This window comes from Staphylococcus sp. LKG4-2, from assembly GCF_050955665.1.
Taxonomy (GTDB): Bacteria; Bacillota; Bacilli; order Staphylococcales; family Staphylococcaceae; genus Staphylococcus; species Staphylococcus saprophyticus.
In genome coordinates this window covers 2,076,172-2,191,514 of sequence record NZ_CP194532.1, presented here as the reverse complement: position 1 = coordinate 2,191,514, position 115,343 = coordinate 2,076,172, and the positions used below count along the sequence as shown (strand labels likewise).

General features: G+C 32.0%; 131 protein-coding genes, 1 other RNA gene, 4 pseudogenes and 1 riboswitch (2 of these 137 only partly in view). Of the genes and pseudogenes, 92 read left to right on the top strand and 44 right to left on the bottom strand.

Translation table 11 applies throughout. The annotated features are described in order from the left end of the window. From eno to ssrA, 7 genes are all read left to right on the top strand, one after another. Positions 1-1,264, top strand: the 3' portion of a protein-coding gene (eno, locus tag ACM6UH_RS10810) for a surface-displayed alpha-enolase (protein ID WP_011303585.1). Its footprint begins 41 nt before the window's first position; 1,264 of the gene's 1,305 nt are visible here — the last part of the coding sequence; the start codon falls outside the window, past its left edge; its stop codon occupies positions 1,262-1,264. 491 nt (positions 1,265-1,755) lie between these two features. Continuing rightward, on the top strand, positions 1,756-2,217 hold the full coding sequence (locus ACM6UH_RS10805; RefSeq protein WP_011303583.1) for a hypothetical protein: 462 nt from the start codon (positions 1,756-1,758) through the stop codon (positions 2,215-2,217). A 68-nt stretch (positions 2,218-2,285) separates the two neighbouring features. Continuing rightward, positions 2,286-2,519, top strand: a complete 234-nt coding sequence (gene secG / locus ACM6UH_RS10800; protein WP_011303582.1) for a preprotein translocase subunit SecG — start codon at positions 2,286-2,288, stop codon at positions 2,517-2,519. A gap of 133 nt (positions 2,520-2,652) precedes the next feature. Continuing rightward, positions 2,653-3,393, top strand: a complete 741-nt coding sequence (locus tag ACM6UH_RS10795; protein WP_011303581.1) for an alpha/beta hydrolase — start codon at positions 2,653-2,655, stop codon at positions 3,391-3,393. A 38-nt stretch (positions 3,394-3,431) separates the two neighbouring features. Next, positions 3,432-5,822, top strand: coding sequence for a ribonuclease R (gene rnr / locus ACM6UH_RS10790; RefSeq protein ID WP_433911963.1), 2,391 nt, complete (start codon positions 3,432-3,434; stop codon positions 5,820-5,822). Between the two features lie 22 nt (positions 5,823-5,844). Next, complete coding sequence (gene smpB, locus ACM6UH_RS10785) at positions 5,845-6,309, top strand: SsrA-binding protein SmpB (protein ID WP_011303579.1); 465 nt, start codon at positions 5,845-5,847, stop codon at positions 6,307-6,309. A 106-nt stretch (positions 6,310-6,415) separates the two neighbouring features. Beyond that, positions 6,416-6,776: a transfer-messenger RNA gene (gene ssrA / locus ACM6UH_RS10780) on the top strand. Positions 6,777-6,869: 93 nt separating this feature from the next. Here ssrA and ACM6UH_RS10775 read toward each other — a convergent pair. The 3 genes from ACM6UH_RS10775 to ACM6UH_RS10765 are packed head-to-tail and all read right to left on the bottom strand — an operon-like array spanning position 6,870 to position 9,467. Then, positions 6,870-7,529 (bottom strand): hypothetical protein, encoded by a 660-nt coding sequence (locus ACM6UH_RS10775; protein ID WP_002476194.1) that lies wholly within the window; start codon positions 7,527-7,529, stop codon positions 6,870-6,872. Positions 7,530-7,537: 8 nt separating this feature from the next. Then, positions 7,538-8,644 carry a tyrosine-type recombinase/integrase gene (locus ACM6UH_RS10770; protein WP_069822185.1) on the bottom strand — a complete coding sequence of 369 codons (1,107 nt, stop codon included), beginning with the start codon at positions 8,642-8,644 and terminating at the stop codon, positions 7,538-7,540. Positions 8,645-8,654: 10 nt separating this feature from the next. After that, the gene (locus tag ACM6UH_RS10765) at positions 8,655-9,467 is read right to left on the bottom strand and encodes a helix-turn-helix domain-containing protein (RefSeq protein WP_069822186.1); all 813 of its coding nucleotides are present in this window, start codon (positions 9,465-9,467) and stop codon (positions 8,655-8,657) included. 151 nt (positions 9,468-9,618) lie between these two features. Here ACM6UH_RS10765 and ACM6UH_RS10760 point away from each other — a divergent pair, with 151 nt between their 5' ends. From ACM6UH_RS10760 to ACM6UH_RS10680, 17 genes are all read left to right on the top strand, one after another. After that, positions 9,619-9,837: a helix-turn-helix transcriptional regulator gene (locus tag ACM6UH_RS10760; RefSeq protein ID WP_069822187.1), complete on the top strand. Its 219-nt coding sequence runs from the start codon at positions 9,619-9,621 to the stop codon at positions 9,835-9,837. A gap of 14 nt (positions 9,838-9,851) precedes the next feature. Then, positions 9,852-10,028 (top strand): hypothetical protein, encoded by a 177-nt coding sequence (locus ACM6UH_RS10755; RefSeq protein ID WP_176720518.1) that lies wholly within the window; start codon positions 9,852-9,854, stop codon positions 10,026-10,028. Between the two features lie 4 nt (positions 10,029-10,032). Further along, positions 10,033-10,380, top strand: a complete 348-nt coding sequence (locus ACM6UH_RS10750; protein WP_069822188.1) for a hypothetical protein — start codon at positions 10,033-10,035, stop codon at positions 10,378-10,380. A gap of 1 nt (position 10,381) precedes the next feature. Further along, a complete protein-coding gene (tscT, locus tag ACM6UH_RS10745; protein ID WP_069822189.1) occupies positions 10,382-10,687 on the top strand; it encodes a type II toxin-antitoxin system toxin TscT in 306 nt (101 codons plus the stop codon). A 97-nt stretch (positions 10,688-10,784) separates the two neighbouring features. After that, positions 10,785-11,672, top strand: coding sequence for a primase alpha helix C-terminal domain-containing protein (locus ACM6UH_RS10740; protein ID WP_069822190.1), 888 nt, complete (start codon positions 10,785-10,787; stop codon positions 11,670-11,672). 13 nt (positions 11,673-11,685) lie between these two features. Continuing rightward, on the top strand, positions 11,686-13,419 hold the full coding sequence (locus ACM6UH_RS10735; protein ID WP_081325084.1) for a DUF927 domain-containing protein: 1,734 nt from the start codon (positions 11,686-11,688) through the stop codon (positions 13,417-13,419). 344 nt (positions 13,420-13,763) lie between these two features. After that, on the top strand, positions 13,764-14,177 hold the full coding sequence (locus tag ACM6UH_RS10730; protein WP_433911962.1) for a hypothetical protein: 414 nt from the start codon (positions 13,764-13,766) through the stop codon (positions 14,175-14,177). A gap of 87 nt (positions 14,178-14,264) precedes the next feature. After that, positions 14,265-14,465, top strand: a complete 201-nt coding sequence (locus ACM6UH_RS10725; RefSeq protein WP_225791503.1) for a hypothetical protein — start codon at positions 14,265-14,267, stop codon at positions 14,463-14,465. A 13-nt stretch (positions 14,466-14,478) separates the two neighbouring features. Then, entirely contained in the window at positions 14,479-15,096 is a 618-nt protein-coding gene (locus ACM6UH_RS10720; protein ID WP_433911961.1) for a hypothetical protein, read from the top strand. A gap of 15 nt (positions 15,097-15,111) precedes the next feature. Then, positions 15,112-15,585: a hypothetical protein gene (locus ACM6UH_RS10715; RefSeq protein ID WP_433911960.1), complete on the top strand. Its 474-nt coding sequence runs from the start codon at positions 15,112-15,114 to the stop codon at positions 15,583-15,585. 1,167 nt (positions 15,586-16,752) lie between these two features. After that, positions 16,753-17,226: a phage terminase small subunit P27 family gene (locus tag ACM6UH_RS10710; protein ID WP_069793640.1), complete on the top strand. Its 474-nt coding sequence runs from the start codon at positions 16,753-16,755 to the stop codon at positions 17,224-17,226. A gap of 41 nt (positions 17,227-17,267) precedes the next feature. Continuing rightward, positions 17,268-17,804, top strand: a complete 537-nt coding sequence (locus tag ACM6UH_RS10705; RefSeq protein WP_433911959.1) for a pathogenicity island protein — start codon at positions 17,268-17,270, stop codon at positions 17,802-17,804. Between the two features lie 44 nt (positions 17,805-17,848). Continuing rightward, a complete protein-coding gene (locus ACM6UH_RS10700; protein ID WP_427147564.1) occupies positions 17,849-18,127 on the top strand; it encodes a hypothetical protein in 279 nt (92 codons plus the stop codon). After that, entirely contained in the window at positions 18,124-18,456 is a 333-nt protein-coding gene (locus ACM6UH_RS10695; protein ID WP_041079932.1) for a sigma-70 family RNA polymerase sigma factor, read from the top strand. Before ACM6UH_RS10700 ends, ACM6UH_RS10695 begins: the two co-directional genes overlap by 4 nt. Positions 18,457-18,623: 167 nt before the next feature. Next, a complete protein-coding gene (locus tag ACM6UH_RS10690) occupies positions 18,624-19,535 on the top strand; it encodes a hypothetical protein (RefSeq protein WP_194379325.1) in 912 nt (303 codons plus the stop codon). Between the two features lie 18 nt (positions 19,536-19,553). Further along, positions 19,554-20,006, top strand: coding sequence for a hypothetical protein (locus tag ACM6UH_RS10685; protein ID WP_107554179.1), 453 nt, complete (start codon positions 19,554-19,556; stop codon positions 20,004-20,006). 341 nt (positions 20,007-20,347) lie between these two features. After that, entirely contained in the window at positions 20,348-20,539 is a 192-nt protein-coding gene (locus tag ACM6UH_RS10680; protein ID WP_041079936.1) for a hypothetical protein, read from the top strand. 49 nt (positions 20,540-20,588) lie between these two features. On the opposite strand, the gene ACM6UH_RS10675 is transcribed toward ACM6UH_RS10680, so the two are convergent. Next, positions 20,589-21,182, bottom strand: coding sequence for a hypothetical protein (locus tag ACM6UH_RS10675; protein ID WP_433911958.1), 594 nt, complete (start codon positions 21,180-21,182; stop codon positions 20,589-20,591). A 235-nt stretch (positions 21,183-21,417) separates the two neighbouring features. Between ACM6UH_RS10675 and fosB (ACM6UH_RS10670) the strand changes: the two genes are divergently transcribed. The 3 genes from fosB (ACM6UH_RS10670) (at position 21,418) to ACM6UH_RS10660 (ending at position 23,287) form a co-directional block, all read left to right on the top strand. Next, positions 21,418-21,837, top strand: coding sequence for a FosB/FosD family fosfomycin resistance bacillithiol transferase (gene fosB, locus ACM6UH_RS10670; RefSeq protein WP_433911957.1), 420 nt, complete (start codon positions 21,418-21,420; stop codon positions 21,835-21,837). A 10-nt stretch (positions 21,838-21,847) separates the two neighbouring features. Continuing rightward, positions 21,848-22,396, top strand: a complete 549-nt coding sequence (locus ACM6UH_RS10665; RefSeq protein WP_340095039.1) for a GNAT family N-acetyltransferase — start codon at positions 21,848-21,850, stop codon at positions 22,394-22,396. Positions 22,397-22,603: 207 nt separating this feature from the next. Further along, positions 22,604-23,287, top strand: a complete 684-nt coding sequence (locus ACM6UH_RS10660) for a hypothetical protein (protein ID WP_432720394.1) — start codon at positions 22,604-22,606, stop codon at positions 23,285-23,287. A gap of 304 nt (positions 23,288-23,591) precedes the next feature. Here the strand turns inward: ACM6UH_RS10660 and ACM6UH_RS10655 are convergent. Continuing rightward, positions 23,592-24,590: pseudogene (locus tag ACM6UH_RS10655) on the bottom strand (tyrosine-type recombinase/integrase); the annotation flags it as partial. Between the two features lie 762 nt (positions 24,591-25,352). Beyond that, positions 25,353-25,754, bottom strand: a complete 402-nt coding sequence (locus ACM6UH_RS10650; protein ID WP_047502612.1) for a hypothetical protein — start codon at positions 25,752-25,754, stop codon at positions 25,353-25,355. Between the two features lie 492 nt (positions 25,755-26,246). Between ACM6UH_RS10650 and ACM6UH_RS10645 the strand changes: the two genes are divergently transcribed. Next, positions 26,247-26,771 (top strand): hypothetical protein, encoded by a 525-nt coding sequence (locus ACM6UH_RS10645; RefSeq protein WP_048787446.1) that lies wholly within the window; start codon positions 26,247-26,249, stop codon positions 26,769-26,771. Between the two features lie 115 nt (positions 26,772-26,886). Here ACM6UH_RS10645 and ACM6UH_RS10640 read toward each other — a convergent pair whose 3' ends face one another. Continuing rightward, on the bottom strand, positions 26,887-27,066 hold the full coding sequence (locus ACM6UH_RS10640; protein ID WP_047502606.1) for a hypothetical protein: 180 nt from the start codon (positions 27,064-27,066) through the stop codon (positions 26,887-26,889). Between the two features lie 119 nt (positions 27,067-27,185). On the opposite strand from ACM6UH_RS10640, the gene ACM6UH_RS10635 reads away from it, so the two are divergent. The 7 genes and pseudogenes from ACM6UH_RS10635 to ACM6UH_RS10605 all read left to right on the top strand — a co-directional run bounded on the left by ACM6UH_RS10635 (position 27,186) and on the right by ACM6UH_RS10605 (position 31,258). Further along, positions 27,186-27,377 (top strand): hypothetical protein, encoded by a 192-nt coding sequence (locus ACM6UH_RS10635; RefSeq protein WP_002455580.1) that lies wholly within the window; start codon positions 27,186-27,188, stop codon positions 27,375-27,377. 9 nt (positions 27,378-27,386) lie between these two features. Then, a complete protein-coding gene (locus ACM6UH_RS10630; protein WP_225791496.1) occupies positions 27,387-27,707 on the top strand; it encodes a YolD-like family protein in 321 nt (106 codons plus the stop codon). Positions 27,708-27,918: 211 nt separating this feature from the next. Next, the gene (locus tag ACM6UH_RS10625) at positions 27,919-28,386 is read left to right on the top strand and encodes a GNAT family N-acetyltransferase (protein ID WP_080983410.1); all 468 of its coding nucleotides are present in this window, start codon (positions 27,919-27,921) and stop codon (positions 28,384-28,386) included. Positions 28,387-28,421: 35 nt separating this feature from the next. Then, a complete protein-coding gene (fosB, locus tag ACM6UH_RS10620; protein ID WP_048787524.1) occupies positions 28,422-28,841 on the top strand; it encodes a FosB/FosD family fosfomycin resistance bacillithiol transferase in 420 nt (139 codons plus the stop codon). Between the two features lie 57 nt (positions 28,842-28,898). Further along, positions 28,899-29,319, top strand: a pseudogene (locus tag ACM6UH_RS10615) (GNAT family N-acetyltransferase). Between the two features lie 261 nt (positions 29,320-29,580). Then, positions 29,581-30,279, top strand: a complete 699-nt coding sequence (locus ACM6UH_RS10610; RefSeq protein ID WP_107636899.1) for a DUF4396 domain-containing protein — start codon at positions 29,581-29,583, stop codon at positions 30,277-30,279. 277 nt (positions 30,280-30,556) lie between these two features. Then, positions 30,557-31,258, top strand: coding sequence for an alpha/beta fold hydrolase (locus tag ACM6UH_RS10605; RefSeq protein ID WP_231558558.1), 702 nt, complete (start codon positions 30,557-30,559; stop codon positions 31,256-31,258). Between the two features lie 343 nt (positions 31,259-31,601). Here ACM6UH_RS10605 and ACM6UH_RS10600 read toward each other — a convergent pair whose 3' ends face one another. The 4 genes from ACM6UH_RS10600 to ACM6UH_RS10585 all read right to left on the bottom strand — a co-directional run bounded on the left by ACM6UH_RS10600 (position 31,602) and on the right by ACM6UH_RS10585 (position 33,246). After that, positions 31,602-31,772, bottom strand: a complete 171-nt coding sequence (locus ACM6UH_RS10600; RefSeq protein WP_002483874.1) for a hypothetical protein — start codon at positions 31,770-31,772, stop codon at positions 31,602-31,604. Positions 31,773-32,003: 231 nt separating this feature from the next. Beyond that, positions 32,004-32,231 carry a CsbD family protein gene (locus tag ACM6UH_RS10595; protein WP_047502594.1) on the bottom strand — a complete coding sequence of 76 codons (228 nt, stop codon included), beginning with the start codon at positions 32,229-32,231 and terminating at the stop codon, positions 32,004-32,006. A gap of 141 nt (positions 32,232-32,372) precedes the next feature. Continuing rightward, entirely contained in the window at positions 32,373-32,645 is a 273-nt protein-coding gene (locus ACM6UH_RS10590; RefSeq protein ID WP_011303569.1) for a hypothetical protein, read from the bottom strand. Between the two features lie 103 nt (positions 32,646-32,748). After that, the gene (locus tag ACM6UH_RS10585) at positions 32,749-33,246 is read right to left on the bottom strand and encodes a MepB family protein (protein ID WP_047502591.1); all 498 of its coding nucleotides are present in this window, start codon (positions 33,244-33,246) and stop codon (positions 32,749-32,751) included. A 153-nt stretch (positions 33,247-33,399) separates the two neighbouring features. Between ACM6UH_RS10585 and ACM6UH_RS10580 the strand changes: the two genes are divergently transcribed. Together ACM6UH_RS10580 and ACM6UH_RS10575 are read left to right on the top strand one after the other, a co-directional pair. Next, positions 33,400-34,215 carry an alpha/beta hydrolase gene (locus ACM6UH_RS10580; RefSeq protein ID WP_048787523.1) on the top strand — a complete coding sequence of 272 codons (816 nt, stop codon included), beginning with the start codon at positions 33,400-33,402 and terminating at the stop codon, positions 34,213-34,215. Positions 34,216-34,322: 107 nt separating this feature from the next. Continuing rightward, a complete protein-coding gene (locus ACM6UH_RS10575) occupies positions 34,323-34,505 on the top strand; it encodes a hypothetical protein (protein ID WP_047502585.1) in 183 nt (60 codons plus the stop codon). A gap of 70 nt (positions 34,506-34,575) precedes the next feature. Here the strand turns inward: ACM6UH_RS10575 and ACM6UH_RS10570 are convergent, their stop codons facing one another. After that, positions 34,576-34,776 carry a helix-turn-helix domain-containing protein gene (locus ACM6UH_RS10570; protein WP_047502582.1) on the bottom strand — a complete coding sequence of 67 codons (201 nt, stop codon included), beginning with the start codon at positions 34,774-34,776 and terminating at the stop codon, positions 34,576-34,578. 212 nt (positions 34,777-34,988) lie between these two features. On the opposite strand from ACM6UH_RS10570, the pseudogene ACM6UH_RS10565 reads away from it, so the two are divergent. Continuing rightward, positions 34,989-35,374: pseudogene (locus ACM6UH_RS10565) on the top strand (VOC family protein). Positions 35,375-35,454: 80 nt separating this feature from the next. After that, the gene (locus ACM6UH_RS10560; protein ID WP_047502579.1) at positions 35,455-35,895 is read left to right on the top strand and encodes a GNAT family N-acetyltransferase; all 441 of its coding nucleotides are present in this window, start codon (positions 35,455-35,457) and stop codon (positions 35,893-35,895) included. 227 nt (positions 35,896-36,122) lie between these two features. Here ACM6UH_RS10560 and vraX read toward each other — a convergent pair whose 3' ends face one another. Next, positions 36,123-36,287 (bottom strand): C1q-binding complement inhibitor VraX, encoded by a 165-nt coding sequence (vraX, locus tag ACM6UH_RS10555; RefSeq protein WP_002483865.1) that lies wholly within the window; start codon positions 36,285-36,287, stop codon positions 36,123-36,125. Positions 36,288-36,695: 408 nt separating this feature from the next. Here vraX and ACM6UH_RS10550 point away from each other — a divergent pair, with 408 nt between their 5' ends. Continuing rightward, positions 36,696-36,926: a hypothetical protein gene (locus ACM6UH_RS10550; RefSeq protein ID WP_011303563.1), complete on the top strand. Its 231-nt coding sequence runs from the start codon at positions 36,696-36,698 to the stop codon at positions 36,924-36,926. Positions 36,927-37,002: 76 nt separating this feature from the next. On the opposite strand, the gene ACM6UH_RS10545 is transcribed toward ACM6UH_RS10550, so the two are convergent. The 6 genes from ACM6UH_RS10545 to tsaT all read right to left on the bottom strand — a co-directional run bounded on the left by ACM6UH_RS10545 (position 37,003) and on the right by tsaT (position 40,097). Beyond that, positions 37,003-37,179: a hypothetical protein gene (locus ACM6UH_RS10545; protein ID WP_002483863.1), complete on the bottom strand. Its 177-nt coding sequence runs from the start codon at positions 37,177-37,179 to the stop codon at positions 37,003-37,005. Between the two features lie 233 nt (positions 37,180-37,412). Beyond that, on the bottom strand, positions 37,413-37,547 hold the full coding sequence (locus ACM6UH_RS10540; RefSeq protein WP_256104193.1) for a hypothetical protein: 135 nt from the start codon (positions 37,545-37,547) through the stop codon (positions 37,413-37,415). A gap of 204 nt (positions 37,548-37,751) precedes the next feature. Continuing rightward, positions 37,752-38,717 carry an arsenic resistance protein gene (locus ACM6UH_RS10535; RefSeq protein ID WP_048787522.1) on the bottom strand — a complete coding sequence of 322 codons (966 nt, stop codon included), beginning with the start codon at positions 38,715-38,717 and terminating at the stop codon, positions 37,752-37,754. A 116-nt stretch (positions 38,718-38,833) separates the two neighbouring features. Continuing rightward, on the bottom strand, positions 38,834-38,968 hold the full coding sequence (locus ACM6UH_RS10530; RefSeq protein ID WP_011303560.1) for a hypothetical protein: 135 nt from the start codon (positions 38,966-38,968) through the stop codon (positions 38,834-38,836). A gap of 121 nt (positions 38,969-39,089) precedes the next feature. After that, on the bottom strand, positions 39,090-39,338 hold the full coding sequence (locus tag ACM6UH_RS10525) for a hypothetical protein (RefSeq protein ID WP_011303559.1): 249 nt from the start codon (positions 39,336-39,338) through the stop codon (positions 39,090-39,092). Between the two features lie 576 nt (positions 39,339-39,914). Next, on the bottom strand, positions 39,915-40,097 hold the full coding sequence (tsaT, locus tag ACM6UH_RS10520) for a type II toxin-antitoxin system toxin TsaT (RefSeq protein ID WP_011303557.1): 183 nt from the start codon (positions 40,095-40,097) through the stop codon (positions 39,915-39,917). Positions 40,098-40,352: 255 nt separating this feature from the next. On the opposite strand from tsaT, the gene ACM6UH_RS10515 reads away from it, so the two are divergent. From ACM6UH_RS10515 to ACM6UH_RS10505, 3 genes are all read left to right on the top strand, one after another. Then, the gene (locus ACM6UH_RS10515) at positions 40,353-40,850 is read left to right on the top strand and encodes a hypothetical protein (RefSeq protein WP_011303556.1); all 498 of its coding nucleotides are present in this window, start codon (positions 40,353-40,355) and stop codon (positions 40,848-40,850) included. A gap of 68 nt (positions 40,851-40,918) precedes the next feature. After that, positions 40,919-41,125 (top strand): TM2 domain-containing protein, encoded by a 207-nt coding sequence (locus ACM6UH_RS10510; RefSeq protein ID WP_002483856.1) that lies wholly within the window; start codon positions 40,919-40,921, stop codon positions 41,123-41,125. Positions 41,126-41,492: 367 nt separating this feature from the next. Continuing rightward, entirely contained in the window at positions 41,493-41,708 is a 216-nt protein-coding gene (locus ACM6UH_RS10505; protein WP_047502576.1) for a YozE family protein, read from the top strand. A gap of 12 nt (positions 41,709-41,720) precedes the next feature. Here the strand turns inward: ACM6UH_RS10505 and ACM6UH_RS10500 are convergent, their stop codons facing one another. From ACM6UH_RS10500 to ACM6UH_RS10480, 5 genes are all read right to left on the bottom strand, one after another. After that, positions 41,721-41,957 (bottom strand): hypothetical protein, encoded by a 237-nt coding sequence (locus ACM6UH_RS10500; RefSeq protein WP_011303554.1) that lies wholly within the window; start codon positions 41,955-41,957, stop codon positions 41,721-41,723. A 540-nt stretch (positions 41,958-42,497) separates the two neighbouring features. Next, positions 42,498-43,793: a CitMHS family transporter gene (locus tag ACM6UH_RS10495; protein WP_047502573.1), complete on the bottom strand. Its 1,296-nt coding sequence runs from the start codon at positions 43,791-43,793 to the stop codon at positions 42,498-42,500. Between the two features lie 183 nt (positions 43,794-43,976). Next, a complete protein-coding gene (locus ACM6UH_RS10490; protein ID WP_011303552.1) occupies positions 43,977-44,243 on the bottom strand; it encodes a hypothetical protein in 267 nt (88 codons plus the stop codon). A gap of 231 nt (positions 44,244-44,474) precedes the next feature. Further along, positions 44,475-45,011 carry a GNAT family N-acetyltransferase gene (locus ACM6UH_RS10485; protein ID WP_002483853.1) on the bottom strand — a complete coding sequence of 179 codons (537 nt, stop codon included), beginning with the start codon at positions 45,009-45,011 and terminating at the stop codon, positions 44,475-44,477. Between the two features lie 476 nt (positions 45,012-45,487). After that, on the bottom strand, positions 45,488-45,913 hold the full coding sequence (locus ACM6UH_RS10480) for an organic hydroperoxide resistance protein (protein ID WP_011303551.1): 426 nt from the start codon (positions 45,911-45,913) through the stop codon (positions 45,488-45,490). Between the two features lie 158 nt (positions 45,914-46,071). Here ACM6UH_RS10480 and aroD point away from each other — a divergent pair, with 158 nt between their 5' ends. Continuing rightward, complete coding sequence (gene aroD, locus ACM6UH_RS10475) at positions 46,072-46,791, top strand: type I 3-dehydroquinate dehydratase (RefSeq protein WP_011303550.1); 720 nt, start codon at positions 46,072-46,074, stop codon at positions 46,789-46,791. Between the two features lie 66 nt (positions 46,792-46,857). Further along, positions 46,858-47,397: a nitroreductase family protein gene (locus ACM6UH_RS10470; RefSeq protein WP_002483850.1), complete on the top strand. Its 540-nt coding sequence runs from the start codon at positions 46,858-46,860 to the stop codon at positions 47,395-47,397. Positions 47,398-47,496: 99 nt separating this feature from the next. Here ACM6UH_RS10470 and ACM6UH_RS10465 read toward each other — a convergent pair whose 3' ends face one another. Then, on the bottom strand, positions 47,497-47,817 hold the full coding sequence (locus tag ACM6UH_RS10465; protein ID WP_011303549.1) for a thioredoxin family protein: 321 nt from the start codon (positions 47,815-47,817) through the stop codon (positions 47,497-47,499). A gap of 142 nt (positions 47,818-47,959) precedes the next feature. Here ACM6UH_RS10465 and ACM6UH_RS10460 point away from each other — a divergent pair, with 142 nt between their 5' ends. From ACM6UH_RS10460 to ACM6UH_RS10430, 7 genes are all read left to right on the top strand, one after another. Continuing rightward, positions 47,960-48,316 carry an arsenate reductase family protein gene (locus ACM6UH_RS10460; RefSeq protein ID WP_011303548.1) on the top strand — a complete coding sequence of 119 codons (357 nt, stop codon included), beginning with the start codon at positions 47,960-47,962 and terminating at the stop codon, positions 48,314-48,316. Positions 48,317-48,488: 172 nt separating this feature from the next. Further along, positions 48,489-48,869 carry a glycine cleavage system protein GcvH gene (gene gcvH / locus ACM6UH_RS10455; protein WP_011303547.1) on the top strand — a complete coding sequence of 127 codons (381 nt, stop codon included), beginning with the start codon at positions 48,489-48,491 and terminating at the stop codon, positions 48,867-48,869. A 265-nt stretch (positions 48,870-49,134) separates the two neighbouring features. After that, a complete protein-coding gene (locus ACM6UH_RS10450) occupies positions 49,135-49,527 on the top strand; it encodes a toprim domain-containing protein (RefSeq protein ID WP_011303546.1) in 393 nt (130 codons plus the stop codon). Next, a complete protein-coding gene (locus ACM6UH_RS10445) occupies positions 49,524-49,823 on the top strand; it encodes a thioredoxin family protein (RefSeq protein ID WP_011303545.1) in 300 nt (99 codons plus the stop codon). The genes ACM6UH_RS10450 and ACM6UH_RS10445 overlap by 4 nt, the downstream gene beginning before the upstream one ends. A gap of 54 nt (positions 49,824-49,877) precedes the next feature. Beyond that, positions 49,878-49,985: riboswitch (SAM riboswitch) on the top strand. Positions 49,986-50,074: 89 nt separating this feature from the next. Beyond that, positions 50,075-51,100 carry a methionine ABC transporter ATP-binding protein gene (locus ACM6UH_RS10440; RefSeq protein WP_048787521.1) on the top strand — a complete coding sequence of 342 codons (1,026 nt, stop codon included), beginning with the start codon at positions 50,075-50,077 and terminating at the stop codon, positions 51,098-51,100. After that, the gene (locus tag ACM6UH_RS10435) at positions 51,093-51,788 is read left to right on the top strand and encodes a methionine ABC transporter permease (protein WP_037538908.1); all 696 of its coding nucleotides are present in this window, start codon (positions 51,093-51,095) and stop codon (positions 51,786-51,788) included. Before ACM6UH_RS10440 ends, ACM6UH_RS10435 begins: the two co-directional genes overlap by 8 nt. A 23-nt stretch (positions 51,789-51,811) precedes the next feature. Beyond that, on the top strand, positions 51,812-52,627 hold the full coding sequence (locus ACM6UH_RS10430) for a MetQ/NlpA family ABC transporter substrate-binding protein (RefSeq protein ID WP_011303542.1): 816 nt from the start codon (positions 51,812-51,814) through the stop codon (positions 52,625-52,627). 368 nt (positions 52,628-52,995) lie between these two features. Here the strand turns inward: ACM6UH_RS10430 and ACM6UH_RS10425 are convergent, their stop codons facing one another. The 3 genes from ACM6UH_RS10425 to ACM6UH_RS10415 form a co-directional block, all read right to left on the bottom strand. Next, positions 52,996-53,310: a hypothetical protein gene (locus ACM6UH_RS10425; protein ID WP_141567913.1), complete on the bottom strand. Its 315-nt coding sequence runs from the start codon at positions 53,308-53,310 to the stop codon at positions 52,996-52,998. Positions 53,311-53,551: 241 nt separating this feature from the next. Then, positions 53,552-54,574, bottom strand: coding sequence for a hemolysin family protein (locus ACM6UH_RS10420; RefSeq protein ID WP_048787519.1), 1,023 nt, complete (start codon positions 54,572-54,574; stop codon positions 53,552-53,554). Positions 54,575-54,719: 145 nt separating this feature from the next. Next, positions 54,720-55,565, bottom strand: coding sequence for a DUF368 domain-containing protein (locus ACM6UH_RS10415; protein WP_047502566.1), 846 nt, complete (start codon positions 55,563-55,565; stop codon positions 54,720-54,722). Positions 55,566-55,918: 353 nt separating this feature from the next. Here ACM6UH_RS10415 and sufC point away from each other — a divergent pair, with 353 nt between their 5' ends. The 5 genes from sufC to sufB all read left to right on the top strand — a co-directional run bounded on the left by sufC (position 55,919) and on the right by sufB (position 61,512). After that, positions 55,919-56,680, top strand: a complete 762-nt coding sequence (gene sufC / locus ACM6UH_RS10410) for a Fe-S cluster assembly ATPase SufC (protein WP_002483838.1) — start codon at positions 55,919-55,921, stop codon at positions 56,678-56,680. Positions 56,681-56,781: 101 nt separating this feature from the next. Then, the gene (gene sufD, locus ACM6UH_RS10405) at positions 56,782-58,089 is read left to right on the top strand and encodes a Fe-S cluster assembly protein SufD (RefSeq protein WP_002483837.1); all 1,308 of its coding nucleotides are present in this window, start codon (positions 56,782-56,784) and stop codon (positions 58,087-58,089) included. A gap of 158 nt (positions 58,090-58,247) precedes the next feature. After that, positions 58,248-59,486 (top strand): cysteine desulfurase, encoded by a 1,239-nt coding sequence (locus tag ACM6UH_RS10400; RefSeq protein ID WP_037538939.1) that lies wholly within the window; start codon positions 58,248-58,250, stop codon positions 59,484-59,486. After that, complete coding sequence (gene sufU / locus ACM6UH_RS10395; protein WP_011303539.1) at positions 59,476-59,925, top strand: Fe-S cluster assembly sulfur transfer protein SufU; 450 nt, start codon at positions 59,476-59,478, stop codon at positions 59,923-59,925. Before ACM6UH_RS10400 ends, sufU begins: the two co-directional genes overlap by 11 nt. Before the next feature lie 189 nt (positions 59,926-60,114). Further along, entirely contained in the window at positions 60,115-61,512 is a 1,398-nt protein-coding gene (sufB, locus tag ACM6UH_RS10390; RefSeq protein WP_002483834.1) for a Fe-S cluster assembly protein SufB, read from the top strand. A 286-nt stretch (positions 61,513-61,798) separates the two neighbouring features. On the opposite strand, the pseudogene ACM6UH_RS10385 reads toward sufB, so the two are convergent. Further along, positions 61,799-61,951, bottom strand: a pseudogene (locus tag ACM6UH_RS10385) (zinc ribbon domain-containing protein); the annotation flags it as partial. 265 nt (positions 61,952-62,216) lie between these two features. Here ACM6UH_RS10385 and ACM6UH_RS10380 point away from each other — a divergent pair. The 7 genes from ACM6UH_RS10380 (at position 62,217) to ACM6UH_RS10350 (ending at position 69,209) form a co-directional block, all read left to right on the top strand. Continuing rightward, complete coding sequence (locus ACM6UH_RS10380; RefSeq protein WP_041079620.1) at positions 62,217-63,236, top strand: hemolysin family protein; 1,020 nt, start codon at positions 62,217-62,219, stop codon at positions 63,234-63,236. Between the two features lie 116 nt (positions 63,237-63,352). Beyond that, positions 63,353-64,420, top strand: a complete 1,068-nt coding sequence (locus ACM6UH_RS10375) for an NAD(P)H-dependent flavin oxidoreductase (protein WP_069795401.1) — start codon at positions 63,353-63,355, stop codon at positions 64,418-64,420. Between the two features lie 198 nt (positions 64,421-64,618). Next, the gene (locus ACM6UH_RS10370; protein ID WP_069803773.1) at positions 64,619-65,467 is read left to right on the top strand and encodes a DUF72 domain-containing protein; all 849 of its coding nucleotides are present in this window, start codon (positions 64,619-64,621) and stop codon (positions 65,465-65,467) included. Between the two features lie 10 nt (positions 65,468-65,477). After that, positions 65,478-66,302 (top strand): sulfite exporter TauE/SafE family protein, encoded by an 825-nt coding sequence (locus ACM6UH_RS10365; RefSeq protein ID WP_011303534.1) that lies wholly within the window; start codon positions 65,478-65,480, stop codon positions 66,300-66,302. Between the two features lie 22 nt (positions 66,303-66,324). Further along, entirely contained in the window at positions 66,325-67,644 is a 1,320-nt protein-coding gene (locus ACM6UH_RS10360; RefSeq protein WP_069803776.1) for a bifunctional metallophosphatase/5'-nucleotidase, read from the top strand. Positions 67,645-67,725: 81 nt separating this feature from the next. Then, positions 67,726-68,667, top strand: a complete 942-nt coding sequence (lipA, locus tag ACM6UH_RS10355; protein ID WP_002483827.1) for a lipoyl synthase — start codon at positions 67,726-67,728, stop codon at positions 68,665-68,667. 152 nt (positions 68,668-68,819) lie between these two features. Further along, on the top strand, positions 68,820-69,209 hold the full coding sequence (locus ACM6UH_RS10350) for a YutD family protein (RefSeq protein WP_011303532.1): 390 nt from the start codon (positions 68,820-68,822) through the stop codon (positions 69,207-69,209). A gap of 126 nt (positions 69,210-69,335) precedes the next feature. On the opposite strand, the gene ACM6UH_RS10345 is transcribed toward ACM6UH_RS10350, so the two are convergent. Next, on the bottom strand, positions 69,336-69,602 hold the full coding sequence (locus tag ACM6UH_RS10345; protein ID WP_011303531.1) for a DUF3055 domain-containing protein: 267 nt from the start codon (positions 69,600-69,602) through the stop codon (positions 69,336-69,338). 148 nt (positions 69,603-69,750) lie between these two features. Between ACM6UH_RS10345 and ACM6UH_RS10340 the strand changes: the two genes are divergently transcribed. From ACM6UH_RS10340 to dltD, 8 genes are all read left to right on the top strand, one after another. Next, positions 69,751-70,182 carry a DUF86 domain-containing protein gene (locus ACM6UH_RS10340; protein ID WP_002483824.1) on the top strand — a complete coding sequence of 144 codons (432 nt, stop codon included), beginning with the start codon at positions 69,751-69,753 and terminating at the stop codon, positions 70,180-70,182. 6 nt (positions 70,183-70,188) lie between these two features. Then, positions 70,189-70,968 carry a TIGR01457 family HAD-type hydrolase gene (locus tag ACM6UH_RS10335; protein WP_069793630.1) on the top strand — a complete coding sequence of 260 codons (780 nt, stop codon included), beginning with the start codon at positions 70,189-70,191 and terminating at the stop codon, positions 70,966-70,968. 10 nt (positions 70,969-70,978) lie between these two features. Beyond that, the gene (locus ACM6UH_RS10330; RefSeq protein ID WP_011303530.1) at positions 70,979-71,938 is read left to right on the top strand and encodes a 2-hydroxyacid dehydrogenase; all 960 of its coding nucleotides are present in this window, start codon (positions 70,979-70,981) and stop codon (positions 71,936-71,938) included. Between the two features lie 374 nt (positions 71,939-72,312). Continuing rightward, positions 72,313-72,459: a teichoic acid D-Ala incorporation-associated protein DltX gene (locus ACM6UH_RS10325; RefSeq protein ID WP_011303529.1), complete on the top strand. Its 147-nt coding sequence runs from the start codon at positions 72,313-72,315 to the stop codon at positions 72,457-72,459. Positions 72,460-72,473: 14 nt separating this feature from the next. Further along, positions 72,474-73,937 carry a D-alanine--poly(phosphoribitol) ligase subunit DltA gene (gene dltA / locus ACM6UH_RS10320; protein WP_011303528.1) on the top strand — a complete coding sequence of 488 codons (1,464 nt, stop codon included), beginning with the start codon at positions 72,474-72,476 and terminating at the stop codon, positions 73,935-73,937. Further along, positions 73,934-75,148 carry a D-alanyl-lipoteichoic acid biosynthesis protein DltB gene (dltB, locus tag ACM6UH_RS10315; protein ID WP_011303527.1) on the top strand — a complete coding sequence of 405 codons (1,215 nt, stop codon included), beginning with the start codon at positions 73,934-73,936 and terminating at the stop codon, positions 75,146-75,148. The genes dltA and dltB overlap by 4 nt, the downstream gene beginning before the upstream one ends. Before the next feature lie 19 nt (positions 75,149-75,167). After that, on the top strand, positions 75,168-75,404 hold the full coding sequence (dltC, locus tag ACM6UH_RS10310; protein ID WP_002483818.1) for a D-alanine--poly(phosphoribitol) ligase subunit 2: 237 nt from the start codon (positions 75,168-75,170) through the stop codon (positions 75,402-75,404). After that, positions 75,401-76,549: a D-alanyl-lipoteichoic acid biosynthesis protein DltD gene (dltD, locus tag ACM6UH_RS10305; protein ID WP_011303526.1), complete on the top strand. Its 1,149-nt coding sequence runs from the start codon at positions 75,401-75,403 to the stop codon at positions 76,547-76,549. Before dltC ends, dltD begins: the two co-directional genes overlap by 4 nt. A gap of 249 nt (positions 76,550-76,798) precedes the next feature. Here dltD and ACM6UH_RS10300 read toward each other — a convergent pair whose 3' ends face one another. Next, entirely contained in the window at positions 76,799-77,041 is a 243-nt protein-coding gene (locus tag ACM6UH_RS10300; RefSeq protein WP_002483816.1) for a NifU family protein, read from the bottom strand. 107 nt (positions 77,042-77,148) lie between these two features. On the opposite strand from ACM6UH_RS10300, the gene ACM6UH_RS10295 reads away from it, so the two are divergent. Next, positions 77,149-77,460, top strand: coding sequence for a YuzD family protein (locus ACM6UH_RS10295; RefSeq protein WP_002483815.1), 312 nt, complete (start codon positions 77,149-77,151; stop codon positions 77,458-77,460). Positions 77,461-77,603: 143 nt separating this feature from the next. Here ACM6UH_RS10295 and ACM6UH_RS10290 read toward each other — a convergent pair whose 3' ends face one another. After that, a complete protein-coding gene (locus ACM6UH_RS10290; RefSeq protein ID WP_011303525.1) occupies positions 77,604-78,668 on the bottom strand; it encodes an NAD(P)/FAD-dependent oxidoreductase in 1,065 nt (354 codons plus the stop codon). 420 nt (positions 78,669-79,088) lie between these two features. On the opposite strand from ACM6UH_RS10290, the gene ACM6UH_RS10285 reads away from it, so the two are divergent. From ACM6UH_RS10285 to ACM6UH_RS10260, 6 genes are all read left to right on the top strand, one after another. Continuing rightward, positions 79,089-79,325, top strand: coding sequence for a YuzB family protein (locus tag ACM6UH_RS10285; protein ID WP_002483813.1), 237 nt, complete (start codon positions 79,089-79,091; stop codon positions 79,323-79,325). A 12-nt stretch (positions 79,326-79,337) separates the two neighbouring features. After that, the gene (locus ACM6UH_RS10280) at positions 79,338-79,697 is read left to right on the top strand and encodes a HesB/IscA family protein (protein WP_011303524.1); all 360 of its coding nucleotides are present in this window, start codon (positions 79,338-79,340) and stop codon (positions 79,695-79,697) included. Between the two features lie 234 nt (positions 79,698-79,931). Then, positions 79,932-81,140 (top strand): NAD(P)/FAD-dependent oxidoreductase, encoded by a 1,209-nt coding sequence (locus ACM6UH_RS10275; RefSeq protein WP_011303523.1) that lies wholly within the window; start codon positions 79,932-79,934, stop codon positions 81,138-81,140. Positions 81,141-81,381: 241 nt separating this feature from the next. Further along, the gene (locus ACM6UH_RS10270) at positions 81,382-82,863 is read left to right on the top strand and encodes a M17 family metallopeptidase (RefSeq protein WP_011303522.1); all 1,482 of its coding nucleotides are present in this window, start codon (positions 81,382-81,384) and stop codon (positions 82,861-82,863) included. Between the two features lie 250 nt (positions 82,864-83,113). Continuing rightward, the gene (locus tag ACM6UH_RS10265) at positions 83,114-84,430 is read left to right on the top strand and encodes a Na+/H+ antiporter family protein (RefSeq protein WP_011303521.1); all 1,317 of its coding nucleotides are present in this window, start codon (positions 83,114-83,116) and stop codon (positions 84,428-84,430) included. A 30-nt stretch (positions 84,431-84,460) separates the two neighbouring features. Then, positions 84,461-84,838, top strand: a complete 378-nt coding sequence (locus ACM6UH_RS10260; protein ID WP_069793629.1) for a PaaI family thioesterase — start codon at positions 84,461-84,463, stop codon at positions 84,836-84,838. A gap of 168 nt (positions 84,839-85,006) precedes the next feature. Here the strand turns inward: ACM6UH_RS10260 and ACM6UH_RS10255 are convergent, their stop codons facing one another. The 9 genes from ACM6UH_RS10255 to kapB all read right to left on the bottom strand — a co-directional run bounded on the left by ACM6UH_RS10255 (position 85,007) and on the right by kapB (position 92,997). Next, positions 85,007-86,164: an NAD(P)-binding domain-containing protein gene (locus ACM6UH_RS10255; protein WP_011303520.1), complete on the bottom strand. Its 1,158-nt coding sequence runs from the start codon at positions 86,162-86,164 to the stop codon at positions 85,007-85,009. Between the two features lie 556 nt (positions 86,165-86,720). Continuing rightward, a complete protein-coding gene (locus ACM6UH_RS10250) occupies positions 86,721-87,077 on the bottom strand; it encodes a Na+/H+ antiporter subunit G1 (protein ID WP_011303519.1) in 357 nt (118 codons plus the stop codon). Continuing rightward, positions 87,055-87,348: a Na(+)/H(+) antiporter subunit F1 gene (locus ACM6UH_RS10245; RefSeq protein ID WP_002483805.1), complete on the bottom strand. Its 294-nt coding sequence runs from the start codon at positions 87,346-87,348 to the stop codon at positions 87,055-87,057. The genes ACM6UH_RS10250 and ACM6UH_RS10245 overlap by 23 nt, the downstream gene beginning before the upstream one ends. Continuing rightward, a complete protein-coding gene (locus tag ACM6UH_RS10240; protein WP_011303517.1) occupies positions 87,345-87,827 on the bottom strand; it encodes a Na+/H+ antiporter subunit E in 483 nt (160 codons plus the stop codon). The genes ACM6UH_RS10245 and ACM6UH_RS10240 overlap by 4 nt, the downstream gene beginning before the upstream one ends. Before the next feature lies 1 nt (position 87,828). Continuing rightward, complete coding sequence (gene mnhD1, locus ACM6UH_RS10235; RefSeq protein WP_047502542.1) at positions 87,829-89,325, bottom strand: Na+/H+ antiporter Mnh1 subunit D; 1,497 nt, start codon at positions 89,323-89,325, stop codon at positions 87,829-87,831. After that, positions 89,312-89,659 (bottom strand): Na+/H+ antiporter Mnh1 subunit C, encoded by a 348-nt coding sequence (mnhC1, locus tag ACM6UH_RS10230; protein ID WP_002483802.1) that lies wholly within the window; start codon positions 89,657-89,659, stop codon positions 89,312-89,314. Before mnhC1 ends, mnhD1 begins: the two co-directional genes overlap by 14 nt. Beyond that, complete coding sequence (gene mnhB1, locus ACM6UH_RS10225) at positions 89,659-90,087, bottom strand: Na+/H+ antiporter Mnh1 subunit B (RefSeq protein ID WP_011303515.1); 429 nt, start codon at positions 90,085-90,087, stop codon at positions 89,659-89,661. Before mnhB1 ends, mnhC1 begins: the two co-directional genes overlap by 1 nt. Continuing rightward, the gene (locus ACM6UH_RS10220; RefSeq protein WP_283995367.1) at positions 90,068-92,485 is read right to left on the bottom strand and encodes a Na+/H+ antiporter subunit A; all 2,418 of its coding nucleotides are present in this window, start codon (positions 92,483-92,485) and stop codon (positions 90,068-90,070) included. The genes mnhB1 and ACM6UH_RS10220 overlap by 20 nt, the downstream gene beginning before the upstream one ends. Before the next feature lie 128 nt (positions 92,486-92,613). After that, positions 92,614-92,997: a sporulation phosphorelay system protein KapB gene (kapB, locus tag ACM6UH_RS10215; protein ID WP_100217402.1), complete on the bottom strand. Its 384-nt coding sequence runs from the start codon at positions 92,995-92,997 to the stop codon at positions 92,614-92,616. Between the two features lie 64 nt (positions 92,998-93,061). Between kapB and ACM6UH_RS10210 the strand changes: the two genes are divergently transcribed. The 5 genes from ACM6UH_RS10210 to ACM6UH_RS10190 all read left to right on the top strand — a co-directional run bounded on the left by ACM6UH_RS10210 (position 93,062) and on the right by ACM6UH_RS10190 (position 98,625). Continuing rightward, positions 93,062-93,655: a peptidylprolyl isomerase gene (locus ACM6UH_RS10210; RefSeq protein ID WP_002483798.1), complete on the top strand. Its 594-nt coding sequence runs from the start codon at positions 93,062-93,064 to the stop codon at positions 93,653-93,655. A 304-nt stretch (positions 93,656-93,959) separates the two neighbouring features. Beyond that, entirely contained in the window at positions 93,960-94,340 is a 381-nt protein-coding gene (gene ygs, locus ACM6UH_RS10205) for a S1 domain-containing post-transcriptional regulator Ygs (RefSeq protein WP_002483797.1), read from the top strand. Positions 94,341-94,573: 233 nt separating this feature from the next. Further along, positions 94,574-95,707 (top strand): NADH-dependent flavin oxidoreductase, encoded by a 1,134-nt coding sequence (locus ACM6UH_RS10200; protein ID WP_047502537.1) that lies wholly within the window; start codon positions 94,574-94,576, stop codon positions 95,705-95,707. Between the two features lie 372 nt (positions 95,708-96,079). Further along, complete coding sequence (locus ACM6UH_RS10195; RefSeq protein ID WP_002483795.1) at positions 96,080-97,270, top strand: ornithine--oxo-acid transaminase; 1,191 nt, start codon at positions 96,080-96,082, stop codon at positions 97,268-97,270. 110 nt (positions 97,271-97,380) lie between these two features. Continuing rightward, on the top strand, positions 97,381-98,625 hold the full coding sequence (locus ACM6UH_RS10190; RefSeq protein ID WP_011303512.1) for a Glu/Leu/Phe/Val family dehydrogenase: 1,245 nt from the start codon (positions 97,381-97,383) through the stop codon (positions 98,623-98,625). 103 nt (positions 98,626-98,728) lie between these two features. Here the strand turns inward: ACM6UH_RS10190 and ACM6UH_RS10185 are convergent, their stop codons facing one another. The 3 genes from ACM6UH_RS10185 to ACM6UH_RS10175 form a co-directional block, all read right to left on the bottom strand. Next, a complete protein-coding gene (locus ACM6UH_RS10185) occupies positions 98,729-99,718 on the bottom strand; it encodes a glycerophosphodiester phosphodiesterase (RefSeq protein ID WP_011303511.1) in 990 nt (329 codons plus the stop codon). Positions 99,719-100,038: 320 nt separating this feature from the next. Then, on the bottom strand, positions 100,039-101,418 hold the full coding sequence (gene argH / locus ACM6UH_RS10180) for an argininosuccinate lyase (RefSeq protein ID WP_011303510.1): 1,380 nt from the start codon (positions 101,416-101,418) through the stop codon (positions 100,039-100,041). Continuing rightward, the gene (locus tag ACM6UH_RS10175; protein ID WP_011303509.1) at positions 101,408-102,613 is read right to left on the bottom strand and encodes an argininosuccinate synthase; all 1,206 of its coding nucleotides are present in this window, start codon (positions 102,611-102,613) and stop codon (positions 101,408-101,410) included. Before ACM6UH_RS10175 ends, argH begins: the two co-directional genes overlap by 11 nt. 341 nt (positions 102,614-102,954) lie before the next feature. Here ACM6UH_RS10175 and ACM6UH_RS10170 point away from each other — a divergent pair, with 341 nt between their 5' ends. From ACM6UH_RS10170 to ACM6UH_RS10135, 8 genes are all read left to right on the top strand, one after another. After that, on the top strand, positions 102,955-104,286 hold the full coding sequence (locus ACM6UH_RS10170) for a glucose-6-phosphate isomerase (protein WP_011303508.1): 1,332 nt from the start codon (positions 102,955-102,957) through the stop codon (positions 104,284-104,286). 239 nt (positions 104,287-104,525) lie between these two features. Continuing rightward, positions 104,526-105,101, top strand: a complete 576-nt coding sequence (locus ACM6UH_RS10165; RefSeq protein ID WP_011303507.1) for a TVP38/TMEM64 family protein — start codon at positions 104,526-104,528, stop codon at positions 105,099-105,101. Positions 105,102-105,105: 4 nt separating this feature from the next. Beyond that, on the top strand, positions 105,106-105,624 hold the full coding sequence (gene lepB / locus ACM6UH_RS10160; protein WP_011303506.1) for a signal peptidase I: 519 nt from the start codon (positions 105,106-105,108) through the stop codon (positions 105,622-105,624). Between the two features lie 18 nt (positions 105,625-105,642). Further along, positions 105,643-106,218, top strand: coding sequence for a signal peptidase I (lepB, locus tag ACM6UH_RS10155; RefSeq protein ID WP_011303505.1), 576 nt, complete (start codon positions 105,643-105,645; stop codon positions 106,216-106,218). 310 nt (positions 106,219-106,528) lie between these two features. Continuing rightward, the gene (gene addB, locus ACM6UH_RS10150) at positions 106,529-109,990 is read left to right on the top strand and encodes a helicase-exonuclease AddAB subunit AddB (protein ID WP_048787510.1); all 3,462 of its coding nucleotides are present in this window, start codon (positions 106,529-106,531) and stop codon (positions 109,988-109,990) included. Further along, on the top strand, positions 109,990-113,649 hold the full coding sequence (gene addA / locus ACM6UH_RS10145) for a helicase-exonuclease AddAB subunit AddA (RefSeq protein ID WP_011303503.1): 3,660 nt from the start codon (positions 109,990-109,992) through the stop codon (positions 113,647-113,649). Before addB ends, addA begins: the two co-directional genes overlap by 1 nt. Before the next feature lie 126 nt (positions 113,650-113,775). Further along, positions 113,776-114,801 carry a DUF418 domain-containing protein gene (locus tag ACM6UH_RS10140; RefSeq protein ID WP_258792883.1) on the top strand — a complete coding sequence of 342 codons (1,026 nt, stop codon included), beginning with the start codon at positions 113,776-113,778 and terminating at the stop codon, positions 114,799-114,801. A gap of 117 nt (positions 114,802-114,918) precedes the next feature. After that, positions 114,919-115,343: the beginning of a fumarylacetoacetate hydrolase family protein gene (locus tag ACM6UH_RS10135; protein WP_011303501.1), read on the top strand. 481 nt of this gene lie beyond the right edge of the window; the window shows 425 of its 906 coding nt (coding positions 1-425); the start codon lies at positions 114,919-114,921; its stop codon lies off the right edge, out of view.

Below are 115,343 nucleotides of genomic sequence, written 5' to 3'. Positions count from 1 at the left end.
CTCTCGTGGTAACCCAACAGTTGAAGTAGAAGTATTAACAGAAAGTGGTGCATTCGGACGTGCATTAGTACCATCAGGTGCTTCTACTGGTGAACATGAAGCAGTAGAATTACGTGACGGAGATAAATCACGTTACTTAGGTAAAGGTGTAACGAAAGCAGTTGACAACGTTAACGAAATTATTGCACCAGAGCTTATTGAAGGTGAATTTTCAGTATTAGAACAAGTTTCAATCGATAAAATGATGATCCAATTAGACGGTACTGAAAACAAAGGTAAATTAGGTGCTAACGCTATTCTTGGTGTTTCTATTGCAGTAGCTCGTGCAGCAGCTGATTTATTAGGACAACCACTTTACAAATACCTAGGTGGATTTAATGGTAAACAATTACCAGTACCAATGATGAACATCGTTAACGGCGGTTCTCACTCTGATGCTCCTATCGCATTCCAAGAATTTATGGTGTTGCCAGTAGGCGCTGAATCATTCAAAGAATCATTACGTTGGGGAGCAGAAATCTTCCACAACTTAAAATCAATCCTTAAAAATCGTGGTTTAGAAACAGCAGTAGGTGACGAAGGTGGTTTCGCTCCTAAATTCGAAGGTACTGAAGATGCTGTTGAAACAATCTTAGAAGCTATTAAAGCCGTTGGTTTAGAGCCAGGTAAAGATGTATTCTTAGGCTTCGACTGTGCTTCTTCTGAATTCTTTGAAGATGGTGTATACAACTACGCTAAATTCGAAGGTGAAAATGGTGCGAAACGTTCAGCTGAAGAACAAGTTGATTACCTTGAAGAATTAGTTAACAAATACCCAATTATCACTATCGAAGACGGTATGGACGAAAATGACTGGGATGGTTGGAAAGTATTAACTGATCGTATCGGTGATAAAGTACAATTAGTTGGTGACGATTTATTCGTTACAAACACAGTTAAATTATCTGAAGGTATTGAAAAAGGTATCGGTAACTCAATCTTAATCAAAGTTAACCAAATCGGTACATTAACTGAAACATTTGACGCTATCGAAATGGCTCAAAAAGCTGGCTACACAGCAGTTGTATCTCACCGTTCTGGTGAAACAGAAGATACTACAATTTCTGACATTGCAGTTGCTACAAATGCAGGTCAAATTAAAACAGGTTCATTATCAAGAACTGACCGTATTGCGAAATACAACCAATTATTACGCATTGAAGATGAATTATACGAAACAGGTAAGTTCGACGGACTTAAATCTTTCTATAACTTATCTAAATAATACAGCATAAAAATTTAAGAGTTCACGCGCTAAACGCAGATTATTGAGGATCTGTGTTAAACTGCCAACAAAGTCTCCGATTTTGTTGGCAGTTTTTTTGTGCTCGTTTTTTGTACTCGCTTTTCGTGGATACAGATACGGCCCGAAGTCTTCGTATAGTGTTTTCATGCTCGAGTCGATCCAAATTACTGCCTAATAAGTTAATAAATAAATTAAAAAGTAATGATTTTTATCGCTTATTCTGTGGTACTTAGACTTTTATATTTGAAGTATCATATTGCTGTTCTAATAGGCAATCCATAGAGCCACTGACTACAGTCCGACTTGCTCATTTTAAAAAGTATAAATTTATTGAGACAAATACATAAATCATATGAAGCGAATGAACTTGGCGTGTTACTTTATAATGATGATTAACTTAAATTGTTCATCTTTTACAATTAAACTGATATAATTAAAGATGTAAAATAAAGAAGGAGTCTTAACGAATTATGGAAGTAAAACCTAAGTCTAAAGAAATTAAAACGGCTCATCTGATTGCATATAGTTCAGTCATCATTGCGATTCTTTATGTTATACATTTATTCGTAGTTTTAGATGATAGTGTTATTAAACAACTATTATCAAATAGCGGACAGACAACATCTGAAAATGCTGTGGGTACAATTAAAAACAGTTTCCAATTTACAGGAATAATGTATATTTTTGCGAATTTAGCAGGTATCTTCGCAATTTGGAACAGACATATCTATTTATGGTGGTTTATGTTTGCGGTATTCGTATCACAAATATTGTATAATTTAATTAACATTAGTGCAGTTTATGGCGCGATATTAGATATCAAATCTAGCGTGAATATCATTCCTTTAACACTGGTACTCGTTTTATCATTTGTGTTAGCTGTTTATATGTTAATTGTTTCGATTAAACGTAAAAGCACGTTCAATAGATAGAAGTTTGCTAAAGACGACAAACGTATGATATAATGCGTTTCGTATATAATGAATGGAGGACAATTTTCATGCATACATTAATAATGGTACTTTTGATTTTAGATTGTATTGCATTAGTAACTGTTGTATTACTCCAAGAAGGTAAAAGTAATGGACTTTCAGGCGCAATTAGTGGTGGCGCCGAGCAGTTATTTGGTAAACAAAAGCAACGCGGTATTGATTTATTCTTGCATAGATTAACAATTGTATTGTCTGTCATTTTCTTCTTGTTAATGTTAGGCATAAGTTATTTTGGTTTATAAGGTCCGACAATGTTAAAGTCGGGCTTTTTTATTTATAATAGTTAATATAGCTTTTAAAAATAATTGAGATAAATAAAAGGTGAATTTAAATAAACGACACGTACTAAAGCATAAGCGAAAGGATTGAAACACAATGCAGATTAAACTTCCAGAACCATTCTTCTTTGAAGAAGGTAATAGAGCTGTGTTACTGTTACATGGCTTTACAGGGAATTCCTCAGATGTGAGACAATTAGGGCGTTACTTGCAGAAGAAAGGCTACACATCGTATGCACCACAATATGAAGGACATGCAGCACCACCTGAAGAAATATTAAGTTCAAGTCCATTTGTATGGTTTAAAGATGCACTAGATGGCTATGATTTCTTAGTAGACAAAGGTTATGATGAAATCGTTGTTGCAGGATTGTCACTTGGTGGATGTTATGCGTTGAAATTAAGCTTAAACAGAGATGTAAAGGGTATTATAACAATGTGTTCACCTATGTACATTAAGACGGAAGGGTCTATGTTTAACGGTGTTCTAGAATATGCGCGTAATTTTAAAAAGTATGAAGGTAAAGATGAAGCTACCATTGAAAAAGAAATGGCAAACTTTAAACCTACAGACACTTTAAAAGAGTTACAAGGACAAATACAGGATGTCAGAAATCACATAGATGAAGTAATGGATCCATTATTAGTTGTCCAAGCAGAACAAGATCAAATGATTAATACAGATTCTGCAAATGTTATATACAATGAGAGCGAATCTGATGAAAAAGATATCAAATGGTATGCGAATTCAGGACATGTCATTACAATTGATAAAGAAAAAGAATTAGTATTCGAAGACGTATACAATTTCTTAGAATCATTAGATTGGTCGAATTAAAAATTTAGAAGTATTTAAAAATAGAAAGGAGGGGCATAATGAATTTAAAGCAATCCATTGAAGAAATAATTAAACAACCAGATTATGAACCCATGTCTGTGTCTGATTTTCAAGATGCATTAGGTTTAAATAGTGCCGACTCATTTAGAGATTTAATCAAGGTGCTTGTTGAATTAGAACAAACAGGTTTGATTCAACGTACAAAAACAGATAGATATCAACGTAAAGCATCTAATAATGCCAAACAATCCAAATTAATCAAAGGTAAGTTAAGTCAAAATAAAAAAGGTTTTGCTTTCTTACGTCCTGAAGAAGAGGATATGGATGACATTTTCATCCCACCAACGAAAATCAATAGAGCCATGGATGGTGATACTGTCCTTGTGGAAGTACATCAATCTAAAGGTGAACACAAAGGGAAATTAGAAGGCGAAGTTAAGACGATTGAAACACACTCAGTCACACAAGTCGTTGGTACTTATAGTGAAGCACGTCACTTCGGCTTTGTATTACCAGATGATAAACGTATTATGCAAGACATCTTTATTCCTAAAGGACAAAATTTAGGTGCAGTAGATGGACATAAAGTTCTCGTACAAATTACGAAATACGCAGATGGTACAGATAATCCTGAAGGTATCGTATCGGCAATTTTAGGCCATAAGAATGACCCAGGTGTAGATATTCTATCTATCATCTATCAACATGGCATCGAAATTGAATTCCCTGACAATGTGCTCGCAGAAGCTGAAGCAGTACCAGATCATATCGAGCCATCACAAATTGAAGGTCGTCGTGATTTGCGCGATGAACTTACGATTACCATTGATGGCGCAGATGCTAAAGACTTAGATGACGCGATTAGTGTTAAAAAGTTAAGCAATGGTCATACACAACTAACAGTCAGCATAGCTGATGTAAGTTACTATGTAACTGAAGATTCAGCGCTTGATAAAGAAGCATACAGTCGTGCAACAAGTGTTTACTTAGTAGACCGAGTGATACCGATGATTCCACACCGTCTAAGTAATGGTATATGTTCATTAAATCCACAAGTGGACCGACTTACATTAAGTTGCCAAATGGAAATAGATGAACGTGGCGATGTTGTAGACCATGAAATCTTTGATAGTGTGATACATTCTAATTATCGTATGACTTATGATGAAGTAAATGAAATTATTACAGATCAAGATACGGAAACACGTAATCAATATAGTGAAGTCACACCGATGTTAGATTTAGCTCAAGATTTATCTCAGCGCTTAATCCATATGAGAAGACGTCGTGGTGAAATCGATTTTGATATTAATGAGGCTAAAGTACTTGTTAATGAAGAGGGTATCCCAACGGATGTAGAAATGAGACAACGTGGTGAAGGCGAACGCTTAATTGAATCATTTATGTTAGCGGCTAATGAAACTATCGCAGAACATTTTGATCGTTTAGAAGTACCATTTATCTATCGTGTCCATGAACAACCTAAATCAGAGCGCTTACGTCAATTCTTTGATTTCGTGACTAATTTTGGATTAATGATCAAAGGTACAGGTGAAGATATTCACCCGTCTACTTTACAAAAAATTCAACAAGAAGTTGAAGGTCAACCAGAACAAATGGTGATTTCAACAATGATGTTACGTTCAATGCAACAAGCACGTTATGATGATGTGAACTTAGGACACTTTGGCTTATCAGCTGAATACTATACACATTTCACGTCACCTATACGTAGATATCCCGATTTAATTGTTCATAGATTAATTCGCAAATATATTATTGAACAATCCATGGATAGAAAAGAAAAAAATAAATGGGAAGCATTGTTACCTGAAATTGCTGAACATACGTCTCAAAGAGAACGTAGAGCAATCGAAGCAGAACGTGATACAGATGAATTGAAAAAAGCAGAATACATGGTGCAACATATTGGCGAAGAATTCGAAGGGATTATTAGTTCAGTTGCGAATTTTGGTATGTTTATTGAATTACCAAACACTATTGAAGGTATGGTGCATGTATCAAACATGACGGATGATTATTACCATTTTGATGAACGTCAAATGGCAATGATAGGTGAACGCCAAGCGAAAATATTCCGCATCGGTGACCCTGTCCAAATTAAAGTCATTAAGGTAGATGTTGATGAACGTATGATTGATTTCCAAATCGTCGGTATGCCAATACCAAATAGAGATCGCGGTCAAAAACCATCACGTGGTAAGACCATCCAAGCCAAACCACGTGGCAATTCATCAGATAAATCTAAAGATGATAAAAATGGTAAAGGCAGACGTGGACGTACTAAACAGAAACAACGTAAAGGTAAAAACAAACGTCAAAGCGACCAAAGTAAAGGCAACACAAAGCATAAACCATTTTATAAAGATAAAAATGTAAAAAATAAAGCACGTAAGAAGAAAAAATAACTCAACGAAGAGGTGAAACTCAATGCCAAAGAAAAAATCACCAGGAACACTAGCAGAAAATCGTAAAGCCAGACATGATTATAATATAGAAGATACGATTGAAGCGGGCATTGTGTTACAAGGAACAGAAATCAAGTCAATTCGTCGTGGTAGTGCAAACCTTAAAGATAGTTATGCGCAAGTGAATCGTGGCGAGATGTTTCTAAACAATATGCACATTGCGCCATATGAAGAAGGTAACAGATTCAACCATGATCCACGACGTTCACGTAAGCTCTTACTACACAAACGTGAAATAGCGAAGTTAGGTGAGCGTACACGTGAAGTTGGCTACTCTATCGTACCTTTGAAACTCTATCTCAAACATGGGCACTGTAAGGTCTTACTTGGCGTTGCACGTGGTAAGAAAAAATACGACAAACGTCAAGCATTAAAAGAAAAAGCAGTACAACGTGATGTAGCTAGAGAGATGAAAGCCCGTTATTAAGCGGATATATTGCCAAAGATATGAATCTTTGGTAATATAATATGTGCTTTCTGAAAAAGCGCTGTAACAGATACAGCCTACCAGAAAGTACATTTAATATTATTCAGGGGGCGTTTTTGGATTCGACAGGGGTTCCATGAGCTAGTTAAGCGTGTCGGAGGGCTGTCTCCGTCACTAACACACACAGTTATAATAACTGGCAAAGAAAACAATAATTTCGCAGTAGCTGCGTAATAGCACTCTGCATCGCCTAACAGCATCTCCTATGTGCTGTTAACGCGATTCAACCTTTAGTAGGATACGCTAGGCACTGCCGCTTGAAGTCTGCCTAGAAGAGATGAATCAAACTAGCATAATGACGGATGTCTATCACCTCCCATTATGCGAAACTCATTGATAGACTACGCACGTAGAAGTGCTAGTATCAGAACCTCTGGACGCGGGTTCGAATCCCGCCGTCTCCACTATATAGTCTGCAACCCATGTGGTTGTGGGCTTTTTATTTTTGTTGCCCCAATATTGCCCCAAATATGCCCCAGCACATAAAAAGACACCCTTATTTAGGGTGTCATTGTCTTAATATATATTTTGACATCATTAAATAAATTGAAGAAGTTATTTTTAGTATTTTTATCATTAAACGATATGGAATTTATTAATAAAAATTTATTAAGTGTGTAGTTACATAGTTCAATTTCTTTTTCAGGATTATTAAATTTAAAATCTTTATTTTGATTTTTTTCCCAATGATCAGCTAACATGTATCTGCAAAATAGTCTAATAGTTTCTTGTGAATTATTATTTAATATTAAGTCATCTTTTAATATTAAATCTTTATTAATTATTTTCTCGCAATATTTTATAATAAGTATATTCATATTATCAAAATAGTCATTATTTAGATATTCGCTTTCATTTTTATGTGTAAACCTTAAACTTGCTCTTAATTGATAAACGTCTTTGATTTTTATTTTCTTTTTACCTGCAATAGTAAATAAGGTCTTTCTCCATTCTGATTTGGAATCTAATTCATTTAATAAGGTTCTCTTATGATTATCTGTTGTGTATTTATATACTAAATAAGCAATTAACATAGGTGTTATAATTTTTAACAAATCAATATGATGACTGACAATATATGATCTGAAGTTTTTAGAAAATGCAAGTGAACCAAAGAATACTACAATTATTATCCAGTATTTATACGGAATTTTTTTCATAAATCACCTCATAAATATTTTATTATTTCTTTTTGCGTGCTAGGGTACAAATGCCCATAACGTGATGTTACTTCTTCTGTAGATGTATGTCCTAATCTTTGGGCAATAATCATAGGACTAGCACCATGATTTATTAGCATAGACGCATGGCTATGCCTTAATTCATGAATAACAATACGTGGGAACGTTTCACCGTCAGGCAATGTTTCATCAAGTTTTTTAAGTGCACCAGTAAACCATCTATCAATAGCACTTTCACTAAACGCTTTAAAAAATGTGCCAAATAGTACATAATTAGATTTGTAAATATTATTATCTTTATACCAATTTAAATATTCTTGTAAGTCGTCCATCATGTGAGCAGGTAAGTATATATCACGTGTGGACGCTTTCGTTTTAGGGGCTGTCACGATACCGTGATAGTCCGTTTTGTTTATATGGATATAATCATCCTCAAAGTTTACATCGTCCCATGTGAGCGCTCTAATCTCTCCCTTACGTGCGCCACTCATGAATAATAGCTTGAAAAATACTTTTTGTTGCAAATTAGGCAGCATATTGTGAAATTGATTGAATTGTTCTAACGTCCAGTAATTTAAGCGTTTCTGTGTGTCAATCTCAAAGTTACCTACTAATGATGCAACATTTTGTTTTAGATCATGATACTTCATAGCGTGGTTAAGTATTGATACCAAGAAAACATGCATCTTCTTCAAATATTCCCCTGAATGTGCTTCTTTCATCTTCTTATTTTGAAACTTCATAATATCCTGCGTTGTCATGTTGAATACGTCCGTTGATTTAAAGAATGGTAATAAATGATTATTGGTATGTGTCTTAAGTGATTTTAAACTTGATGCTTTACGACGTGCAGAATACCACTCAACATACTCTTGTACCAATTCATCGAACGGTAATTGATTAATCTTACCTATGCCCTCTATTTCGTCCATATAAGCGTTACATGCTTTTACAGCTTCTTTACGTTGCTTATATCCAGTGCGTTTAATTTCTTTGCGTTCTCCCGTTTTCTCGTAGTATTTGATACGGAAGTAATAAGTACCACGTTTAACATCTTTATAGATGTTGTGGGATATTTTTAAGTCGTGTTGCATGATGGGTCACCTACTTAATATTTTTACTTTTAATGGTTAAAGTTTCCTCGTAATTATATGTATAAGTAGAATCCTTATTTAAATTTTCTAAGAAACCTGCAAGATACTCGTCTGAAATAGGTAATAAATCTTCATTTAAATCAAAAAATGTTCTAACTGGTCGATTGCCTATTTTTTCATCATCGTTTATATAGACACAAACATTTACCTTTAATATAGGATATTCATGGTAGTTTAAATATCTATTTAGTAATTCTTTTTCAAATTTTAAAATTTTATTAGTGAAAAAATATTGAATTATTTTTCTTATTGAATGTTCGTGATAATCAACATTTACTATTCTTTTAAATTCATTAGATAATTGGCTTCTTTTGATATTAATATCAATAAAGATTTTATTTGAACCTGTTATATCGATAAAAATTCTATAAGGAATATATGCATGTTTGTTGATGTTATCTTCAAGATAATAACAATTTAATGCTGAAAAACTAGGCGTTGAATAATCATTATCATTAATTAATTCTACATTTTTACCTATAGTATAAATTTTTTCATCGGACACTATAGATGGGAAATGTCCTTTAATACTCACTTTATTTCTTACATCTATTGCAATGTAATCAAATGAATCATTAAATAGATCTTCAATATTGATATTTAACGCTTTTGTTATTTTTTCCATAGTTTCAAATTGTATACCTTGGCTTTTACCATTAATTAAAAGGCTTAAAGAATTTCTTGAGATTCCAGTCATTTCATTTAACTGACTGATATTAATGTTTTTTTGCTTCATTACTTTTTTTAAATTGAATTTTATCATTATTAACACCTCTTAAAGAATAATAACACGTATACATGTTATTTAGAACAAAAAACATAATATAGCATTGACAAAATTTAAATAACAAGTATATAATACAATTATAAATACAAATAACATATAAACGTGTTATTTTTAAGGAGGAATTGGAATGACAAACTTAGCATATCCGATGTTATACATCGCAAGACGTGAAAAAGGTCACACTCAAAAAGAGGTAGCAAAGAAACTTAGCATTTCGCCACAACGTTATCAGTTAAAAGAAAGTGGTAAAGCGACTTTCAATCTGCCAGAATGTAAAATTTTATCTGAATTGTATGGAATGCCTATCGATGAATTATTTAGTAATTCAATTTCAGTAGGACAATAGGAGGTGAATACAATATGAAATTATTCGGAATACTTATCACAGCAAGCTCATTGGCATCATTTGCAGTAGGTTATGTGACAGAAGATATTTTTAATAGTATGGCTTTATATAGTCCACTAGCTATTACATCATGGGCAATAACAGAATGGTTTAATGATAGAAAAATTAGAAAACAATTATTGGAGGATTAGGAAAATGAATAATGATATTTTAAATGCTTTTGAAGAAATGGTGAGCGCTTCTAATAAAGTTTATTCCTTAAATGGAGAGTTGAATAGACTTTCAGAGTTAGTGGGTGTGTTAAGTGAAAAAGTAAAAGCTTATAGAGAAGAAGGAGATAATTTAGGAGCGAATGCAATAGCGAATATCGCATTAGATGATATCGAGCCAGAAATTAATTATTTGTATGAAGATTTTCATAAATCGCTAAAAGAATTCAAGCAGAAAGCGAAACGACTTAAAAATGTTTGTGCTTTTTACGGTATAAATGTTCAATTAGGCAAAGATAATAAAGTTATTAATTTTTATAAGGAGAGTAAATAAGATGAATTTTAATCAAAAAGATTTAATATGTGAATTCGAATTATTGAAAGAAAAAATTGATGATGTTTTAACAGCGCATGTGTGGCACGGTGACGATATGTATAGATTTAAAGAACTGAAAAATAGTTATGATAAAGAACATTACACTTTAGGTTATAACGAATCTCGTATACAACATGAACATACGACTGAATTAATGCAAGTGTACTTACGACGATTCGATGATCTAATTAAAGATTTTAAAGCCTTAGACATAGAAAAAGCGTCATCAGAAGAATGTTTGGCGACAGAATCTGATAACGCTTAATGCAATTTGGAATATTAAAAACAAACGTGACTTGGCTTATTTATACATCAATTATACCATTTCACGCCTTGTTTTTACAGTAGGAGGGGCAAAATAAATGGGCTTTGAACAAATAAAATTGCAGCATGATTTTAAAATAAACGTTATAGAATACAAAAATTTATATTCCGATTCCTTTGTTCAAAATAACAATTTGCTTTGGTCGGAATGGATCAATAGATTACAAACACCTATGAATAATGGTGATAAATATAAACGTGGATTAGTCCTTTACGGTGATGTGAAAGACATGGAAAAAGACGGCAAACTCACTCAAAAGTACCGTAACGATGAAAACATTATAAACAGAAATACACTAGCACTTGATTATGATGATATTACTGATTTCAAAGGATTATACAAATCAATTTGTAAGCAATTAGAGGGCTATTCTTGGGCATTCCATACAACGTATAACCATACTTCTGAAAAACCACGTATTCGTCTTATGGTGCCTTTAAGTGAGCCTGTGAGTGCAGATGACTATAGGAAGTATACGCAAGCATTAGCGCAGAAAATTGGCTACAAAATTGACGAAGGCAGCTTCCAACCTTCAAGAGCTATGGCGCTACCAGTAAGACCCGATAAAGATATACCTTACATTTTTAAATATAATGATGCACCAGCAATAACTATTGATGCTTTAAATCAGTTATCGAGATTTCTCGATAACACTCAAAAAAATAAATCAATTACCATTAATTACTCAAACCAACATAAAAAACGTGATTCGTCTTATTGGCGTGATCTTGCGTTTGGTGTTGGTGAAGGTGAACGTAATCAAGCGCTAGCTTCAATAAGTGGCTACCTGTTACGCAGATATGTAGATGCACACCTTGTATATGGACTTGTGACAGCGTGGGGCAAATCATGTAATCCACCTATGGACGATAGCGAAATTAATAAAACATTTAACTCAATACTCAAAAAGCATATGAACAACTAGAGGGGGACGGGATATGACAGTAGAGGAAATGGAAGTAACTCAAGAAGATGTTTTTGAAAATATGAATAAACTTAAAAATTTTCAAGAAATTAATAAAGATAAACCAACAATTCCAGAACCCTATTTAATTAAAGGTAAATGGTTGTATTATCGAAAAATTACTGAATATGTTCAAAAAGAAGATAAGATTGAGGATATTTATATCACAAGTACGCCGCCTATTATTACTGAACGTTATCAAGATATCGAAACAGGAGATATATATTTCGAATTAGAATTTGAGGACAAAAAAGGTAAACATAAATTGCGTGTTAATGCTGGAGATATAACGCAGGCTAGAAATATAGTAGAACTTGCAAACAAAGGGCTAGAAATTACACAAAACGAATCGCCTTCTCTTGTACATTACCTTAGTGCATACAGACGTTGGAACAATATAAAAGATTTTGATGTGGCTACACGATTAGGACATATAGGTAAAAAATTCATTTCACCTTATGTAGAAGATAATAATAAAAATGATTTTAAATTATTTAATTCTGACCCAGGTAAACAAAAAATAATTGATGGGTTTAGAAGTAAAGGAAATATCGAAAAATATATAGATGGATTATTTAAACATGTCAAAGACAATCCAATGGTTATGATGATGTTTTATGGTTCAGTTGGTTCAATATTAGTTAAAGAATTTGGAACAGATTCCATTATCATAGAGCAAGCAGTTAGAACTTCAAAAGGTAAAACTTTTACAGAACGTGTTTGTGCAAGCGTGTGGGGTTGGCATGAAGATTTAGTAATGGAATGGAACACTACAAAAACCAGTGTTGAACGAATGGCAGCATTTTTAAATTCATTCCCTTTAATCATGGACGATACTCGAAAAGCAAACTATAAAGATTTACCACAGATTTTTTACCAATTTTCGGGTGGAAAGTCAAAAGGGCGAGCTACTAAAGAAAGAGGTATTGATGTATTTGAAGAATGGAACACCATATTATTATCTACCGGTGAAGTTTCAACACCAGATATTTCTGAAAAAGGTGGCGTAGCTGGTCGTGTAATTACATTGTTAGAGAATCCATTTCCTAATACGTCACAATATATTTTCAATGAGATAGCCGAAACATTCGAAAGCAATTATGGATTACTTGGTAAATTATTCATTGAAAAATATAACAGTGATAAGGATAAATACAAATCATCGTTCAAGGGCGCTCAAAAAGTTTTTATAGATAAGGCTGAAGGTAATGAAGTTATGGTTAGAATCGCTAGAAGTTTTGCTTTATTACAAGTGGCTGGTGAAATATTAAATGATATTGAAGGTTTCGAACATGATCCATACATTATTACGCATAGTGCTTTCAACAGCATGATGAAGAATAATAAAAATATTGATAAGTCTAAAAAAATGCTGGAAGAATTACTAGATTACTTGGATGCAAATAGAAATAGCATTGAAGGCGAAGGATACGACCGAGTTACACATGGTGATGTAAAGGCCATATATAAAAAAGAAGGTTTATGTATCCTTACACAAACCGTTAAAGACTTCTTGGGTGACGAAGTAAACAATATCACAGGTGGTTGGGTCGATAATAATTATCTTATTATTGATAAAGATGGCAGACGTACCAAACGCATTAGTCATAAAGGAACAAAGCCCAATGGCTATATGATAAAAAAAGATGTTTTAGATCAGTTAGATTATGATTTCAGTCAATACCACAATCCGTATGGATATGATTAGAGTTCACGGAGTTCACGATGAGTTCACGGTAAAAAATCGAAATCGTGAACCGCATGAAGTCAACAGTGTCAAGTGTTTAGAGTAGATAGTTCACGAAGTTCACGGTAATAATAATATACATATGTATATAGATAAAAAGTAAAGTATTTTATCTTTTATATAAAGGCATATGTTTCAAAAAAACGTGAACATCGTGAACCATTGCCCTTAATCCGTTGGGAGAGTAGGAGTGGAGTGGTTCACACTTATTTGAAAAACCGTGAACCGTGATGTGAACGATTCTTGAAAGCATTGGGAGAGTAAGAACGGAACGGTTCACACTAATAAAAAAGGAGATTAAGAAAATGAGATACCTATATAACAGTGGCAATAGATATGGAACAGTAGTAACTAATAATAATGTACATCGTGTGATTACAGAATATCCTCGTGAAGTATTTTACTTTAACGATGAAGAACTATATCAATATATGTCATATAACGATTTAGGATTTAACGCAATTGATTTTAACGATATGACAATGCAGGAACTCGAAACACTATTAATGTGGTGTAAACAATTAGAGCCTAAAAAGTCAGTTAATGAAAACTATTCTAGTTACAACTTAAAGCATATGTTTGAACGTGAGCCTTATGGCTTTTATATATCAAACAGTAACATGAAAGAGGCGATGGCATTAGCAGGATTTAAGCCTAAAAGTGCTGATGATCTAAATTGGTTTTATCCAATAAGTGAACGTAGTATCAAGCAACTTTAGTAGTATATTCATTTAATTCTTTATAGTTTCAAATTAATTAACGATATTAGAGATTTTCTATATCTATAATTTAAAGGGGATTTGCACATGTGGTATAGAGACGTGGTTAATCAAATTGTTGCAAGACTACCAACTAATATAAGTAATGTATCAGATAGTTATTTAGATACAGTAATCAAGCGTTATGTAACTAAACAAGATGATATTGATCAAATTAAACAAAGTATCAAAGATATGAAAAGTAGCAAGAAAATTAAAACATACAAAGATTTTATAACTAAAAAATAAGGGAGTTTTTTAAATGGCTAAAGTAAATGAAAAATCAATCGAAGTATTCAATAAGGTAATTGAACCAAAGGTAGAAAATAAAAAACATGTGGCTTTAGAAAAAAGCAAAGTCACTGACAAATTAAAAGAATTTGATTTTAAGATGTCACATTATAAAAATGAAAATGATTACGCTATGATTGTATCGCTTAAAAAGGAACAAGAAAAACTGGAAAATTCAATTGTAGAATTATATGAGCAAAGTGAAGATGACAATCATAAATTATTAGATGAAGATATAAAATCATTTAATGTTGCATATGATAAAGAGATAAAAGAATTAAAAGATAATAACAGTAAACTAATACAAGAGTTCAATGAAAAATTAAATGATGTATATGAAGTATATGAGAAGATTGCAGCTAATAAAGTAGAAGCTATACGAAGAGCATCAAGACGTAATTATATGAATAATGCTATCAACAATCCAGACCAATGGAGATTGAGTTTACAGCGTAATACAAGTTTAGTTGATGATCCATTTAGAACGAATACTGACCCAACTACATTATCCAATAGTTTTAAGGAAAAGTTATTTAATATAAATGGTCGTGCTGATTCAGAATACAATAACGGAAATCATAAATGGTAAGAGGGGGAATATAAAATGAGTTACACAGTATTAAGTCCAATAAAACAAGATTATGCTTTAGGCTTTGATGAAAAGAAAAACACTATTATTTTAAAACCATTATATTCAAATACACAAGTTGGAATTGCTACCGTTGATGGCGTGGCTAGTTCGGATATTAATTATAAAAAAGGTTCTCTAACTAGAAGAGTGTTTAAAAACTTTAAAGATACTGATGGTATCAATATTGTGATAAACAACAATGAGAATTCATTTGTTGCTAATAGTAAAGATAAGGGCGTGCTTACTGTTATTAATGAAGAATATATTGGCTTTGGTATTCAGGTAGATAAGGTTGAAGATAAAGGCGAAGGATTACAAGAATTAGTAAATATAGCCAAGAATAAGAAATCTGTATCAGTACAAAGCTATGCAAGTAAAATAGGGATGGATAATACAACGATAGGGAACATTGATAAGATAGAATTAATATCTGTTAATACAAAATAAATTACTTATAAAATAGTATTGTTATAATATTATTTATGTAGTATAATGTAAGTAGGTAGAAATCTACCATTGAATGCTTTATAAATCATTCAGTTAATTCTTCTGGTAACAATTTATTAATAGCTTGTTCTTGTAAATTGCACGTTTCCTTATACGCCATCATCACTTGTCCTGCTCTTGTACTTGTGGTGGTGGCTATTTTAATATAAAGAGTTTGTGCATACTTATATATTCAATAGATCATTCATTCTTCATATATAACTTATGATTGATGTGTGATTAATAGATTGATATTGAACATTGTTAAAGCAAGAGAAAGATTATAAATTGTTGTGATATTAATAATAGAAGTATTCAAGTTAGAGAATATTATAAGTTATAAGTTGTATTGAATGATGAACCACAGATTGATTCAATGATGATTAAAGAATAAATAATTAGTTCAATAATGATATTGAGATTAGTAATTGTATTTAACTAAATGATTAGATCATATTAAATCCTTTTACAATAACAATAGAAGATTGATTAAGTAAAATAACTTTGATGAACAAACTTAGATGATTACAAAATGTTTTTGTTCTTTCGTTTGAAGTTAAAATTAAAATAAATTATAAAAATAAAAATTAATAAACAATTATAAATAAACATTTAACTTGAACATGAATACAAGAAGTATCTTCATACTAATTCATAGGTTAAATGCTAAATAGTGTTAATAGCTTTATAGCAAACAGTTTGCTAATACAATGGTTATAAATCGTTCGATAATAATGAGGTGTTCAGAAGTTGAAATAATCATATAATGTGGCTAATTGTAGATCTAAATAGAATCATAATAAATAGCAAGTTACATGATGAATAAGATGATAAAACACTTGAAAATCATACTTCATACAAGTCATTTAGAGCTTGTTTTAGAACATGTAACAACAGTGTGATAAAAGCGTTATAAATAGTAAATGCATGTCATTTTAGTGCAGCTATTACCAGTTGAACAGCATCAATTTAAAAAAGGGAGGCATCTATTAGGCGCCCACTATATTTTTTAATTTCTGTAATCGATCGATACTTAATCTTAACCGAATGTTGAAAATGAAAGTTGAAAATGTGTAAAGAAAAGTAGCTTTACATAGTGAGAAAATCATTTAGAAAAGGGGAAATTGAATGGCTCAAAGAAAATTATTGTCACAGCAAAAGAGTAGATTAACTACAGAAGCACAAGAAAATAAACAAGCTACAGAAGAAGCATTACAGCAATTAACAAAACTACCAGCAGAACCACCAGAATGGTTAGATGATACAGCTACAAATGAATGGCATAGAATATTCCCGTTACTAGAAGAATTACCAATAGCAAGTTTAGATTTAGCGCTTGTATCAGCATATTGCACAGCATATTCGGACTATATCAATGCAACTATACGAATGAAAAATGAAAATGCAATTATAGAAACGGAACGTGGCACGAAACTTAATCAGAATCACGCCATTAAAAGGGATTCACTATCACAATTAAATAGTATTGCGCCTAAGTTGGGATTAACTGTTGAGTCTAGGTTGAAAATACTAGATCCTTCAAAAGAAAAGGTAACTGGAAAATCAGTTTTTGATATATTCGGTATGGATGATGACGACTAATAAATAAACTTGTTTCATTATAAGTGTCTAGGAGGGTTACAATGATATTAAAACGTTGTAAATCAGTTTTGTGGTATAAAGAAGAAATGAAAATTACTGAATATGAGTTGCTAACTAATTACAATCCACAATTCATTAATAGTAAGATTCGAGCAATACAGGAACAAATCAATGCAATGTATCATCTTAATACATCTCATACAGTGTGTGATGAAATCGCTGGTGTTATTACAGTTTCATATCCATTAGATAAATTAGTTATATGGATAACTGACCAAAAAGATGAATTGAATCGTTTTAAAATTAATAGTACCAAGAAACTCAATTTATTGAAGAAACTTATCAGTAACTACACACCTAAGGAACAAAAAGAAGTGATGAGATACTTCAAATCTAATGGCAGTAACAAGCCTTATAAGACAATTGATAAGTTACAGGAAGATTTATATAAGATACATCACAATAAACGTATAGAACGCAATGAACAGCGTGAAAAAGAGAATGAAGTTATATATCAAAACTTTGTAGTAGAAGTGAAAAAAAGCCTAAATAATGAGCGTGAGGAGTTGGTTGTGTGATTAGGGGATTAGATAAAGTAGATTATCCAATATTAGAAAAATACATGCGTAATTATCATAGTATGGTAGGTACTTATAAGAATAAACCTAGTGATATGGACAACCTAAAATATATGAACCTAGAATCGATTGTAAAGGGTATTACAGAAGTATATAACGATAGTGAAGTTAAAGTGCAGCAGATTATTAAACTCACATGGTGGGAAGATAAGAAGTATACAGATGAAGTGATAGCGAGTGTTATAGGTATCACAGAATACACTTTAAGACATGCTAGAGAGGTCATACTGAAACGTGTGGCAAAGGCAGTTGATTATGTATGAGTTATGATAAAGCAACAGTGAAAGAATTTATATTGAACTATCACAAAACAATAAATAATAGTGATGCATATAATGAAGATATTGATATAGATGATTTTTTTAATGTGAATGATCAAGCAGAAACTCATGATATAGATAATAATGTTGAAGAAAGTATATTTTATAATGAATTAGAAGCTGTTATAGAAAGTGTAGCAACTGAGAAAGAACATAATTTATTTTTACTAATATGTAATGGTGTAAGCTTTGAAAAGGCTGGAAATATATTTGGTGTCAAAGAAGCAAGAGCTAAGCAAATGTTGAATAGATTGTTGGATAAGTTGGAGTAATAATATTTTCATAAATACTTGATACTAATTATATGGTATAATAGACATGTGTAGTAGCAATCAGTGTCTAATTCCCGATGCTGGTTGCATTTTTTATAATCTCTATTTCTGTTATGTGATATGTAATGTATAATTGAAATTACTACACACAGAAAGAGGTAAGGGGAATGGTTAAAACAGTTAGTAAAAAATTTGATTTTTATGTATTGAAATATGAACGACAAAATAAAATAGATCAAGATTATAGTAGGTTAGTAAAGTTTTTAGAGGAGACTCTAGAAAAACATATAAAAAAAGAGAAACATGAGTTCGTAAAATGTAATAAAAATCTTTATATTGGATTTAATTATATAGAAAAGTTTGAATATGAGAATAATGAAGTTTGGGTTTTTTGCCTATCTAAAACTGACACAAGTAAATTAGCAGTTGTTAATGATACGGATGATAATGTTTTAGATGGAAGAAGTGAATATGGTGATAAACCCACACAAGGATTGACACAAGAGACAGTTGTTTTATTTTGTCCTTCTACTGGAATTGTTATTATTCCTAGTAATAAAGGGGGAGTTTCTGGCAATAATCTTATTCAATTTTTATATAAAAATGTTAAAAAGCAAGGAGCTAAATTATTTATAGCAATCAATAATACTAATATAAATAATATCAAGCATATTGATTTGATTAAGGATATAGAAATGAGGATTTCTAGAATAGTTGACACAAGTAAATTGAATAATGCTAATGTTTCTACAAAGAAAACGAGAAAGACAATAGAAAAATTGAATGCGGATACAATGTATTTAACATACAAATCTAATGAAATGAATATAGATGAAGCTGTGAAATTTATTAAAAATAAATTTAAACCTAAAGATACAAAAGTTGAGAAAATGATTGTTACCGGTGAAAATAATGGGGATAAACAAATAATTGACCTAGTTAAAAATCATTTGAATTATATTGATAATAACGTACAATTAAGTAATTCTGGAAAATTGCTAGTACAATCAATGATAGATTCCATAAAAAAATCTTATAAAGAGAGTTTTGAGATCATCAAATTAGATATAAAAGAATAACAAAAAGGGGGCGTTTTAATGTTGAAAAGAAATAGAAAAATAATTGTATATTTTATAATCGTATTTATTATTTTATTCGTTGTACAGAAGATTAATTTAATAAATGTTAATCAATTAATTGAAAACAAAGATTATTCTAGTTATCTAGAATCTATAATTTCTTTTTCTTCATTTACAACCGCTTTTCTATTCTTTTCAGTAAGTTTAATACCAGTACTAAATAAAGGAATTAAGTTTTTTAAGGAATTTGATATGGAATATAGAATTTTAGAGGATATTTTAATTAATAGTTTTATGTTCTTAATTGTTACTTTGTCAACTTTAGTACTATATTTTTTGCTATTAATTGATTATAAAATTAATCAATTTGTTTTTACTCTATGGCTAACTTTATTAATTGTTGCTAGCTACTTGCTTACCTTAATTCTATATTCTCTTATTAGAGAAGTAGGTAATAAAATAGGTGAATAATATATAAAGTGAAAATATCCTAATTATTCAGAGGAAGTTCACTCGAATTGATAACTAAACCCACCTTAATTGGTGGGTGTTTTTGTTATTAAAGTTGACATAGATTTTTTTAATTAATCTTATTATTGTATATTAAAATTAGCTAGTGAAAAACTAGCGCAATTCACCTTTTGTAAAATGATATATTTTTAACAGTCTGTCCCCGCAGACTGTTATTTTTATGTAAACTTACTTAACATAAATTTTTTCACAAAAAATAAATAGTATATAATGATTTTAGCTAGCGGAAACTAGCTATCTTAACCTTCCACTATTTAAATAAAAAAACGAGCGTGATAATTATGAGTGAATACAAACAGGTAATCAAAAAACTAATTGAAAGTGACATAACTGGTTATCAAATATATAAGAACACACTTATAAATCAAGCTATAATTTCTACTTTAAGAAACGGGAAACGTGATTTAGACAATCTATCATTAAAGAATGCTGAAAAACTATACCAATATGGAAAAGCCCACCTAAATGAATAAGTGGGTTGGCTTATGAAAATATATAATGACATGAGGTGCATTTGTATTACTATTCTTCATAATCACTTGGATCATATTCATATCCATACTTTTCTGCATCAGCTTTTCTTATTTCTTCTCTTTCAGATTCACTAGCTTTCATCCACTCATCTTGCCCATTAACCCAATCTTCATGTGCTTTTTGTTCACTAGGTGTACGTTGTACTCCGTTATTTTCATAATCATAAATTTGTTCTGAATCGTCGTCTGGGGATTGATTTTCATCTAACATGCCAACATCGCCATTAGGAATACCTGTAAATCCGTGTTCTTTCGCAACTTTTGCATTAGCTTCCATTTTCTCTTGGTCAGTAGGCTCTTGTTGTGTAGGTGTTTGTTTCTGTGATTGAACAGGTTGTTGTTCTTGTGTGTTAACTTGCTCTTGTGTTTGAGTAGTTTCATCTTCTGTTGCTACTTGTTCATTAGATGTTGATTTTTCATCATCAGTTTTCTTGTTGTCATTAGACTTTTTATCGTCATTTGATTTTTTATCATCTTTTTCAGATGACTTTGTTTCTTTCTTATCTTCCGACTTGCTTTCTTCTTGACCACATGCAGTTAACACTAAGAAACTTGCTAATAATAAAAATAATATCTCTTTCATTTACACACCCCTAAAAAATAAATTGTTAACTTAATTGTACTATACATAAAAATTTATGGTGATAACAAAAAGTTATGATTAAAAATAGTATTTATGAATATACTTATATTACATTTTGATAAAAAATTATGTAGCACTATCAGTTAAAAACGTTGCAATAATTTTAAATAGTGGGTCTTTTTACATGGATGTATGTTAGAATATTTTGTAAATTAATCTATTTAGGAGCGTATATATGATTCAATCTATAAATCACGTTACTTATTCAGTATCAGATATTAGTAAGTCGATTAATTTTTATAAAGACATTTTAAAGGCAAAAATTTTAGTGGAAAGTGACAAAACAGCGTATTTCATATTAGGGGGCCTGTGGCTAGCGCTTAACGAAGAAAAAGATATACCTAGAAATGAAATCCGATACTCATATACACATATGGCTTTTACAATTGATGAAAGTGAATTTGAAGAATGGTATCAGTGGTTAAATGATAACAATGTGAATATATTAGAAGGACGTACTAGAGACGTAAGAGATAAAAAATCAATATACTTCACTGATCCAGATGGCCATAAGTTTGAGCTACATACAGGTACATTACAAGGTAGGTTAGACTATTATAAAGAAGAAAAACCACATATGAAATTTTATGAATAGGATGAAGTAGATGAAACAGACAATATTCGTGAATGACAATATAAAGTTAAGAGATGCGTTAGATGGAGACGCAAAAGAATATGTTGAGATTCCATTTGATGAAGAATTATTGAAAATGTATGGTTCTGAAATGAATGTAAATAAAGAAAAGTCATTGGATAAAGCAAAGTTATTAGTTAATGAGATAAAGACTAACCCTTATGAATGGGCTGTTGAATATGAAGGAAAGTTTATTGGACAAGTTAGATTAACCATAGACGATGAAAATCATAAAGCAAAGTTTGCGATTGGTATATTCAATCCAAAATATTGGAATAAAGGAATTGGAACAAAGGTTTCAAATGCAATATTGAATTTCGGTTTTTCTGAATTAAAACTTCATAGAATATATTTGAAGGTACTTGCGTATAATAAAAGAGCTATTAAATCATATGAAAATGTGGGGTTTAAAGTTGAGGGTGAAGAAAGAGAAGGAGCTTATATTAATGGAAAATATGAAACTGATATTCATATGGGTATCTTAAAAAGCGAATATCAACAATCAAGCGTACAGTTATAAGCATACTCACTTCTCAATGCAGCACAGAGCGAATGTCAGAACTATATATTAAGTTATTTAATGTATGATGAGCTATGTAACAAAAGCTATTACTCAAAAACGAGTAACAGCTTTTTAAAGATATAAATCAAAATTAATATTTAACTTGCATTTTTTAAGATAATATAGATACTTTAAAAGTGAAATTATATTTAGTAGGTGAAGTTAATGAGTCGCGAGAAAATACAAGTATGGATTTTGAAAAACATATGGTACATTCTATTAGGTGCAATCGGTGGAATAGGGATAACAATTTTATTATATATTTTAGGTTTCTTTGATAAAAAAGATTTAGAAATAATTAAAGTTTGTATTTCTCTCGCAGCTGTTTTTGCTACATTTGGCGGTGCATATTTAGGTGCAAAAATATCTGGGCAAGATGCTATAAAACTCTCTAACCAACAACTTTTAATAAATTATTCAGAAGATTTATTGAAATATTTAATAAAAGTAGAGAACATAAGAAAAGATATAAAAAAAGATATTACTGATAATATTTGTAAAGTACTTGAATTGAAAGAGGATACGTCGAGTGAAAAAGAATTAGAAACTTTCTATGACTATTATAGTGAACTTTTAGAAATATATTTACATATTCAAATGTGTAATATGTACGTCGGATTAGATGAAGAAATAATTGATAATTTGAAACCACCAACACAACTACTTATTTTATCTTATGATAATACAGGACAATTAGTAAATACTAACGAAAATGGATATAAAGAATTAGATGAAGATTACGAAGAATATAATAAAACATTAAATATAGCTAATGAAAAAATTATTAAAATGGAAAGTCACGTAAAAAATGCAACAATAAAACTGACTCAGAACTTGGATAAAAATTAATGTAAAATAGAAATCTCACGCATACGGGAATGAATACGTATATGTTGCCACAAATTGTTGTTGTTTTTGCAATTTTAACATTTTACACTAAGCTAGTAAGGCAATGTAAACATTGATATGACAATACTTGTAACGATTTTTAAATGTATAGATAAACGGTATAATGAACTCCCGCCGTCTCCACTATATAGTCTGCAACCCTTGTGGTTGTAGGCTTTTTATTTTTGTTGCATAGAAAGTGCACAGATAATACACAACAAATAAAAAACACCCTAAAATAAGGGGTGCTAGTTTTGCATATCATTTATTGAAAATGTTTAATTGTTTTTTTGATATTGCTTATTACTATTACTACATTAATTATTAAAATAGTTATAGAAAAAGATATTGAAAAAGTTATTAAGGAGTTTGAACCAAAGTCTAGTAAGTAATTTAATAAAAAAATTAAAAATATTATAATTAAACTTAAAATGGTAATGAAAAGTAAAGCTGTTATTAATAGTGATAAAGCTAGTTTTTGATTTTTTAACTTAAAAAGGTTCATTAAATCAAATTTACTTGTATTGTTTTTGGAATAATATTCAAGTTCAATTCCATCTAAATCATTGATATTTATTAAAACACGATTATAGCTTTTGGGAGAATCATAAGAACATATATATTTGTCTTTATACCGTTGTAATATATAGAGATTTCTATTAGTATTAAAATAATTATTAACAAAATAATTAGATTTGCTTTTCAAATCACCCATTGTCAAGCTTATATATATTATTAAAATAATTAGAATTATTGAAGTAACAACTGTAACATAGGTATAGCGATCTTTTGGATTAGCTATTATTTTTGTTGGGTTAATATTATAATGGTCAGCTAATTCAAGTGAAATTAACAAAATTAAAATAGTGCTAATGAAAAGGACTACTAATAAATTGATAATTTTTCCAACAGCAAATAACTGATTAATTTCAGTGACTTTTAAGTAACGATCTCTTGATATAGCAATTATAGTAAAGACTATGCCAATTACTATTGAAGCTGTCACTTTACCGTGATAGTCCGTTTTGTTTATATGGATATAATCATCGTCAAAGTTTATATCTTCCCATGTGAGTGCTCTAATCTCGCCCTTACGTGCGCCACTATAAAATAACAATTTGAAGAACAGTTTTTGTTGTATTGTAGGTAATATACCATAGAATTGATTAAATTGCTCTAACGTCCAATAATTTAAACGTTTTTGTATTTCAATTTCAAAGTTGCCTACTAACAATGCAACATTACGACCTAGATCATGATACTTTATAGTTATATCAAAACTTTGTAGTAGAAGTTAAAGAATCGCTAAATAATGAGCGTGAGGAGTTGGTCGTGTGATCAAAAGTTTAAGTAAAGAAGATTATCCAATTTTAGAATGATACATGCGCAACTATCATAGTATGGTTGATACTTATAAGCATAAGCCTAGCGACATGGATGAATTACAATATATGAACCTATAATCAATTGTGAAAGGCATTACAAAGGTGTATAACGAAAGTGAAGTTAAAATACAGCAGGTTATAAAGCTCACATGGTGGGATGATAAGAAGTATACAGATGAAGTGATTGCCGATGTAATAGGTGTTAGTGAGTTAACATTAAGACATGTTAGAGAGGTAATATTAAAGCGTGTTGCAAAGGCAGTAGAATATATATGAAGTATGATAAAGCTACTGTTAAAGAATTTATATTAAACTACCACAAGACAATAGAGAATAACGATATACGTGATGAAGATGTTGGTATAGATGACTTCTTTAATGTGAGTGATTAGCCAGTAAATAATGTAATAGATAATAACAATTTTGAAGACGCGATATTTTTCAATGAATTAGAAACTATAGTAGAAAGAGTAGGGACGGATAAAGAGTTTTGTTTGTTCCTACTACTTTGTAAAGGCGTTAGTTATGAAAAGATAGGAAGTATATTTGATGTGCAGGCACAACGAGTTAGGCAGATGTTTAATGCGTTGTTGGATAAGTTGGAATGAAAAAAGGGCTATTTTAAAGCCCTTTTTAAGTTACTATCTTTCATTAATTATGAAGTAAATGAATATAGTGATTATTATTAGCATAATCAAAGTACCAATAAATGGTACAGAGCTTAAAGATAATGTTGCAATGATAAAACCAATAGAAATTAATATTTGAAAAATCGCCGTAAGTGAAAAATCGCCCTTTAATATCAAATATGAGAAAAAAATAGTGGCACATAGTAATACTAAAGTAATAAAAATAAGACCTAAGATGCTTAAAGTTCCACTAAGATAACCGTCAACAAATAAATTTTTAATTTTTACTTTTGCACCATATTGAGAAACAAATGAATCAGCAGTAGATTTCAAAGTAAAAAATAAAAAGACTGAAATAATCAGTGTAATAAAGTTCCAAGCACTTTTTTTAATATCTTCTAAAATTTCATCCAAGTAAATCCCTCCAAATATTTTTATAAATAATTTGTCATAATATTCTAAAAATAAAATGTTATAATTCCTAAATGTTGTATTTTTATTCTTGAATGTAATGTTTATTTATTAAAAAAACGATTGGGATATTAAAATGCACAAATATATGTTTGTTTAAAATCCAATCAAAAAAAGAATTTTTGCAGCAATTCCTAGATTTATTATTTTATGTAGTATTATAGAGGGGAAGTAAAAATTAATATAAAATCATTAGAGCACAGGCACTTATGTGCTCGCCCTATTTTTTTTATGGTATAATGTATTTACATGTGAATCGCTAGCCTTTTCTCAAATATCTTTTTATATCCACCACCCACACATGTCACTGGGTGGTTATTTGATGATTTTATACGTAGGTAGTACGAAATGTTAAAAAATCTACAAAAATATCAAATTAAATGTTATGATTAAATTCCTACTACTGTCTTCTAAAAATTAAAAAGGAGACTTAATATGATAAATATTATTTCAGCAATTGGATCACTAGGAACTTTTATTATGGCGTTATTTTATTTTGTATCGGTATCAGTTCAACTTTATCAAATGAAAATTAGTTTTATACCAGCTCTAGGGTTTAATCAAATCCTTTTAGAAAAAGATGAAAATAAAAATTTGAATTTAAGAAATACGACTTCAAATTCTGAAGAACACGAAGATTATTTAAAGTTATATAACCTTGGTGGAGGAGCTGCTAAACACATAACTGTTGAAGTTATCTTAGGTAAAGATAATGTAATTCAAAAGAAATATATAAATATGTTACCTAGCAAAGAAAGCTATATGTTACCTATTAATAAAACTGTATTTGATGAATTGGATGATACTATTCAAAATAATGGTTACGAATCAGATATGAATATTAGGCTAACATATTATCACAATGTGAGTAGAAAGAAACAAGAAGTAGTATTAAAAGGTCATATTGATAGTTTTAATTCTTATGAATATAAAGAGATATATGAACTACAATTTATATAACTTTTATAGCTATAATTTGTTTCCAATAAGAAAATTGGGGTATTTAACTATCAAGCGACGTGGAACGCTTAACAAACTGTAATAAATTAGCCTATCTGATTAGATAGGCTGTTTTTTATTTATTTAAAAACTCATTGAGTAGTGGATTATTATTTTCTTTTTCAACAACCACTGATAGATCTTCGGTTACATCTTCTTTTATATCTATTACTTTTTCTTCGATTAAACTTTCAACTCGATTAGCTACTTCTTTTGTATTCCAACCTATTTTTTCAATTTCTTTTTTGTAATCCATATGTATTCTCCTTGATTGTCTGAATTTATCTAACGATTAATTATAATTTATTATAAGAAAAATAGATATTAAATTGATTTATATGAACAAGCGTTCTATTATATTCATGAGGTGATTATATGATTCCAAATTTAGATTGGAATAAAAACTTTCAAGAATTTCAAGAAATATTAAATTCTGGTATTAATCCAGAGTGGTTGTACAATGCCAAAGCGAATATGATTTTAAATCCTGCATACACAGGAGAAGGTAAACAATTTTTCTTCACAAAAGATATTATAAAAGCTAGTAAAACGATTCCGTTTTTTTGAGGTGATAATATGAAACCAATAAATCCAGATGTATCTCATGACTATAAATATACAAGTGACTATAGAGAAATCCCTATAGAGTACCTTAATCCACGTATGCCAAAAGGGCGTGTAATCTTTAAGTGGCAAGCGTTTAAGACAATGCCCGAACAATATGAGCAACTAGAACAATACATACAAAACCAAAGTATGATTGAAAAACTGATATTAGACGACGATCAATTGAATGAACTTAATAACACATTGATTTTCAAAATGTGTAAACACACAACTATTGAATTGCGTTACTTCGATAATAAATATATTAAAACTAAAGTTAGTTACATATAAAAAGTAAATGTTTATACAAAAACACTACACATGTATGTAGATACTGGAATGAGTGTATTGAATTTAAAAGACATATTGGAGATAAAATAAACACACCTAAATTAATAAATCTATTCTTATCGCTGATTTTATTTGATAGTTATTGTTATATACATTTATGTTAGAATATTCTGTGAATTGAAAATATTTTTAAGAAAATGAGGTGTGATATATAAGTTTTATAATTGAACTAACCAAAGATACTAAACTTCTAGCTGATTTAAATAAAGAAGTTCAAGATTTACATTTTCAAGAGTACCCAAAAATATTTAAGCCATATAATAAAGAAGATATCGAAAGTTTCTTTGATTTTATTATTAATAATACTGAAATGGTCGCAGAGTTACTATTAAATAATGGAAAAGAAGTAGGTTATATTATTTATCAAATAAAAACAGTGTCTGAAAATCCATTTAAATATGGGTATAAATCTTTATTTGTTGACCAAATTTGTATAAGAAACAATTTACAAAGAAAAGGATTTGGTAAATTGACTATGGAATATTTGGATAATGTGGCATATAAAAATGATTGTGATTTTATCGAATTAGATTATTGGGCAAATAATATCAAAGCAGAAAAGTTTTATGAAAAGTTAGGGTATATAAACATACAAAATTATATGATGAAACATATATAGTATTTTTTAATTTTAATTAAGGGTTAGGAGAATATATGATTCAATCTATAAATCACGTAACTTATTCAGTATCAGATATTAAGGCATCTATTACTTTCTATAAAGATATTTTAAAAGCTAATATTTTAGTAGAGAGTGATAAAACAGCGTATTTTACTGTAGGTGGTCTATGGTTAGCGCTAAATGAAGAAAAAGATATACCAAGAAATGAAATTGCATACTCATATACACATATGGCTTTTACAATTGATGAAAGTGAATTTGATGAATGGTATCAATGGTACAAAGATAACAACGTGAATATATTAGAAGGGCGTAATAGAGACGTAAGAGATAAAAATTCAATATATTTCACTGATCCGGACGTCCATAAATTAGAATTACGTACTGGTACTTTGCAAGATAGGTTAGATTATTATAAAGAAGAAAAGCCACATATGAATTTTTATAAATAAGTAGGTTATATTATGACTATAAAAACAAGATTATTTTAAGAACAAGATTTAAATAAGATAAATGAATTATTAGTTTTATATGAAGAATTAGGTTATCCGACAAAAGCAGAAGATTTATTTAATCGTTTGAAAAAGATATATAATCATGGAGATTATTACTTGTTACTTTTATTAAAAGATGATGCGATAATCGAGTTGAGTGGTATGTGCAAAATGTTGTTCTATGAAAAGAATGGAGAATACATGCGCTTACTAGCGTTTGTTATAAACACTGATTATAGAGGGAAAGGCTATGGAACACTTTTGAACACTTTTATTAAACGAGTCAGAAATGTTAGCAACTCAATTAGGATGCAAAGCAATCACTTTAAATAGTGGTAACAGAACCGAAAGAGATAACGCACATAAATTTTATAAAAGGAATGGATTTGAAAACAAATCATCTGGTTTCGCAAAAAGTATTGATAATATAAAATAAAGCCAACTAAATGAGTAGCTAGTTTATTTTATATTAAATTTATTCTGAGAATTCAATGTCATCATATTTATTATAGACTTCATCAGCATTATCTCCGTCATAATAACCTTGTTCAATCGCTGTTTTTTTATTTGAAATATATAAAATATAGCATAATGAATTTAATAAAAGCTTTAGGGTAGTATGAATAGTATTATTCCTGACCGTGAATATGAGTTCGAAATTTTAACCTTTGAATATAAAATCTTAGGAGGTCTTAATATGTTTGTGACGATATCTTTAATATTTATTATAGTAGGAATATTACAATTTTTAATTATACTATTAGATATATTTAAAAATCCACAACGTCAAATGATGATTATGAATATTGTGTGGCCATTAACCGGCTTGTACTTTCCGATTTTAGGATTAATCGCTTATTATCGTTTAGGCAGAGAAAAAGAAGTTGATCACATGTCACACCAGCATGATCATCACCATGACACGATGCATCATCATGAACATCATAGTAATAAGCCATTTTGGAAAAGTGTCGTTGTTTCTACAACACACTGTAGTGCTGGTTGCTCATTGGGGGACTTAATTGGTGCGCCTGTTGTTTTCTTTACGGGGTTATTGTTTTTTAATAATCAAATGGTGACAGAGTTTATTATCGAATTTATATTAGCCTATATCTTCGGTTTAATGTTCCAATACTTCCACATGGAAATTAAACATGACCATCCAGGTAGAGATTTAGTAGACGCAATCAAAGCCGATACGCTATCGTTAATTGCTTTTGAAATTGGTATGTTTGGTTTTATGATTATTATGCATCTCTTTGTTAGTCCAACTTACATGCAGCCTAATCATGTTGAATATTGGTTCTTAATGCAAATTGCGATGTTAATCGGATTTATGACAAGTTATCCAATCAATTGGTATTTAGTTAAAAAGGGTATAAAACATGCAATGTAAATTTTATCTTATTAAAAATTTAAGTGTAGTTGCAAAAAAAGAAATGAGAAGTTAACGCAAAGAAATGAAGCTGTTAAATATGAAAGGCAGAAAATATTTTATCTTATTCATGTTTTAAGTATGACTCATTATTTATCGATATCAACAGGGGGTTCGTATACTATGACAACATATGGAGATAAAGGGTTTTTAAGGCTACGGGAGCTAATATTTATTTTGAATCGAAGGTCATGGTGAAAATATATTATTACTGCATGCTGGAATTGCAGATTCGCGCATGTGGGATAAAGAATTCCATTTACTATCAGAAAAATATCGAGTAGTTAGATTTGATCTTCCTGGCTTTGGCTTTAGTGATTTTACAGAAGGAAATTATGCTTATAGTAACATTATTAATGAACTACTGACACATTTGGACATCAAGGATACTCATATTTTAGCTGCTTCATTTGGTGGAAAATTAGCTATTGATTTTTATTTAGAAAATCCGGAAAAGTGTCTGAGCTTAGCACTATTGTCACCAGCTTTAGGTGGATGGAAAGGTTCATCTTTTCTCCAAAAATATGAGGAAGATGAAGAACGATTATTGCAAGAAGGAAAAATTGAAGAAACAGCAAAGTTAAACTATAAAACTTGGATACTAAGAAATAGGGATGCAGAACTTATCAACGTAGATGTAAAACAATTAGTGGTTGATATGCAAATGAAATTTTTAATTAAACCTGAAGCAAAAAATTCATGTGAGGAAATAAAAAACGAAGATCATATTTTACAGTTAAAAAATATACGAATTCCTGTATTAATTATTAATGGTGAGTATGATGTTGAAGATTTTCATGATATTTCGGAGGTAATGATTAAAGAAATATCATATGTAAAAAAGAATACAATGCCTAATACAGCACCTTTAGCTAACTTAGAATCGCCAAAGCAATTTTTAAATTTAATTTCAGACTTCTTTTTAGATAATGCTAATTAATTTTGAAAATAGCATTTAATATGATTTTGCTTATATACTTATTCAAAATCACCTAAGTATTTACTTTAATATTGAATGAAAAGCGAAAAAGGATATATTAATAACATTTTGAACCACTATATTATTAAGGCGACAATAGATAAACAAAGATATTCAATCTACAACAGTTTAAAAAAGAGAGAGTTCCTCCAATTATAATGGACGACTCTCTTTTTATATTTTGAACTTAATGAAATTTGATTTGGTTTTGTGTCCCTTTTGCTTATGGTCATTAGTATGGTTTTATAACACAACTATCTCTAGTATAAATATATATTTTAATCCGAATAGAACTTTCCGCTATCTAGATCTCTGCTTTTCGTTCATCAACATTAGTAGATAGTAACTTTAAATAACGTTCTACATTGTTAGATGGCGTGTCTTTTGGAAATGAATGTGTAAATATATGACCTTTAATTGTTTCAACTGTGTATCTTATGTCGATAGCGCCAATTTCATAGTTAATAATTTTCATAGAGATCCCCTTAAAATTGCATTTTGTAAAATTGAAGCTAGTGCTATGAAACTACAATGATACAATATTTGTGTTAGTCATCATTAACTATATGACATATAGAAATGATAAGATTTATTCAATTGTACTATACATAAACTTATTCGCAACTAAAAAGTGGGCAATATTTAGTTTTATCTATTTTAGCGTGTCCTTTGTAGTATATTGATTCAAAAATATCGACAAAGATAATCACTTTGCCGATATACGATAGCTACAAATAGATGTGGACACAATATTATTTTTTAATTTGTCTATAAAATCATTAACTTTATCTTTTGCATTTTCAGTTACTTCTTTTGCTTTGCCAGAAGCTTTATCTTCTTTACCTTCTTGTTCTAAATCTTTGTTATCCATAACATTGCCTGCTGTCTCTTTTACGTTACCTTTAACTTGTTCAAATTTACTTTCATCTGCCATGTTATTCACCTCAAAAATATATTTTTAAAAATTCTTATACTTATAATATACAAAATAATAAAATTTAACGCAATTAAAATCCATTTTGAAGTAAGCCGAACGATATTTTAAAAGTAAAAAACACATTCATGTAGAATGTGTTTACTCATCAAGTAGTTGCAGAATTTCGTTATACTTTTGTTCACTTAACGTACCTAATGGACTTTGTTCAATTTCAAATATTAGAAAATCATCGGTAGAAGTAAAGTAAGTTTTGATGTTTTCACAAATTGTAGTTTTGTCTAAATCACTTTTTAAAAGCCATAAGCCTCTGTATATAAATAAAGCACTTCCTAAATTATTTAATTGAGACGGTAATTTTTCGTAACCGTATGAAATGGAATTTAAATTATAAGACAATATATATTTTGACATCTATATCACGCTCCTATTTAATCATATCATTAACCGATATTAAAAAGTTGGGAGAACTATGATATTTAAACGATTTCCATTGCAAGAGCGATTCATTAAAGAATTAATCTTCAACAGTCATTAACTTTTTCAGTAAATGAAAGTCAGTGGTGTGTGTTAGATCAATGAAATATTGCGTTTGCCATTTTTGAGCTTTTTGAGCTGATGGGTTTAAATTGACCTCCCAAGGTGGGTAAACGCGCATTGCCATTTTCCCTTTATTATTTTCCGAATACAGTAAGCGTTGTGCAAGTAATTCAGATTTGGGGATGATAAAGAGACCTTTGTGCGTATGATCAAGCACCGTAATGATTAAGATATCTTTAGCTTCTTGATATGTAAATGGCCTATTGTTGTTATCGTGGTCTTTAGTCCAGAAAACAACAAAGTAACCAGATTTTGTTGGTGTTTTTTTAGCTAATCTGTGTCTATATCTACAATGATTAATTTGAAAACAATAGCTTTCGTATTCTGCATTATAGGTTTCGTATGTTAAGTGATCTAAAGCACTTATATTTAATGAATTAAATAATGTACGCATTAATGTGATTGATTTATACATGGTTATCCTTTGAAATATGTATTTTGTATAAATAAGTATAGCATTCAACTAGATGATATATAAGTAAATGCTATATATGTTTAACGTATGAATTATTTGAAAATAGGGTTATAATTAACGTATGAATAATTTCAATAAAATGGAGTGATTAATATGAATTATATTAAATATGTGAAGTCTAAAGATAATACGAAACTCTATATGAAAGTGAATGATGTTCAAGAAGCAAAAGCAAATATTATTATCGTGCATGGGGTAGCAGAACATTTAGATCGCTATGATGAGATTACAGGCTATTTAAATGACAATGGTTTTAATGTCATAAGATATGATCAAAGAGGACACGGGCGTTCAGAAGGAAAACAAACATTTTACAGCAATAGTGATGAAATTGTTGAAGATTTAGAAGCGGTCACAAATGATGTTAAGACACATATGGACGGTAAAGTATATCTAATTGGACATAGTATGGGCGGTTATACCGTTGCGTTATATGGAACACAGCATCCAAATAAAGTAGATGGCGTGATAACTTCAGGTGCGTTAACACGTTATAATAATGAACTTTTTGGTAATCCTGATAAAAACTTCTCACCGGACACATATTTAGAAAATAGTTTAGGTGAAGGGGTATGTTCAGAAAAAGAAGTAATGGAAAAATATGAACTTGATGACTTAAATGCGAAGCAAATTTCAATGGGGCTTATCTTTTCATTAATGGATGGTATTGAATACCTAAAAGCGCATGCTCAAAATTTTACAGATAATGTATTAATTTTACATGGAAAAGAAGATGGTTTAGTAAGTTATCAAGATTCTATACAATTTTTTCAAGAAATAGGTTCAGTACATAAGTCATTACATATCTACGATTGCTTACAACATGAAATATTTAATGAAAAATCTCAAAATAAATTTATTTTTGAAGAAATCGTTGAATGGCTTGAAAATGAATTAAATAAAAATTAAAAAAGTAAGGTTACAACAATTGAATTAAATAAAACTGATGTGATTTTGTTTGATTTGTTTTAGAAAAATGAAGAATTTATAATAAATAAAATAGAGGAGTGATTAATATGGAAATAAAAACATTGCATATGGAATATGAAGAAAGTTTTAGTGATTTTGATAAACGTGTCAATGAATTTTTACAATACGTCAATGATAAGCAACACTGGGAATTAGTAAGTGTGACACCATCTGTCACGGACAGTGTTGAAGGTATAGACTATATCATAACAGTTATCTTTAAAAATTAAGCATAATAAAAAGTGGGGAACGGACATGCGTTTCCCACTTAAATATACAAATAATTAAGTTCCCTTAAAATTAATTCATGAATTCTTTTTCAGAAACATTAAAGTAATCAGCTAAAATTGATGCGTTTTTATTTGAAACATTGCGATAGCCATTTTCCCAGTCCCAAATTTGGCAAATTCTAATATCTGTATTGTAGTTCGCGTTTAAATTAATTGCTAGTTTTGAAATACTTAAATTAGATTTTTCGCGCAATTCCATAAGATTTTTCATAACAAGTCACTCCTAAAAGAAATAGATAATCAACATCCATGTGCCATTGTAGTATATATATTTCTGTAATACAAACTTATATTTTATTGAAAATACCACCATATCATATAATATTTTTTTAATTTTATTGTGTATATAAACAAAAAGTTATTATTTTAGATGTAAACCATATATTTGATATAAGAATGATTTCATAGATAAGGAGAATATAAATGAGAATTATAGCGACAAGCATTTTTGTAGATGATCAAGACAAGGCGCAACAATTTTATACTGAAAAACTAGGGTTTAAGACAAAACATAATATTGAAATTGGCGGTGGTTTTAGATGGGTAACGGTTACAGAAAAAATTCGACTAATACCGTTGAAATCGTATTAGAACCCAATGTCATTCCTATAGCTAAAGACTATCAAGAAGGACTATATGCGGCAGGGATTCCTGTCACAATGTTCGGCGTGGATAACTTGGATGGTGAACATCAAGCATTGATTGATAAAGGTATTACATTTCACACTGAACCAAAAGAAGTTGAAGGCATAAGGTATGCTATTTTTGATGATACATGTGGTAATTTGATTCAAATCGTTGAGCAATAAATATAAATAAGTGATACATTACTGCTATAAATAATTACTAAGGTTATGGTTTGTGTACGTGTGCTTTTGGGAGGTGAATAATGGAATTAAATATAAAACATACGAGAGATGTAACTAGTCAAGAGCTTATACAAATTTATCAAGCTCGAATTCGCGTGTTTGTCGTAGAACAAAAATGTATATATCAAGAGGTTGATGATTATGATCTAGATGCAATTCATGTCATATTGAGCAATGGGAATGACATTGTGGCTTATACAAGAATTATAACGTTTGAACAGTATATAAGTTTTGGAAGAGTTTTGGTTTCCGAAAATTATAGAAATCAAGGCTATGGACGCAAAATAATCAATGAGACAATCAATAAAATAAATGAAATGTATCAAAACACGACAATAAAAATTTCAGGGCAAGCACATTTAAAGCCATTTTATGAATCATTTGGTTTTCACAGTGTTTCGGATACATATATGGAAGATGGTATACCACATATTGTGTTTGAAATGCGTACACAAATTTAAATATAATATGGGTAGCGATGTAATCGTCGTTATATTTAAAAATCCACTTTGAATTTTTATTATAATCATATAATCTACAAAACAAAACGCCAACTAAGAAAAGTCATTTTCTAGTTGGCGCTAATAATTAATTGGATTAAATAGACGCAGTGTTCTATATTGAATTAAAATTGAAGCCCCTTGATTTTGAGGTTGGTGACAACATTGAAATGTTAATTGTTTTGCGATTATTTTTTCATTTTGTCAACATCTTGCGAAACGAGTAATAGTAGTTCCTCGGTTTCTGAATCTGTTAAATCATCAGATCCTTTGATTCTAATAACTAAGCCTTTATCTGTTTTGACATGATAAACAGGTTCGCCATCCTTATAAACTTTACGTAATACTTCCATTCCATCACCCTTTTTTATAAAAACATTTCAATGTAAATATCCATAACTTATCGAAATGTATGATATCTAATACTAAATTCAACTAGATAATTAATCTGTTTTTTTATTAATGCTTTATCTATAGGATAACTTTTTATTAAATTGTTTTCCAACAGTATGATTAATTTTATTAAAATTAATTTATTATCAACTGCCATTATTAAGTATTGAAAGTTAAATGTTTTCAAAGTAGCAAAAAAAAAATTGTAGTTATTTTGATATTATTAGTTATTTGTGTTTTTATTTAATAAAAGTGGGTATATATAACTAAGCACAAGAAGTCCTCCAAACTCTAGTGCCGATTATATTTTCGAGGTTGACGCCACTTTTCGAAGTGGCGTGTTTTAATTTTAAAAAGGGATGTAACATATGAAATTATTAAATATATTTTCGCTTATTTGCAGTATATTCATCGGTATGATTATTATTTATGGTGTCGTTATGATGGTCGGAGATGCTTTAGGTATCACAACATTTAATAATCAATTATTAATAGTAGGTTTGTCTCTGGTCTTACTTAGTGGATTGTTAGGGAAAAGTAAACCAAGATTATCAACGTTTGTATTATTTATAGGATTTATTATTGTCATAATAAATTAATAAAAAACTAAGCAACAACACTAAAATAACTTTAAAAAGTATATTTTAGCATTGCTGCTTTATATCATTATCGAAGTCATTCAACATTTTGTCTAAGCTTATCGTCCATTTCTTTAGATACGCTTTGTAATAGGTTATTTGTTTGATATTCGGATAAGCTGGCATCTGTTTTTACTTTAATGATAAGGCCTAAATCTGTCTGTATATGATAAATAATGAAGTTATTTTCGTTTATTTTTCTTAAAGTTTTCATATCATCACCTCAGGGTAAAATTTGCGAGGTCACATAAGTGTAAAAAGTAAATATATGATTATTTTAAATCATTAGCGTATAAAAAGAAATAAATTGAATTATCAAATGAGAACAGTGGCGTGGATCACTACTTCGATATTGTTATGGCGTCGATATAAACAAGTTCTCATTAAAAAGACAAGGCATCAACGGATGTCTTGTCTTTTGGTTTGTATATACTAAGTGAAAATGTATTAAAACTGACTCGTTTTTCTATCTTCATCAACGACATCTTCTTCTAATTCGTCATCAATGACAAGGTTTAATAATGGCTTAATCAAAAAACTAAGACTAACAATCCCCAATAATACTAAAATAATTTTTTTCATCATGCTCATCTCCTAAGTTAATTTAAGTATTTGAAAATGAAAAACATAGCGCTTATATGTCATTTTATATTATAAAGTAACATTTTACGATTCATATCAATTATACCAAATAATTTAGTTGTATCATGTTAAATTGTATAATAATAAAAAAATATACGCTTTATTTTAATTTTGGTGCTAAGTGAATAAGCAGGAATCAATGTATTACGATTTAATCAGCGAAGGTATCATTTTTATATAAAAAAGTTCACCTATCAATTCAATTAAAGTCTGTGTGATGATCACTGTTGTGGTTATTGTAACCCACTGATCTGGTAATGATAATGCTAGGGGAAGTACGACTAAGGCATTTCTAGTGCTTGTACTAAAGGCTAATGTCCGTAAAATGGATGGTTTTAAATGGAAAATTTTACCCGTGAAATATCCGATAAAAGGAGCGATTAGCATAAAGATAATATATAAAGGCGCTACTTTGACAACAACCGATAAGTCATTAGCGATTTTATTAATTTGTGAACCTACCACGGTAAATAATACCAGTGACATAAAGAGTTCAGGTAGCCAAGACGTTGCCTTTAAAGTCTGTGACATCACATAATATTTTTTACTCAATAATTGTAAAGTCAATGCGAGTAGTAATGGAATAATTATAAATGTGAAAAAAGAATGTATAAACGGCTCTATATCAATTATTGTAAGTATGGATTTATCTAAAAACATTGTTAAATACAGTGGTAATAATAAAATTTGTAAAACAAATAAAATGGGTGTTGAGATAAGCATATATTGAGCGTTGCCTTTACCTAAAGCAGTGAAAACAATGACGTAATCAATACATGGTGTTAATAGTACTAGAAATAGCCCAATTAATATTGCAGATGAGCTTATATTGAAAATAGAAATTAAAAAGTAAACGAGAATAGGTAGAATGACAAAATTAGCAATGATAAGTGCTGTCACAAATTTTAAGTTTAGGACACGCTTTTGTAATTCGAAAAAGGGGATCTGTGAAAACATACTAAACATAAGTATTGCGATACATATAGCTACTAAAGTTTCTAAAATGCTAGATATACCTGGGAAATTGGTCCCTATCAGTATGCCAAGCATTATTGCAGAAAAATAAATATAGATTTGAAAGTGTTCAATTTTTGTTTTGAAATGTTGCATAGTAACCTCACTTTACTGTATATATGACTGAAAATATGAATGGACATAGATTAAAATAAACCTCACAATTCTAAAGTTGATTGAACGAAAGAATGAGGTTTATTTAGTGTTACAGGTTATGATTTTTGTTCCGCTTGCACGTTTACTTTATTTTCAATTTTATCTTCATTTGAATTGTCGACACTCAATAATAAAGCGCGAACGACAAGTACACCAGTTAGCAATAGTAATAGATTTTTGAATAATTTCATTCCCATCACACACCTATCTTATTAAACTGAGTTACGCACTGTTTCATGACATGAGGTACCACAACTATAAAGTTATAACGATTATTAAATATATACCCGTTTTTAGTAATTATAAAGGCGTTTAAATATCCTTAATAACAATTTGTTTATTGGCTTTTTTGACTTCGGCAACAAGGGATTGACTATTGTTTTCGACTGAAGTATCAGTAACTTCGTCATTTTCAATAGTAAAAAATACTTGGCTTAAAATGCCCATAGCATAGTCGTTAATTGGACTGACTAAGGAAATTGAATTTTCATCTTCTTGAATAGCAAATGCTTGTTTACTTTGATTGATTAGCTGCCATTCAGGTAAATAAGTTAATTTCATAAATAACACTCCCTAAGGTGAATCTAAATGGTTAAATTGTATTGATTATATTATAAACTAAATGTATCAATGAATATACAATTTCAAGAGATTTACAATAGCGCAGTTAAATTGAATTTTTAAGGGAATAACATAGTGATAATAAAAATCATTAGAGGTGATGTTATGAATTTTCTTATTATTGTAATACTTAGCCTCATTTTTGCATTTTTAGCAACGATGCCATTCTTATTTATTAATACCAGGTTGCATGAAAATACTAATCACTCAAAAGATGAGGTTCAACATGAGAGGGTGCGAGCAGTTAAACGCTTTGTTTACTTTTTTATTTTAGCAATAGTGATTTTGTTAATTTACACTTTTTTAACTGATTAAAGATTAAAATATAAGATGAACGTATGAATTATAGCTGGATGCTTAAGTTAAACTAGCAAAAGTCATGCTATAGAAAGTATATTTTTAAATAATTTTAACTATGCTAGATTATAAAAAAGCCCTGCAAAGTCGTTTTCATTTAGTAAATGTCTACTTTGAAGGGCGCATCCGTATTAAATTAGAGATTCTTTGGTACAATATTTAACTAAATATGAGTGCAAATAGGATACCTACAACACCAAAAATAAGCAACATTACTGTAACGCCTAGTAATGATTCTTTTGCTTGTTCAGAACCTCTTAATTTGTATGTGATAAGTGAAACGATACCACAAATTAAAAAGACAAGAGATAGCCAAAAAACAATCATGAAATGTAGATTCAAATCACTACACCTCCTTTAATATGTTTAAATGTTTATAGTGAGTTCAATAAAATTAAATCATTGAACAAGTTTTGTTATATCTCATAGCCTTATCATCTTATCACTAATTAACAAACAGCAATAGGGAAAATATTGAAATTACTGTTTTATATTTAAGTGTAAGCAGCGATAATACAAATTATAGTGAAGTTTGAAAAAAGGGAAAATAGGTAATTTAAAACTGTGACACGCTTTTATAGGGGGATATCGAATTCAATGGAAGATAATAATTTAAAACAATTGAAACAAAGCATCGAATCACTACAATCCAAAAATATTGATGAATATCAAGAATCATTCGAAAAAGTTGAATCTGAAATTGTACAACAAAAAGTTGAGGTAAGAAATTCATTAATGCCTGATAATAATCAAGAAGATGAACGAATTAAGGATATTGCAAATAAGCTAAACGAACATATTAAGACTGGCTTTAGTGAGTTTGAAAAGGTAGATGAAATTCTGAATTATTTAGAACCTGCTTTTCAAAGAGGGAAGGTAGATAAAGCATATGGACGTGCACTTGTACTTTTAGTAGAAAATACAATGATTGAACAAGTGAAAATACATTTTGAACATTCAAAAGATAATGCCAGATTAATGGATTTTATCTTAGATAAGTTAATAGAATTAAGTGCAGAAATCATGCCAGATAATTATACAGAAATTTTGAGATTAGAAAAAAGATTCTTTGAGTTACGATATAGTGAAAAGTAATATACTTTAAATTAAGTAGCTGATTAATGTATAATATGAGTAATATAATGAAGATAGGAGATAGAACGATGAATGAAGTAAATAAAGTAATTTACATTGTTTTAGCCGTTTTCTTGGGTAGTTTTGGCATTCACAAGTTTTACGCAAGAAAAACAGGTATGGGTATTCTTTTCCTAGTATTTTGTTGGACAGGGATTCCACAAATTTTAGCGATTATTGGCGCAATTTTAACATTATTCAAACCAGCAGATCAAAACGGTAATGTCTTAGTCTAAAACCAATACAATTTAGGCTGAGTAAAACGAAATGAAATTTAGTTTTTGGATACAAACAAACCCTACGCATATGAATGCGTAGGGTTTGTTTTGTTAATATATTAATATATGACAATAAAAAGTGGGCTGATACGGATATTTCACTCAGCTTTAAAATATATTGTTAGAGATTAACATATAATTAAAAAAACTTTATAAAATTTACAATTCTTAATTAAATCTTGTGGCGACAGTAAACAATTAAAAAACTTTTAAATTTTAAAATGTATCGTAATAGACAAATAGTTATTATTTGTTATGATTAAATAAAGATTTGAAAACGATTAACAGTGTAACGAATAAAATAAAGATGGTCGAGGTAACGCTTATGACATTTTATGATTTTGTAATTGGTTTTATTGAAGACGATACACCGTTAGGGCAACTTGCACATAATATCATGGGAGATAAAAATTTCCCTAGATATGAAACAAGTTCTATTAAGTTAAACTCGTATTTTTATAGTCATTATTTTGATCACGAAGTATTAGCATCCGCAAAAAGAGCATTGAGTTTATACCTTAATAATATTGAACTTAGATAATTAAAAAGAAGTTTACTTATCGTAATACCAATTTTGTTTTCTCAAAGCGTCTCTAATGTCTTGAGTTTTAAAATTTATTTCGTTATTTCTGATCGAGAAAGGTTCAATTATATTTTGAGCCATCCATGAGTTAATGAGTTCCTTAGGTAAACCATCTAGTTCCATATCACTTTTACTTACAACAAAGCATTCCCAATCAAGTGAAACTTTAGACGGATTAACGTAATTACATTCATTAAGTTGATTCATAAAAACACTCCTTAATATTGTAAATCCGACGTTAACTTTTACCCATGTATGTTGAAAATGAAACGATATTCATAAAATAAATTATTATTATGTCATTTTTTTGAATCATTCATAAAGCATATATAAATTTGAAAGTATTTTATAGAATAGTGCTGTTGCGGTTTAAAGAAATATAAGCTTAAATATAACTAATTTTGTGAACTTATTATAAAAAAATGACCCGAAAAATTTCGACATCTTAATAGTTGTAATTCAAACTGTCGGCAAAGTCTTGGCTTTGTTGGCAGTTTTTTACGCACTCTTTCCGCAATCACTGTCTTAGTTTGTAGATTTCGGCTAGCGCTGTTTCCATAGAAATTGGGTCAAATGACTGCCAATGCAATATGAAAAATATGTCCTGCACGATCTACATATATGAATAAATATAAAAAATAGACAAATCTTCCACAAATTAATGTGGTAGATTTGTCTATATCCAAACCTACGCTATCATAATAGTCGTAGGTATTTAAAATCTATTTTTTTGCTACTGTGTATGCTTTACCAAGGTATAATACCGAGGATACAGGCTACAATAATCATAAATAAACTGGAACCAATAGCCCATTTTATGACGATTCTTTGGTTTTGTCCGTATTCAATATCTAACATACCGACAAGTAAGTAACCTGCAGCATATAGTGGACTTAATACATGAAGCGGTTGTCCTAATACCGAAGCTCTTGCCATGTCAACTTTAGAGATACCAAATTGTTGCGCTGATTCAGCAAGTATTGGTAATACACCATAATAAAATGGATCATTTGCCATAAAGTAGGTGAATGGGCCACTAAGTATCGCAGTGATTAAAGCAAAATGGTTGCCCATTGCATCAGGAATAATGTGTACCAAGGCGTTAGCCATTTCATTGACCATCTTAGTACCATTCATTACACCAGTAAAGATACCAGAGGCAAATACTAAACTAATAACGGATAGTACATCGCCAGCGTGTTTTTTTACAACTGAATTTTGAATACTGAGATTTGGATAATTGAGTAAAATTGCAACGCCAAACCAAAGCATAAACATAACTGGGATAGGCATGATACCAATGACCAAACATACGATCAATGAAATGGTAAGCAAGGCATTTGGTATAAGCATTTTAGGTCTTTTAAGTAATGATTCTTCTTTTGTATCTGTAGGTTTAATATCATCTAAGTCAATATCTGTATAAGATGTGATATGTTTTTTGGCACGTTTACCTAATATGTATGCAACGCTAAAAGCGAAAACAATTCCGGCAATCATAGCAGGAATAATTGGTACAAATACTTCTTCAGTAGTGACTTGCAGTGAAGAAATTGCTCGTGCCGTCGGGCCACCCCAAGGTAACATATTCATAACACCTATGGATAGTAGTGCCAGCGTCGATAATGTATATAAACTCATGCCGATTTTTTTATAAAGTGGCATCATTGCAGTAACAGTGATAATGAAAGTCGTTGTCCCATCGCCATCTAATGCTACCATTGATGCTAAAATAACAGTACCAAAAGTGATTTTAACTGGGTCCCCTTTAACGACTTTTATAATTTGATTAATGACAGGTTCGAATAATCCCGCGTCGATCATCACACCAAAATAGAGTATTGCGAAAGTAAGCATAATCCCTGTTGGTGCAACGGTTTCAATACCATCTAGCATAAATTTACCGAGACCTGCGTAAAAACCACCAATTAATGCAAAAATTGTTGGTATAACAATTAACGCAGTTAAGGCTGACATTTTACGTGTCATAATTAATACCATGAATATAATAATCATGATAAAACCTAATATAGCTAAATTCATTTGTAATCCCCCCTATTTTTTATATTATAGCGCTTTCATAAGATTTGTAAAATTAAAATATGCAAAAAACTTTATATTAATTAATAGGGCATATAATTTGAAAATAAAAAAGCCTCTATAATTAACTAAATAACTTTAGAATTATAGAGGTTTAAATATTATATTGAATTGATATGTAAGAGATTAAGCTATAAATCCAGAAATATAAGCTGTCCATATTGGATAACTTAATAAAATAAATGAAAAAATAGATACGCATATTGCAAAAATGTTCGCAATACGATCGCCACGTAGACAAGCGTAAATGTTAATTAATAAGACACCTAAGATAAATAAGCCACCTGCTAAAATAGGTAGGTTACCTTCTAAAACTTTTCCAATTGCAAGTAAAGGTGTTGCTAACGTAATTAACGACAAGAATAGTGACAATAAGGTTGTAGCATATTTCAAAGTATTCAGTCCTCTCTTGTATTTTAAAATGATATCAATTTAAAAAAATTAAAACTGTTTTGTACTTAATTAAAAATAATATTTGCTTATGCGTAGGATTGCAAGTTATTTTAAAATATTAAGAGGTAGAATGATATATTCATGTTAAATGAAACATAGTCAATCATTAATACAAACGCTTTATTCACCAATATATGGCGTATTTTAATTAATAGGTATCAACGGTATGATTTATTCGAATAACTCGATATCTTGCTTGTTAAAGTAGTAAATGAGCCAATGTTCATCTACGTAATAGTCTTCATATTTTCTAGCGTGTTGTTCTAAAACCAGTGTCTCAAAATTGAGATTGCTGAAAAATACTTTGCCACTAATATTATTTGAAACAAGGGAAGTCATTAAAATCTCAATTTGTTTTTCATCACATATTTCGAAGACTTTACGCATTAACAAGTTTGATATAGATGCTCGTGCGTTGTGATTTTCACCTTTTACACACATGTTTTCCAATGTAGCTTTATGCGCTATACTATATCGATTTGTATGAATTAATGTGACAGCACCAATTAATTCCTCACCATCAAATGCACCGATAATATTGTAGTCCGTAGTCTCCGGTGATAGGATTCTAGAAATATTTGCCTCTTCAAGACATTTTTTATTTTGCAGTTTCCATGCCATAACCTCAAGTTTCTTATCAATACCTTGTAGTAAAAGCGCGTGATATATAGGAAGATCTTCAATTGTTAAATAACGAATATGAGTCATTTATTCCCTCCTTATCCAGAAAACTAAATTATTAAGTATAAGTACTGTAGTTAAGCGATTTATATATAATACTAAAGGAAAAAATTTATTTGAGCAATACTATATTTAATTTTTTGTAAAGATATGTATAAATTTAGAATTCAAGTTATAAAAAAATATATTTTTATAAAGTTTAAACCATTCCTTAATATAATTTTTAAGTAACGAAATTAAATAGGATAATTATGCTATAATATGGTGAGTTATATAAATGAAAGCGGAGGCATAAATTATGGGGGCTTTAGTAACAATCATAGTTTCTTTAATCGTGCTTATTCTTATTTCTTTTTCAATATTAATTGTATGTCTGTATAACCAATATAAAGACAATTAAAAGTATTTAAAACATGAGACTTCAAGAACAAGCAACAAGAACTGAATAGCAAAGAAAACCCCCGAAATTCAATTTAGAATTTCGGGGGAATTACATATTAATATTAATCTACAACTGCTACATTTAAGTCAACTTCTATATTACCACGTGTCGCTTTTGAATAAGGACAAAACTCATGCGCATCTTGTAAATATTTCTCTGCTTCTTCTTGAGATAATACGTTTTTAACTTTTGCATCAATAGAAACACTTAATTTAGGGCTCTCTGCTTCTGGATCATCTTCTAAACGAACAGTCAAAGTAACTTCTGGCTCAGCGCCTCTTACTTTATTTTGTTTTAAGATTAAATCGAAAGCACCATTAAAGCATGAAGCGTAACCTGCTGCGAACAATTGCTCTGGGTTCGTACCTTTTTCAGCATCGGCTTGAGCTGGTGGTACAATCGCTACATCAATTGCTTTATCATCAGTTTGAACGTGACCATTACGTCCACCTGTATTTGTTGCTTTTGTTTCATAATTTACTGCCATACTTATTACCTCCTAAAATTTTCATATTTATTCTTTACCCAACAAATAAAATTTAAATCATTCTAAGATATCAAGAAAATATAATTTAAGGATTATTTGTAATTTTTTTCGAAGTTGTTATACAATTATAAATATTATTAAAAAGAGGGCGTTTTTAAATGACTGAAGTAAAAGTTGCTGTAACCATTGCACCAGAACAAGAACTCTCACAATCAACGATAGATGATTTAATACAGTTTCAAGATTCAATTGATATTATTGAATTACGAATCGATCAATGGACAAATTTAAACGAAATTGCTATCGAAAAAGTTGTTGAAGATCTTCAAAGTTTAAAACTAAATAAAAAGCTATTAGTGACGTATCGAACTTCAAATCAAGGTGGTTTAGGTGATTTTGGGGAGGATGACTATATACAAATTCTAAGGAAAATTGCTAATTGCCAAAATATAGATATGTTAGATATAGAATTTGATCAAACCAGATCACTCAATATTTTACAAGAACTGATTGAACTAGCTCATAAAAATCAAGTTCAAGTCGTACTATCTCACCATAATTTTAAGGAAACACCAAAGCTTGAAGCGTTAAAGCATTTATTTTATAAAATGCAGCAGCTAGAGTCGGATTATATAAAAGTTGCTGTGATGCCTCATGGTAAACAGGATGTACTAAACCTATTGAATGCAATGTCTGATACTGCAGATGTTGTTTCGCAACATGTAGTGGGCATTGCCATGTCTAAGATTGGTTTAATATCAAGAACAGCACAGGGTGTATTTGGAGGGTCGATTTCATATGGCTGTTTAGACACACCCAAAGCACCGGGACAAATACATGTTTCCACGTTGAAAAAGCAACTTAGTATGTACGAGTAATTTGAAAATATATTGTACCTGTCTTATAATTGAAAATAGTTATCATTGACGAAAGGGCGATATATAATGGAACTACAAGAAGCAATTGCGAATCGTAGAAGTGTTAAAATTTTTAAAAGAGATATGACTATAGATGACGACGCTTTATACAAAGCAATCAAACAGGCTACAGATGCGCCTAACCATGGTCTAAGAGAACCTTGGAGAGTAGTTCATATTGCAAAAGATAGATTAGGAGATATGAGTAAACAATTATCAGAAATAGCATTTCCTAATTTACAGAAAAAACAGCAAAACCATTATGAAGTAGCCACACATTTAGGTGGTATGCTTGCTTTAATTGTCAAAGAAGATCCTAGACAAAAAGAAAACTTGGAAAATCATATGGCTTTTGGTGCATTTGCTCAAAATTTAATGCTGTTATTACACGAAGCAGGTATAGGTACATGTTGGAAATCACCTGCATATATTTTCACACCAGAAATTAGAGAACTCTTTGGGGTTAAAGATGATGAAAAATTAGTGGGCTTGTTATATTTAACAGATTTAGAAGACGAGTTACCTCATAGAGAGCGTCACTTTAATGAAATTATAGAAAAATTTTAATTGCTATAAGTACTGTGATGCATTGCATCATATTAAAAAGGAAGCTGAAACATAACTAAAGATGTTTCAGCTTCCTTTTATTGTTTAAAAATTAAGTGATTATTTAAACGTTTCTTCTAAAAATGATTCAACTTGATCTGGTGATTTCGCATTAGCAGAATGTAGGTGTGCTAATTTTTCACCATTTTTGAATACGAGTAAACTAGGGATGCCCATAACGTCATTTTCTGCTGCAACATCTTCTAATTCATCACGGTTAACAGTGAACCAACCATAATCATTGTATTTTTCTTGAATTGGATCAATCCACATATCCATTGCTTTACAATCAGGGCACCAACCAGCTTCGAATTTTACAATCACTGGATTATCGCTTTGAATTGTTTCTTTAAATGCATCATTTGTGTTAATAGGTTTCATTGATTTTGCTCCTTTTTTTGATATTAGTAATACCATTATAACGGACGATTGTATGTTATAAAAAAAATCAGCTTATTAATTAGAGCGTTTTTGTAACAAATTTGATATATTAGTGATAACTAGTTATAGGAGGTACAGAATCATGATAAAATTTTACCAGTATCCTAATTGTACAACTTGTAAAAAAGCAGCTAAATTTTTACAAGATTACGGTGTGAGTTTTGAACCCATAGATATCGTACAGCATACACCAACTAAAAATGAGTTTAAAGAAATACTAGAAGTAACTGATATCGATATTAATAAATTGTTCAATACGCATGGCGCTAAATATCGTGAATTAGGTTTAAAAGATAAACTTAAAGATTTAACAGATGATGAAAAGTTAGATTTATTATCTGCCAATGGCATGTTGGTTAAAAGACCGCTAGCGATTTCAGGTGACAAAGTAACTGTTGGATTTAAAGAAGACGAATATAAAGCAACTTGGTTGTCATAAAATAATAAAGGTGATTAAATTACGTTGGACTATTATTTTGACAAAATAATGAAAACGCTTTACCGGTGTTTTTCGAAAACATTATAATAATTTAAAGATGCCATTAAATAGTTGATTGTATGCTATTCATATGGCATCATTAATATGTAAAAACATTTAGGAGGGGATTCTCGTGGCAGTACCGAGTGAATTAAAATATTCTAAAGAACATGAGTGGGTAAAAGTTGAAGGTAATACAGTAACAATTGGTATCACTGAATATGCACAAGGTGAACTTGGCGATATCGTATTCGTTGAATTACCAGAAGTTGATGATGAAATTAATGAAGGCGACACGTTTGGTAGTGTTGAGTCCGTAAAAACAGTTTCAGAACTTTATGCGCCAGTATCAGGTAAAGTTTTAGAATCTAATGAAGAACTAGAAGACAGTCCAGAATTCGTAAATGAATCACCTTACGAAAAAGCTTGGATGGTAAAAGTTGAATTAAGTGACGAAAGTCAATTAGAGGAATTAATGTCAGCAGAACAATATTCTGAAATGATTGGTGAATAATATTACATAGAACTCCATGATATAACTATCTTGGAGTTTTTATTTTACCTTTTTTTATCTATATTCAAATGAGACTAATCAAAAAATTGTTAAGACTTTGTAAATGCAGACGTAGTCATTTGTTGTAGGTAAGTGTATTTAGCTGACAAAAATGGATTGCCATAATAAGATGAAATTAGAAAACTGTAAAGGATGTTTATGGTCACTCAGTATTGTGAAGAACTAAATAGAGAAATTTACTATCAACATTTAGAGGGTGGATGTCATGGCGATACTAAACCAAGTAATTATTGTAGAAGGAAAGTCAGACAAAAAGCGGGTAAAACAAGTAATCGATCAACCAATCGATATTATTTGTACTAATGGTACGATGGGTGTCGATAAAATTGATGAAATGATTGATACATTATACGATAAACAAGTGTATATACTTGTCGATGCCGATGATGAAGGTGAAAAAATTCGAAAATGGTTTAAACGATATTTAAGTGAAAGTAGACATATAAGAATAGATAAACAATATTGTGAGGTTGCACGTTGTCCTAAACGATATTTATCCAGAGTGCTTGAAAAGCATGGGTTTACGGTAAAGGATGAAGAAAAAGTAGCTAAAGCGAAATTGGATTATATAGCTGAAAGGGTAAGTTTATTAACATGAAGGTAACAAATCAACAACGCGTCAATATAGATGAACATATAAATCAGGAAAAATATCTTATATTTGGATACACACCGACATGTGGTACCTGTAAAGTTTCTGAAAGAATGTTAGACATTGCTAATGAAATATTAAAATTACCAATTACTAAAATCGATTTGAATTTTCATCCAGATTTTAGTCAGGAACATGAAATACAATCTGTACCTGTGTTGATGTTGATGTCAAAAGGTGAAGAGCAAAAAAGAATTTACGCATTTCAATCCGTCCCTAATTTGTTAGAAAATTTAAAATAATTATTGACGAATCATTAGTGCGATGGTAGGATTAAAAATAATTAAATAACGAAACTCTTATCACGAGAGGTGGAGGGATGTGCCCTTTGAAGCCCGGCAACCGTCTGTAACAGAAATGGTGCCAATTCACATAAAGTTCATAGAAACTTTAGAAGATGAGAGAAGCAAACGTTGCTTTCTCTATTCTTCAATGAACATAGGGAAAGCATTTTTTATTTAATTGAAACAAAGCAATACGAGGAGGCAACAGAATGATTGAGTTAAATCAAATAGTCAAAAGGTACAAAACGAAAAAACAGGACGTACTTGCTGTAGATCATGTTGATTTAAGTATTCAATCAGGCTCAATTTTTGGTGTTGTTGGTTTTTCAGGTGCGGGGAAAAGTACATTAATAAGACTTTTAAATCATCTTGAGCAACCAACATCAGGAGACGTTATTATAGATGGTGACATTATAGGTAAGCTATCAAAATCGGACTTAAGAAAAAAACGTCAAAAAGTGAGTATGATTTTTCAACATTTCAATTTATTATGGTCACGTACTGTATTAAACAATATTACATTCCCATTAGAAATCGCAGGGATTTCACGACAAGAAGCCAAGCAACGTGCGCTTGAGTTAGTGGAATTGGTCGGATTGAAAGGGAGAGAAGATGCTTATCCTTCAGAATTATCAGGTGGGCAAAAACAACGTGTGGGTATTGCGAGAGCATTAGCTAACGAACCATCTGTATTATTATGTGATGAAGCGACAAGTGCATTAGATCCACAGACAACAGATGAAATCTTAGAACTATTATTGAAAATAAAAGAAGAAAGAAACTTAACCATCGTTATTATTACACATGAAATGCATGTCATTAGACGTATTTGCGATGAAGTTGCAGTAATGGAAAATGGTAAAGTGATAGAACAAGGCAAAGTTTCAAGTGTATTCGAAAATCCACAACACGATGTGACAAAACGCTTTGTGAAGGATGACTTAAATGATGACTTCGACGAATCAATTAGTGAACTCGTGTCACTTAATGAAAATGATTACGTTGTGCGTTTGAATTTTACTGGGAACAACGCAACGGAACCATTAGTGTCATACATAACGAAGACACACAATTTAGATGTCAATATTTTGGAAGCTAATATTAAACATACAAAAGACGGTTCTATCGGATTTTTAATCATACAATTTGCCGTTGCAAATTCAGAAAAATTTGAAAAATTCAAAAATGATTTAGAGGCACAACATGTATCTGTGGAGGTGGTTAAACATGGGTAATTCATTAAGCGATATCCTCCGAGAAATGTTTACAATGCCAAACGTAAGCTGGGAAGAAGTTTGGGTTGCAACATATGAAACCATCTATATGACGGTAATAGCAACAATATTTGCATTTGTTTTAGGAATTATTTTAGGTGTCTTGCTCTTTTTATCAGCTAAAAGTAAGTCACCAGTCGCTAGAGTATTTTATAGCATTGTTTCATTCATTGTGAATTTATTCAGAGCGATTCCGTTTATCATTTTAATCTTATTGTTAATTCCATTTACAAGTTTAGTATTAGGCACAATCAGTGGTCCTACAGGTGCATTGCCAGCATTAATCATCAGTGCAGCACCATTCTATGCAAGATTAGTGGAAATCGCATTTAAAGAAATTGATAAAGGTGTAATCGAAGCGGCTTGGTCAATGGGAGCGAGTACTTGGACTGTAGTGAGAAAAGTACTTTTACCAGAAGCAATGCCAGCATTAGTATCTGGCATCACAGTGACAGCCATCGCATTAGTTGGTTCTACAGCAGTTGCAGGTGTCATCGGTGCAGGTGGTTTAGGTAACTTAGCTTATTTAACAGGATTCACACGTAATCAAAATGATGTCATATTTGTTTCAACTATTTTAATACTTATTATTGTGTTCATTATTCAATTTATTGGTGATTGGGCAACAAATAAAATTGATAAAAGATAAATTCATAAAGGGGAGATTTTTATATGAAAAAGTTATTAAGTTTAGCTTCGGTCGTTGTGCTTGCGCTTGTTCTAGCTGCATGTGGTAACGGTGGTGGCGGTAAAGATAAGACGATTACTGTTGGTGCTTCACCAGCGCCACACGCTGAAATTCTTGAAAAAGCAAAACCGTTATTAAAAGATAAAGGTTATGATTTAAAGATTAAAACAATCAATGATTATACAACACCTAATAAATTATTAGATAAAGGAGAAATTGACGCAAATTTCTTCCAACATACACCTTACTTAAACACTGAGAAAAAAGATAAAGGCTATAAGATTGAATCTGCAGGTAATGTTCATTTAGAACCTATGGCCGTATATTCTAAAAAATATAAAAGTTTAAAAGATTTACCTAAAGGTGCTACTGTCTATGTTTCAAATAATCCTGCTGAAGAAGGTCGTTTCTTAAAATTCTTCCAAGACGCTGGACTTATTAAAATTAAAAAAGGTGTTAAAATTGAAGATGCTAAATTTGATGATATTGTAGAAAATAAAAAAGATATCAAATTTAACAATAAACAATCAGCAGAATATTTACCAAAAATTTATCAAAAGGAAGATGCAGATGCCGTCATCATTAACTCTAACTTTGCCATTGATCAAAAATTAAGCCCTAAAGATGATTCTATTGTCTTAGAAAAAGCGAAAGATAATCCATATGCAAACCTAATTGCAGTTAAAGATGGACATAAAGACGATAAAAAAATCAAAGCTTTAATGGATGTATTACAATCTAAAGAAATTAAAGATTACATCAACGATCATTACGATGGTGCGGTTGTACCAGCAAAATAATATTGAATTAATTAACAAACCCTTTAACTCCAATAGTTAAAGGGTTGTTTTTGTGTCTAGGATATTGTAAAAGGGCATTATTTAAAACTACAACTACAAAGTAAAAGACGAGTGTTAGTTATTTTTTACGTTCCACACGTAAACAAAGCATAGTTACTATACGCTTGTTTTTCGTTATTATTACTAAACGCGCTATAGTTTGAAGTATTTGTGATATAGAAAAGCTCAAATGAATGGCTAAATTTAATTTTAATGTCTTTCAAAAAATTTGATATTTGGAAACTAATATTAAATTTTGCTCTGTAATGTTCATTAATTCCTAAAATTTAAATACCAATTAAAAACACTTTAGTTTTTCAATTTTTAAATCAAATTAACCATTGGAAACTTTGTATAATGTCTTTACTTAAATTAAATGAGTTCGGTTGATGCTTTAATCGTTTTTTATATAATTTGCCTGCATCTTCTTCTTTGATTAGGATGTCCATACCAGCTTTTGTTACTAAAGTGGAAGAAAATTGAATAATAAGTATGTCGGAATCTAAATAAATAATACGCCACTTGCTAGAGAAACATCGTAACAATCCTTTGCCTGTCCAAGTAAATTGATCGTCCTTTAATTTATCGTAACCTAAGATAGATTTTGTTTTGTATTTTGTTTGATACTGTACTTTGTCTAGCAATATTAATGGTTCCTTTTCTATTATTGAATAAGAGATAGAAGGATTTGCTTTTTTGCCAGAAGTCCACATATTAAACGTTGACGCAATAATCTTCCATTTACCAGGCAAATGTTTAATGTATTGAATATTGATCGCTCCTCTGCATAAGTTATTTTGTTATATAGAATTAAATTTACAAAAAAGCGCAATAGGTCACGTCTTATGATATGTGCCTATTGCGCCTATGTTTTATTATTTTATGTTAATCGTGTTCATCTTTAATATCGCCGACGATATTTTCTAAAATGTTTTCCATTGTAATGATACCTATAGCTTGTTGATTTTCATCTTCAACAAGGGCGATATGAATTTGTTGCGATTTCATTTGTTCAAGTACCTGATGATATTTTGTAGTCAATTTAATTTTAAGGATATCGTGTGTGATTTCCTGAACTGAAGTGACACTGTCATTTAATAAATCTTTTGAATGAATGTAGCCAACAATGTTCGTTGGATTATCTTTGATTACCGGAAATCTAGTATAGTTTGCATTGTTTACATAAGATTTTGTTTCATTTATATCGCTATTTATATCGATAACAGAAACTTTTTCTAAAGGTAGATAACCGTCTTTTATTTTCATTTCATCAAAAGCGAAAGCACGATTAATATGAGTTAATTCGTTTTCAGAGATTTCTCCACCTTCGTGACTTTCTTTAATTAATAGCTTTAACTCTTCTTCTGAATGATACAATTCACTTTCTTTAGCAGGTTGCATGCCGAACATTTTTAAAATTAAACGCGCCGAACCATTAAGGGTATATATAAATGGATAAAATATTTTGTAAAACATAATGATTGGTTTGGCAATGATTAATGTGATTTGTTCAGCTTTTTGAATTGCAATGGTCTTAGGTGCCATTTCTCCAACAACAACGTGTAAGTAAGTCGCAATAACAAAAGCACTGATTAAGGTGAATATATGGATCATTGTTTCAGAAAGTCCAATACTACTAAATAAGGGATGTAATAAAAATTCGAAAGTGGATTCACCGACCATACCTATTCCTAGAGCGGTAATTGTGATACCTAATTGACAAGCAGCTAGGTATTCATCTAAATGCGTTACGACTTTTTTAGCGGCAATCGCATTTTTATTATTTCCACTAGCAAGTGAATTGATACGAGATGAACGTACTTTGACGATTGCGAATTCTGTCGCAACGAAGAATGCAGTTAATGCAAGTAATACTATAAATGTGATTAAACTAATAAGGGTTCCCAAAAATTAATTAATTCCTCCATTGATTTGTTATTCAATCTATACCAATTGATATTCTATTATATAAAAATTAAGAATTCATGGCTAGTGTAACGTATTACACTGAGTGATTTTTTTTGAAGCATGATTATAATTTAGGTTGAAACTGTTAATCGGCGGTCACCCTACCTAATCTATAACTGATCACAAAACCTAATAACAGCGTAACGATTGATACAATCCAAATCATTATTGTACTTGGTAAACCGGGGAATACAGCATATAGTGAACCAATTACAAATCCTATGATTAATGCGTATGTTAAATAAGTATAATAAGACAATAAATATTGGATTAATTTACTAGAACACAAGAATCCAAATAATACACCACAACCGACAGTGATTAAAATAGGTAAGGCTGCAAAGTTAAGTGAAACAAATTCAGAAATAGCATACATGATTGTACCGTAAACACCGAATACGAGTAACATAAATGATCCTGAAATGCCTGGTAATAACATCGCACTTGAAGCACATGCGCCAGCAATAAAATATTTTAATATAAGGCCTGTTGAAAGTGATAGTGTTTCTCCCGCATGCTTATCACCACTATTCATCACAGTCATCATTACTATGACGATAATGCCTACAACTAATAATAAATAATGCGGTGTTGTAAAAGTGTGTTTGAATCGAGAAGTTTTTAATAAATAGGGGATGATACCACCAATTAAACCTACAAAGAAGAACATTGTTGGAACAGTATGCGTACTAAGTAAATAGTTTATTAGTTTACTAAGTAAACCGATTGCAACTACCATGCCGATACCGATAGGCAGTAAAAACTTTAAACTTTCCCAAAAACGTTTTGAAAAAAGACCACTGATAGAATGTATGAAATCATCGTATATACCCAGTAAGAGCGCGATTGTACCACCACTAACACCAGGTACGAGATCTGTCGTCCCCATCGCAAAACCTTTCCAAAGATTTGACCATTTGATTTTTGACATATTCAATTCCTTTCTTAAATAAAATGTATTAATGATAATAGCATAATATGGCCTATTACAATAATGAAACACGTAAAATAAAAAGGATGTAAAAAATATATTTTTGATTATATTGCGAAAAATTACCATTGAGAACATGATATCGTTTTTTATCAGTTAAGAAATACTTACTATTATTATCGAAAATGATTGTGTTTTAATAACGATTTTAATTTAGCACTTGAAAAGGTTTATATTCACTTATAACTACGTTATAATGAGATGATGTAACAAGGGCTCAGTCTTTTGACTGTAGATTAAAATTATTATAAACTAGATAGGAAAACATATCATATAATACGGAGGGAATATGTATGCCATCAACATTAGAAATTAAAGACCTACATGTGTCTATAGAAGATAAAGAAATCTTAAAAGGTGTTAACTTAACAATTAACACTGGTGAAATACACGCAATTATGGGGCCAAATGGTACGGGTAAATCAACATTATCATCTGCAATCATGGGACACCCTAGCTTTGAAGTAACTCAAGGGGAAGTTATCTTAGATGGCGTCAACATCTTAGAATTAGAAGTTGACGAACGTGCGAAAGCAGGTCTTTTCTTAGCAATGCAATATCCATCAGAAATCACTGGTGTAACTAATGCAGATTTCATGCGTTCAGCAATTAATGCAAAGCGTGAAGAAGGCGAAGAAATTAACTTAATGCAATTCATTAAGAAACTTGATAAAGAAATGGACTATTTAGATATAGATCAAGATATGGCTCAACGTTATTTAAATGAAGGTTTCTCAGGCGGAGAGAAAAAACGTAATGAGATTTTACAATTAATGATGTTAGAACCTAAATTTGCTATTTTAGATGAAATTGACTCTGGTTTAGATATCGATGCGCTAAAAGTTGTTTCTAAAGGTATCAACCAAATGCGTGGTAAAGAGTTCGGTTCATTAATCATTACGCACTATCAACGTCTATTAAACTACATCACACCTGATCACGTTCATGTAATGTATGGTGGTAAAGTAGTTACTTCAGGCGGTCCTGAATTAGCGAAACGCCTTGAAGAAGAAGGTTACGAATGGGTTAAAGAAGAGTTCGGTGCTGCAGAATAAGTCTCAACTCATATTAAATATATTAATTTAGATGAAGATTTAAGGTCTTGATTTAAGCCGATGAATTAAATCATATAATCATCAAATGGGAGGAAAATAGTATGACGACTGAAACTTTGAACATTTCTGAAGCGCAACTTGTTGAGTATTCACAAGCCCATAATGAGCCAGCTTGGTTAACAGAATTACGTAAAGAAGCGTTGAAATTAACCGAAACTTTAGAAATGCCAAAACCAGATAAAACAAAAATTAATAGATGGGATTTTGACTCATTTAAACAACATGAAACGACAGGCGATGTATATCAATCATTAGAAGCATTGCCAGAAGCTGTTAAAGAGATTATTGATATTGAGAACTCAGAAAATTTAATTATCCAACATAATAATACACTTGCTTTTTCTAAAGTTTCTGACTCTGCAAAAAATGACGGTGTCATTGTAGAAGGCTTAGCAGATGCGTTAGTAAATCACCCAGATTTAGTGAAACAATATTTCATGAAAGAAGCAGTAGTTGTAGATGAGCATAGATTGACTGCGTTACACACAGCGTTATTAAACGGTGGTATGTTTGTTTACGTACCTAAAAACGTTGTCGTGGAGCATCCTATTCAATATGTTGTGTTACATGATGACAACCAAGCAAGTTTTTACAATCATGTTATTATTGCTGCTGAAGAAAGTGCGGAAGTAACGTACGTAGAGAACTATTTATCAAATGCAGACGGTGAAGGCAATCAACTAAACATTATTTCAGAAGTAATTGCTGGTGCTAACTCAAAAATCACTTACGGATCAGTTGATTATTTAGATAAAGGCTTTACAGGTCATATCATTCGTCGTGGTACAGCAGATGCCGATGCGAAGATTAATTGGGCTTTAGGTCTAATGAATGAAGGTAGTCAAATTATTGATAATACAACTAACTTAATCGGTGATCGTTCTGAAAGTGAATTGAAGTCCGTGGTAGTTGGAACTGGAAGTCAAAAAATCAATTTAACTTCTAAAATTGTTCAGTATGGTAAAGAAACGATTGGTTATATTTTAAAACACGGTGTTATGCTTGAAAGTGCGTCAACTGTATTTAATGGTATTGGTTATATTAAACATGGTGGTACGAAATCAAATGCAAACCAAGAATCTCGTGTATTAATGCTATCTGAAAATGCTCGAGGAGATGCTAACCCAATCTTATTAATTGATGAAGATGATGTAGAGGCTGGACATGCAGCTTCTGTTGGTCGTGTAGATCCAGAACAACTTTATTACTTAATGAGTCGTGGTATTTCTCGTCAAGAAGCTGAACGTTTAGTTATTCACGGTTTCTTAGATCCAGTAGTACGTGAATTACCTATCGAAGATGTAAAACGCCAATTGCGTGAAGTAATTGAACTTAAAGTAAACAAATAATTAACAAAAATAAATGTAGTCAAGGACAGTAGTAATTAAATTGTGATGTCAAAATTTGAACGTATGTAAATGGTTATTAAATACGTTTTACAAGTTATGATTGAACCTTTACTAAGGTCTGATTATTGATTCTTAATTAAGGAAGGCCTGTGAATAATTTGACTGATACATTAAATGTTACTGAAATTATAAAAGATTTTCCGATTCTCAACCAACAAGTGAATGGAAAAAGATTAGCGTATTTAGATACAACGGCCACTAGCCAAACGCCTGTTCAAGTGATTGATGTTATGGCGGATTATTACAAACGTTATAACTCAAATGTGCATCGTGGTGTTCACACACTTGGTTCATTAGCAACAGATGGTTACGAGAGTGCACGTGAAACAGTCAGACGTTTCATTAATGCTAAATATTTTGAGGAAGTCATTTTTACAAGAGGTACAACGGCTTCTATTAATATTGTTGCACATAGTTATGGTGACGCACATGTTTCTGAAGGTGATGAGATTGTTGTTACTGAAATGGAACATCATGCAAATATTGTGCCGTGGCAACAATTAGCTAAACGTAAAAATGCACATTTGAAATTTATACCAATGACTGAAGATGGACAATTAGCGTTAGAAGATGTTAAGGCAACAATCAATGATAATACGAAAATTGTTGCGATTGCACATGTTTCTAATGTCTTAGGTACGATTAATGATATTAAAGCAATTACTGAAATCGCACACCAACACGGTGCAATTATCAGTGTTGATGGTGCACAAGCTGCGCCTCATATGGCACTAGATATGCAAGCGTTAGATGTCGATTTCTATAGCTTTAGTGGCCATAAAATGCTAGGGCCAACAGGTATTGGTGTTCTGTATGGTAAACGTACGCTACTTAATAAAATGGAGCCTACCGAATTCGGCGGTGACATGATAGATTTTGTAAGTAAGTACGATGCTTCATGGGCAGATTTACCGACTAAATTTGAAGCTGGTACACCATTAATTGCACAGGCAATTGGTTTGGCCGAAGCAATTAGATATTTACAAAATATTGGCTTCGAAGCGATTCATCAACATGAATCAGAATTAACTGCATACGCTTATGATAAAATGTCAGAAGTAGATGGTATTGAAATTTATGGACCTGCCAAAGACAAACGTGCAGGTGTCATTACTTTTAATATGGTTGATGTTCATGCACATGACGTTGCGACTGCAGTAGATACTGAAGGCGTAGCAGTAAGAGCAGGACATCATTGTGCACAACCACTTATGAAATGGTTAAACCAATCTTCTACAGCGCGTGCAAGTTTTTACATTTATAACACGAAAGAAGATATTGACCAATTCGTTGAAGCATTGAAACAAACGAAGGAGTTTTTCTCATATGAATTTTAATAATTTAAATCAGTTGTATCGTTCAGTTATAATGGATCATTATAAAAGTCCTAGAAATAAAGGCACTTTAGACAATGGTTCTATGACGGTAGACATGAACAATCCAACTTGTGGGGATCGCATTCATCTAACGTTTGATATCGAAGATGGTTTCATTAAAGATGCTAAATTTGATGGTGAAGGTTGTTCTATTTCTATGTCGAGCGCTTCTATGATGACAGAAGCGGTCAAAGGTCACACATTGGCTGACGCTATGAAAATGAGCCAAGAATTTTCAAAAATGATGCTTGGTGAAGAATATGAAATTAGCGAAGATATGGGCGACATTGAAGCGTTACAAGGTGTTGCGCAATTTCCAGCAAGAATTAAATGTGCCACATTAGCTTGGAAAGCACTTGAAAAGGGTACAGTTGAAAAGGAAGGCAATACAGAAGAGTAAAGATTCATTCGAATTGATACGTTGACATTGTGTAAAATTCCATTCAAACTGGAAAGAACAACAAGATAAATAAACGTGAATATGTATAGATAGAATAATAGTCTCTATGAGATAAAGTAAAAAATGCAAATAACAGACAAATCAATTAGCACGTTAGTCGTTTTTTAATATATAAAAGGAGTGATTTAAATGGCTAAAAAAGCACCTGATGTTGGGAATTATCAATATGGTTTCCACGATGAAGATGTTTCCATTTTTAGATCAGAACGCGGTTTGACGGAAAATATTGTCCGTGAAATTTCAAATATGAAAGAAGAACCAGAATGGATGCTAAATTATAGATTGAAATCATTAAAACAATTTTATAAAATGCCTATGCCACAATGGGGTGGGGATTTATCAGAATTGGATTTTGATGATATCACTTACTATGTTAAGCCATCAGAGAACACTGAACGTTCTTGGGATGAAGTACCAGAAGAAATCAAACGTACATTTGATAAACTTGGTATTCCAGAAGCAGAGCAAAAATATCTTGCTGGTGTTTCAGCACAATATGAGTCAGAAGTTGTTTACCATAATATGGAAAAAGAACTTGAAGATAAAGGCATTATCTTTAAAGATACAGACAGTGCTTTAAGAGAAAACGAAGAGTTATTTAAGCAGTATTTCTCAACGGTTGTGCCAGCTGCAGATAACAAATTCTCAGCGTTAAACTCAGCTGTATGGTCAGGTGGTTCATTCATCTACGTACCTAAAAATATTAAATTAGATACACCATTACAAGCTTATTTCCGTATTAACTCAGAAAATATGGGACAATTCGAACGTACTTTAATCATTGCAGATGAAGGTGCTTCAGTGAACTATGTTGAAGGTTGTACTGCCCCTGTTTACTCAACAAGCTCATTACACTCAGCTGTTGTTGAAATTATTGTTCATAAAGATGCACACGTGCGTTATACAACAATCCAAAACTGGGCAAACAATGTTTATAACTTAGTAACGAAACGTACATTAGTATACGAAAATGGTAACATGGAATGGGTTGATGGTAACTTAGGTTCTAAATTAACTATGAAATATCCAAACTGTGTACTAATGGGTGAAGGCGCTAAAGGTAGCACATTATCGATTGCATTTGCTGGTAAAGGACAAGTTCAAGATGCAGGCGCTAAAATGATTCATAAAGCACCTAATACATCTTCAACGATTGTCTCTAAATCTATTTCTAAAGATGGCGGTAAAGTTGTTTATCGTGGTATCGTTCATTTTGGTCGTAAAGCGAAAGGTGCACGTTCAAACATCGAATGTGATACTTTAATTTTAGATAATGAGTCAACTTCAGATACAATTCCTTATAATGAAGTATTCAATGATAATATTTCTTTAGAGCATGAAGCGAAAGTTTCAAAAGTTTCTGAAGAACAATTATTCTACTTGATGAGTCGTGGTATTTCTGAAGAAGAAGCTACAGAAATGATCGTAATGGGCTTCATTGAACCATTCACGAAAGAACTTCCAATGGAATATGCTGTTGAAATGAACCGTTTAATTAAATTCGAAATGGAAGGAAGTATTGGTTAAGATTTTCTAATCTCTAACTTTCTTTTATAAAATAATAAAACACGAGTAATACCTATGGTTAAAGTGTGCATCAAGTGATACTTTAACTATAGTGTATACTCGTGTTTTTTTGATATGATTTCAGTGTAAACATACAGGTTCAATGTTGGAAGTAATCATATGCATTGCTTGCCATATTACATAGTGTATAAACTTAGTGTCATTTACGCCAACTATCTAATTTTGCCATGAATTTTTTTGTGTACATTTTGTTTAAAAAGAATTTTTGAACTTTATTCATATCGGATTATTGGAATCTTTTCAGGTTATATGCGTACATTGCATCAAAATCTAGGTTCATTGTAAAAGCACCATCTTGGTAACAATGAAGACAGTATTTTTTCGATAAAATACCATCACTTTCTGTACCAGCTGGTGTTTTTTTATCAAGTGGCATACCACAACTTTGGCATTATTGAACTTTGGCCATAGAAATACTCTTGTCTGTTATTTAAATTTGTAGAGCAAATTATGGTGATAAAGTAGTTTAACATGAGGATGATGAAAAAGTGAAGCTACACCGTATAAGCTTTATTTCGGTTTTAGATATATGCTATATTATTTAATCTATCAGGTGGAAGCGTGTTTATCATATATAGGATTAGGGAATAAAATATCAAAATATAAAGTTTTTTAATAATGATTGCTAAAGGAGTCTTGCACTGATGATTATTGCTATAATCATACTTTTGTTTGCTTCATTTTTCTTTTCAGGAAGTGAAACAGCTTTAACTGCTGCAAATAGGATGAAGATACAAACAGATGCACAACACGGAAACAAAAAAGCCGGAAAACTCGCAAAGTTATTAAGTAAACCGAGCGAATTTATAACTACGATTTTAATAGGTAATAATATTGCAAATATTATTTTACCGACACTTGTAACAATTCTTGCAGTTGATATGGGGATTAATGTTGGGTTAGCTACAGCAGTAACTACGATAGCAATTATCATTATTTCGGAAGTTATACCCAAATCTATCGCCGCCACTTATCCTGACAGAATGTCGCGTTTGATTTATACACCAATTTCATTTTTTGTATTTATTTTTAAACCAATCACTAAGATATTAAATGCATTAACAGATTTGATAAATAAAGCACTATCAAATGGTACAGATGAGACAAAGCGCTTTTCTAAAGAAGAAATTAGACAGATGGTGACGATTGCAGGCAGTGAAGGTGCGTTTAATGAAATAGAACGAAATCGCATACAAGGTGTCATGGATTTTGAGCAATTAAAGATTACAGATATAGATACAACACCACGCATCAATGTTACAGCTTTTCCATCAGATGTTTCATACGAAGATGCATATGAGACAGTCGTATCAAAGCCTTACACTAGATATCCAGTCTATGATGAAGATATAGATGATGTGATAGGTATTTTCCATTCTAAATACTTACTTGCATGGAGTCGTGAACCAGATAATGATATTTTAAACTATACATCTGAACCTTTATTTGTGAATGAGCACAATAGAGCCGAGTGGGTGTTAAGAAAAATGACAGTTTCAAGAAAGCATTTAGCGATTGTGTTAGATGAATATGGTGGCACAGATGCGATTGTTTCTCATGAAGATCTGATTGAAGAGATGCTCGGAATGGAAATTGAAGATGAAATGGACGAAGAAGAAAAGGAAAAATTAGAATTACAGAAAAAAGCATATAGTGAAAAATAGTTTTTGAGGAAGTATCCATCTAGTGTGAATTTGAGTTGGTTGCTGATCAAATCAAAACGGATAAGGTAGTCTGTGTCTCGACTTGCCTTAGACGTGTATTAAAGGAGTATGTTGGTATGAAATTATCTACAAGAGTTACTGGGTTATTGAATGTGAAATATCCAATTATTCAAGCGGGCATGGCTGGTTCAACGACACCTGAATTAGTTGCAACTGTGAGTAATGCTGGTGGATTAGGTACAATTGGAGCTGGATATTTTAGTTCAGATAGATTAGAACAAGAAATTACTTATCTTCAAGAATTAACGGATTTACCTTATGCAGTCAATTTATTCGTACCAAGTGATAAATTATACATCCCTGAAAAAGTGGAACATATGAATGCATGGTTAAAGCCCTATAGACGTGCATTTAATATAGAAGAGCCTGTAATCAATATGACTGAAAAACAGCAATTTGAAGATGCGATTGACCTAGTTATTGAAAAAGGTGTGCCTGCGGTTTCATTTACATTTGGTATTCCAGAACAAACAGTTATTGAAAAATTAAAAGAACGTCATATTAAATTAATTGGCACAGCAACAAGTGTTGAAGAGGCAATAGCCAATGAATCTGCAGGAATGGATATGGTCATTGCGCAAGGTAGTGAAGCAGGTGGTCATAGAGGCGCGTTTTCTGAAACTGCAAGCCAACTTACACCGCTTATTGGCACCATGTCTTTAGTTCCTCAAATGGTTGATCAAATCAATATCCCAGTCGTAGCAGCAGGCGGGATTATGGATGGTAGAGGATTAGTGGCTAGTATGGTATTAGGCGCAGAAGGTGTTCAAATGGGCACAGCATTTTTAACATCAGATGAAAGTGGTGCAAGTCAACTATATAAGCATGCAATTAGTCAAAGTAAAGAAACGGATACAGTTGTCACTAATGTTATTACTGGTAAACCAGCAAGAGGCATAGAGAATGAATTTATTCATAAAATGAATGAATATGATGATGAAATTCCAGATTATCCGATACAAAATCAACTGACAAATGCATTGCGCAAAGAAGCCGCAAATAAAGGTAATGCGCAGTGGACACATTTATGGAGTGGTCAAAGTCCAAGGCTTGTACAACATATGTCGGCTTGGGCACTAATAGAAAATGTGGTTAAACAAGCAAATGAAATAATGAATCGATAACTGCAACGCCATATATGAAAAATTATCAAAGACGAGACTAGAAGGCTTAATGAATTATTAAGTTTCTAGTCTCATTTTTTATGATACATAGTAAATCATTTGAAATAAAAATCTTTAGTTTTTTAAAGTTATCGTAAATTGAATTTAATCAAGTGAATATCATAAATCATCTGTGGTATCATTAATTTGGTGATACATATGATAAATATTGGATTAACAGGTTGGGGCGACCACGATACATTATATGAGGATTTGCAACGAAAAACAGATAAATTAATTACATACGCAAGTCACTTTCCAATAGTGGAACTTGATGCAACTTATTATGCCATACAACCTGAAAGGAATATAAGAAAGTGGATTAAAGAAACACCAGAACGCTTTGAATTTATTGTTAAAATACATCAAGCACTAACACTTCATGCTGATTTTCATGATTATGCAGAAACAAGACAAAGCCTTTTTGATCAATTTAAGGATATGTTACAACCGCTAATGGATGAAAGTAAACTCGCTATGATATTAGTTCAATTTCCACCATGGTTTGATTGTACCGTACCGAATATTACATATATAAGATACGTGCGAGAACAATTAAAAGACTTTCCGATATGTGTCGAGTTTAGGCATCAATCGTGGTTTAATGATCAATTTAAAGAAGAAACATTGGCGTTTTTAACGCAACAACGCATCATCCATGCTGTTTGTGATGAACCACAAGCAGGTCAAGGGTCTATACCGCTCATCAATAGAATCACGCATGAAAAAGCATTTGTACGTTATCATGGGCGGAATGTTCACGGGTGGACGAAAAAGGACATGACCGACGAGGCATGGCGCGACGTGAGATATCTATATGATTACAGTGAATCTGAACTACAAGATTTAGTGAATAAAGTTAAAGTATTAGAACATAAAGCCAAAAAAATTTATGTTGTATTTAATAATAATTCTGGTGGTCATGCAGCACAAAATGCTAAAACATACCAACGCTTGTTGGGCATAGATTACGAAGGATTAGCACCACAGCAATTAAAATTATTCTAGGAGCGATAAGATGTTAACAATTATATTATTGATTTTAATTGGTGGTTTGTCAGCGGTCATAGGCTCTTTAGTAGGTATTGGTGGCGGCATAATAATAGTTCCGACAATTGTATATTTAGGTGTGGATAATGATTTGTTACACGGCATAACACCTCAAATTGCTATCGGAACATCTTCTGTTATATTAATTGTAACCGGCTTATCTTCCACACTTGGTTATCTTAAGACAAAACAAGTTGATGTTAAGAATGGATCGATATTTTTATTTGGCTTACTACCAGGTTCATTAATTGGTTCAATCATAAGTCGTTATCTGACATTAGAATCATTTAATTTATATTTTGGTATATTTTTAATCTTAGTTGCCATCCTATTGATGGTAAGAAATAAAATTAAGCCTTTAAAAGTATTTGCGAAACCACAATATGAAAAAACCTATGTGGATGGTCATGGGGAAACATATCACTATCACGTACCACCATTGGTTGCATTTGTGGCTACATTATTTATTGGTATTTTAACAGGACTCTTTGGTATTGGTGGCGGTGCTTTAATGACACCACTAATGCTCATTGTATTTAGATTCCCACCGCATGTTGCGGTAGGAACGAGTATGATGATGATTTTCTTTTCAAGTGTTGTCAGTTCAGCAGGTCATATCGTACAAGGTCACGTAGCCTGGGGTTATGCAATCATCTTAATTATAGCAAGTTATTTTGGTGCTAAATTAGGTGTCAAAATTAATCGATCCATTCAATCGAATACTGTCGTTACATTATTGCGTGCAGTCATGCTCATAATGGGTATATATCTAATCATTAAATCATTTTTATAAAATAAGAGGAGGGAAAACATAGATGAAATTAACAATTTATCATACGAATGATATACACAGTCATCTACATGAATACGCACGTATCACTGAGTATTTAGCTCAAGAGAGACCTAAATTGAAGCATCCCTCGCTCTACTTAGATATAGGTGATCACGTTGATTTGTCAGCGCCTGTGACTGAGGCAACGATGGGTATCAAAAATGTTGAATTATTAAATGATGCACATTGTGATTTGGCTACGATTGGTAATAACGAAGGTATGACGATATCTCATGATGCATTAAACACATTATACGATAATGCAAAATTTGATGTGACTTGTGCCAATGTTTTTGATGAACGCGGTCAATTACCAAATAATATCTCTTCATCATTTATTAAGGTAATAGATGGTGTGCGTATATTATTTGTGGCTGCTACAGCTCCATTTACGCCGTTTTATAGAGCGCTAGACTGGGTTGTGACGAATCCATTAGAAGCAATTAAAGACGAGATAAGTGCTAATGAAGGTGCTTATGATTTATTAATTATTATGAGTCATGTAGGGGTCTTTTTTGACGAAAAGTTATGTCAGGAAATACCTGAAATTGATTTAATTTTAGGAAGTCATACGCATCATTATTTCGAAAATGGTGAATTTAATCATGACGTGCTTATGGCAGCTGCAGGTAAATATGGTTATTTCTTAGGTGAGGTTACTTTAGAGATTGAAGATAATGTTGTAGTGCATAAAGAAGCAACGATTCACCCTATAGAAAAGCTGCCTGAAGTAGAAACACATTTTGAAGCGGAAGGCAAGGCACTCCTTAGTGACGCTGTCATAGATTATCCTATCCAATTACCTAGAAGAACGAACATGATTTCACAAACATCTTATATGCTAGCAGAGAGTTTGTTTGAATTTACGAATGCAGATTGTACGATTATTAATGCTGGTTTAATTGTACAAGGAATGGATGGTAATCAAATTACAGAATATGATATTCATCAAATGTTACCGCATCCAATTAACGCAGTGCGTATTAAATTAAGTGGTCAAGAATTAAAGCAAGTAATTATTAAAAGTCAAAAGCAAGAATATTTGAATGAACATGCGCAAGGTTTGGGTTTTAGAGGTGATATTTTTGGCGGTTATATTTTATATAACCTTGGATTTATCGAATCGGAATCACGTTATTTTATCAATGGTGAAGAAATAGATAATGATGGCACGTATATCTTAGGAACAGTTGATATGTATACATTTGGTAGATATTTCCCAATGTTAAAAGACCAAGCCATAGATTACTTAATGCCAGAGTTTTTACGAGATATTTTCAAGGAAAAATTGTTAGAATATTAAATTGTTGTAATAATACGTTTTAATTTGTTGGAAATTTCGTTATAATGATTAGAGATTTCAAATCGGGAGGATTGTCATGTTATGGCTACTAAAAATGAAGAAATTTTACGTAAACCAGATTGGTTAAAAATAAAACTAAATACTAACGAAAATTATACTGGTCTTAAGAAAATGATGCGCGAAAAGAATTTACATACAGTTTGTGAAGAAGCAAAGTGTCCTAATATACACGAGTGTTGGGGTGAGCGTCGTACTGCAACATTTATGATTCTTGGTGCAGTTTGTACACGAGCTTGTCGTTTCTGTGCAGTTAAGACTGGTTTACCTAACGAATTAGATTTAGATGAGCCAGAACGCGTGGCAGAATCTGTAGAGTTAATGAATTTAAAACATGTTGTTATTACTGCAGTTGCGCGTGATGATTTAAGAGATGCAGGTTCAAATGTATACGCTGAAACAGTGCGTAAAGTACGTGAACGTAATCCATTTACATCAATTGAAATCTTACCTTCAGATATGGGCGGAGATTATGATGCATTAGAAACATTAATGGCATCAAAACCGGATATCTTAAACCATAACATCGAGACAGTTCGCCGTTTGACACCGAGAGTTCGTGCTAGAGCGACTTACGATCGTACATTAGAGTTCTTGAGACGTTCTAAAGAATTACAACCTGATATTCCTACAAAATCAAGTTTAATGGTGGGATTAGGTGAAACACACGAGGAAATTTATGAAACAATGGATGACCTTCGTGCTAATGATGTGGATATTTTGACAATAGGTCAATATTTACAACCTTCACGTAAACACTTAAAAGTTGAAAAATATTACACACCTTTAGAATTTGGTAAATTAAGAAAAGTAGCAATGGATAAAGGTTTTAAACATTGCCAAGCTGGTCCACTTGTAAGAAGTTCTTATCATGCAGATGAACAAGTAAATGAAGCTGCAAAAGAAAGACACCGCATCGGAGAAGAAAAACTTGGTAATGAAATTGGTACAGATACGAATAACTAATTAAAATAAGGCTTAGTTCATTTTAGATGATTGCGTGTATCGCACTATATGAACTAAGTCTTTATTAGAAATATGATATAAATATGTGAGTCATTTTAATATTTTATTATTTATAATTGAGTTTATGAAATGACATAGATTAGGTGAATGATATGATAAAAGTAAATGGACAATACTTTGAGATAATAGAGGAATATAGAGCGTGTTTTGAAGAAGAAACATTTGCCAACAGATACTCAGATATTTTGGATAAGTATGATTTCATTGTTGGTGATTTTGGATATGACCAATTGAGATTAAAAGGGTTTTATAATGATAATAATAAAAAGACAGAGTTAAGTAAACGATTCTCAACAATACAAGATTATCTATTAGAGTATTGTAATTTTGGCTGTCCTTACTTTATTTTAAGACGTATTCCAGAAAGTGAAATTAAGACACAGTTAGATGAAAGCGAAACAACAGAAAGTGACGCGATACTTGAAGAAGATAAACTGCATGATGTTAAAATTCAGCCCAGTATCCAACAATCAGAGAAATAATATATGCTGGCAAACAGTGAATAGATATTTCCATTTTAACAAAACAAACCAAAGGCGATTATACGCTTTTGGTTTGTTTTTATTGATTAATATTTTGAGGCATAGCGCAAGTACTATGGCATCATGTTATTGAATGACTTCATTTAAATATGCTGTAATCTCGTTACCTTCGATTTCAGACACACCAAGAATATGTGCGATATAGCCTTCTTCTTCTAAGTCATCTGTGCCAATAATGCCAAATTTATTTGTTTGCATATTAAGGACGATTGTTTTCCCAAAATGGCGGTTGGTTTGAACTAGCATTAAATCATAACGGCTGTGTTCACCAACAAAACCAACAAATTGGACTTGTGCAGATTCATCATCATCATATAGATACATATCAATCATGTTTAGGCTCCTAACAATATAAGTATTTAGTTTAAATTAGCTTATTTAAAGCAATTTTGATCTTACTAAAAGTCTTGATTTACAGTATAACCATAAATGAATTTGTCTGCAAAGTTATGGTATGATGAGATGGATAGGGGTGACTAAAATGTATTTTGTTAATAAAGAACAATTGAATACTAAATTAAATTATTTACAACAATTAATTCAAGATTATCCTAGCCATAAAGATAATCATTATGCATTTGAACGTATTGCGCAAATGTTTATTGAATCAGCGGTAGACATTGGTAATATGATTATAGACGGCTTTATACTTAGAGATCCTGGTAATTATAAGGATGTTATAGATATTTTAGCGTTAGAAAAAGTGATATCTAAAGATACACAACATCAAATTAATCAAACCGTTGATGTAAGAAAGCAATTTGTTCATTATTATGATGAACTTAATACGACGACATTGATACCCATCTTTGATGAAGCAGTGCCATTTTATCAAAGTTATATTGATGAAGTAATTCAGTTTTTAAAAAATGAAAATGTTCCAATCACAGCTTTTGGTAAAAAAGGAGAATAAGTCATAATGGAAAATTATAAAGCGTATTTAATCGATTTAGATGGAACGATGTATAAAGGGAATGAAGAAATTGATGGAGCAGCCCAATTTATTTCTTACTTAAATAATCAAAATATTCCACATTTATACGTGACAAATAATTCAACGAAAGAACCAGAAGAAGTAGCATCAAAATTAAATACAATGGGTATTGTCGCACAAGCTGATGAAGTTGTTACATCAGCTTTGGCAACCGCGGAATTTATCGCAGAAGAATCACCTGGAGCAACTGTATACATGTTAGGTGGAAGCGGGTTATCCAATGCTTTAACTGCACAAGGATTGGTACTCAAAGACGATGAATTCGTGGATTACGTAGTGGTTGGTTTAGATGAGCAAGTTACCTACGAAAAGCTTTCAACTGCAACGTTAGGTGTGCGAAATGGTGCTAAGTTTATCTCAACAAACCAAGATGTCTCTATACCAAAAGAGAGAGGATTTTTACCAGGTAATGGAGCGATTACAAGTGTCGTGTCAGTTTCGACAGGTGTCCAACCCGTATTTATTGGCAAACCAGAGCCGATTATTATGAATAAAGCCTTAGAAATTTTAGACTTAGACCGTTCAGATGTAGCGATGGTAGGAGATTTATATGATACAGATATTATGTCTGGTATTAATGTTGATATAGACACGATTCATGTACAAACTGGTGTCACAACTAAAGAAGAAATAGAGAAAAAATCAGTACCACCGACTTATACTTTTAAGGATTTAAATGAAGTGATTAAAGAACTTGAAAAATAGGAGTGTTCGTATGGATAAAATCATTGTTACTCGAAAAATTCCGCAACCTTTTATAGAACAATTAGAAGCGCTTGGACAAGTAGAAATGTGGGATGAGTCACTTATTCCGATGCCTAGAGCGCAATTTTTAGATGCCATCAAAGATGCAACGGCTTGCTTTATAACTTTGAGTGAAAAAATAGATGAAGAAGCCCTGGAAGCAGCACCTAACCTGAAAATTATTGCAAATATGGCAGTTGGTTTTGACAATATTGATATTGATCTCGTAAATAATAAAGGTATTATCGCAACGAATACACCGAGTGTCTTAACTGAAACGACTGCAGAATTAGGATTCACATTAATGTTGGCAGTAGCAAGACGAATTGTAGAAGCTGAGAAATATGTTCAAAATGGCGAGTGGCAAAGTTGGGGCCCATATTTGTTTGCGGGCAAAGACTTGAGTAATGCGAATGTGGGTATTTATGGCATGGGTGATATTGGTAAAGCTTTTGCTAGAAGATTAAAGGGCTTTAATACTAAAATCATGTATCATAATCGCTCTAGACATGAAGATGCCGAAAAAGAGTTAGGGGCATTGTATGTACCATTTGATACATTATTAGAACATAGCGATTTTATAATATGTACAGCACCACTCACAAAGGAAACTCAAAATAAATTTAATGCTACAGCATTTAAAAAAATGAAAAACGATGCGATTTTTATCAACATAGGACGCGGCGCAGTTGTCGATGAACAAGCACTAATCGCTGCTTTAGAAAATGGTGACATCGCAGCTTGTGGTTTAGATGTTCTACGTGAAGAACCGATAGATATGAAACATCCACTCTTAGCGATGGCTAATGCCGTGATTGTACCTCATATTGGTAGTGCGTCTGTAATAACAAGAAATCGTATGATTCAACTATGCGTTGATAATATTCGATTAGTATTAAACAATTTACATCCTAAAACACCAATAAAATAATAAAAAGTATCTTGTATTTAGGGATTGGGACTTTCAATACATACGTCCCAATTAAAAAGAGTCTGCGAACATCTATGGATGTTTGCGGGCTCTTTTTTTGATAGCAAAAAACTGATGTATAAAGATAACTGATTTTTAAACCGTTTAGTTTCACTGATTATAAGTGTATTAAATATAATTGTATTTTGAGCATTTTAATATTTTAAACCATCTAACATTTTTGTTATATATAAAATACTTTATTCGATTGTCACACCATCATAAAAAATGTATAATAAGTTAGTAAAATGTTAAAATATTGTAAATAGCCTTACAACCAAAAATATTGTTATGTAATAAAAAAATAATAGTATAAATAATAAAAGAGGTGGATGATGAGTAAAGAAATGAATAAAAAACCTACCTATCAAAAAATGAAGCCATGGTTATTAACATTATTATATCTTGCTATTTTTATAGCCTTATACTTAATTTACGGTTCTGGAGATACGCATAATAACTTTATTTATAATGAATTTTAATCGAGGAGAAAATTATGAAAGATATTGTATATTCATTAATTGAAAATGAAAAGAATTACCCCGACCAAATTGCAATAAGACATAATGATGAAACAATCAATTATCGAGAACTTAATCAATATACGAATGGACTAGCAGAATTAATAAAAGACAGTCAAAGTCCATTGATCGTATATGGACATATGTCGCCTTATATGATTGTAGGGATGCTTGCAAGTTTAAAAGCAGGTTGTGGTTATGTACCCATAGATGTTTCAATGCCTGAAGATCGAATTAGTTCTATTATTGAAAAAGTAGAACCTGACTATATTTTAAATACGACAGAAAGTTTATTAGACATAAAACATAATCATATTTTTGATTTGAATATATTTAATGACATGGATACATCTATTAAATTTAATGCGCTGATTGAAGATAAAAATATTGCTTATACGATTTTTACTTCTGGTTCAACAGGTGAACCTAAAGGTGTACAAATTCGTTATGATAGTTTAAATCAGTTTACGCAGTGGATGGTCGACCTCAATCAATTAGGTGAAAACCAACAGTGGTTAAATCAAGCGCCTTTTTCATTTGATTTATCAGTAATGGCGATTTATCCATGTTTAGCTACGGCAGGCACGTTAAATTTAGTAGACAAAGCAATGATTAATAAGCCTAAACTATTAAACCAAATGTTAGAAGCAACACGCATTAATGTATGGGTCTCAACGCCTTCATTTATGGAAATGTGTTTAATGTTACCAAATCTTTCAGAAAATCAATATGATAGTTTGAAAGAATTTTTCTTCTGTGGTGAAATTTTGCCACATAGAACGGCAAAAACGTTATTACAGCGATTCCCATCTGCGTATATTTACAATACATACGGGCCTACTGAAGCAACGGTTGCAGTTACAAGCATACGGATTACTGAAGATATCATAAATCAATATAATCCATTACCTGTTGGCGTACCGAGACCAGGCACAATATTGTCTTTAGCTGAGAATGACGAGTTAGTGATAACTGGTCAATGTGTGAGTGCTGGATACGTTAAAGATGAAATGCGCACTAAGGCGGTATTTAAAACATCCAATGGACAGCCAAGTTATTACACAGGTGACAAAGCAACGAAGAAGCATGAGCAATGGTTTATCAATGGTCGCATAGATTTTCAAGTTAAATTTAATGGTTACCGTATGGAATTAGAAGAGATTGAATTTCAATTACGACAGGTTAATGTAATAAAAGAAGCGGTTGTTGTTCCAATTTATAAAAATAGTAAAGTTGTGCAATTGCAAGGTGTAGTCATTTTAAATGAGGAAGTAGATATCGATGCTGAACAAGCTATGATACATAACATTAAACAAGCGCTTAAAAAATCAATTCCAGATTATATGATTCCTAAAAAAATAATATTTAAAGATAAATTTCCATTAACGGCAAATGGAAAATTAGATAGAAAACAAATCGCTGAGGATATACAAGCATGATTCCATATGGCACATTTACATTTTTTCTCATAGCGTTCATTGTACTATTACCTGTCATTATCATGGGGTTAGTTGGCAAGAGAAGTCGAATTTATAATGGTATCAGTACCATGGTGATGATTGTTCTCATTTTTTCTTCAGAAAAACACAATCTTTTTGGACTATCATTTTTAAGTGTACAGTTAATTAATTTTATCTTATACATTCTCTGGCAAGTAGCCATTATCATGTTTTACTGGAAATCACGTGCAAAAAATAATACATTCAGTAAATTTTTTGTCGTTATTGTTTTATCGATATTGCCGTTAGTGGTTGTCAAAGTCATGCAAAGCTCGTGGTTTGGTGCAGCACAATTGAAATTACATGAAAATAAAGTTATTGAATTTATTGGCTTTTTAGGTATTTCATACGTCACGTTCAAAAGTGTACAACTATTAATGGAAATACGAGATGGTTCGATTAAAGAAGTTAAAGTATCGAAAGTATTTCAATTTATATCGTTCTTTCCAACCATTTCATCAGGTCCGATAGATCGTTATAAACGATTTGTTAAAGATGAAGCAAAGATTCCATCCAGTGACCAATATCAAGAATTATTACATAAGGCAATTCATTATATTATGCTTGGATTTTTATATAAATATATCATTGCCTATTTAATTCAAGTTTATGCTATAAACCCACTGTTGTTGGATTTTAATAGTTTTACTGCTAAATGGCTTTATATGTATGCGTATAGTCTGTACTTATTTTTTGACTTTGCTGGTTATTCTTTATTTGCTATGGCCTTTAGTTATTTATATGGAATACAAACACCGCAAAACTTTAAACAACCCTTTAAAGCAAAGAATATTAAAGATTTTTGGAATAGATGGCATATGTCATTGTCATTCTGGTTTAGAGATTGTATTTATATGAGATCGTTATTCTTTATGTCGAAAAAGAGATTGTTAAAAAGTCAGTTCACGATGTCTAATATTGCCTTTTCATTAAACTTTTTAATAATGGGAATTTGGCATGGCATTGAAGTTTATTATATTTTGTATGGCTTATATCATGCAGTTTTATTTATTGGTTATGGTTATTATGAAAAATGGCGTAAAAAACATCCGCCAAAATGGTCAAATCAATTTACGGCACTATTAAGTATCATCGTTACATTCCATTTTGTAACATTTGGCTTTTTCATCTTTTCTGGGAAATTGTTTTAAAATTTAGGAGGAAAATATTATGGAATTTAGAGATCAAGTATTAGATTTATTAACTGAAGTAGCTGAGACTAATGTGATTAAGGAAAATCCTGATGTGGAATTATTCGAGGAAGGTATTATTGATTCATTCCAAACGGTAGGGTTATTACTAGAAATTCAAAATAAATTAGATATTGAAGTTTCAATTATGGATTTTGACAGAGATGAGTGGGCGACACCTAATAAGATTGTAGCGGTATTAGAAGAATTACGATGAAACTAAAACCATTTATACCAATCATTGTAAGTCTTGTGCTATTTGGCATCTTTGTAATGTTGCCAGCGAGTTGGTTTACTGGTTTAATCAATTCCAAAACATTAGCTACGCAACGTGTTGCTCTGACTGATCAAGTATTAAAAGGTACTTTAATACAAGATAAAATGTATCAATCCAATGCATATTATCCTATTTATGGGTCCAGTGAATTAGAAAAAGATGATCCATTTAACCCGGCGTTTTTACTAAATGGTAGAAAAGATGTTCCGAAGCAACCGTTTTTAATTGGGACAGGTGGATCAACCGACTTAGTCAATGCCGTGGAACTTGGTTCGCAATATGAAAACTTAAGAGGCAAAAAGATGGCCTTTATTGTGTCACCACAGTGGTTTACAAAACATGGATTAACACATGATAATTTCAAAGCACGAATTTCAAAGGGACAATTAAATCGATTATTTAATCAAAATCAATTAAGCCCTAAGTTGAAACAACGTTATGCGAAACGTTTATTACAGTTCAAAGATGTTGAAAACAGACCTTATTTAGAAAAAGTAGCAGCAGGCCATATGCCAAAAGAAACTCAATATCTTTCAAAATTTCAAGATAATCAATTGAAAAAAATTGAAGCAATTAAATCAATATATCCATTAAGAACGTCTCCTTTATCACATATCGATCCTGTTACACATAAAAATAGTTCGTGGCATAACATTGAGTCAGCAGCGGAATCATACGGTGAAGCGCGTACCAAGTCAAATCAATTTGGTATTCGAGATGAATATTGGGGTTTAATCAAACAGCATAAACGTAAAATTAACCGAAATTACGAATTCAGACAAAATTCTCCTGAATTTAATGATTTAAAATTACTTGTAGATACGTTACGTGAAGGTGGCGCAGATGTTGAATATGTGATTTTACCTTCTAATGGTAAATGGTATGATCACATCGGAATCAAACAAGAGAGACGTCAAAAAATATATGACAAGATTGACAATACGATTATTGATCATGGCGGACATACCTATAATATGACCGATAAAGATTATGAACCATATGTGGTAAGTGATGCGGTGCATATTGGCTGGAAAGGCTGGGTTGATATCGCAGAACGTATTGAGCAACACATGCATAAAAAATAACGTATAAAATTAAACAATCCTTTCAAATTTCACAGTTTATGTGAATTTTTGAAAGGATTATTTAATGGGTTTAAAACGTAAAATAAGCTAAATAACGTCATATTATAAGTGTATAAAACATTTAGTTTAAAATGGATGGTGAAATATTAAAATTAAAAAACCTAGTACACAGTTTTCGTGTTCTAGGTTAAAAAGTGTTCGAAAGCCATTCAATTTTTGATGTTATTATATATATAGTAAGTCTATCAATTAGAATACTTGTTCTACTTCGATTACTCCTGGTACTTCTTCATGCAAAGCACGTTCGATACCTGCTTTTAATGTGATAGTTGAACTTGGGCATGTACCACATGCGCCATGTAATTGTAATTTAACAATACCATCCTCTACATCTACAAGTGAACAGTCACCGCCATCGCGTAATAGGAAGGGACGTAGTTTTTCGATAACTTCTGCTACTTGATCAAACATCGTTACGTTTTCAGTTGGCATAAAAATGCCTCCTTTCAAGTAAATTATTTCATTTTCTACTTATCTTTTTATTATAATAGAAAAATAGGGAAAAATCTATAAATCAAAACAAAAGGGGAGAAAGATATATGGATAAAGTGAGCGTCGTTGTTTATGGAGCAGATGTTGTATGTGCGAGTTGTGTCAATGCACCTACTTCTCGTAACACATTTGATTGGTTACAGCCTTTATTAAAACGTAAATATCCGGACAAACAATTTGAATTTACGTATATCGATATAGAAAAAGATGTAGAAAATCTAACAGATCATGATCAACAATATATTGAACGCATACAAGAGGATGAATTATTTTATCCCTTAGTTACGATGAATGACGAATATGTTTCAGATGGTTATGTTCAGTTAAAAGATATTACTAAATTTATGGAATTACAGTAAAAAAGAAGGCGACTAGGTCATTTGATGATGTGTCCTAGACGCCTCTAAAATTAGCTGTAAATATATTGATCTCAGTGATCATTAGCATATTTGATAAAAAACTAAGCCAAGATAAAAGGCTTAGTTTGGAGCTTCAAAACGATTTAACCGTTATGGTATTTATACATCCATAGGACGCCTGATTTTAAGATAGAAGCTAGACGACCAGTAACGGTGCGGTCCATAATGTATGCGAATCCTTTTTTATCACCAAGTGATCCAAGGAAACCTTGAATTTTAATTTCTGGCATTTTTTCAGGAAGTGGTTTGTTTTGCCATTGTAATTTCATCACATCAGCAATTTGATCACCTTGAGCTTCCGCCAATTGCGCGCTTGGTGCATGAGGTAAATCTGCACAATCGCCGACCACGTAAATATTTTTGTAAGTAGGCACCTGATGATATTGATTTAAAATGACGCGCCCGCCTTTACTGATATCAATAGGTAGGTTTCTAACTAATTCTACTGGTTGGATACCTGCAGTCCACACGATTAAATCAAGTTCTTCTGGTACGTCATTATTGTAAATACAACCGGGTTCAACACGGTTGATATCAGAGTTTGGTACAACTGTGACATCATGTTTTTTGAACCATTTCTCTATATATTTACTTAATTTTTCAGGGAAACGACGTAAAATACGTTCTCCTCTATCATACAGGAAAATTTGTAAATCACTGCGACTTTCACGTAATTCACTAGCTAATTCGATACCGCTTAAACCTGCACCTACAATACCTACTTTAGCACCATTTGGAAGTTCACTAATATGATGGAATGTTTCACGCGATTTAGAAAGTGTTTGAATACTATGTGTGTATTCTTCTGCACCTGGCACATTATGATATTTATCTTCACAACCAAGTCCGATAACAAGTTCATCATAATCAACCTTGGTCTGCCCTACAGATACGATTTGGTCATCCAAATTAATATCAGTAATTTCGCCATAAACGTTATTGATTCTATCTGAATCAGGAAAACTCATGCGGATATCTTTGTCAGATTTTGTTCCCGCAGCTAATTCATAAAATTCTGGTTTTAAACCATGGTATGGCATGCGATCAATTAATGTAATTGAATAATTTTCTGGAAGTGCTGATGGTAAAATATGAGACATGATGCGCATATTACCATAGCCACCACCTAGTAATACTAAGTTTTTCATTTGTGATACCCCTCTAATAAAAATTGTATTGATCAGAAAAGATATGATAAATTTTTAAATCATTGTAGAACATGTCCATTGCACTTCAATGTAAATAAAATGTGATTAAATCATATTTTATTCTGCATCGATATACCAATTTTCTATAATCAGCTTACTTAGATATATTATATGCTTTTTTGTTTACTACTACAAATAAAGTAGACGCATTCTAATTTGTCATTACAAAATTTTTAGATAAGTAAATATTAACTTTGAAAATCAAATAATCAAATGTGATTGAGACTGGGCATACATTGATAAAGGTCAACTCAATGATCAATTGAAGCGTTAATCAAAATTTCTATAAGCTAGTATGTAGATATAGCCCCAGTGTTTTTGTTATAATTGTCTAACTGATAATTAATGAGAGGGTGTAATATGAATCCAATAGTTGAGTTCTGCATTTCGAATTTAGCGAAGGGCGGAGATTATGTATACAATCAGCTTGAAAATGATCCAGGCATAGATGTTTTAGAATATGGGTGTTTACAAAATTGTGGTATATGTTCTAGCGGCTTGTATGCATTAGTGAATGGTGATATCGTTGAAGGTGAATCTCCAGATGATTTATTACAAAAAATATACGCACATATAGAAGAAACATGGATTTTTTAGGAGGTAATTGTTATGACAGTGATTAATATGACAGAGTCAGCAGCTTATGAAGTTAAAGACATGTTACAACAGAACGATATGCCTGATGGCTATTTAAAAGTGAAAGTAAATGGTGGTGGCTGTACAGGCCTAACTTATGGCATGTCTGCTGAAGAAGAACCTGGCGAGAACGATGAAATATTCGAATTTTATGGTTTGAAAGTATTAGTTGATAAGTACGATAAACCAGTATTAGATGGTACGACAATCGATTTTAAACAATCTTTAATGGGAGGCGGCTTCCAAATAGATAACCCGAATGCCATTGCAGCATGTGGTTGCGGTAGTTCGTTTAGAACTGCTAAAGTGGCTGGGACGCCTGAAGATTGCTAATTAAATAAATTGATAAAAAGGCTATGGTTCACTTAAACAATAAGCGTAAACTATAGTCTTTTGTACGTTTATGTGAAATAATAAACAATATGGTCGTTTGCGCTTGAAAATCAACGATAAAAACTATAAAATTGGTATTGGATGAAAATTGTCTTTTTTGTGAATTACTTTTTAAAGATTGGGTAAATAAAAGACGATTGCAACAAAAAAATTATGAAAGCTTAGGTGAATGAAATGGCTCAAGATCGTAAAAAAGTATTAGTTCTAGGCGCTGGTTACGCTGGTTTACAAACTATTACAAAATTACAAAAGCAAATTTCAGCAGATGAGGCTGAGGTTACATTAATTAATAAAAATGACTACCACTATGAAGCAACTTGGTTACATGAAGCTTCAGCAGGTACAATTAGCTATGAAGATTTACTATATCCAGTTGAAAGTGTTGTTAACAAAGATAAAGTTAACTTTGTAAAAGCAGAAGTAACTAAAATTGATCGCAATGCTAAAAAAGTTGAAACTGACGCTGGAATCTTTGATTTTGATATTTTAGTAGTTTCATTAGGTTTCGAAAGTGAAACATTTGGTATCAAAGGTATGAAAGATTATGCTTTCCAAATTGAAAATGTATTAACTGCACGTAAATTATCTCGTCACATTGAAGACAAGTTTGCTAATTATGCATCTTCAAAACAAAAAGATGATAAAGATTTAGCTATTATTGTTGGTGGTGCTGGATTTACTGGTGTGGAATTCTTAGGTGAATTAACAGACCGTATTCCTGAATTATGTAACAAATATGGTGTAGAACAAAGCAAAGTGAAAATCACTTGTGTTGAAGCAGCACCAAAAATGTTACCAATGTTCTCTGATGAATTAGTTAATCATGCGGTAAATTACTTAGAAAACAAAGGTGTAGAATTTAAAATTGGTACACCAATCGTTGCTGCTAACGAAAAAGGTTTCGTAGTAAAAGTAAATGATGAAGAACAACAATTAGAAGCTAATACAGTAGTATGGGCTGCTGGTGTGCGTGGTAGCAAATTAATGGAAGAGTCATTTGAAGGCGTTAAACGTGGACGTATTGTTACTAAACAAGATTTAACAATTGAAGGATACGATGATATCTTTGTTATTGGTGATTGTTCTGCGTTTATTCCTGCAGGAGAAGAACGTCCATTACCAACTACAGCACAAATTGCTACGCAACAAGGTGAACACACAGCTAAAAATGTTAAAAACATTTTAGAAGGTCAACCTACAAACGAATTTGAATACGTTGATCGCGGTACTGTATGTTCATTAGGCGCTCATGATGGCGTTGGTGTTGTTTATGGTAGAGATATTCAAGGTAAAAAAGCTGCCTTCATGAAGAAAGTAATCGATACACGTGCGGTATTCAAACTTGGCGGTATTGGTTTAGCGTTTAAAAAAGGTAAATTTTAATAAATAAATCCATTGAGATACATTTTTGAATGTGTCGTATGAGATGCAATGAGGCCGGGACATATCATTATGTTCCGGCCTCATTAAGCATATAGATATTTTTATTTGAATTACATAAGCAGTATCAAGAAATTACTTTAGACAAATATAATTTCTGTTTTTAATCTACAGAAAATAGAAATTTTGAAAATTACATAAACAATATAAGATATTAATTAAGCAGAAAAGAGGAGAAGCTATTATGAAATTTAATATTAGTAATCATCAAGAAAGTGACACGGATACATTAGTAATCGGAGTACCTGAGCATTTAAATCAACTAGAAACAGTAGTCGTTGGAAATGAAAACTTAAATGACAAGCTTAAAACATTAAAGCAACATCAAATTATAAGTACAAATATTGCTGCTATTTCTACAACAATGATCAATTTAAATGATAAATTTGTAAAATTAATTACGGTTGGCTTAGGTAATGTAAAATCAACCCATCACAGTGATTATTTAAAAGTATTTGGTCATTTATTTCAATATTTAAAGAAAAACAGAATTAGTCATGTTTCATTATTGTTTGATACATTTCAAGCGCATGAGTTACCAAGAGAAACAATTGCTGAAATATTAGGTCAACAAAGTATGCAGTCAATTTATGAATTTGATAATTATAAAACCGATAAATCTGCACCATATCAAATCGATTTAGATATCAGTACTTCCAAAGAAGGGGGTATAGAGGCTGCAATTGAACATGGACAAGCTATTGCATCAGCCATCAATATTGCTAGAGATTATAGTAATATACCCCCTAATATATTGACACCAAGCTTTTATGCTGAAATGATACAGAAACATTTCAATCATACTGAGGTTAGCGTTGATATAAAAGATAGTAAAACACTTCAAGAAGAAGGATTTGGCTTAATACATGCTGTTGGAAAAGGCTCTAAGCATGGTCCTAGAGTCATTACTTTGTCATATAACGGTGGCAACGTAAATGATGCTCCGATTGCATTGGTTGGAAAAGGTATTACATATGATTCTGGCGGTTATTCTATTAAATCTAAATTAGGTATGCAAACTATGAAATATGACATGTGTGGCTCTGCAAATGTCGTAGCCATGATTGACGCAGCACGTAAACTTGAACTAAAGATTAATATTGTTGGTGTTATTGCTGCTGCTGAAAATATGGTTAGTGAAATCGCGATGAAACCGGATGATGTATATACTGCATTGAGTGGTGAATCGGTTGAAGTATTAAATACGGATGCTGAAGGTCGTTTAGTATTAGGAGATGCAGTATTTTATGCGAATCAATTCCAACCTAAATTGATTCTTGATTTTGCAACATTAACTGGTGCTGCAGTAGCGGCATTAGGCGATGATAAAGCGGCTGTGTTTAATCATAATGCAGACGAAACTTTACAACATATACTAAACTGCGCACGTCAAATGGATGAATTTGTTTTTGAATTACCAATGACTTCAACAGAGCAAAAATTAATTAGAAATAGTGATGTTGCAGACCTCGTTAACCATACGAATGGTCAAGGAAAGGCATTATTTGCGGCAACATTTATTAATCATTTTGCGGGAGAAACGCCACATATGCACTTTGATATAGCTGGTCCAGCAACGATAAATAAACATACACATAAAGGTCCTAAAGGGCCGACAGGTTATCTTGTTCCTACTATTGTAGAATGGATGCGTCATCTGAAATAGTAAGATTTGTAATATTTTAATACTATAAAAAATGGTCAACATGATGTAATTAACGTTAATGGTTGTCCATTTTTTTGTTATTAATGTCTATAAAAGACAATGACTTAAAGATAGATTTATAAACCAAGTTTACATAGTCTTTTAAATAATAATATTAAAGTTAATAATGTGTTTGACAAGTACTATCGTTATTGATATTATAAATCACATGATACTTTAGTTCGATAACGTGATAAAGGAGTTATGCTTTGTGATAAATGCAGTTGTTATAGCCGTTGTATTGATGATTGTCTTATGTTTATGTAGATTAAATGTAGTTATTAGTTTATTTGTCAGTGCACTTGTAGGTGGATTAATAGCGGGTATGAGTGTTTCTGAAATTGTATCCGTATTTGGTAAAAATATAGTAGATGGTGCAGAGGTGGCACTTAGTTATGCATTGCTTGGTGGGTTTGCAGCATTGATTTCTTATAGTGGTATTACTGACTTCTTAGTGAATAAAATTATAGACGGAATTCATGCAGAAAACAGTAAGATATCACGAGTTAAAGTGAAAATCATTATTATCATTGCTTTACTTGTCATGAGCATAATGAGTCAGAATTTAATTCCCGTACATATTGCATTTATTCCAATTGTCATACCTCCATTAATTAGTTTATTTAATGAACTTAATGTGGACAGAAGACAAATCGCTATTATCATTGGTTTTGGTTTGTGTTGGCCTTATGTATTATTACCTTTTGGTTTTGGTCAAATTTTTCACCAAATCATACAAAATGGCTTTACCAAAGCACATCACCCAATTGAGATGGGTATGATTTGGAAGGCTATGATTATCCCATCGTTAGGTTATATTGTTGGGTTGATATTAGGTATTTATTATTATAGAAAACCAAGAAAATATATCCAACATGAAGAAATTAAAAATAATGATTCAATTGTCATCAAACCTTACGTACTTATAGTAACTGTGATTTCAATCTTAGCTACTTTTTTAGTACAACTCGTTACGGATTCAATGATATTTGGCGCGCTCGCAGGTGTGCTTGTATTCTTTGTTTCAAGAGCGTATAAATGGACGGAATTGGATAAACAGTTTGTTGATGGAATCAAAATTATGTCATTTATCGGCGTAGTCATATTATCTGCAAATGGTTTTGCAGGTGTAATGAATGAAACAGGGGATATCAGCAAATTAGTGGATAGTCTAAGTGGTGTTGTAGGAGCCAATAAATTATTGAGCATTATTGTTATGTATATTAGTGGATTAGTGGTCACATTAGGTATAGGTTCTTCATTTGCCACAATACCGATCATTGCCACATTGTTTGTGCCACTAGGAGAGTCATTAGGTTTAAGTACGATGGCGCTTATTGCATTAATAGGTACTGCGAGTGCCTTAGGTGATTCAGGGTCACCAGCGAGTGATTCAACACTTGGACCGACAGCAGGTTTAGATATTGATGGACAGCATGATCATATTAGAGATACATGTATACCTAATTTTGTGTTCTATAATATACCATTGATTATTTTTGGAACAATTGCAGCTATGATATTATAGTATTAATTCTATGCAAATGAGGTGTACGTTATGGAAAATATGCTAGATGCTTTAGATATTAAAGTAGAAAAGCAAGAACGTGGATTAATGGTGATGTCAATGCCGGTAACAGATAAGGTGAAACAACCTTTTGGCTATTTACACGGTGGTGCGAGTCTTGCGCTCGGAGAATCTGCTTGTTCTATGGGAGCTGATTATTTAATCGATACTGAAAAGTATGTTCCCCTTGGATTGGAAATGAATGGTAACCATATTGGTTCAACAACCGAGGGAACCATATATGCGACAGCAACAATTATTCATGAAGGAAAAACAACACAAGTTTGGAATATAGATATTAAAGATGACACAGATAGGTTGATTTGTGTGATGCGTGGAACGATTGCGATTAAACCGCTTAAACGCTAAAAGATATTTTACAATAAAAATTGAAAAACAAACACAAATCATTTTATTTTCTAATCAAATCATAGCAATAATAATGAAAGCGTCCGAGACAAAATACATGTCTTGGACGCTTTTTTATATTTCAGGATTCAAGTAAATCAATATATTTAGATGACATAGTTTTATGTTTTAAATAAATGTGGCGTCGTTTGAAGTTGTCTTTTCATAGACTTCTGAAATACGTAAAGCAGCTTCTCGTCCGCCCATAATATTTCTAGCAAATGGACCTAATTCCAAATCAGCTAAGCCGCCACTGACAAAAAGATTTGGCAGCCATTCTAAATTAGCATTAATGGATGGCAAACCACAGTGAGTAATGGGGGCTTGGTAACTATCGACAAGTTGTTTGATCACTGGCTGTTGCATGATACTTTCTTTAAAACCCGTAGCAAGTAGTAAATGGTCATAATACATACAATATTGTTTCGTATGTATAGCATGGTTGGCTATATCTGTGATTTCATTTTTATGAATGATTAAGCGACCTTGTGCAATATATTTTTTTAATCTTAGTTCCAGTTCTTTTGGCATAGAGCCTTTGTGTCTTTCTTGTTTAATCAAATTAAAGCGCGCCTTTGAAGATGTCATTTGGCTAAAGTATTTCATATTTTTGGGGCCTAACCAGCCTGGATCAGCATCAAAGTCATGTATGGTAATGTCTTTTTTCATCCATAAATGTATTGGTTCAGTGTTATTCTTTTTTAATAATTTTAATGTAAGGTGTGCAGCAGAAATGCCACTACCTATAATGTGAGATGCATGATGGGTCAAACAATGCTCGTTTTGAAATATATGCGTAACATCTGGTTGATTATGGAATAATACAGGTATAAAGGGGTCATGATTGCAACCAAATGCGATAACTAAATGTGTTGATTTGATCCATTGATTATGACACAGTATGTGCCATTGCGATTGTACGCGTTTAATTTGAGAAACAGTACCCTGAACGTGACAATCATTTAAATTGTAGCTATGTATTAAATCGTGTGTATGTTCCATAAAGATGTCACGATTCGGTCTCTTATATGGACCATATGAAGCATGGGTGTATTGTTTTTTCTTACCATACTGTTTTAAGTGAAAAGGGTCGGGATGTACATGATGTACACATGGTGAGCGTAAATAAGGCATATCAATGCTTTTTGTGAAATGATCAAATTGCTCACACAAATTGGTATGTGGGTCTATAATTGTTAACTTTGTGCAATCTAGACCAAGCGATCTTAATTTGATTGCAATTGTCACGGCGTGGATGCCACCGCCGATAATTGTCCATGATGACAAATAAAAACACTCCTTTTTAAATCGTAATAATTACGATTTAATATATCATGGACTGCTAACGATGACAATAGTATGTTATAAACATTTTTGAACATTTACATGCATCTTATTACGACTAGACAAAGTGTCGATGCATAGATGCGTAATTTGAGCACGAGCATTTTAGTTCGATACATAACTTTGATAACCATGCGATGCGTGGTCAAGTGCATAAGATTTTAAAAACAAAGAGGGGAGTGGGACAGAAATCAAATTTTTTAATAGAGATTTCGTAATCCCACCTATGCAATCAAGGCAAGGATGATGAGGATAAAGGTTTACCTGAGCTAACGCTCATGCATAAGTCTCACTACCATTTTTATGTGACATACCTCATATACTTTTGCATAAGAACTACTCATTTTCATAAAATAAGTAATTCTTTAAAGCAGTGAGACTTTACATTTTCATTCAGTCATCTACTGCCTAAACGAAAAAGAGTCTGAGACAACTATTTATGTCCCAGACTCCTCAATTTTGAGAATAGGTATATTCCAAGTTCTAAAAATACCCTGTATTATAATTTTGTATTTTTTAAATCTTTTTTGATTTCATCGTGCTTCGTTCTTTTGGAAGCGGGTGTATTTAAATTATATGCAGATTTAATAATAAGGTGACTGGCTAATGGTCCGGTAATTAAAATAAACAAGATACCGACGATTAATTGCATATTAACGTACCCTTCACGTCCAATAAAGAATAAGAACACACCACTGATTAATAACATTGCGCCTAATGTTGCAGCTTTACCTGCCGCGTGCGCTCTAGCATAGACATCATCCAGACGTAAGATACCAATGGCAGCAAGAGCACTGATGAGTGAACCTATTATGACCAAGATAAGCGCTATGCTAATGACGATCGTTGTTATCATGTTCAATCACCTTACCTTTATCCATATACTTAGCAAATACTGCTGTACCAAGGAATGCAAGTATACCTATTAATAAAATAGCAACCATCATATATTTAGTACCTAAGAAAATACTAAATAAGGCGACAATGGCCATTAATTGAATACCCATCGCATCGAGTGCAACAACCCTATCAGCTAGAGAAGGGCCGATAATTACACGAACTAACATGCCTAGCATTGACAACGCAACGATAACTAATGCAATTACTAATATGATATTATAGTTCATTCATTTTCTCCTACCTCTCTGACCACTTTTTCAAGGGAAGACTTGATGCTTTCAACTTCTTCTTCTTTCGTACTGAAATCGATACTATGAATATAAATTTTTGTCCGATCATCACTAATTCCTAAAACAATTGTACCAGGCGTTAGTGTAATTAAATTGGACAGTAATACAATTTGCCAATCTTTTTTTAAATCTGTGTTGTAAGTAAAGAATGCAGGTTCATTATCAATGTTAGGTTTAACGACAATACGTATGACATCGATATTGGCTTTGATGAGTTCTATTAAAAATACAAGGAAAAGTTTTATGATTTTATATACTGTAATGAGATAAAATCTACCCGGTAATACACCACGCATGATATAAACTAAAAGTAATGCGAATAAATAGCCTAAAATGAAGTTATTAAAATTATAACTACCTGTAACAAATAACCAAAATACAGATAAAATTAAATTCACTAATATTTGAATCGCCATTTTATTTTCCCCCCAATACGCTGTCAGTGTATACACTTGGATTGTAAAACGTTTCTGCTGCATCTTTAATGATTGGTTGTAACCAATCTGCAGAAAGTCCAAATATTACAGAAATAACGACAGCAACAATGGATACAGTAAGAATCCCTTTATATTGTAATTTAGGATTTACTTGATAACCTTCTGATTTACCGAAGAACCCTTGTAAAAAGATTCGTATCACAGAATAAAGTACAACCAGACTTGAAAGTAAGACTAAAATACCACTTAAATAAAATCCTTTTTCAAAAGTAGCTTGAACGATATAGTACTTACCATAAAATCCACTAAGAGGGGGAATACCAGCTAGACTAAGTGCTGCTATAAAGAAAGTCCAACCTAGCACTGGGTAGTCTTTAATAAGACCGCCATATTTACGTAAGTCATGTGTTTTTGTAATTTTATACATGACACCAATTAGGAAAAATAAGGCTGCTTTGATTAACATATCATGTAGCGTATAGTAAATCGCGCCCATCATACCAGTTTGATTCATCATCGCTACACCGACAAGAATGACACCTACAGCAATCATGATATTATAGAGTATGATTTTTTTAGTATCAAAGTAACTTATGGCGCCAACACAACCAAAGATGATTGTGAGTAGGGCGAGAAACAGTATAGTATAGAATGAAAAGTTCGATGTATCTCTAAAAAATAGGCTGGCAGTTCTAGCAATGGCATATATGCCTACTTTAGTTAATAAGGCACCGAAGAAGGCAATAATTGCAATAGGTGGTGCGTAATAAGCACCTGGCAACCAAATATACATTGGAAAAGCACCAGCTTTTGTAGCAAATACAAAGATAAATAAAATAAATATAATGGTTACAATGCCACTATCTTGTGATGGTAGTTGACTTAACTTTTCGCTGATATCAGCAAGGTTCAACGTGCCTACTACTGAATAAAGCATAGCTACAGCAATAACGAAGAATGCTGAAGAAGTCACATTTACAAGAACATATTTAATCGTCTCACTCAATTGTACTTTTGTGCCGCCAATAACTAAGAGAATATAGGAAGCCATCAAGAATACCTCGAAGAATACGAACAAGTTAAATATATCGCCGGTAATAAATGAGCCTATGACTCCAGTTAGCATAAACATAACAGCGAAGTAATAGTAATATGTTTCGCGTTCAATACCTACAGATTGATAGGAATATAAAATGATGAGCATTGTGACGATGAGGCTTGTGATGACAAGTAATGCACTGAATATATCAAGTACAAAGACAATACTATAAGGTGCATCCCATGAACCAAGCTCTAAAGTAATTGGACCATCTTTTAAAACATTATTTAAATTAATAAAAGCGAATATTAAAGTTAATGCTGTACCTGCTAAGGCAACATAACGTTTGATTTTAGGACGTTTACCAATGAAAATGAGTGCGATAATAGTAATCATTGGTATGACGAGTAATGAAATGATTAAGTTACTCTCTATCATCTTCTAGCACTCCTTTCATACTTTCTACGTTGTCTGTGCCTAATTCTTTATAACTTCTAAAAGCAAGTACTAAGAAAAACGCTGTGACTGAAAATGAAATAACAATAGCGGTTAAAATTAATGCCTGTGGTATAGGATCAACGTAAGAAGTAATACCTTTCTCATATATAGGTACTTCACCTTTTTTTAAACCGCCCATTGTAATTAAAAATAAGTTTGCAGTATGTGTTTGTAATGTAGTCCCAATAATAATGCGTATCAAACTCTTAGAAAGAATGAGATAGACACTCATTGCAGTGAGAATACCACATACGAAAATCATCAATATTTCCATTACTCATTCTCTCCAATCGATAAGATTATAGTCATTACTGTACCTACAACTGCACACATAACACCTAAATCAAAGAAAGTAGCTGTGTGCATCTCCATTGGTGGTAAAATACCTAATGGAATTTCAAACGGCGTATGCGTGAAGAAGTTTTTATTATAAAACCAACTTGCCATTGGTGTTGCTAAACAAAATAATAAGCCGATACCGATTAATATTTTAAAATCCCAAGGGAATATCTTACGCATTGTTTTAATATCAAAAGCGACCGTAATAATAACGAGGGCACTTGATAACAATAGACCACCAACGAAACCACCACCTGGTGTATAGTGTCCGGCCAAGAATAAAGATAGACCAAACATTACTATGAGGAAGAAGATAACAACTGCTGAATATTGAAAAATTAAATTATTCTTCTGTCTGTTCAACGTTTTTACCCCCTTCATCAGATTTATCATTTTTCGCACGTAATTTAATCATGGTATAAACACCTAATCCAGCAATACCCAACACGGAAGACTCAAATAATGTATCGGTACCACGGAAGTCAACCAATATGACGTTAACCATGTTTGTACCATGTGCTAAGTCATAGACATGCGTTTTATAAAATTCTGCGATAGAACCGAAGTGTCTGTTACCATAAGCGATTAATCCAAGTACGGTAACGACAATACCAGCACCAACAGAAATAACAATATTAACCAATTTGAATGAACGTGTTTCTTTATGTCTATTTAGATTAGGTAAATGATAGAAACATAATAAGAATAATGCAGTAGAAATGGATTCAACTACAAATTGTGTAAGTGCTAAGTCTGGGGCACCGAAGAAAATAAAGAATATAGCAACAGAATAACCGACAGCACTGGCCATAATTATACTGAATAGTCTGGATTTAGCGAAAATAATCATTGAAGCTGCTGTAATAATGAGCACTACAATAATTAATTCGAAAGGACGTATCGCACTGACATCTTTAAAATCAATATTGAAAGGTGTAACTAATAATGTAACTAAGGCAATAACAATGAGAGATGCAAAGATAATGACTAAATTATTACGTGTGAATCCAGTAACATACGTATCTGTAAATTTGCTAGAGTATCTAGGTGTTACATCTCCAAATTTGTTATACCAGTAATTAATTGTCAGTTTAGTTGGTTGTTTTTGTAATAAATAAATCCAATAACTGAATGTAATGATTAATACAATACCAACAATATAAATGCCTAATGTAGAGAAGAAGGCTGGTGTAAAGCCATGGAACATATGAAATTCCGCTGTCGAATTTGTTGTTTGACCAATTGCATTCACCGCGGGTTCTATAATAGGACCTGAAAGTATCGCAGGGAATAACCCAAATACGATAACTAAAATGGCTAAAATTGACGGAGAAATGAGCATTAATGGTGAAACTTCATGTGCTTTTTTAGGTAATTTATCTTCTTTATAACTACCTAAGAAAATTTGGCCAATAAACCTTATTGAATATACAAATGTAAACACACTACCGATAATAGCGGTAATTGGAATTAAAATACCGAGTGTATCTAAACTAAATAAGTTTACATTAGTAACTTCGATCATACTTTCTAAAAATTTTTCTTTAGATAAAAAACCATTAAATGGCGGTATGCCTGCCATACTTAAAGAAGTGATTAATGTGATGGTAAACGAAATAGGCATAATGGTTAATAAACCGCCCAGTTTTTTGACATCACGGGTACCAGTTGAATGGTCAACAGCACCAGTAATCATAAATAGTGCACCTTTAAAGGTAGCATGGTTAATCAAGTGGAAGATGGCTGCCGTAAATGCTGCGATGTAAATTTGACTTTCAGCACCTTCAAAATGAAAGCTTACTGCGCCTACACCGAGCATTGCCATAATCATACCTAGTTGAGATACAGTAGAAAATGCGAGTATCCCTTTCAAATCTTGTTGTTTTGTTGCATTTAATGATGCCCAAAATAGTGTGATGAGGCCAACAGCAGTCACTGTCCAAATCCAACCTTGAGACACTGCGAATATAGGTGTCATACGTGCCACTAAGTAAAGCCCAGCTTTAACCATAGTTGCTGAGTGAAGATATGCACTAACAGGTGTTGGTGCTTCCATCGCATCTGGTAACCAAACATAAAATGGAAATTGTGCAGATTTAGTCATTGCACCAATTAATACCAGAATCATAGAGAAAATAAAAAATGGACTTGTTTGGATTTCTGAGGCATTATTTATCAATTCTTGAATACTTGTTGTTCCACCGGCAATGGAAAGTAAGATAATACCACCCAAAAGTGATAAACCGCCAAATACAGTAACGAGCATTGATTTTTGTGCTCCGTAAATTGAGGCTTGTTTATCACGCCAAAATGAAATAAGAAGGAAACTTGAAAATGAAGTTAATTCCCAGAATAAATATAAGATAATTAAATTATCAGATAATACAAGACCTAACATTGCACCCATAAAAAGCAATAGGTAACAATAAAAATGTCCTAATTGCTCTTGTCGACTTAAATAGCTTATAGAATACAGTACAATTAAACAGCCAATGCCAGTTATAAGTAAACTGAATAATAAACCAAGACCATCTACATACAAATTAAAGTTCATACCAAAATGCGGCATCCAATTTGCTTTTTCCATAATGGTATTGCCTGACATCGTTGTTGAAATATATGATAAAAAATATATAAATAAGACGACGGGGATAGGTAACACAAACCATCCTAAATGTATCCGTTTATAGAACCGATATACAAATGGAATAATGAGTGCAAATATCAGCGGTAATAGTACCGCTATATGTAACAAACTCATTATATTTTCCTCCTTTTAAAATTTATTATAAATTCATTATACATGAATTGAAGAGTTCTGAAAAACGTGTTTAAGCCTTGAAGGACTTGAAATATATGTGTTGTTAAATAAGAAGAAACACGGTATTTTTATTCAAAATTTTGTTTATATTGAAGTGAATAATCTGCTTTGAGACGCTGTAGATTTTCAAGCGACATTGTTGCGTGCAATGTATTTTCAGCTTTTAATTTTTCTTCTAAATGTGTAATAGCTTGTTGTAAAGATACTTTATATGGTAATGGTTCTACATTAAAAGGTCTTAAATGCGATTTTTTAGTGTAACGCTTTTCATATTGACTCAGTGCTTTTCTTTCGTGAAAGAAAACATTTTCTGTTTCTGTTGGATTATGTAAATCCCCTTGTTTAGGGTGTTTAATGACTTGTTCAACTTGTACGAGTACTTGATTTTCATCTTCTTCCTTAATGGTAACGCCGTAACTGCCAGTTTTATGTGAAAAACGATATAACATAATTCATTCCATCCCTTCTTTTATGTTAGAATACATATATCATCTTAACATGAAATGGAGAATAAAAATGACGAACTATCCTCAGTTAAATACAGAAATTAATGGTAATGAAATTAAATTGATTATGCACACAAATAAAGGAGATATGACCTTTAAACTATTACCTGATGTAGCACCAAAAACTGTAGAAAATTTTGTGACACATGCGAAAAATGGTTACTATAATGGTGTAACATTCCATCGTGTCATTAATGATTTTATGGTACAAGGTGGCGACCCAACAGCTACAGGTATGGGTGGAGAAAGTATTTATGGTGAACCTTTTGAAGATGAATTTTCAAAAGAAGCCTTTAATATTTATGGTGCGTTATCTATGGCAAATGCTGGTCCACATACGAATGGTTCACAATTCTTTATCGTACAAATGAATGAAGTACCTGAATCAATGTTGAGTCAGTTAGCTGACGGTGGTTGGCCAGAGCCAATCGTTAAAGCATATGCTGAAACGGGTGGCACACCATGGTTAGATCAAAAACATACAGTGTTTGGTCAACTGATCGAAGGTAAGGATACTTTAGAAGACATAGCAAACACTAAAGTAGGACCACAAGATAAACCATTACATGATATAACAATCGATTCAATTGAAATAGTCGAATAATACGAATGACATTGTAAATTAAAGTACGAATTGAAAGCCTAGATCAACCCAATAAATCGTATGGGTATATCTAGGTTTTTTTATCGACGACTTTTAAAGGCATAGACATCGTTGGCAGTAATGTATCAATGTAATAATCAGCGTGGCATACGTATGTTTTATCCATTGCTGTAATCATGATGAACCACTGATTTATGTCTGCCTATGAATGAAATGTGAAATTTTTCTACTATAATATTAGTGCCATCGTATAATGTATGCTATTATAATAGTGTTAAGAAAAACGAAATAAGGGGTTATCACGTTGAATAATCACTATAAAGTAGGTCAACATGTCAAAGTTCGTGTGACTGGTATTCAACCGTATGGCGCTTTTGTAGAAACCCCTGACAATGCTGAAGGTTTAATTCATATTTCTGAAATTATGGATGATTACGTCCATAATTTAAAAAAATTTTTATCAGAAGGGCAAATTGTAAGAGCGAAAGTGATTTCAATTGATGATGAAGGTAAACTGAATCTTTCTTTAAAAGATAATGACTATTTTAAAAATTATGAACGTAAGAAAGAAAAACAGTCAGTGTTAGATGAAATTAAAGAGACCGAACGATATGGGTTTCAAACAATTAAAGAACGCTTACCGGTTTGGATAAAGCAGTCCAAAAACGCGATTAAAGATGAGTAATTTATCTTTTGAAAAAGCTGCCATTTCATGATTGAAATGGCAGCTTTTTTGTTTATAACATTTTAGCAAATATGACAATAAAGTGAGTATTTGTTTTAAAGTATGCGAATATGGCTATACAAAAATATATGCGTGAGCATATTTATTTTAAATTAAAACTGAGGTAGCTAAAATAAAAAAGTATTAAAAATTATCCAAACTTTTTAAAAGTACATTTAGGAGGAACAGTAAACATGAATCAAAAATTCCAACCATTATTTGAAAAATTAACTTTACCGAATAAAGTTGAATTAGATAATCGTTTTGTATTAGCGCCATTAACACATGTATCATCTAATGATGATGGCTCTATTTCTAATGAAGAAGTCGTATATATGGAACAACGCTCAAAAGATGTAGGATTAGCCATTTCCGCAGCGAGTAACGTTACCGATTTAGGAAAAGCATTCCCTGGTCAACCATCTGTTGCACATGATTCGAATTTAGAAGGTTTAAAACGTTTAGCGCAAGCTATGAAGAAAAATGGTGCTAAAGCAATTGTTCAAATTCATCACGGTGGTGCACAATCATTACCTAATTTAACACCGGGTGGAGATGTTGCTGGACCTAGTCCGATTTCAATGAAAAGTTTTGGTGAGCAAGAAGAACACCATGCACGTGAAATTACAGTAGATGAAATTAAAGAAACAATTAAAGCATTTGGAGAGGCAACGAAGAGAGTCATTGATGCTGGATTCGATGGCGTAGAAATTCATGGTGCCAACCATTATTTAATTCATCAATTTGTTTCACCTTATTACAACCGTCGTGATGATGAATGGGGAGAAGACCGTTTGAAATTCGCTTCAGAAGTGATTGATGAAGTAACCGAAACGGTTAAAAAGTATGGTAGTAAAGATTTTATTGTTGGCTATAGACTTTCACCAGAAGAAGCAGAATCTCCAGGTATAAGCATGGAAATTACTGAAACATTGGTTAAGCATTTAATTGAAAAACCATTAGACTATCTACATGTATCATTAATGGATATACATTCTAAAACACGTGAAGGTAAATATAAAGGTCAAGAACGTGTACAATTATTATTAGAATGGATGGACGGCCGTATGCCATTAATTGGAATTGGTTCAATCTTTACTGCTGATCAAGCAATTGAAGCAATTGAGTCTACGAAAGTTGATCTTATTGCTTTAGGTAGAGAAATATTACTAGATCACAACTTTATTAGTAAAATTAAAGACGGTAAAGAAGATGAAATCATTTCACAATTTGATCCTGAAAGAAAAGATAGACATCATTTACCACCAAATTTATGGGATCAATTCAATCGAGGATTCTACCCATTACCAAGAACAGATAACAAATAAATAACACATTTGAACGCATAAATTTTCTGATGAATGAATCCAGAAGATTTATGCGTTTTTTTTACGAATATAATGCTTAAACATACAATTAAATGCAAAAATAATAATAGTTAATTTTATTTTTAAATTTAAGGAAATTTTCTTGTAATCATAGTTAGGATTATGTCATTATATATGTAAGGGCTTACATAATTTTGACAATTGTATATATGAATTTAACAATGCAAAAAATAGCGTATTTAAGACGTTGAACAGTGATTGAGTAAGCTGTTTTAGAAAATAGTTTCAGTTCACGTGTAAATACGTTATGCTATGAGTGAGTATTGCTTAGGAGTCATTTTTGCTCTTAAATTTTTACAAAGGGGAGATATCATGTCAAGATCAGAAGAAATCATTGAAGTAACAAATCATTATGGTGCACAAAACTATGTACCACTTCCAATTGTTATCTCGGAAGCGGAAGGCGTATGGGTCAAAGACCCTGAAGGAAATAAATATATGGATATGTTATCTGCATATTCAGCTGTAAACCAAGGTCATAGACACCCTAAAATTATCCAAGCTTTGAAAGAACAAGCGGATAAAGTTACATTAGTTTCACGCGCTTTCCATAGTGAAAATCTAGGTGAATGGTATGAAAAAATTTGTAAGCTTTCTGGCAAAGCAAAAGCTTTACCGATGAACACTGGTGCGGAAGCAGTTGAGACTGCATTAAAAGCAGCACGTCGTTGGGCTTATGATGTTAAAAATATACAACCAGATAAGGCAGAAATTATTGCTTTCAATGGTAACTTCCATGGTCGAACAATGGCGCCTGTTTCCTTATCGTCTGAACCTGAATACCAACGTGGGTATGGCCCGTTATTAGATGGTTTCCGTAAAGTAGATTTTGGTGATATTGAGGCTGTTAAAGCAGCAATTAATGAAAATACTGCAGCTATTCTGATTGAGCCGATACAGGGAGAAGCAGGTATTAATGTACCTCCAGAAGGTTATTTGAAACAAATTAGAGAATTATGTGATGAGCATAACGTTTTATTTATCGCTGATGAAATTCAAGCTGGTCTTGGACGTTCAGGTAAATTATTTGCAACAGATTGGGATAATGTAAAACCGGATGTTTATATTCTAGGTAAAGCTTTAGGTGGCGGTGTATTGCCAATTTCAGTGGTATTAGCAGATGAAGAAGTATTAGGTGTATTCACACCTGGTTCACACGGATCAACATTTGGTGGTAATCCACTTGCTTGTGCAGTATCAAATGCAGCGCTAGATGTCATTATCGATGAAGATTTACCAGGACGTTCTTTAGAGTTAGGTGATTATTTTAAATCAGAATTAGAAAAAATAGACCACCCAGCAATCAAAGAAGTACGTGGACGTGGATTGTTTATCGGAATTGAACTTAATGAAGCAGCAAGACCATTCTGTGAATCTTTAAAAGAGCAAGGTTTATTATGTAAAGAAACGCATGATACGGTAATTAGATTTGCACCACCACTTATTATTTCTAAGGAAGAATTAGACTTTGCATTAGACAAAGTTAGAAGTGTTTTTGAGTAAATTCACACTTCTGTAACATATGTTCTGAAACCCCTTTAAAAAGGTAAATCTTATGTTACAATTATCATGAAAGCGAAATCATTAGTAACGAAAAAGAGGCGAAATGAATCATGACTGAGAATAATAATTTAGTTACTTCTACGCAACAAATTATTAAGGAAGCATTGCATAAATTGGGATTTGACGATGGTATGTATGATTTGGTAAAGGAACCTTTACGTTTCCTACAAGTTAGAATTCCTGTACGTATGGATGATGGTACTGTACAAACATTTACTGGTTATCGTGCACAGCATAACGACGCTGTTGGACCAACAAAAGGTGGGGTTCGTTTCCACCCAGACGTTGATGAAGAAGAAGTTAAAGCATTATCAATGTGGATGACATTGAAATGTGGCATTGTAGATTTACCATACGGTGGTGGTAAAGGTGGTATCGTTTGCGATCCACGTCAAATGAGTATTCATGAGGTAGAGCGTCTATCTCGCGGATATGTTCGTTCAATTTCTCAATTTGTTGGACCGACAAAAGATATTCCAGCACCAGACGTATTTACAAACTCTCAAATTATGGCATGGATGATGGATGAGTATAGTTCGCTAGATAAATTTAACTCTCCAGGGTTTATCACTGGTAAACCGATTGTATTAGGTGGTTCACAAGGACGTGACCGTGCTACTGCACTAGGTGTTGTCATTGCTATCGAACAAGCGGCACAAAGAAGAGGACTAAATCTTAAAGGTGCGCGTATTGTCATCCAAGGATTTGGTAACGCTGGTAGTTTCTTAGCTAAGTTCTTGTATGATATGGGTGCAACAATTGTTGGGATTTCAGATGCGTATGGTGCACTACATGATCCAGAAGGTTTAGATATTGATTACCTATTAGATAGAAGAGATAGTTTTGGTACGGTTACGAACTTATTTGATGAAACAATTTCAAATAAAGAATTATTTGAAATTGATTGTGATATCTTAGTTCCTGCAGCCATTGCGAATCAAATTACTGAAGACAATGCTCATGATATTAAAGCTGATATTGTTGTTGAAGCGGCAAATGGACCAACTACACCAGCTGCAACACGCATATTAACTGAACGTGATATTCTACTCGTACCTGATGTATTAGCAAGTGCTGGTGGAGTTACAGTTTCATACTTTGAATGGGTGCAAAATAACCAAGGTTATTATTGGTCTGAAGAAGAAGTTAACACGAAAATGCGTGAAAAGCTTACAACAGCCTTTGACACAATTTATGAATTATCTCAAAATAGAAAAATTGATATGCGCTTAGCTGCATATATTGTAGGTATTAAACGTACGGCAGAAGCTGCACGTTACCGTGGTTGGGCTTAAGCCAATACAGATATAACAAAAACGACAATTGCTGTTTTTATCAGCAATTGTCGTTTTTTCGTATGTTGTTTAATGGATTTAAAAATAAAGGAATAAACAAAAATTAATATTTATTCTGTTCTCCTTCATTTATTACTTGTTTGTATAGATCTGGATAATTTGTAAATACACCGTCAACACCATAATGATTCAATCGCTTCATATCTTCTGGGTCATTCACTGTAAATGGGTGTACAAGTAAACCAGCTTTTTTAAGATTTTTAACATTTTGTTTTGTTAAATCAGAGGCTTCAGGGCCTACACCAATTGCATAATTTCTAATTTCATTAAAATCTTGCTGAGATAAAGCTAATAATTCACCTTTATCAAGTAAACGGATTAATGGCACATTTGAGTTTAGTTTCTGCATTTTAAGTAAACTTTCTTGTGAAAAAGATTGTACTAAAACTTGACCATTATTAAGTGATTGTTTATTTAACATATGATGTTTATTAAGGGAATCCAATAATTTTTCTTCCATACCTGGATAAACATCAGGCGATTTTGTCTCAATGTAGTAATTAGCTGATGTTCCATAACGCTCTAAAATTTCATCTAGGGTTGGAATTTTTGCACCTTTATAATTTGAATTAGCATATTGCGGATTTTGGCTATTAAATTTACTGCCAGCATCTAATTGTTTTAATTCTTTTAATGTATATTGATCCACTCTACCTGTTCCATTTGTTGTACGATCTACTGTTTCATCATGCATTGCAACTAAATGGCCATCTTTAGTCATCTGTAAATCAATTTCTATGTATGAGGCACCTATGGCATTATGACTCTTATCATATGAGAAAAAAGTATGTTCCGGTGCATATCCGCTCGCACCTCTGTGTGCAATTGTCGTGAATTTTTCGCCTGTCAAATTTTGTACTTTCTTTTGGTTATGTTGTGATTGATTACTAGACCCGCTTTGTTGCTTTGTAGTGTTTGACTGTTCTGTATAGGTATTACCGTTTCCCGAAGCTTCAATAAATGATGAAGTACACAAACCCGATAATGTTAAAGCAGTTATACTAGAAACGATTAGCTTATGTGTATGTTTCATAATGACGACACTCCTTAATATGAACTATATGCTCACAGTACATAAAAAAGAGGGGGATGAGAATAGAATTTACAGTATTATAATTCAAAATAAATAAAATTAATTTTAAGCTTACAATTTTAAAAGAAATATATAGTTATAGAATCTAAAGTGAAGACAATGGAAACTTTTAAAATAAAGATGAAACTGAACCTCAAATTTCTAATAGAGTTTTCCTAGTCATCTATTACCTAATTGAAGAAGAGTCTGGAACATCTATTTTTGTCCCAGACTCTAACTATTATATGTGACCTAATGACATATTAAAAATCTATGCATGTTTAGTCACTGAGTTCTTTATGAATGATGTCGAGTTGTTGTTGTACCGATGATTGACCCGTCGAACCGTAACTAATTCTTCTGCTTACACAATTTTCTGGTTTTAAATAATCATAGATATCCGCTTCTATCAGTTCATTTGCACTCTGATATTGTTCTAAAGGAACATCTAATAAATATATATTATGTTGAATAGACCAAAGCACAATTTTACCAACAACCTCGTGTGCGCTCCTAAAAGGGACACCTTTATTCACAAGATAGTCTGCGAGTTCAGTCGCATTTGAAAAATCATTGTATACCGTTTGTTGTAGACGTTCGACATTAACTGTCATTGAATCTATCATACCGTCAAATATGCGTAATGATCCTTTTAAGGTGTGAACGGCATCAAATAATCCTTCTTTATCTTCTTGCATATCTTTATTGTATGCTAAAGGTAGACCTTTGAGTGTCATCAACATACTCATCAAGTGACCAGTTGTACGTCCAACTTTGCCTCTTATAAGTTCAGCCATATCTGGGTTCTTTTTTTGAGGCATAATGGATGAGCCAGTTGAAAAAGCATCTGATAAGGTAATAAAATTTGCTTCAGCTGAAGACCAAAAAATAATTTCCTCAGCAAAACGTGACAAATGTACCATTGTTAATGAAATATTATGCAATGTTTCAACAATATAATCTCTATCACTCACAGCATCCATACTATTTTCATATATGGCACTAAAATCCAAAAGTGATTGCGTTTCATGACGATCAATCGGATAGGTAGTACCACTTAATGCGGCCGCACCTAAAGGAGAAATATCAATGCGTTTTAAACTATCTTGAAAACGTGATTTATCTCTTTCCAACATCCAATAATAAGTTAGTATATGGTGCGCGAATGAAATAGGTTGTGCTCTTTGTAAATGTGTATAGCCTGGCATAATAGTGTTAATATGCGATTCAGCAGTATTTACAATTGTATGTTGAAACTGTGTAATTAATTCAATCAAAGCATTGACTTCAGCTTTTGTATAGAGATGCATATCTGTAGCAACCTGATCATTTCTACTACGACCAGTGTGTAATCTACCTCCAGCATCACCAATACGCTTAATTAATTCATGTTCAATATTTAAATGAATATCTTCTAACGAAGTATCCAATTCTAAATTATCTTGTTCATAATCCTTCAATATGGCATTTAAACCTTCAATAATTTGGTCGCAGTCTGAATCTGTAATGATATCTTGTTTCGCTAACATTTTTGCATGTGCAATACTCCCTTGCACATCATACTGAATTAACGTCTTATCGAAGTGGATAGAGGCATTGAATTCATCAACCCAATCCTCAGGTTGCTCGCTAAATCTACCACCCCATGCTTTATTGCTCATCTTTATAGCCACCGTGTAACATTGAATTGACTTTTGTAGGTAAACCAAAGATATCAATAAAACCAACTGCGGATTCTTGATTAAATGCGTCTTCTTTTGTATAAGTTGCTAATTTTTCGTTGTATAACGTATAAGGTGATTGTCTACCATTGACGATAGCATTGCCTTTGTACAATTTAAGACGTACATCACCAGTAACGTGTGCTTGTGTACTATCAACAAATATTTTTAAACTATCTGTAAGCGGAGAGAACCATAGGCCATTATATATTTGTTCAGAAAATTGTTTTTCAATAACTGGTTTGAAATGTGCAACATCTTTTGTCAGTGTTATTGTTTCTAGCGCTTTATGTGCATTCATAATTACTTCTGCTGCGGGTGTCTCATAGACTTCTCTTGATTTGATACCAACGAGTCTATTTTCTACGTGATCTATTCTACCAACCCCATGTTTACCTGCGAGTTTGTTTAATTCTAAGATGAGTTCACTTAATTTATAAGCTGTGCCATCTAAAGAGACAGGGATACCTTTTTCAAAAGAGAGTACAATTTCTTCGGCTTCATCTGGCGCGTCTTCTAATTCGTTTGTTAAATCATATGCATCTTTTGGTGGTGTAGCATAAGGATCCTCAAGAATGCCACATTCATTACTTCTACCCCATAAATTTTGGTCAATTGAATAAGGAGAATCATGTTGAATAGGGACTGGAATATTATGCTTAATTGCATAATCGATTTCTTCTTCACGGCTCCATGCCCATTCTCTTACTGGTGCAAATACTTTTAATTCAGGGTCTAATGCTTTAATTGCAACTTCAAAACGTACCTGGTCATTTCCTTTACCTGTACATCCATGCGCAATACCTACTGAGTTTGTTTTGCTAGCAATTTCAACGAGTTTTTTTGAAATTAAAGGTCTTGATAATGCTGATACTAAAGGATATGTTCCTTCATACATTAGATTGCCTTTGATTGCATACGATACATAATCTTGGCTGAATTCTTCTGTAGCATCAATAATATGACATTCTATAGCCCCCATATCTAATGCTTTTTGATGTACTAATTCTAAATCTTTACCCTCACCGACATCTAAGCAACATGCAACCACATCATAACCTTTATCTAATAACCATTTAACTGCCACACTAGTGTCTAAACCACCTGAATATGCTAATACGATTTTCTCTTTCATAGTGCCACCTCATTTAATTTGATTGAATTTGTCTTTTTTATGAATTTGATATGGATAGTATAGCAGATGATGAATGAAAATAAAACCATTATTTTACATAAATATGCATATAATATTTTGACCTTCAGTATGAAAGTCGATTTATAGGGCTTTGAATATGAATTTATGTTATAGGAAGGGGAAATGTAATGTATATAATAGTGAATAAACTATAAAGCTCATTATTCTTGGATGATAAGGTTTAACTATTATTTTTGATAAACGATAGGCTAGTTGTTTGAATAGTCAAAATAAACTTAGTAAAATAATAATGAAATTAAAAACACTGGAGGCAATTCAATATGACGCATATTCAATTAGATTATGGTAAAACTTTAGAATTTTTTGGCGAACATGAACTACAACAACAAAAAGATATAGTTAAATCAATTCATAATACTATCCATAAAGGTACTGGCGCAGGCAGCGACTTTCTTGGTTGGATTGATCTTCCTGTTGATTATGATAAAGAAGAATTCTCACGTATTTTAGAAGCTTCAAAACGGGTCAAAGACAACTCGGAAGTATTTGTAGTTATTGGTATTGGTGGTTCTTATTTAGGTGCACGTGCTGCGATTGAAATGCTAACTTCTTCATTTAGAAATAGCGATGAATATCCTGAAATTGTATTTGTTGGTAATCACTTATCATCTACTTATACTCAAGAATTAATAGATTATCTAGACGGTAAAGATTTTTCAGTAAACGTTATTTCTAAATCTGGTACTACGACTGAACCAGCCGTATCATTCAGATTGTTTAAACAACTTTTAGAAAATAAATATGGTAAAGAAGAAGCGAAAAAACGTATCTTTGCTACTACAGATAAAGAAAAAGGTGCATTGAAGCAATTAGCTACAAATGAAGGTTATGAAACATTTGTAGTGCCAGATGATATCGGTGGCCGTTATTCAGTATTGACAGCTGTTGGTTTATTACCAATTGCAGTTGCTGGTATTGACATTAAAGCAATGATGGAAGGTGCAGCGAAAGCACGTGAAGAATTGTCATCTGAGAATTTAGAAGATAATATTGCTTATCAATATGCAACGATTCGTAACGTTTTATATGCAAAAGGTTATGATACAGAAATGTTAATTAACTATGAACCATCAATGCAATATTTCAATGAATGGTGGAAACAATTATTTGGTGAATCTGAAGGTAAAGACTACAAAGGTATTTATCCATCAAGTGCAAACTACACAACAGATTTACACTCACTTGGACAATATGTACAAGAAGGTCGTCGTTTCTTATTTGAAACTGTTGTTAAAGTAAATAATCCAAAACATGATATTACGATTGAAGAAGATAGTGATAATTTAGATGGTTTAAATTATTTAGCTGGAAAAACAATCGATGAAGTAAATACAAAAGCGTTTGAAGGTACATTATTAGCGCATACTGACGGTGGCGTACCTAATATCGTTTTAAATATACCTCGTCTTGATGAAGAAACATTTGGTTACGTTGTTTACTTCTTTGAATTAGCTTGTTCAATGAGTGGTTACCAATTAGGTGTTAATCCATTTAACCAACCTGGTGTAGAAGCATATAAACAAAATATGTTCGCTTTATTAGGTAAACAAGGATTTGAAGATAAAAAAGAAGCATTAGAAAAACGTTTATAATATTTTCTAGTAGTTTGAAGTTAGATTGCTTACATTAAAATATGTAATGACAATGAAAAAGAGTGTGACGTTTATAGCGTCGCACTCTTTTTATGCATTTTTATCGTATGCATACATCTAATACATGATAGCAAGCTCATTCCTGAGACCGATTTATCATATGCTGAATACTTTATAGTTTTAAATAAGCAACTTTACACTTATAATTATATAGAATAGTTATAATGAGGGTTGATTTAATGACAGAGGAGCAAGTACAGCATTGGTTTGATATGTTTGGTAGTTTAGGTTATATTGCAGGTTTCCTGCTACCTTTTATTGAAGCTTTTATTCCGATTTTACCAATCATTGTGTTTATCATTGTAAACGTCAATGCTTTTGGGTGGTTTATAGGTACTGTATTAGCTTGGGCTGGGACAGTTGCAGGGAGTTATATTGTCTTCTTGTTTTTCAGAAGATTAAATAATACAAAGTATATGAAAAAGGTTCAGCAACGTACTTCTGTGCAGAGGTTGATTCATTTTATCGATCGAAGAGGCGTTATTCCTATCTTTATTTTAATGTGCTTTCCATTTACACCAAGTGCACTCGTAAATATCGTTGCAAGTATGTCTCATATTAAAGCGCATGCTTATCTAACTGTGCTGATTATTTCTAAGTTTATCATGATTGGACTCGTTGGTTGGTTAGGCAATGATATTACGACTTTATTCTCTAATCCAACACGATTGATTACAATTGTGGTTGTCATTATCATCGTTTGGTTCGTTGGAAGGAAGATTGAGAAACATTTTATGAGTTCGTCGGAGGAGTGACAACTTGCGAAAAATATTAAAACATTTGATTTCAATTATAATTGCGATTATTATAGTACTGTTGATTCAAGCTTTTGTTATTACTGGTTCAGTGGTGAAAGATAATACAATGTCTCCGAATCTAAAGGAAAATGATCGTATATTTGTAAATAAAATAAAACCAACATTTGATTTGTTAGATAATAATGATATTATAATGTATCGTAATGGTGATGATATCCAATATAGTAGAATTATTGGCAAGCCTGGGCAGTCGATTGCTTTTAAAGGCGGTAAGCTTATTAGAGATGATAGGCAAGTTGATGAACCTTTTACCCAAAACAGCATAGAAAATTTATCACTTAGGGATATAAAAAATTCTGAAAGTGATATCATACCACCAAATGCTTATTTTGTGCTCAATGATCAACGTACGAATAAGCATGATTCTAGGATATTGGGCTATATTAAGAAAGAAGATATTATCGGTAATGTTAGTATGAGATATTACCCATTTAAAAAATTCACGGTAGACTTCAATTAAATAGACGAGGTGTAAAAATTGAGAAAAGAGATAATCGAATGGATTGTATCCATTGTAGTAGCAGTTGCATTAGTATTGCTGATTGTTAACTTTGTGGCTAAACCGTATACAGTTAAAGGTGACTCTATGGATCCGACATTGAAAGATGGAGAACGTGTGATTGTAAATTTATTTTCTAAAAATTTAAGCGGCATTGAAAAAGGAAATGTTGTTGTATTCCATGCTACAAAAGAAAATGATTATGTAAAACGTGTGATTGGTACAGAAGGTGACAACGTAGAGTACAAGAAAGATGAATTGTACGTTAACGGTAAAAAAGTAGATGAACCTTACTTGGATTATAATAAGAAGCATAAACAATATAATTACATTACAGGAAGCTTTGAAACTAAAGATATCAATCAAGTAGATGAAAAGAATAAAATTCCTAAAGGTAAGTTGTTAGTGTTAGGAGACAACCGTGAAGTAAGTAAAGATAGTCGTTCGTTTGGTTTAATTGACGAAGATCAAATAGTCGGTAAGGTATCATTCAGTTTCTGGCCGCTAAATGAAATGAAATTTGGATTCAATCCTGATACAGATTATGGAAAGTAGATAAATTGCGTAAGAGATAGAACGCTCGCACCAATAGATGATTTCATAGTCTATTACAATAATTTAAAAATGAACTGGAGACCAAGTAGGTTTCCAGTTCATTTTTTATATTTTAAGTTTGTACAGTCTTATAATAAAGTGAATAAAAAAATAGTGAATGGTAAGTAGATATGTAAATATTACTACATTGCTTATAGACGTATATAATAAGTAAAATGTTTATGGTAATTAATTAACTATGATAGGTGTAAGAAGTCATAACAGGTAGCTTTATATGTTAAAATGTGAGTCAAAGGAGTTGGCGTAGATAATGGAATTAAATGCGTATATCGGTAGAGCAGGTACTGGGAAATCAAAAGCGATTATTGAAGAAATTAAAGAAAAAATGAAACAAGATCCATTAGGAGATCCGATAGTATTAATTGCGCCTACGCAAAATACGTTTCAACTTGAACAAGCATTTGTAAACGACAAAACATTAAATGGTAGTTTGAGAACAGAGGTATTGCACTTTGAACGTTTGAGCTATCGTGTATTTCAAGAAGTCGGCGGATTGATGGAACAACAATTATCAAAAGCAGGAACAGAAATGATGATATATGACATCATACAACAACATCAGTCTGAATTAAGGTTATATCAATCACAGGTAAAATATTATGGTTTTAGCGAGAAACTATATGAACAAATACAGGATTTTAAAAAATATGCGGTATCGCCACAACAATTAGAAACGTATATTGCGGAAAATAATTTACAAACGAGAACAAAGCATAAATTACAAGATATAGCATTGGTATACAAACACTTAGAAGATAGAATCAATGGTGAATATGTATCAACAGAGGATAGTTTGCAGCGGTTTATAGAAATGATGGACCAATCTGAGTGGCTTAAACGCGCAGAAATTTATATAGACGGTTTCCACAACTTTTCAACATTAGAGTATCAAATCATACAAAGTTTAGTAAAATATGCGAAAAAGGTGACGATTGTATTAACGACTGATGGTGATAGAGATCTTTTTAGTTTGTTTAGAAAACCCTCTGAATCATTGACGCATATAGAAGAAATTGCGAATAATTTAAATATACAATTACATAGCAGACAGTTTTTGGATGTGCAGCGATTCATACACAACGACTTGAAACACTTGGAACAAAATTTCAATGCATTACAGTTTGAGCCTATTCCAACAGAAGGTAATGTTGAAATTCTAGAAGCTTCTGGCATGCGTGAAGAAATTAACGAAGTTGCGCGACGTATCTTAAGAGAAAATCGTGAACAAGGTCGTCGTTTCCAAGATATTGCTATTTTATATAGAGACGAATCATATGCTTATTTAATGGAATCTATATTGCCACAGTACGATATACCATACAACATAGATGTGAAGTCATCTATGACGCATCATCCAATAATGGAAATGATACGTTCACTTATAGAAGTTATCCAAACTGGATGGCAATTTGATCCATTAATGCGTTTGTTTAAAACAAATATTTTAACTAAAAAATTTAAAGATAGCCAATATCTTATTGATATATTAGAGAACTTTGTATTAGAGCGCGGTATATATGGCAAGCGTTGGATAGACGACAAATACTTTGATATAGAACAATTTAGAAAAATGGGTTTGAAACGCCAGCCATTAACAGATGAAGAACGCGAAACCTTTGAGCGTGTCATTCAATTAAAAAATGACGTAATGAAAAAAGTCATGTTATTTGAGGAGAAAATAAATAATGCTAGCACAGCGATCGCTTTTGCGACTGCATTTTATGAAGCGATGGAAGCATTTGATTTGCCAAGTCAATTAATGACAGATAGAGATACATTAGACGTTAATGGTGAACATAAAAAAGCCGAAGAGATAGATCAAATATGGAATGGTCTTATACAAATACTAGATGATTTAGTGACAGTATTTGATGATCAAAGCATGTCAAAAACGCGCTTCTTAGAACTCTTTGATATTGGATTAGAACAACTAGAATTTATTATGATTCCTCAGACATTAGACCAAGTGAGTATTGGAACTATGGATTTAGCGAAAGTGGATAATAAACAACATGTTTACCTTGTAGGGGCTAATGATGGCGTGTTGCCACAAACGGTGACTGCATCTAGTTTAATTACAGATGAAGAGAAAAAGTATTTCCAAGAGCAGTCATCAATCGAATTAAGTCCCACAGCTGATATTTTACAAATGGATGAAGCATTTGTTTGTTATATTGCTATGACAAGAAGTCGTGCGCATGTCACATTTTCATATGCATTGATGGGAGCGAGTGGTGATGTGAAAGAGCCGAGTCCATTCTTACATCAAATTCAGCAATTGTATACAAATCTAGAAGTACAAAATATTCATCATCAACATCAAGCAGAGCCTTTAAGGTTAATGGAACATCCTCATCAAACTAAGATTGCGCTTTTTGAATCTTTGAAGGCATGGCTAGATGATGAATTGGTAGCTGAAACTTGGTTAGATACGTATCAAGTGATGAGAGATGATACGCGCTTAAATGATGGTTTAACCTATTTACTTTCTGCTTTAACATACGATAATCAGACAGTTCAACTCAATCCATCATTATCCAAAGCATTATATGGCTCAACCATTAATGCAAGTGTGTCTCGTTTTGAAGGATATCAGGCGTGCCCATTTAAACATTTTGCTTCTCATGGTTTAAGACTTAATGAACGTACAAAATATAAACTAGAAAATTTTGACTTAGGCGACATATTTCATCGGGTTTTAAAATTCATTTCAGAAAAAGTAAATGGTGATTTTAAGAATTTAAATCCAAAACAAATACACAAGCTAACGACAGAAGCATTGAGTGAAATATTACCAGAAGTTCAATTTAATTTACTTAATTCAACGGCGTATTATCGCTATTTGTCGCAACGCATTGGTGCCATTGTTGAGACGACATTGACTGCACTTAAATACCAAGGAAGTCATACTAAGTTTACACCACAACGTTTTGAAGCTAGCTTTAGAAGAAAACCTAAAGATCAAAGTGAGTTATTAGCAACACCATTGCAAACGAAACAAGGTATACCAATCAATATTCGCGGTCAAATCGACCGTATCGACACATACCAACAAGGCGATGAAAGTTTTGTAAATATTATAGATTATAAGTCATCTAAGTACAGTGGTACACTAGATTTAACTAAAGTATATTATGGCTTGCAAATGCAAATGATGACTTATATGGATATTGTTCTGCAAAATAAATCAAGACTTGGTTTAACAGATATGACTAAACCAGGAGGTCTACTATATTTTCACGTACATGAACCACGTATTAAATTAGCTTGGAATCAATTAAGTGAAGATAAAAGAGACACCGAATTTATTAATTCGTTTAAACTCAGTGGTTTATTAAATAGTGCCACATCTGTCTTAGATGCGTTTGATACACGATTAGAACCAAGTTACAATTCCGATATTGTACCATTAGGTTTGAAAAAGGATGGCGGAATTAAAAGTAATAGTAAAGTTGCCGATGAACAGACAATTTATAAATTAATTAAACATAATAAACAGAACTTTATTGAAACAGCGTCAAATATTATGGATGGTCATACCGAAGTTGCACCAATGAAATATAATCAAACATTACCATGTGATTTTTGTAATTATAAATCAGTCTGTCATGTAGATGGCATGATTGATAGTAAACGATATCGTACAGTTGACGAATCAATCAATCCGCTTGAAGCAATCCAAGATGTAGATTTAGAAAGTGAGGGTGAGTAATGATGAATGCCATTCCAGTGAAACCAACAGGGACACGATGGACTGATAACCAATGGAAGAGTATCTATGCCAAAGGCCAGGATATTCTTGTTGCAGCTGCAGCCGGTTCGGGTAAAACAGCAGTACTTGTTGAACGCATCATTCAACGCATTATCAGAGATGAAATTGATGTTGATAAATTGCTTGTGGTTACTTTTACAAATGCAAGTGCACGTGAAATGAAACAACGTGTAGATCAACGCATTCAAGAAGCTTCAATTGAAAATCCGGACAATGCACATTTGAAAAATCAACGTGTCAAAATACATCAAGCACAGATATCTACATTACATAGCTTTTGCTTGAAACTCATTCAACAACATTATGATGTCTTAGATATTGATCCTAATTTTAGAACAAGCAGTGAAGCGGAAAATATATTATTACTAGAGCAAACAATCGATGAAGTGCTAGAACGTCATTATGATATATTGGATCCTCATTTTATTGATTTAACAGAGCAATTATCATCTGACCGTAATGATGATCAATTAAGGAATACCATTAAAGAAATGTATTACTTTAGTGTTGCTAACCCAAATCCATTAAATTGGCTACAACATTTGTCAACACCATACGAAGATGAATCACAGCAAGAAACATTATTCAATTTGCTTAATGATTTAGCGATGATATTTATGAATTCTGCGTTAGAGGCACTCAATAAGAGTTACGATTTATTTATGATGTTGGAAGAAGTAGATAAACAAGTCGCTGTATTAGATAAAGAACGCCGTTTCTTAGCAGAAGCGATGGAAGGTGGCTTGTTAAATACACAGAAAATTGCTGAACATCAATTTGAATCACGTTTTCCTGCAAAAAATAAAAAGATAAAAGAAGCTAATGAAATGATGATCGATGCTTATGATGATGGTAAAAAGCATTATGATGATTACAAAGCGTTAGTGAGTAAAGTTCAAGAAGATTATTTTTCACGTGAAGCCGCTGACTTAAAAACTGATATGCAACGTTTAGCGCCAAGAGTCGCTTATTTAGCGCAAGTTACAGCAGATGTGATTGAACAATTTAATCAGAAAAAACGAAGTCGTAACTTACTGGATTTTTCTGATTATGAACATTTTGCCTTGCGTATTTTAATGGATTCAAACGGTAATCCGTCAGAAATTGCGGATATGTATCGCAAGCAATTTGAGGAAATCCTTGTAGATGAATATCAAGACACCAATCGTGTGCAAGAAAAAATCATTGCATGTATTAAACGTGGCGACGAAGCGGATGGTAATTTGTTTATGGTTGGTGATGTGAAACAGTCTATTTATAAATTTAGACAAGCAGACCCAAGTCTTTTTATAGGGAAATATAATCGTTTTACGCTCGATGGGTCTGAACATGGTATGCGTATAGATTTGTCTCAGAACTTTCGATCAAGGGAAGAAGTATTAACAACGACGAATTATTTATTTAAGCATATGATGGACGAGGCAGTTGGAGAAATTGTTTACGACGATGCAGCACAGTTATATTATGGGGCGCCGTTTGATCATAAACCACATGATGTACAGTTGAATATGTTAATTGAAGATGCATCATCAGACTTAAATGGGTCAGAACAAGAGGCAGAATATATTGTACAGCAAGTTGAAAAAATAATGTCGCAACATGAAATTTATGATATTAAAACGGAACAATATCGAAAACCGAGCTATAAAGATATTGTGATTTTAGAAAGATCATATGGACAAGCGCGTAAAATTCAACAAGCATTTAAGGATCATAATATCCCATTTCATGTGAACAGCAAGGAAGGCTATTTTGAACAAACTGAGGTGCAATTGATTTTATCGTTTTTAAGAACTATAGATAATCCTTTACAAGATATTTATTTAGTCGGTCTCATGCGCTCTGTTATTTATCAATTTACTGAGGATGAGTTATCTAATATACGTGTATTTAGCCCAAACGATGATTACTTTTATCAATCGATAAAGCATTACATGGCCAATGATGTAGCTAATAAAAAATTAGTAGCTAAACTTGCGTCATTCCTTGAAGATATCGAACAATATCAAGACTATAGTCAAAGTCATCCAGTTTATCAACTCATCGATAAATTTTATAATGATCACTACGTCATACAGTACTTTAGCGGCATTATTGGTGGTAAAGGTCGTCGTGCGAATTTATATGGATTATTTAACAAAGCGGTCGAATTTGAAAACTCAAGTTTTCGTGGATTGTATCAATTTATTCGTTTTATTGATGAACTTATTGAACGTGGTAAAGATTTTGGTGAAGAGAATATAGTCGGACCGAACGATGATGTTGTTAGAATGATGACAATTCATAGCAGTAAAGGGCTAGAGTTTCCATTTGTTATATATTCTGGGCTTTCTCGTAAGTTTAGACGTGATGATTTACATCGGCCGGTTATATTAAATCAGAGTTATGGTTTAGGTATGGCGTATTATGATGTTGAAAGTAATTTATCTTATCCGTCGTTATCTTCAGTGACATATAAAGCGATTGCTGAAAAAGAGATGGTTTCAGAAGAAATGCGACTCATTTATGTTGCTTTAACACGAGCAAAAGAACAACTTTTTTTAATTGGTAGAGTTAAAGATGAAAAAACACTTTCACAGTTTGAACAAGTATCCGTATCGGAATCCCATTTACCGGTGAGTTATCGCATAACAGCACAACGACCGATTGATATGATTTATCCAATACTAGCCAAATACCAGTCTTCATCATTGCCAAATGAGTTGCGCTTTGAACAGACGATAGAGGACGTTGATCAAGCCATGCGACCATATGTACAATTAAACACTGATTTTTATGAAGATATTGCGTCAGAAACAGTCACTGATGTAAGCGAACAGCGCACGGTAGCAGATATAGAAATGAATCATTCGAAAAATGAAGCACTTCAAGCTCAAATTCATAATCAATTAAGCTATGAATATCCATATCAATCAGCTATAGAAAAGCCCTCAAAGCAATCGGTTTCGGAGTTGAAGCGTCAGCATGAGACGGAACAATCAGATACGAACTATGATAGAGTTAGACAATATCGTATTGGTTCTACTTCATATGAGAGACCGGCATTTTTAAGCCGTAGTAAGCAAAGAAAAGCGAATGAAATAGGTACATTAATGCATACAGTTATGCAACACTTACCTTTTAATAAGGATAGATTAACCGAAGAAGATGTAAACCGTCTCGTAGATCATCTGATAGCGCAACATATTATTCCTGAAGATGCCAAACAAGATATCCGATTTGATGATATCTACAATTTTATAGCAAGTGACTTGTATCAATTAATTGCTGAAAGTGACGAAATATATCGCGAGTTGCCATTTGTTGTTAATCAAAATGAGGTTGACCATAACAAGCATAGTGAAGAAGATGCTTCAATTATTCAAGGGATGATTGACCTTATATTTGTGAAAGAGGGACAATATTATTTTGTAGATTATAAGACGGATGCCTTTAATAGACGAAGAAATATGTCAGATGAAGAGATTGGTGCTCAATTGAGAGAACGCTATAAGGTTCAAATGAATCATTATCGTAATACATTAGAAACAATATTGAAGACCGATGTGAAAGGATTCTTGTATTTCTTTAAATTTGGTCAGTTATCTATAGAAGGATAAAAAGGAGCGTTACACGTGCCTGTGAAACAAAGAATGTTTGAATTAGATGCTTTGCGAGGAATAAGTCTTTTCGGCATTATTTTAATGAATATTTTAGTTTTTAGTCTTCCGTACGAGATGGCTTCAATGTCTCAGACAGTAAAAGGCTTTAATGCTGTATTACTCCATTTGATTACACTGTTTGTTATAGGTTCATTTTATCCGATATTCACTTTTTTATTTGGGTATGGACTTGGTATGATGTTTGAGCATAGTCGAATCAGAAAAGTTCGATTTTATCCAATGATCTACAGAAGACTTAGCTTTTTATTAGTCATCGGTGTAATTCACGGTATGTTTATCTTTTCAGGTGATATCCTATTTGGTTATGCATTTACAGGGCTATTCGCAGTACTGTTTATTAAAATGAAAGCCCAAAAGCTAATTAAAATAGCTAGTATTTTATTTGTGTTTAAAATCCTTATCTTTGTGGTGCCTTTTGCCATTTTAAATTATACGCAAGGTGTTTATGAGAAAAATAACTATCTAGGTATATCTCTGCAACAATTTATCGATGTTAAACAGAATGGACACTATGATTCATTTTTAAAGTTGAACGTTCTTGAGAATCTATATAGTATGTTGGATATTTTAATGGGATCTGCATTTCTGGAATTTTTACCTTATGCCCTTTTCGGTATTGCTGCATATAAGATGAATTTAATTGAACTTATTCGAACAAAAAGCTCATCCTTTTTGAAATGGGGGAGTTTAATAGCTATTTTAGGCTATTGTATTAAAATGCCTTTTGCTATTGATTATGATAATGGTTCATTCGCTGTTATCAATGCTGTAGGTGGCCCGATTGTATCTGCAGGGTATATTATACTCATAGTATATTTATGTCAAAGTGTTCATGGTGCACAAATCATGCGTATATTTAAGTATCCCGGTAAATTGAGCTTATCGGTTTATATTACTCAAAGTATCATGTTTACATTTATTTTTATGGGCTTTGGCTTAGGGTTATATAACAAGTTGCCATTATATCAATCCTATCTCATTGTTATCATTTTTTATAGCTTACAAGTCATTGGTTGCTATTTTTATTTGAAAAAATTCAGTAAAGGTCCAATAGAATGGTTATGGCGAAAAGTCACATATTTGAAGTAATCGTTTTAGTTTAGGTAAAAGGTCTGAATTTTTGGCTTATACTAGTTATATATTTGTTATTTAGTGGTAAATATAGTTATAATATGAAATAAGATATAGATGAGGAGCTGATAATGAATGAAATTCCTATCATTCAGACATGAAGGACAGACATCATATGGTGTGAAAGTAAAACGTGAAGAAGCTGCATGGGACTTGAAGAAAGTATTTGCAGATTTTGCTGAAGGTTCATTTCACCCTAAAACGTTATTAAATGGTCTTCAACAAAATCAAGTCGTAGATTTTCAAGAACAAGTTCGTAAAGCGGTTGTTGCAGCGGAAGACAGTGGTAAAGGTGAAGATTACAAAGTTCAGTTTAGCGACATTGAATTTTTACCACCAGTCACGCCAACTAATAATGTAATTGCCTTTGGACGTAATTATCAAGATCATGCGAATGAGTTAAATCACGAAGTACAACGTTTGTATGTTTTTACTAAAGCTGCTTCGTCATTAACTGGTGATAATAGCACGATACCAAATCATAAAGATATTACGGATCA

Excerpts from the sequence above, each read along its gene's own strand:
- sufC (WP_002483838.1), top strand. The coding sequence starts at position 55,919 with ATGCCATCAACATTAGAAATTAAAGACCTACATGTGTCTATAGAAGAT.
- ACM6UH_RS10430 (WP_011303542.1), top strand. The coding sequence starts at position 51,812 with ATGAAAAAGTTATTAAGTTTAGCTTCGGTCGTTGTGCTTGCGCTTGTT.
- ACM6UH_RS10250 (WP_011303519.1), bottom strand. The coding sequence starts at position 87,077 with ATGATAACAACGATCGTCATTAGCATAGCGCTTATCTTGGTCATAATA.
- smpB (WP_011303579.1), top strand. The coding sequence starts at position 5,845 with ATGCCAAAGAAAAAATCACCAGGAACACTAGCAGAAAATCGTAAAGCC.
- addB (WP_048787510.1), top strand. The coding sequence starts at position 106,529 with ATGGAATTAAATGCGTATATCGGTAGAGCAGGTACTGGGAAATCAAAA.
- lipA (WP_002483827.1), top strand. The coding sequence starts at position 67,726 with ATGGCTACTAAAAATGAAGAAATTTTACGTAAACCAGATTGGTTAAAA.
- sufD (WP_002483837.1), top strand. The coding sequence starts at position 56,782 with ATGACGACTGAAACTTTGAACATTTCTGAAGCGCAACTTGTTGAGTAT.
- ACM6UH_RS10450 (WP_011303546.1), top strand. The coding sequence starts at position 49,135 with ATGGCGATACTAAACCAAGTAATTATTGTAGAAGGAAAGTCAGACAAA.
- fosB (WP_048787524.1), top strand. The coding sequence starts at position 28,422 with ATGATTCAATCTATAAATCACGTAACTTATTCAGTATCAGATATTAAG.
- ACM6UH_RS10175 (WP_011303509.1), bottom strand. The coding sequence starts at position 102,613 with ATGAAAGAGAAAATCGTATTAGCATATTCAGGTGGTTTAGACACTAGT.
- ACM6UH_RS10535 (WP_048787522.1), bottom strand. The coding sequence starts at position 38,717 with ATGCAACATTTCAAAACAAAAATTGAACACTTTCAAATCTATATTTAT.
- ACM6UH_RS10375 (WP_069795401.1), top strand. The coding sequence starts at position 63,353 with ATGAAATTATCTACAAGAGTTACTGGGTTATTGAATGTGAAATATCCA.
- ACM6UH_RS10725 (WP_225791503.1), top strand. The coding sequence starts at position 14,265 with ATGTGGTATAGAGACGTGGTTAATCAAATTGTTGCAAGACTACCAACT.
- ACM6UH_RS10170 (WP_011303508.1), top strand. The coding sequence starts at position 102,955 with ATGACGCATATTCAATTAGATTATGGTAAAACTTTAGAATTTTTTGGC.
- ACM6UH_RS10275 (WP_011303523.1), top strand. The coding sequence starts at position 79,932 with ATGGCTCAAGATCGTAAAAAAGTATTAGTTCTAGGCGCTGGTTACGCT.
- ACM6UH_RS10435 (WP_037538908.1), top strand. The coding sequence starts at position 51,093 with ATGGGTAATTCATTAAGCGATATCCTCCGAGAAATGTTTACAATGCCA.
- addA (WP_011303503.1), top strand. The coding sequence starts at position 109,990 with ATGATGAATGCCATTCCAGTGAAACCAACAGGGACACGATGGACTGAT.
- ACM6UH_RS10285 (WP_002483813.1), top strand. The coding sequence starts at position 79,089 with ATGAATCCAATAGTTGAGTTCTGCATTTCGAATTTAGCGAAGGGCGGA.
- ACM6UH_RS10465 (WP_011303549.1), bottom strand. The coding sequence starts at position 47,817 with ATGAAACCTATTAACACAAATGATGCATTTAAAGAAACAATTCAAAGC.
- ACM6UH_RS10550 (WP_011303563.1), top strand. The coding sequence starts at position 36,696 with ATGAAATTATTAAATATATTTTCGCTTATTTGCAGTATATTCATCGGT.
- secG (WP_011303582.1), top strand. The coding sequence starts at position 2,286 with ATGCATACATTAATAATGGTACTTTTGATTTTAGATTGTATTGCATTA.
- ACM6UH_RS10525 (WP_011303559.1), bottom strand. The coding sequence starts at position 39,338 with ATGAAATTAACTTATTTACCTGAATGGCAGCTAATCAATCAAAGTAAA.
- ACM6UH_RS10485 (WP_002483853.1), bottom strand. The coding sequence starts at position 45,011 with ATGACTCATATTCGTTATTTAACAATTGAAGATCTTCCTATATATCAC.
- ACM6UH_RS10760 (WP_069822187.1), top strand. The coding sequence starts at position 9,619 with ATGACAAACTTAGCATATCCGATGTTATACATCGCAAGACGTGAAAAA.
- ACM6UH_RS10635 (WP_002455580.1), top strand. The coding sequence starts at position 27,186 with ATGATTCCAAATTTAGATTGGAATAAAAACTTTCAAGAATTTCAAGAA.
- rnr (WP_433911963.1), top strand. The coding sequence starts at position 3,432 with ATGAATTTAAAGCAATCCATTGAAGAAATAATTAAACAACCAGATTAT.
- ACM6UH_RS10710 (WP_069793640.1), top strand. The coding sequence starts at position 16,753 with ATGGCTCAAAGAAAATTATTGTCACAGCAAAAGAGTAGATTAACTACA.
- ACM6UH_RS10185 (WP_011303511.1), bottom strand. The coding sequence starts at position 99,718 with ATGAAACATACACATAAGCTAATCGTTTCTAGTATAACTGCTTTAACA.
- ACM6UH_RS10640 (WP_047502606.1), bottom strand. The coding sequence starts at position 27,066 with ATGGATTACAAAAAAGAAATTGAAAAAATAGGTTGGAATACAAAAGAA.
- ACM6UH_RS10705 (WP_433911959.1), top strand. The coding sequence starts at position 17,268 with ATGATATTAAAACGTTGTAAATCAGTTTTGTGGTATAAAGAAGAAATG.
- ACM6UH_RS10510 (WP_002483856.1), top strand. The coding sequence starts at position 40,919 with ATGAATGAAGTAAATAAAGTAATTTACATTGTTTTAGCCGTTTTCTTG.
- ACM6UH_RS10805 (WP_011303583.1), top strand. The coding sequence starts at position 1,756 with ATGGAAGTAAAACCTAAGTCTAAAGAAATTAAAACGGCTCATCTGATT.
- argH (WP_011303510.1), bottom strand. The coding sequence starts at position 101,418 with ATGAGCAATAAAGCATGGGGTGGTAGATTTAGCGAGCAACCTGAGGAT.
- ACM6UH_RS10505 (WP_047502576.1), top strand. The coding sequence starts at position 41,493 with ATGACATTTTATGATTTTGTAATTGGTTTTATTGAAGACGATACACCG.
- ACM6UH_RS10295 (WP_002483815.1), top strand. The coding sequence starts at position 77,149 with ATGGATAAAGTGAGCGTCGTTGTTTATGGAGCAGATGTTGTATGTGCG.
- ACM6UH_RS10240 (WP_011303517.1), bottom strand. The coding sequence starts at position 87,827 with ATGGCGATTCAAATATTAGTGAATTTAATTTTATCTGTATTTTGGTTA.
- vraX (WP_002483865.1), bottom strand. The coding sequence starts at position 36,287 with ATGGAAGTATTACGTAAAGTTTATAAGGATGGCGAACCTGTTTATCAT.
- ACM6UH_RS10740 (WP_069822190.1), top strand. The coding sequence starts at position 10,785 with ATGGGCTTTGAACAAATAAAATTGCAGCATGATTTTAAAATAAACGTT.
- dltD (WP_011303526.1), top strand. The coding sequence starts at position 75,401 with ATGAAACTAAAACCATTTATACCAATCATTGTAAGTCTTGTGCTATTT.
- ACM6UH_RS10415 (WP_047502566.1), bottom strand. The coding sequence starts at position 55,565 with ATGTCAAAAATCAAATGGTCAAATCTTTGGAAAGGTTTTGCGATGGGG.
- ACM6UH_RS10165 (WP_011303507.1), top strand. The coding sequence starts at position 104,526 with ATGACAGAGGAGCAAGTACAGCATTGGTTTGATATGTTTGGTAGTTTA.
- ACM6UH_RS10365 (WP_011303534.1), top strand. The coding sequence starts at position 65,478 with ATGTTAACAATTATATTATTGATTTTAATTGGTGGTTTGTCAGCGGTC.
- dltC (WP_002483818.1), top strand. The coding sequence starts at position 75,168 with ATGGAATTTAGAGATCAAGTATTAGATTTATTAACTGAAGTAGCTGAG.
- ACM6UH_RS10260 (WP_069793629.1), top strand. The coding sequence starts at position 84,461 with ATGGAAAATATGCTAGATGCTTTAGATATTAAAGTAGAAAAGCAAGAA.
- ACM6UH_RS10700 (WP_427147564.1), top strand. The coding sequence starts at position 17,849 with ATGCGTAATTATCATAGTATGGTAGGTACTTATAAGAATAAACCTAGT.
- ACM6UH_RS10200 (WP_047502537.1), top strand. The coding sequence starts at position 94,574 with ATGAATCAAAAATTCCAACCATTATTTGAAAAATTAACTTTACCGAAT.
- ACM6UH_RS10245 (WP_002483805.1), bottom strand. The coding sequence starts at position 87,348 with ATGAACTATAATATCATATTAGTAATTGCATTAGTTATCGTTGCGTTG.
- ACM6UH_RS10600 (WP_002483874.1), bottom strand. The coding sequence starts at position 31,772 with ATGAAAATTATTAACTATGAAATTGGCGCTATCGACATAAGATACACA.
- ACM6UH_RS10645 (WP_048787446.1), top strand. The coding sequence starts at position 26,247 with ATGATAAATATTATTTCAGCAATTGGATCACTAGGAACTTTTATTATG.
- ACM6UH_RS10715 (WP_433911960.1), top strand. The coding sequence starts at position 15,112 with ATGAGTTACACAGTATTAAGTCCAATAAAACAAGATTATGCTTTAGGC.
- ACM6UH_RS10210 (WP_002483798.1), top strand. The coding sequence starts at position 93,062 with ATGACGAACTATCCTCAGTTAAATACAGAAATTAATGGTAATGAAATT.
- ACM6UH_RS10675 (WP_433911958.1), bottom strand. The coding sequence starts at position 21,182 with ATGAAAGAGATATTATTTTTATTATTAGCAAGTTTCTTAGTGTTAACT.
- ACM6UH_RS10220 (WP_283995367.1), bottom strand. The coding sequence starts at position 92,485 with ATGAGTTTGTTACATATAGCGGTACTATTACCGCTGATATTTGCACTC.
- ACM6UH_RS10750 (WP_069822188.1), top strand. The coding sequence starts at position 10,033 with ATGAATAATGATATTTTAAATGCTTTTGAAGAAATGGTGAGCGCTTCT.
- ACM6UH_RS10695 (WP_041079932.1), top strand. The coding sequence starts at position 18,124 with ATGAGTTATGATAAAGCAACAGTGAAAGAATTTATATTGAACTATCAC.
- ACM6UH_RS10540 (WP_256104193.1), bottom strand. The coding sequence starts at position 37,547 with ATGAAAAAAATTATTTTAGTATTATTGGGGATTGTTAGTCTTAGTTTT.
- ACM6UH_RS10580 (WP_048787523.1), top strand. The coding sequence starts at position 33,400 with ATGAATTATATTAAATATGTGAAGTCTAAAGATAATACGAAACTCTAT.
- tscT (WP_069822189.1), top strand. The coding sequence starts at position 10,382 with ATGAATTTTAATCAAAAAGATTTAATATGTGAATTCGAATTATTGAAA.
- ACM6UH_RS10140 (WP_258792883.1), top strand. The coding sequence starts at position 113,776 with ATGTCTCAGACAGTAAAAGGCTTTAATGCTGTATTACTCCATTTGATT.
- ACM6UH_RS10300 (WP_002483816.1), bottom strand. The coding sequence starts at position 77,041 with ATGCCAACTGAAAACGTAACGATGTTTGATCAAGTAGCAGAAGTTATC.
- ACM6UH_RS10570 (WP_047502582.1), bottom strand. The coding sequence starts at position 34,776 with ATGAAAAATCTTATGGAATTGCGCGAAAAATCTAATTTAAGTATTTCA.
- aroD (WP_011303550.1), top strand. The coding sequence starts at position 46,072 with ATGACTGAAGTAAAAGTTGCTGTAACCATTGCACCAGAACAAGAACTC.
- sufB (WP_002483834.1), top strand. The coding sequence starts at position 60,115 with ATGGCTAAAAAAGCACCTGATGTTGGGAATTATCAATATGGTTTCCAC.
- ACM6UH_RS10530 (WP_011303560.1), bottom strand. The coding sequence starts at position 38,968 with ATGAAATTATTCAAAAATCTATTACTATTGCTAACTGGTGTACTTGTC.
- ACM6UH_RS10610 (WP_107636899.1), top strand. The coding sequence starts at position 29,581 with ATGTTTGTGACGATATCTTTAATATTTATTATAGTAGGAATATTACAA.
- ACM6UH_RS10730 (WP_433911962.1), top strand. The coding sequence starts at position 13,764 with ATGAGATACCTATATAACAGTGGCAATAGATATGGAACAGTAGTAACT.
- ACM6UH_RS10440 (WP_048787521.1), top strand. The coding sequence starts at position 50,075 with ATGATTGAGTTAAATCAAATAGTCAAAAGGTACAAAACGAAAAAACAG.
- ACM6UH_RS10765 (WP_069822186.1), bottom strand. The coding sequence starts at position 9,467 with ATGATAAAATTCAATTTAAAAAAAGTAATGAAGCAAAAAAACATTAAT.
- ACM6UH_RS10445 (WP_011303545.1), top strand. The coding sequence starts at position 49,524 with ATGAAGGTAACAAATCAACAACGCGTCAATATAGATGAACATATAAAT.
- ACM6UH_RS10605 (WP_231558558.1), top strand. The coding sequence starts at position 30,557 with ATGTGGGATAAAGAATTCCATTTACTATCAGAAAAATATCGAGTAGTT.
- ACM6UH_RS10770 (WP_069822185.1), bottom strand. The coding sequence starts at position 8,644 with ATGCAACACGACTTAAAAATATCCCACAACATCTATAAAGATGTTAAA.
- ACM6UH_RS10290 (WP_011303525.1), bottom strand. The coding sequence starts at position 78,668 with ATGAAAAACTTAGTATTACTAGGTGGTGGCTATGGTAATATGCGCATC.
- ACM6UH_RS10665 (WP_340095039.1), top strand. The coding sequence starts at position 21,848 with ATGAAACAGACAATATTCGTGAATGACAATATAAAGTTAAGAGATGCG.
- ACM6UH_RS10325 (WP_011303529.1), top strand. The coding sequence starts at position 72,313 with ATGAGTAAAGAAATGAATAAAAAACCTACCTATCAAAAAATGAAGCCA.
- ACM6UH_RS10500 (WP_011303554.1), bottom strand. The coding sequence starts at position 41,957 with ATGAATCAACTTAATGAATGTAATTACGTTAATCCGTCTAAAGTTTCA.
- ACM6UH_RS10480 (WP_011303551.1), bottom strand. The coding sequence starts at position 45,913 with ATGGCAGTAAATTATGAAACAAAAGCAACAAATACAGGTGGACGTAAT.
- ACM6UH_RS10195 (WP_002483795.1), top strand. The coding sequence starts at position 96,080 with ATGTCAAGATCAGAAGAAATCATTGAAGTAACAAATCATTATGGTGCA.
- ACM6UH_RS10690 (WP_194379325.1), top strand. The coding sequence starts at position 18,624 with ATGGTTAAAACAGTTAGTAAAAAATTTGATTTTTATGTATTGAAATAT.
- ACM6UH_RS10795 (WP_011303581.1), top strand. The coding sequence starts at position 2,653 with ATGCAGATTAAACTTCCAGAACCATTCTTCTTTGAAGAAGGTAATAGA.
- ACM6UH_RS10270 (WP_011303522.1), top strand. The coding sequence starts at position 81,382 with ATGAAATTTAATATTAGTAATCATCAAGAAAGTGACACGGATACATTA.
- ACM6UH_RS10515 (WP_011303556.1), top strand. The coding sequence starts at position 40,353 with ATGGAAGATAATAATTTAAAACAATTGAAACAAAGCATCGAATCACTA.
- ACM6UH_RS10545 (WP_002483863.1), bottom strand. The coding sequence starts at position 37,179 with ATGAAAACTTTAAGAAAAATAAACGAAAATAACTTCATTATTTATCAT.
- ACM6UH_RS10335 (WP_069793630.1), top strand. The coding sequence starts at position 70,189 with ATGGAAAATTATAAAGCGTATTTAATCGATTTAGATGGAACGATGTAT.
- ACM6UH_RS10360 (WP_069803776.1), top strand. The coding sequence starts at position 66,325 with ATGAAATTAACAATTTATCATACGAATGATATACACAGTCATCTACAT.
- ACM6UH_RS10190 (WP_011303512.1), top strand. The coding sequence starts at position 97,381 with ATGACTGAGAATAATAATTTAGTTACTTCTACGCAACAAATTATTAAG.
- ACM6UH_RS10470 (WP_002483850.1), top strand. The coding sequence starts at position 46,858 with ATGGAACTACAAGAAGCAATTGCGAATCGTAGAAGTGTTAAAATTTTT.
- ACM6UH_RS10595 (WP_047502594.1), bottom strand. The coding sequence starts at position 32,231 with ATGGCAGATGAAAGTAAATTTGAACAAGTTAAAGGTAACGTAAAAGAG.
- ACM6UH_RS10350 (WP_011303532.1), top strand. The coding sequence starts at position 68,820 with ATGATAAAAGTAAATGGACAATACTTTGAGATAATAGAGGAATATAGA.
- ACM6UH_RS10460 (WP_011303548.1), top strand. The coding sequence starts at position 47,960 with ATGATAAAATTTTACCAGTATCCTAATTGTACAACTTGTAAAAAAGCA.
- ACM6UH_RS10340 (WP_002483824.1), top strand. The coding sequence starts at position 69,751 with ATGTATTTTGTTAATAAAGAACAATTGAATACTAAATTAAATTATTTA.
- mnhC1 (WP_002483802.1), bottom strand. The coding sequence starts at position 89,659 with ATGGAAATATTGATGATTTTCGTATGTGGTATTCTCACTGCAATGAGT.
- mnhD1 (WP_047502542.1), bottom strand. The coding sequence starts at position 89,325 with ATGATAGAGAGTAACTTAATCATTTCATTACTCGTCATACCAATGATT.
- ACM6UH_RS10380 (WP_041079620.1), top strand. The coding sequence starts at position 62,217 with ATGATTATTGCTATAATCATACTTTTGTTTGCTTCATTTTTCTTTTCA.
- sufU (WP_011303539.1), top strand. The coding sequence starts at position 59,476 with ATGAATTTTAATAATTTAAATCAGTTGTATCGTTCAGTTATAATGGAT.
- ACM6UH_RS10660 (WP_432720394.1), top strand. The coding sequence starts at position 22,604 with ATGAGTCGCGAGAAAATACAAGTATGGATTTTGAAAAACATATGGTAC.
- ACM6UH_RS10685 (WP_107554179.1), top strand. The coding sequence starts at position 19,554 with ATGTTGAAAAGAAATAGAAAAATAATTGTATATTTTATAATCGTATTT.
- dltB (WP_011303527.1), top strand. The coding sequence starts at position 73,934 with ATGATTCCATATGGCACATTTACATTTTTTCTCATAGCGTTCATTGTA.
- dltA (WP_011303528.1), top strand. The coding sequence starts at position 72,474 with ATGAAAGATATTGTATATTCATTAATTGAAAATGAAAAGAATTACCCC.
- ACM6UH_RS10345 (WP_011303531.1), bottom strand. The coding sequence starts at position 69,602 with ATGATTGATATGTATCTATATGATGATGATGAATCTGCACAAGTCCAA.
- ACM6UH_RS10585 (WP_047502591.1), bottom strand. The coding sequence starts at position 33,246 with ATGTATAAATCAATCACATTAATGCGTACATTATTTAATTCATTAAAT.
- ACM6UH_RS10280 (WP_011303524.1), top strand. The coding sequence starts at position 79,338 with ATGACAGTGATTAATATGACAGAGTCAGCAGCTTATGAAGTTAAAGAC.
- ACM6UH_RS10495 (WP_047502573.1), bottom strand. The coding sequence starts at position 43,793 with ATGAATTTAGCTATATTAGGTTTTATCATGATTATTATATTCATGGTA.
- ACM6UH_RS10590 (WP_011303569.1), bottom strand. The coding sequence starts at position 32,645 with ATGTCAAAATATATATTGTCTTATAATTTAAATTCCATTTCATACGGT.
- ACM6UH_RS10370 (WP_069803773.1), top strand. The coding sequence starts at position 64,619 with ATGATAAATATTGGATTAACAGGTTGGGGCGACCACGATACATTATAT.
- ACM6UH_RS10575 (WP_047502585.1), top strand. The coding sequence starts at position 34,323 with ATGGAAATAAAAACATTGCATATGGAATATGAAGAAAGTTTTAGTGAT.
- ACM6UH_RS10680 (WP_041079936.1), top strand. The coding sequence starts at position 20,348 with ATGAGTGAATACAAACAGGTAATCAAAAAACTAATTGAAAGTGACATA.
- fosB (WP_433911957.1), top strand. The coding sequence starts at position 21,418 with ATGATTCAATCTATAAATCACGTTACTTATTCAGTATCAGATATTAGT.
- ACM6UH_RS10755 (WP_176720518.1), top strand. The coding sequence starts at position 9,852 with ATGAAATTATTCGGAATACTTATCACAGCAAGCTCATTGGCATCATTT.
- ACM6UH_RS10560 (WP_047502579.1), top strand. The coding sequence starts at position 35,455 with ATGGAATTAAATATAAAACATACGAGAGATGTAACTAGTCAAGAGCTT.
- ACM6UH_RS10630 (WP_225791496.1), top strand. The coding sequence starts at position 27,387 with ATGAAACCAATAAATCCAGATGTATCTCATGACTATAAATATACAAGT.
- ACM6UH_RS10775 (WP_002476194.1), bottom strand. The coding sequence starts at position 7,529 with ATGAAAAAAATTCCGTATAAATACTGGATAATAATTGTAGTATTCTTT.
- ACM6UH_RS10735 (WP_081325084.1), top strand. The coding sequence starts at position 11,686 with ATGACAGTAGAGGAAATGGAAGTAACTCAAGAAGATGTTTTTGAAAAT.
- ACM6UH_RS10330 (WP_011303530.1), top strand. The coding sequence starts at position 70,979 with ATGGATAAAATCATTGTTACTCGAAAAATTCCGCAACCTTTTATAGAA.
- ACM6UH_RS10720 (WP_433911961.1), top strand. The coding sequence starts at position 14,479 with ATGGCTAAAGTAAATGAAAAATCAATCGAAGTATTCAATAAGGTAATT.